Annotated in this window: 108 protein-coding genes, 1 tRNA gene and 1 pseudogene (2 of these 110 running past the window's edge); 67 read left to right on the top strand and 43 right to left on the bottom strand. The window is 68.8% G+C overall.

The genetic code is table 11. From position 1 onward, the window contains the following. Positions 1-1002, top strand: partial view of a tetratricopeptide repeat protein gene (locus tag RTL41_RS14000; protein WP_312165512.1) — the 3' portion only. 702 nt of this gene lie to the left of the window's left edge; the window shows 1002 of its 1704 coding nt (coding positions 703-1704); its start codon lies beyond the left edge, outside the window; the stop codon is at positions 1000-1002. Positions 1003-1008: 6 nt separating this feature from the next. Beyond that, positions 1009-1896, top strand: coding sequence for a 4-(cytidine 5'-diphospho)-2-C-methyl-D-erythritol kinase (locus RTL41_RS13995; RefSeq protein ID WP_312165510.1), 888 nt, complete (start codon positions 1009-1011; stop codon positions 1894-1896). Between the two features lie 61 nt (positions 1897-1957). Here RTL41_RS13995 and RTL41_RS13990 read toward each other — a convergent pair whose 3' ends face one another. Both RTL41_RS13990 and RTL41_RS13985 read right to left on the bottom strand, forming a co-directional pair. Next, positions 1958-3367, bottom strand: coding sequence for an ammonium transporter (locus tag RTL41_RS13990; protein ID WP_312165507.1), 1410 nt, complete (start codon positions 3365-3367; stop codon positions 1958-1960). 37 nt (positions 3368-3404) lie between these two features. After that, positions 3405-3743, bottom strand: coding sequence for a P-II family nitrogen regulator (locus RTL41_RS13985; RefSeq protein ID WP_312165505.1), 339 nt, complete (start codon positions 3741-3743; stop codon positions 3405-3407). A gap of 340 nt (positions 3744-4083) precedes the next feature. Here RTL41_RS13985 and RTL41_RS13980 point away from each other — a divergent pair, with 340 nt between their 5' ends. From RTL41_RS13980 to ppdK, 4 genes are all read left to right on the top strand, one after another. Further along, a complete protein-coding gene (locus RTL41_RS13980) occupies positions 4084-4491 on the top strand; it encodes a hypothetical protein (RefSeq protein WP_312165502.1) in 408 nt (135 codons plus the stop codon). Between the two features lie 81 nt (positions 4492-4572). Continuing rightward, positions 4573-5526 carry a glycine--tRNA ligase subunit alpha gene (locus RTL41_RS13975; RefSeq protein ID WP_312165500.1) on the top strand — a complete coding sequence of 318 codons (954 nt, stop codon included), beginning with the start codon at positions 4573-4575 and terminating at the stop codon, positions 5524-5526. A gap of 186 nt (positions 5527-5712) precedes the next feature. Then, positions 5713-8007 (top strand): glycine--tRNA ligase subunit beta, encoded by a 2295-nt coding sequence (gene glyS / locus RTL41_RS13970; RefSeq protein ID WP_312165498.1) that lies wholly within the window; start codon positions 5713-5715, stop codon positions 8005-8007. Positions 8008-8023: 16 nt separating this feature from the next. Next, entirely contained in the window at positions 8024-10720 is a 2697-nt protein-coding gene (gene ppdK / locus RTL41_RS13965) for a pyruvate, phosphate dikinase (protein WP_312165496.1), read from the top strand. A gap of 42 nt (positions 10721-10762) precedes the next feature. Here the strand turns inward: ppdK and RTL41_RS13960 are convergent, their stop codons facing one another. Then, positions 10763-11197 (bottom strand): Rrf2 family transcriptional regulator, encoded by a 435-nt coding sequence (locus tag RTL41_RS13960; RefSeq protein ID WP_312165494.1) that lies wholly within the window; start codon positions 11195-11197, stop codon positions 10763-10765. Positions 11198-11337: 140 nt separating this feature from the next. Here RTL41_RS13960 and RTL41_RS13955 point away from each other — a divergent pair, with 140 nt between their 5' ends. Next, positions 11338-12228 (top strand): NAD(P)/FAD-dependent oxidoreductase, encoded by an 891-nt coding sequence (locus RTL41_RS13955; RefSeq protein WP_312165491.1) that lies wholly within the window; start codon positions 11338-11340, stop codon positions 12226-12228. A gap of 76 nt (positions 12229-12304) precedes the next feature. On the opposite strand, the gene RTL41_RS13950 is transcribed toward RTL41_RS13955, so the two are convergent. Next, the gene (locus RTL41_RS13950; RefSeq protein WP_312165488.1) at positions 12305-12583 is read right to left on the bottom strand and encodes a hypothetical protein; all 279 of its coding nucleotides are present in this window, start codon (positions 12581-12583) and stop codon (positions 12305-12307) included. Positions 12584-13376: 793 nt separating this feature from the next. Next, a complete protein-coding gene (locus tag RTL41_RS13945) occupies positions 13377-13949 on the bottom strand; it encodes a CAP domain-containing protein (protein ID WP_312165485.1) in 573 nt (190 codons plus the stop codon). A 250-nt stretch (positions 13950-14199) separates the two neighbouring features. On the opposite strand from RTL41_RS13945, the gene RTL41_RS13940 reads away from it, so the two are divergent. Beyond that, positions 14200-14943: a DsbA family protein gene (locus RTL41_RS13940; protein ID WP_312165483.1), complete on the top strand. Its 744-nt coding sequence runs from the start codon at positions 14200-14202 to the stop codon at positions 14941-14943. A gap of 16 nt (positions 14944-14959) precedes the next feature. Here RTL41_RS13940 and RTL41_RS13935 read toward each other — a convergent pair whose 3' ends face one another. The 4 genes from RTL41_RS13935 to RTL41_RS13920 form a co-directional block, all read right to left on the bottom strand. Continuing rightward, positions 14960-16447 (bottom strand): PepSY-associated TM helix domain-containing protein, encoded by a 1488-nt coding sequence (locus RTL41_RS13935; RefSeq protein WP_312165481.1) that lies wholly within the window; start codon positions 16445-16447, stop codon positions 14960-14962. Next, positions 16444-17013 (bottom strand): hypothetical protein, encoded by a 570-nt coding sequence (locus tag RTL41_RS13930; RefSeq protein ID WP_312165478.1) that lies wholly within the window; start codon positions 17011-17013, stop codon positions 16444-16446. The genes RTL41_RS13935 and RTL41_RS13930 overlap by 4 nt, the downstream gene beginning before the upstream one ends. Then, complete coding sequence (locus RTL41_RS13925) at positions 17010-19283, bottom strand: TonB-dependent receptor (RefSeq protein ID WP_312165476.1); 2274 nt, start codon at positions 19281-19283, stop codon at positions 17010-17012. The genes RTL41_RS13930 and RTL41_RS13925 overlap by 4 nt, the downstream gene beginning before the upstream one ends. Before the next feature lie 80 nt (positions 19284-19363). Further along, complete coding sequence (locus RTL41_RS13920; RefSeq protein WP_312165474.1) at positions 19364-20014, bottom strand: AAA family ATPase; 651 nt, start codon at positions 20012-20014, stop codon at positions 19364-19366. Positions 20015-20192: 178 nt separating this feature from the next. Here RTL41_RS13920 and yghU point away from each other — a divergent pair, with 178 nt between their 5' ends. Beyond that, positions 20193-21068 (top strand): glutathione-dependent disulfide-bond oxidoreductase, encoded by an 876-nt coding sequence (gene yghU / locus RTL41_RS13915; RefSeq protein WP_312165472.1) that lies wholly within the window; start codon positions 20193-20195, stop codon positions 21066-21068. Between the two features lie 5 nt (positions 21069-21073). Beyond that, on the top strand, positions 21074-21700 hold the full coding sequence (locus tag RTL41_RS13910; protein WP_312165470.1) for a CoA pyrophosphatase: 627 nt from the start codon (positions 21074-21076) through the stop codon (positions 21698-21700). On the opposite strand, the gene RTL41_RS13905 is transcribed toward RTL41_RS13910, so the two are convergent. Both RTL41_RS13905 and RTL41_RS13900 read right to left on the bottom strand, forming a co-directional pair. After that, on the bottom strand, positions 21701-22276 hold the full coding sequence (locus RTL41_RS13905) for a TetR family transcriptional regulator (protein ID WP_312165469.1): 576 nt from the start codon (positions 22274-22276) through the stop codon (positions 21701-21703). Between the two features lie 40 nt (positions 22277-22316). After that, positions 22317-22790, bottom strand: coding sequence for a VOC family protein (locus tag RTL41_RS13900; protein ID WP_312165466.1), 474 nt, complete (start codon positions 22788-22790; stop codon positions 22317-22319). A 208-nt stretch (positions 22791-22998) separates the two neighbouring features. On the opposite strand from RTL41_RS13900, the gene RTL41_RS13895 reads away from it, so the two are divergent. The 7 genes from RTL41_RS13895 (at position 22999) to RTL41_RS13865 (ending at position 28870) form a co-directional block, all read left to right on the top strand. Further along, entirely contained in the window at positions 22999-24285 is a 1287-nt protein-coding gene (locus tag RTL41_RS13895) for a cytochrome P450 (RefSeq protein ID WP_312165463.1), read from the top strand. A gap of 4 nt (positions 24286-24289) precedes the next feature. Next, positions 24290-24715 (top strand): globin, encoded by a 426-nt coding sequence (locus RTL41_RS13890; protein ID WP_312165460.1) that lies wholly within the window; start codon positions 24290-24292, stop codon positions 24713-24715. Between the two features lie 94 nt (positions 24716-24809). Then, positions 24810-25490, top strand: coding sequence for a GNAT family N-acetyltransferase (locus tag RTL41_RS13885; RefSeq protein WP_312165458.1), 681 nt, complete (start codon positions 24810-24812; stop codon positions 25488-25490). Between the two features lie 54 nt (positions 25491-25544). Continuing rightward, positions 25545-25856 (top strand): hypothetical protein, encoded by a 312-nt coding sequence (locus RTL41_RS13880; protein ID WP_312165456.1) that lies wholly within the window; start codon positions 25545-25547, stop codon positions 25854-25856. Positions 25857-25906: 50 nt separating this feature from the next. After that, positions 25907-27400, top strand: coding sequence for a dipeptidyl-peptidase 3 family protein (locus tag RTL41_RS13875; RefSeq protein WP_312165454.1), 1494 nt, complete (start codon positions 25907-25909; stop codon positions 27398-27400). Between the two features lies 1 nt (position 27401). Beyond that, positions 27402-28433 carry a mechanosensitive ion channel domain-containing protein gene (locus RTL41_RS13870; RefSeq protein ID WP_312165452.1) on the top strand — a complete coding sequence of 344 codons (1032 nt, stop codon included), beginning with the start codon at positions 27402-27404 and terminating at the stop codon, positions 28431-28433. A gap of 2 nt (positions 28434-28435) precedes the next feature. Further along, on the top strand, positions 28436-28870 hold the full coding sequence (locus RTL41_RS13865) for a DUF488 domain-containing protein (RefSeq protein ID WP_312165449.1): 435 nt from the start codon (positions 28436-28438) through the stop codon (positions 28868-28870). A 5-nt stretch (positions 28871-28875) separates the two neighbouring features. On the opposite strand, the gene RTL41_RS13860 is transcribed toward RTL41_RS13865, so the two are convergent. Then, positions 28876-29091, bottom strand: a complete 216-nt coding sequence (locus RTL41_RS13860; RefSeq protein WP_312165447.1) for a hypothetical protein — start codon at positions 29089-29091, stop codon at positions 28876-28878. Positions 29092-29197: 106 nt separating this feature from the next. Next, positions 29198-30313: a beta-ketoacyl-ACP synthase III gene (locus RTL41_RS13855; RefSeq protein WP_312165444.1), complete on the bottom strand. Its 1116-nt coding sequence runs from the start codon at positions 30311-30313 to the stop codon at positions 29198-29200. Between the two features lie 226 nt (positions 30314-30539). On the opposite strand from RTL41_RS13855, the gene RTL41_RS13850 reads away from it, so the two are divergent. Continuing rightward, a complete protein-coding gene (locus RTL41_RS13850; RefSeq protein ID WP_312165441.1) occupies positions 30540-31073 on the top strand; it encodes a porin family protein in 534 nt (177 codons plus the stop codon). Between the two features lie 82 nt (positions 31074-31155). Here RTL41_RS13850 and RTL41_RS13845 read toward each other — a convergent pair whose 3' ends face one another. Both RTL41_RS13845 and RTL41_RS13840 read right to left on the bottom strand, forming a co-directional pair. Beyond that, positions 31156-31374, bottom strand: coding sequence for a hypothetical protein (locus RTL41_RS13845; protein ID WP_312165438.1), 219 nt, complete (start codon positions 31372-31374; stop codon positions 31156-31158). Between the two features lie 256 nt (positions 31375-31630). Further along, on the bottom strand, positions 31631-32323 hold the full coding sequence (locus tag RTL41_RS13840; protein ID WP_312165436.1) for a hypothetical protein: 693 nt from the start codon (positions 32321-32323) through the stop codon (positions 31631-31633). Between the two features lie 155 nt (positions 32324-32478). Between RTL41_RS13840 and RTL41_RS13835 the strand changes: the two genes are divergently transcribed. The 4 genes from RTL41_RS13835 to RTL41_RS13820 all read left to right on the top strand — a co-directional run bounded on the left by RTL41_RS13835 (position 32479) and on the right by RTL41_RS13820 (position 35473). Then, positions 32479-33138 (top strand): DedA family protein, encoded by a 660-nt coding sequence (locus tag RTL41_RS13835; protein ID WP_312165433.1) that lies wholly within the window; start codon positions 32479-32481, stop codon positions 33136-33138. Positions 33139-33199: 61 nt separating this feature from the next. Next, entirely contained in the window at positions 33200-33607 is a 408-nt protein-coding gene (locus tag RTL41_RS13830; RefSeq protein ID WP_312165430.1) for a hypothetical protein, read from the top strand. Further along, positions 33604-34512, top strand: a complete 909-nt coding sequence (locus RTL41_RS13825) for a sterol desaturase family protein (protein WP_312165427.1) — start codon at positions 33604-33606, stop codon at positions 34510-34512. Before RTL41_RS13830 ends, RTL41_RS13825 begins: the two co-directional genes overlap by 4 nt. Positions 34513-34582: 70 nt before the next feature. Next, positions 34583-35473, top strand: a complete 891-nt coding sequence (locus RTL41_RS13820) for an oxygenase MpaB family protein (protein WP_312165424.1) — start codon at positions 34583-34585, stop codon at positions 35471-35473. Between the two features lie 4 nt (positions 35474-35477). Here RTL41_RS13820 and pncA read toward each other — a convergent pair whose 3' ends face one another. Next, a complete protein-coding gene (pncA, locus tag RTL41_RS13815) occupies positions 35478-36107 on the bottom strand; it encodes a bifunctional nicotinamidase/pyrazinamidase (RefSeq protein WP_312165422.1) in 630 nt (209 codons plus the stop codon). 109 nt (positions 36108-36216) lie between these two features. Here pncA and RTL41_RS13810 point away from each other — a divergent pair, with 109 nt between their 5' ends. The 6 genes from RTL41_RS13810 (at position 36217) to RTL41_RS13785 (ending at position 42216) form a co-directional block, all read left to right on the top strand. Then, on the top strand, positions 36217-36858 hold the full coding sequence (locus tag RTL41_RS13810; protein ID WP_312165420.1) for a dihydrofolate reductase family protein: 642 nt from the start codon (positions 36217-36219) through the stop codon (positions 36856-36858). A gap of 483 nt (positions 36859-37341) precedes the next feature. Beyond that, complete coding sequence (locus RTL41_RS13805) at positions 37342-38031, top strand: DUF6624 domain-containing protein (RefSeq protein WP_312165418.1); 690 nt, start codon at positions 37342-37344, stop codon at positions 38029-38031. Positions 38032-38461: 430 nt separating this feature from the next. Continuing rightward, the gene (locus tag RTL41_RS13800; RefSeq protein WP_312165415.1) at positions 38462-39442 is read left to right on the top strand and encodes a TauD/TfdA family dioxygenase; all 981 of its coding nucleotides are present in this window, start codon (positions 38462-38464) and stop codon (positions 39440-39442) included. Between the two features lie 82 nt (positions 39443-39524). Beyond that, positions 39525-40622 carry an ABC transporter substrate-binding protein gene (locus RTL41_RS13795; protein WP_312165412.1) on the top strand — a complete coding sequence of 366 codons (1098 nt, stop codon included), beginning with the start codon at positions 39525-39527 and terminating at the stop codon, positions 40620-40622. After that, the gene (locus tag RTL41_RS13790; protein ID WP_312165409.1) at positions 40619-41479 is read left to right on the top strand and encodes an ABC transporter permease; all 861 of its coding nucleotides are present in this window, start codon (positions 40619-40621) and stop codon (positions 41477-41479) included. The genes RTL41_RS13795 and RTL41_RS13790 overlap by 4 nt, the downstream gene beginning before the upstream one ends. Beyond that, positions 41476-42216, top strand: coding sequence for an ABC transporter ATP-binding protein (locus tag RTL41_RS13785; protein WP_312165406.1), 741 nt, complete (start codon positions 41476-41478; stop codon positions 42214-42216). Before RTL41_RS13790 ends, RTL41_RS13785 begins: the two co-directional genes overlap by 4 nt. Before the next feature lie 182 nt (positions 42217-42398). Here RTL41_RS13785 and RTL41_RS13780 read toward each other — a convergent pair whose 3' ends face one another. From RTL41_RS13780 to RTL41_RS13755, 6 genes are all read right to left on the bottom strand, one after another. Then, positions 42399-44963, bottom strand: coding sequence for a TonB-dependent receptor (locus tag RTL41_RS13780; protein ID WP_312165403.1), 2565 nt, complete (start codon positions 44961-44963; stop codon positions 42399-42401). Positions 44964-45186: 223 nt separating this feature from the next. Next, entirely contained in the window at positions 45187-46134 is a 948-nt protein-coding gene (locus RTL41_RS13775; protein WP_312165400.1) for an aldo/keto reductase, read from the bottom strand. Positions 46135-46298: 164 nt separating this feature from the next. Beyond that, positions 46299-46850, bottom strand: a complete 552-nt coding sequence (locus tag RTL41_RS13770) for a c-type cytochrome (protein WP_312165398.1) — start codon at positions 46848-46850, stop codon at positions 46299-46301. A gap of 52 nt (positions 46851-46902) precedes the next feature. After that, positions 46903-48162, bottom strand: coding sequence for a sulfite dehydrogenase (soxC, locus tag RTL41_RS13765; RefSeq protein WP_312165395.1), 1260 nt, complete (start codon positions 48160-48162; stop codon positions 46903-46905). 20 nt (positions 48163-48182) lie between these two features. Next, positions 48183-49040 carry an NADPH-dependent oxidoreductase gene (locus RTL41_RS13760; RefSeq protein ID WP_312165393.1) on the bottom strand — a complete coding sequence of 286 codons (858 nt, stop codon included), beginning with the start codon at positions 49038-49040 and terminating at the stop codon, positions 48183-48185. Positions 49041-49042: 2 nt separating this feature from the next. After that, entirely contained in the window at positions 49043-50155 is a 1113-nt protein-coding gene (locus tag RTL41_RS13755) for an LLM class flavin-dependent oxidoreductase (protein ID WP_312165391.1), read from the bottom strand. A gap of 273 nt (positions 50156-50428) precedes the next feature. Here RTL41_RS13755 and RTL41_RS13750 point away from each other — a divergent pair, with 273 nt between their 5' ends. The 4 genes from RTL41_RS13750 to RTL41_RS13735 all read left to right on the top strand — a co-directional run bounded on the left by RTL41_RS13750 (position 50429) and on the right by RTL41_RS13735 (position 56157). Beyond that, the gene (locus RTL41_RS13750; RefSeq protein ID WP_312165389.1) at positions 50429-51001 is read left to right on the top strand and encodes a sigma-70 family RNA polymerase sigma factor; all 573 of its coding nucleotides are present in this window, start codon (positions 50429-50431) and stop codon (positions 50999-51001) included. Next, positions 50994-51986 (top strand): FecR domain-containing protein, encoded by a 993-nt coding sequence (locus RTL41_RS13745; protein ID WP_312165386.1) that lies wholly within the window; start codon positions 50994-50996, stop codon positions 51984-51986. Before RTL41_RS13750 ends, RTL41_RS13745 begins: the two co-directional genes overlap by 8 nt. A gap of 143 nt (positions 51987-52129) precedes the next feature. Next, complete coding sequence (locus RTL41_RS13740; RefSeq protein ID WP_312165383.1) at positions 52130-55285, top strand: TonB-dependent receptor; 3156 nt, start codon at positions 52130-52132, stop codon at positions 55283-55285. A 2-nt stretch (positions 55286-55287) separates the two neighbouring features. Next, positions 55288-56157, top strand: a complete 870-nt coding sequence (locus RTL41_RS13735) for a glycerophosphodiester phosphodiesterase family protein (protein WP_312165380.1) — start codon at positions 55288-55290, stop codon at positions 56155-56157. Between the two features lie 87 nt (positions 56158-56244). On the opposite strand, the gene RTL41_RS13730 is transcribed toward RTL41_RS13735, so the two are convergent. Next, on the bottom strand, positions 56245-56685 hold the full coding sequence (locus tag RTL41_RS13730; RefSeq protein WP_312165377.1) for a hypothetical protein: 441 nt from the start codon (positions 56683-56685) through the stop codon (positions 56245-56247). 471 nt (positions 56686-57156) lie between these two features. On the opposite strand from RTL41_RS13730, the gene RTL41_RS13725 reads away from it, so the two are divergent. Both RTL41_RS13725 and RTL41_RS13720 read left to right on the top strand, forming a co-directional pair. Then, on the top strand, positions 57157-57414 hold the full coding sequence (locus RTL41_RS13725) for a type II toxin-antitoxin system prevent-host-death family antitoxin (RefSeq protein ID WP_312165374.1): 258 nt from the start codon (positions 57157-57159) through the stop codon (positions 57412-57414). Next, entirely contained in the window at positions 57414-57791 is a 378-nt protein-coding gene (locus RTL41_RS13720; RefSeq protein WP_312165372.1) for a type II toxin-antitoxin system VapC family toxin, read from the top strand. Before RTL41_RS13725 ends, RTL41_RS13720 begins: the two co-directional genes overlap by 1 nt. A 39-nt stretch (positions 57792-57830) precedes the next feature. On the opposite strand, the gene RTL41_RS13715 is transcribed toward RTL41_RS13720, so the two are convergent. From RTL41_RS13715 to RTL41_RS13700, 4 genes are all read right to left on the bottom strand, one after another. Beyond that, a complete protein-coding gene (locus tag RTL41_RS13715; RefSeq protein WP_312165370.1) occupies positions 57831-59042 on the bottom strand; it encodes a cytochrome P450 in 1212 nt (403 codons plus the stop codon). Between the two features lie 106 nt (positions 59043-59148). After that, positions 59149-60105, bottom strand: a complete 957-nt coding sequence (locus tag RTL41_RS13710; protein WP_312165367.1) for an NrtR DNA-binding winged helix domain-containing protein — start codon at positions 60103-60105, stop codon at positions 59149-59151. Then, positions 60105-60617, bottom strand: a complete 513-nt coding sequence (locus RTL41_RS13705; RefSeq protein WP_312165365.1) for a hypothetical protein — start codon at positions 60615-60617, stop codon at positions 60105-60107. Before RTL41_RS13705 ends, RTL41_RS13710 begins: the two co-directional genes overlap by 1 nt. A gap of 4 nt (positions 60618-60621) precedes the next feature. Continuing rightward, positions 60622-61272, bottom strand: a complete 651-nt coding sequence (locus RTL41_RS13700) for a YfbR-like 5'-deoxynucleotidase (RefSeq protein WP_409418339.1) — start codon at positions 61270-61272, stop codon at positions 60622-60624. Positions 61273-61390: 118 nt separating this feature from the next. Here RTL41_RS13700 and RTL41_RS13695 point away from each other — a divergent pair, with 118 nt between their 5' ends. Together RTL41_RS13695 and RTL41_RS13690 are read left to right on the top strand one after the other, a co-directional pair. Beyond that, positions 61391-62203, top strand: coding sequence for a universal stress protein (locus RTL41_RS13695; RefSeq protein WP_312165363.1), 813 nt, complete (start codon positions 61391-61393; stop codon positions 62201-62203). A 17-nt stretch (positions 62204-62220) separates the two neighbouring features. Then, on the top strand, positions 62221-62595 hold the full coding sequence (locus RTL41_RS13690; protein ID WP_312165361.1) for a hypothetical protein: 375 nt from the start codon (positions 62221-62223) through the stop codon (positions 62593-62595). A 6-nt stretch (positions 62596-62601) separates the two neighbouring features. Here the strand turns inward: RTL41_RS13690 and RTL41_RS13685 are convergent, their stop codons facing one another. From RTL41_RS13685 to RTL41_RS20890, 5 genes and pseudogenes are all read right to left on the bottom strand, one after another. Next, complete coding sequence (locus RTL41_RS13685) at positions 62602-63393, bottom strand: hypothetical protein (protein ID WP_312165359.1); 792 nt, start codon at positions 63391-63393, stop codon at positions 62602-62604. 75 nt (positions 63394-63468) lie between these two features. Continuing rightward, the gene (locus RTL41_RS13680) at positions 63469-64341 is read right to left on the bottom strand and encodes a MoxR family ATPase (RefSeq protein WP_312165357.1); all 873 of its coding nucleotides are present in this window, start codon (positions 64339-64341) and stop codon (positions 63469-63471) included. Between the two features lie 141 nt (positions 64342-64482). Then, positions 64483-65031, bottom strand: coding sequence for a hypothetical protein (locus tag RTL41_RS13675; RefSeq protein ID WP_312165355.1), 549 nt, complete (start codon positions 65029-65031; stop codon positions 64483-64485). A gap of 47 nt (positions 65032-65078) precedes the next feature. After that, positions 65079-66827, bottom strand: a complete 1749-nt coding sequence (locus RTL41_RS13670) for a tetratricopeptide repeat protein (RefSeq protein WP_312165353.1) — start codon at positions 66825-66827, stop codon at positions 65079-65081. 1066 nt (positions 66828-67893) lie between these two features. Further along, positions 67894-68625 (bottom strand): annotated as a pseudogene (locus RTL41_RS20890) (tetratricopeptide repeat protein); the annotation flags it as partial. A gap of 180 nt (positions 68626-68805) precedes the next feature. Here RTL41_RS20890 and flbT point away from each other — a divergent pair. From flbT to RTL41_RS13605, 12 genes are all read left to right on the top strand, one after another. Then, complete coding sequence (flbT, locus tag RTL41_RS13660; protein WP_312165349.1) at positions 68806-69231, top strand: flagellar biosynthesis repressor FlbT; 426 nt, start codon at positions 68806-68808, stop codon at positions 69229-69231. Beyond that, positions 69191-69562, top strand: coding sequence for a flagellar biosynthesis regulator FlaF (gene flaF, locus RTL41_RS13655; RefSeq protein WP_312165347.1), 372 nt, complete (start codon positions 69191-69193; stop codon positions 69560-69562). The genes flbT and flaF overlap by 41 nt, the downstream gene beginning before the upstream one ends. Positions 69563-69889: 327 nt before the next feature. After that, positions 69890-70723 (top strand): flagellin, encoded by an 834-nt coding sequence (locus RTL41_RS13650; RefSeq protein WP_312165345.1) that lies wholly within the window; start codon positions 69890-69892, stop codon positions 70721-70723. A gap of 115 nt (positions 70724-70838) precedes the next feature. Then, the gene (locus RTL41_RS13645) at positions 70839-71132 is read left to right on the top strand and encodes a hypothetical protein (protein ID WP_312165343.1); all 294 of its coding nucleotides are present in this window, start codon (positions 70839-70841) and stop codon (positions 71130-71132) included. A gap of 193 nt (positions 71133-71325) precedes the next feature. Then, on the top strand, positions 71326-72159 hold the full coding sequence (locus RTL41_RS13640) for a flagellin (protein WP_312165341.1): 834 nt from the start codon (positions 71326-71328) through the stop codon (positions 72157-72159). Between the two features lie 143 nt (positions 72160-72302). Continuing rightward, complete coding sequence (locus tag RTL41_RS13635; protein WP_312165339.1) at positions 72303-75131, top strand: hypothetical protein; 2829 nt, start codon at positions 72303-72305, stop codon at positions 75129-75131. 48 nt (positions 75132-75179) lie between these two features. Next, a complete protein-coding gene (locus tag RTL41_RS13630) occupies positions 75180-75860 on the top strand; it encodes a hypothetical protein (protein ID WP_312165337.1) in 681 nt (226 codons plus the stop codon). A 65-nt stretch (positions 75861-75925) separates the two neighbouring features. Beyond that, positions 75926-76324, top strand: a complete 399-nt coding sequence (locus RTL41_RS13625) for a hypothetical protein (RefSeq protein WP_312165335.1) — start codon at positions 75926-75928, stop codon at positions 76322-76324. A 148-nt stretch (positions 76325-76472) separates the two neighbouring features. Beyond that, positions 76473-76976, top strand: coding sequence for a single-stranded DNA-binding protein (locus RTL41_RS13620; protein WP_312165333.1), 504 nt, complete (start codon positions 76473-76475; stop codon positions 76974-76976). A gap of 343 nt (positions 76977-77319) precedes the next feature. Beyond that, positions 77320-78063, top strand: a complete 744-nt coding sequence (locus RTL41_RS13615) for a hypothetical protein (protein ID WP_312165331.1) — start codon at positions 77320-77322, stop codon at positions 78061-78063. Between the two features lie 122 nt (positions 78064-78185). Further along, the gene (locus tag RTL41_RS13610) at positions 78186-78809 is read left to right on the top strand and encodes a type II CAAX prenyl endopeptidase Rce1 family protein (protein WP_312165645.1); all 624 of its coding nucleotides are present in this window, start codon (positions 78186-78188) and stop codon (positions 78807-78809) included. A gap of 234 nt (positions 78810-79043) precedes the next feature. Continuing rightward, the gene (locus tag RTL41_RS13605) at positions 79044-79256 is read left to right on the top strand and encodes a hypothetical protein (RefSeq protein WP_312165329.1); all 213 of its coding nucleotides are present in this window, start codon (positions 79044-79046) and stop codon (positions 79254-79256) included. On the opposite strand, the gene RTL41_RS13600 is transcribed toward RTL41_RS13605, so the two are convergent. Beyond that, the gene (locus tag RTL41_RS13600) at positions 79253-80353 is read right to left on the bottom strand and encodes an AraC family transcriptional regulator ligand-binding domain-containing protein (protein WP_312165327.1); all 1101 of its coding nucleotides are present in this window, start codon (positions 80351-80353) and stop codon (positions 79253-79255) included. The genes RTL41_RS13605 and RTL41_RS13600 overlap by 4 nt on opposite strands. A 188-nt stretch (positions 80354-80541) precedes the next feature. On the opposite strand from RTL41_RS13600, the gene RTL41_RS13595 reads away from it, so the two are divergent. Together RTL41_RS13595 and RTL41_RS13590 are read left to right on the top strand one after the other, a co-directional pair. Next, entirely contained in the window at positions 80542-82101 is a 1560-nt protein-coding gene (locus RTL41_RS13595; RefSeq protein WP_312165325.1) for an arylsulfatase, read from the top strand. A gap of 117 nt (positions 82102-82218) precedes the next feature. Next, complete coding sequence (locus tag RTL41_RS13590; protein ID WP_312165323.1) at positions 82219-83535, top strand: amidohydrolase; 1317 nt, start codon at positions 82219-82221, stop codon at positions 83533-83535. A gap of 6 nt (positions 83536-83541) precedes the next feature. Here the strand turns inward: RTL41_RS13590 and RTL41_RS13585 are convergent, their stop codons facing one another. Further along, entirely contained in the window at positions 83542-85359 is a 1818-nt protein-coding gene (locus RTL41_RS13585) for a DUF885 family protein (RefSeq protein ID WP_312165320.1), read from the bottom strand. A gap of 76 nt (positions 85360-85435) precedes the next feature. Next, on the bottom strand, positions 85436-85975 hold the full coding sequence (locus RTL41_RS13580) for a superoxide dismutase family protein (protein ID WP_409418340.1): 540 nt from the start codon (positions 85973-85975) through the stop codon (positions 85436-85438). A gap of 99 nt (positions 85976-86074) precedes the next feature. Here RTL41_RS13580 and gyrA point away from each other — a divergent pair, with 99 nt between their 5' ends. The 6 genes from gyrA to RTL41_RS13550 all read left to right on the top strand — a co-directional run bounded on the left by gyrA (position 86075) and on the right by RTL41_RS13550 (position 91936). Beyond that, positions 86075-88819: a DNA gyrase subunit A gene (gene gyrA, locus RTL41_RS13575; RefSeq protein ID WP_312165316.1), complete on the top strand. Its 2745-nt coding sequence runs from the start codon at positions 86075-86077 to the stop codon at positions 88817-88819. A gap of 126 nt (positions 88820-88945) precedes the next feature. Continuing rightward, positions 88946-89440 (top strand): pantetheine-phosphate adenylyltransferase, encoded by a 495-nt coding sequence (gene coaD / locus RTL41_RS13570; RefSeq protein ID WP_312165313.1) that lies wholly within the window; start codon positions 88946-88948, stop codon positions 89438-89440. A 55-nt stretch (positions 89441-89495) separates the two neighbouring features. After that, positions 89496-90338, top strand: a complete 843-nt coding sequence (locus RTL41_RS13565) for a peptidylprolyl isomerase (RefSeq protein WP_312165311.1) — start codon at positions 89496-89498, stop codon at positions 90336-90338. Continuing rightward, positions 90338-90802: a peptidylprolyl isomerase gene (locus RTL41_RS13560; protein WP_312165309.1), complete on the top strand. Its 465-nt coding sequence runs from the start codon at positions 90338-90340 to the stop codon at positions 90800-90802. The genes RTL41_RS13565 and RTL41_RS13560 overlap by 1 nt, the downstream gene beginning before the upstream one ends. Then, positions 90799-91356 carry a phosphohydrolase gene (locus RTL41_RS13555; RefSeq protein WP_312165307.1) on the top strand — a complete coding sequence of 186 codons (558 nt, stop codon included), beginning with the start codon at positions 90799-90801 and terminating at the stop codon, positions 91354-91356. The genes RTL41_RS13560 and RTL41_RS13555 overlap by 4 nt, the downstream gene beginning before the upstream one ends. A 10-nt stretch (positions 91357-91366) precedes the next feature. Continuing rightward, the gene (locus RTL41_RS13550; protein WP_312165305.1) at positions 91367-91936 is read left to right on the top strand and encodes a hypothetical protein; all 570 of its coding nucleotides are present in this window, start codon (positions 91367-91369) and stop codon (positions 91934-91936) included. Here RTL41_RS13550 and RTL41_RS13545 read toward each other — a convergent pair. Together RTL41_RS13545 and RTL41_RS13540 are read right to left on the bottom strand one after the other, a co-directional pair. After that, entirely contained in the window at positions 91900-92862 is a 963-nt protein-coding gene (locus tag RTL41_RS13545; RefSeq protein WP_312165303.1) for an endonuclease/exonuclease/phosphatase family protein, read from the bottom strand. The two genes, RTL41_RS13550 and RTL41_RS13545, sit on opposite strands and share 37 nt — an antisense overlap. Before the next feature lie 8 nt (positions 92863-92870). After that, entirely contained in the window at positions 92871-93812 is a 942-nt protein-coding gene (locus RTL41_RS13540) for an endonuclease/exonuclease/phosphatase family protein (RefSeq protein ID WP_312165301.1), read from the bottom strand. A 63-nt stretch (positions 93813-93875) separates the two neighbouring features. Here RTL41_RS13540 and queA point away from each other — a divergent pair, with 63 nt between their 5' ends. Continuing rightward, positions 93876-94952, top strand: coding sequence for a tRNA preQ1(34) S-adenosylmethionine ribosyltransferase-isomerase QueA (gene queA, locus RTL41_RS13535; protein ID WP_312165298.1), 1077 nt, complete (start codon positions 93876-93878; stop codon positions 94950-94952). Next, positions 94952-96067 (top strand): tRNA guanosine(34) transglycosylase Tgt, encoded by a 1116-nt coding sequence (gene tgt / locus RTL41_RS13530; RefSeq protein WP_312165295.1) that lies wholly within the window; start codon positions 94952-94954, stop codon positions 96065-96067. The genes queA and tgt overlap by 1 nt, the downstream gene beginning before the upstream one ends. On the opposite strand, the gene RTL41_RS13525 is transcribed toward tgt, so the two are convergent. After that, positions 96052-96636, bottom strand: a complete 585-nt coding sequence (locus tag RTL41_RS13525) for a hypothetical protein (RefSeq protein WP_312165293.1) — start codon at positions 96634-96636, stop codon at positions 96052-96054. The genes tgt and RTL41_RS13525 overlap by 16 nt on opposite strands. A gap of 117 nt (positions 96637-96753) precedes the next feature. Here RTL41_RS13525 and RTL41_RS13520 point away from each other — a divergent pair. The 5 genes from RTL41_RS13520 to RTL41_RS13500 all read left to right on the top strand — a co-directional run bounded on the left by RTL41_RS13520 (position 96754) and on the right by RTL41_RS13500 (position 100232). Then, positions 96754-96828: transfer RNA gene (locus RTL41_RS13520), tRNA-Lys, on the top strand. 194 nt (positions 96829-97022) lie between these two features. Next, entirely contained in the window at positions 97023-97889 is an 867-nt protein-coding gene (gene cysT, locus RTL41_RS13515; RefSeq protein WP_312165290.1) for a sulfate ABC transporter permease subunit CysT, read from the top strand. Beyond that, a complete protein-coding gene (cysW, locus tag RTL41_RS13510) occupies positions 97886-98728 on the top strand; it encodes a sulfate ABC transporter permease subunit CysW (protein WP_312165288.1) in 843 nt (280 codons plus the stop codon). The genes cysT and cysW overlap by 4 nt, the downstream gene beginning before the upstream one ends. 16 nt (positions 98729-98744) lie before the next feature. Further along, positions 98745-99779 (top strand): sulfate/molybdate ABC transporter ATP-binding protein, encoded by a 1035-nt coding sequence (locus RTL41_RS13505; RefSeq protein WP_312165287.1) that lies wholly within the window; start codon positions 98745-98747, stop codon positions 99777-99779. 33 nt (positions 99780-99812) lie between these two features. Next, positions 99813-100232, top strand: coding sequence for a GNAT family N-acetyltransferase (locus tag RTL41_RS13500; RefSeq protein WP_312165284.1), 420 nt, complete (start codon positions 99813-99815; stop codon positions 100230-100232). A gap of 3 nt (positions 100233-100235) precedes the next feature. Here the strand turns inward: RTL41_RS13500 and RTL41_RS13495 are convergent, their stop codons facing one another. From RTL41_RS13495 to RTL41_RS13485, 3 genes are read right to left on the bottom strand one after another with little or no spacing between them, the layout of a single operon-like run. Continuing rightward, entirely contained in the window at positions 100236-101213 is a 978-nt protein-coding gene (locus tag RTL41_RS13495; RefSeq protein WP_312165281.1) for a transglutaminase family protein, read from the bottom strand. A gap of 13 nt (positions 101214-101226) precedes the next feature. After that, the gene (locus RTL41_RS13490; protein WP_312165280.1) at positions 101227-102159 is read right to left on the bottom strand and encodes an alpha-E domain-containing protein; all 933 of its coding nucleotides are present in this window, start codon (positions 102157-102159) and stop codon (positions 101227-101229) included. After that, the gene (locus RTL41_RS13485) at positions 102156-103616 is read right to left on the bottom strand and encodes a circularly permuted type 2 ATP-grasp protein (protein ID WP_312165643.1); all 1461 of its coding nucleotides are present in this window, start codon (positions 103614-103616) and stop codon (positions 102156-102158) included. Before RTL41_RS13485 ends, RTL41_RS13490 begins: the two co-directional genes overlap by 4 nt. Before the next feature lie 252 nt (positions 103617-103868). On the opposite strand from RTL41_RS13485, the gene RTL41_RS13480 reads away from it, so the two are divergent. From RTL41_RS13480 to RTL41_RS13470, 3 genes are read left to right on the top strand one after another with little or no spacing between them, the layout of a single operon-like run. Continuing rightward, the gene (locus tag RTL41_RS13480; protein ID WP_312165277.1) at positions 103869-105644 is read left to right on the top strand and encodes an autotransporter assembly complex family protein; all 1776 of its coding nucleotides are present in this window, start codon (positions 103869-103871) and stop codon (positions 105642-105644) included. After that, positions 105641-109819, top strand: coding sequence for a translocation/assembly module TamB domain-containing protein (locus tag RTL41_RS13475; protein WP_312165275.1), 4179 nt, complete (start codon positions 105641-105643; stop codon positions 109817-109819). Before RTL41_RS13480 ends, RTL41_RS13475 begins: the two co-directional genes overlap by 4 nt. Positions 109820-109821: 2 nt before the next feature. Continuing rightward, positions 109822-110196: a hypothetical protein gene (locus RTL41_RS13470; protein WP_312165273.1), complete on the top strand. Its 375-nt coding sequence runs from the start codon at positions 109822-109824 to the stop codon at positions 110194-110196. Here the strand turns inward: RTL41_RS13470 and phhA are convergent. Continuing rightward, positions 110193-111068 (bottom strand): phenylalanine 4-monooxygenase, encoded by an 876-nt coding sequence (gene phhA, locus RTL41_RS13465; protein WP_312165271.1) that lies wholly within the window; start codon positions 111066-111068, stop codon positions 110193-110195. The genes RTL41_RS13470 and phhA overlap by 4 nt on opposite strands. Positions 111069-111184: 116 nt before the next feature. Beyond that, the gene (gene hspQ / locus RTL41_RS13460; RefSeq protein WP_312165641.1) at positions 111185-111523 is read right to left on the bottom strand and encodes a heat shock protein HspQ; all 339 of its coding nucleotides are present in this window, start codon (positions 111521-111523) and stop codon (positions 111185-111187) included. Between the two features lie 307 nt (positions 111524-111830). On the opposite strand from hspQ, the gene RTL41_RS13455 reads away from it, so the two are divergent. After that, positions 111831-112702, top strand: partial view of a Ppx/GppA phosphatase family protein gene (locus RTL41_RS13455; RefSeq protein WP_312165638.1) — the 5' portion only. It continues 238 nt past the right edge of the window; only the first 872 of its 1110 coding nucleotides appear in the window; the start codon lies at positions 111831-111833; the stop codon falls past the right edge of the window.

Below are 112702 nucleotides of genomic sequence, written 5' to 3'. Positions count from 1 at the left end.
CTGGCCAGCCAGCCCAACAACCAGAGCCTGATCAACGCCCGCGCCCGCGCCGCTGGCGGCAAGGGCGCGCCGCCGGCCCCGTCCCTGCGCCAGGGCGCGGCCCAGGTGCTGGTCGCGCCGGCCGCCGGGATGCTGGCCGCCAAGCAGGAGCAGCTCGGCCTGGCCTATCTGCGGCTGGCCCTGCGCCTCGATCCGGGCCGCGACACCGCCTGGCTGCTGGTCGGCGACATCATGGAGGCGGCCGGCGACGTCCAGGGCGCGCGCGCCGCCTATTCCAGGCCCAAGCCGGGCTCCAACGAATACACCACCGCCCGCAGCAAGCTGGCCTGGAGCTATCAGAGCGCCAAGCAGCCCGACGTGGCCCTGAAGATGGCCCAGGAGGCCGCCGCCGACGGCGACGCCGAGGCCAAGCTCACCTATGCCGATCTCCTGCGGGTCAACGAGCGCTATACGGAATCGGCCCAGGTGCTGACCGGCCTGATCGACCAGAGCGCCGCGCCCGACTGGCGCCTGCTCTACATGCGCGGGATCGCCTACGAGCGGGCCGGCCGTTGGCCCGAGGGCGAGCGCGACCTGCAGGCAGCGCTTCAGCTTCGCCCGGACGAGCCCGAGCTGCTGAACTATCTCGGCTACACCTGGATCGACCGCGGTGAGCGGCTGGCCGAGGCGCTGGGCATGGTCGAGCGGGCCGTCGCCGCCAATCCGCAGTCCGGCGCGATGATCGATTCCCTCGGGTGGGCTCACTACCGGCTGGGCGACTACAAGAAGGCCGTGGACCTGCTGGAGCAGGCCGTCGAGCTCGAAGCGGGCGATCCGGAGATCAACAACCACCTGGGCGACGCCTATTGGCGCGTCGGCCGCCGGATCGAGGCGGACTATCAGTGGCGCCGGGTCCTGACCCTCGATCCCGACGCCAAGATCAGGGCCGACGTCGACGCCAAGCTTGCCTCCGGTCAGGGGCCCAGGGGACCGGCGGCGGCCCCGCGCGTGGCCGGGCAGTAGCCGGCGATGAGCCCCGTCGCCTTCGCCCCGGCGAAGATCAACCTGTTCCTGCACGTCGGCGCGCCGGGCGCCGACGGCTATCATCCGCTGTGCAGCCTGATGGCCTTCGCCGATGTCGGCGACCGCGTCGTGCTGCACGAGGCCGACGCCCTGTCGGTGCGCGTGCATGGGCCGTTCGCCGGCATGCTGGCGGGCGAGGGCGACAACCTGGTGCTGCGCGCGGCCCGCGCGCTGCTGGCCAGGGCGCGCGGGCCCCAGCCGCTGGTCGGCCTCTCGCTGGAAAAGCTGCTGCCCGTGGCCGCCGGTCTGGGCGGCGGTTCGAGCGACGCCGGCGCGGCGCTGCGCCTGCTGCGGACGGCGCTGGGCGTCCAGGTCGACGACGAGGGCCTGGAGGCGATCGCCGCATCCCTGGGCGCCGACGGCGCGGCCTGCCTCTGGGGGCGGCCGGTGCTGGCCCAGGGCAGGGGCGAGGCGCTGTCGCCGGCCCCGGCCTTGCCCGGCGTCGAAGCGGTGCTGGTCAATCCGCGGGTCGGGGTCTCTACGCCGGCGGTCTACGGCGCCCTGGACGCGGCCGGCGCCTTTGGCGACATCGCCCCGCCGCCGATGCCGGACGCCTTCGAGAGCGTCGAGGAGCTGGCCGCATGGCTGGGCCTGATGCGCAATGACCTGGAGGCGCCGGCCATCGGCCTGGCGCCCGAGATCGGCGACGTGCTCGCCACCCTGGCCGACGAACGCGAGACCCTGATCGCCCGCATGTCGGGTTCGGGCGCGACCTGCTTCGCCATCTGCGCCAGCGATATCGAGGCCGACGCCCTGGCCGAGCGGGTGGCGGCCCTGCGGCCGGGCTGGTGGACGGCGCGCTGCCGCCTGGGCGGCCCCTGGCCCGACGCCTAAGCCGCAAACGAAAACGGGGGCCGCCAGGGCCCCCGTCGCCGTCTTGTCGCTGGTGAGACTGCTACTCGTGCAGGGTCTCGCCGTGTTGCGACAGGTCCAGGCCCTCCAGTTCGGCCTCTTCGGACACCCGCAGGCCCATCGTGAACTTGATGACCATCAGGATCGCGAAGCTGGCGATGCCGCACCAGGCGATGGTGCCGACGATGCCGATGAACTGCGTCACGACGCTGGCGCCGGCCGCGGTTTCCTCGCCGACGATGGCCGCGCTGGCCAGGGCGCCGGTGAGCAGGGCGCCGACGATGCCGGCGATCCCGTGGACGCCGAACACGTCGAGGCTGTCGTCATACTTGAGCAGCTTCTTCAGCCAGACCGCGCCGAAGTAGGCCGCCGCGCCGCCGGCCAGGCCGACGATCAGGGCGCCCTTCGGGTCGACGAAGCCGGCCGCCGGGGTGATGGCGACCAGGCCGGCCACCGCGCCCGAAGCCAGGCCGAGCATGCCGGGCTTCTTGCGTTCGAACCACTCGATGGCCATCCAGGCGATCGCCGCGGCGGCGGTCGCCACCTGGGTGTTCAGCATGGCCACAGCGGCCAGCGAGTTGGCGCCCGCGGCCGAGCCGGCGTTGAAGCCGAACCAGCCGACCCACAGCAGGCTGGCGCCGATCATGGTCAGCACCAGGTTGTGCGGCGCCATGTTCTCCGAGCCGTAGCCCTTGCGCTTGCCCAGGACCAGGGCGCAGACCAGACCGGCGATACCGGCGTTGATGTGCACCACGGTGCCGCCCGCGAAGTCCAGCACGCCTTCTTCGCTCAGGAAGCCGCCGCCCCACACCCAGTGGCAGATCGGCGCGTAGACGATCAGCGACCACAGGACCATGAACACCAGCATCGCCGAGAACTTCATGCGTTCGGCGAAGGCGCCGACGATCAGGGCCGGGGTGATGATGAAGAAGGTCATCTGGAACACCACGAACAGGTATTCCGGGATGGTGCCCGACAGCGCCTCGAACGTGACGTTCGCCAGGAACACGTTGCTCAGTCCGCCGACGAAGGGGTTGAGCGCGGCGTTGGAGTTCTCGGAGAACGCCAGGGAGTAGCCGGCGATCATCCAGACGATGCTCATCACCGCGGTGATGGCGAAGCACTGGGCGACCGTGGCGATGACGTTCTTCTTGCGGACCATGCCGCCGTAGAACAGGGCCAGGCCCGGGATGGTCATCATCAGGACCAGGGCGGTGGAGGTCAGCATCCACGCCGTATCGCCGGTGTCGAGGGTCGGTTCCTCTTCGGCCGGAGCAGCCTCGGCCGGCGCGGCTTCGGCGGGTGCGGCCGCCTCGGGAGCGGGCGCAGCGGCCTCGGCGGCGACCGGGGCCGGCGCGGCCTCCTGGGCGATCGCCGCCGGCGCGAGCGCGCCGCCTGCGATCAGCACGGCGAGCGCTAGGCCCGTCAGCTTGTTGAATCTCAATGTCGTCATTGTCGTTATCCCCTTGTCCCGATGAGTTCGGCGCGCGTCACAGCGCCGCCGTGCCGGTCTCGCCGGTCCGAATGCGCACAGCGTCCTCGACGTCGAGGACGAAGATCTTGCCGTCCCCGATCTTCCCGGTGGCGGCGGCGCCCTTGATGGCTTCGACGGCCTTGCCGGCCGCGGAGTCGTCGACCACCGCCTCCAGCTTCACCTTGGGCACGAAGTTCACCTGGTACTCGGCGCCCCGGTAGATCTCCGTCTGGCCCTTCTGCCGGCCGTAGCCCTTCACTTCCGAGACCGTCAGCCCCTCGACACCGGCCGCCACGAGCGCTTCGCGCACGTCGTCCAGCTTGAAGGGTTTGACGATCGCTATGATCAGTTTCATCGCCTGCTCCTGCGCACCCCAAGCCAGGGGGTTCGCCCTCGATTTGACCCGCATCCGCCGGAAGATGCGGCTGGCATCCCCCCTCCGACGGCTAGGGCGACGCTATCGAGGCGCGCGGCGGCGAACGGTGTCCGGTAACCTCTGATCAATGAAAAGGCGCGTGCGGCCCGATTACTGTGCAGAACCGGGGTCCGGCGCCCAAATTTCAGGCGAAACCGCGCTCCAGCGGGTGATCCGGCCCGGTGGGCCTGAGGTTTGGCGAGGGAACAAAAGGCGGGCGTCGAGCGCTAGAACCTCACGCTGACCGGTAGTGGGGGCTCGGCGGCGTCATTCGGAGGCGATGACGATGATGATGAAAACCCTACTGACTGCCGCGGCGGCCACCGCGCTGCTTGCGGGCGGCGCCTATGCGGGCGAAGGCGCCAAGAAGGCCAAGCCTGCCGATGCGGCGGCGACTCAAATGCAAGACGAGACCGGATCGGCGATGACCGCGTCTGGGGCCGATGCGTCCGCGACGGCCGACACCAGCGTGAACCCGCCGTCCGACACGGCGGCGATGCCCCCGCCCAGCGATACGGCGGCCATGCCGCCGGCCAGTCCCGATGCGTCGGCCGAGGGCGTGCCGGCTTCGGCGACCGTGAGCGCCGACGCCGTCACCAACGGACCGGTGGCCGATACCCCCGAGAACCGCGCCAAGTACAAGCCCTTGTCCCGGGCGGGCCGACAAACCGCGGCGCGCGGCAATTAGGACAAGGCATTCCGCCTTGAAGCGAAGGTCGGCGGGCCCTATGGTCCGCCGACTTTTTTTGCGCCTGCGAAACCCAGCTCAATGCCAGCCGATAAGCCGCTTTCGTTTCAGGGCCTTATCCTGAAATTGCATGACTATTGGAGCCGCCAGGGCTGCGTGATTCTGCAGCCTCACGACGTCGAGGTCGGGGCCGGCACGCTTCATCCGGCCACGGTGCTTCGCGCGCTGGGTCCCAAGCCGTGGCGCGCGGCCTATGTGCAGCCCTCGCGCCGCCCGGCCGACGGGCGCTATGGCGAGAACCCGAACCGGCTTCAGCACTACTACCAGTATCAGGTCATCCTGAAGCCCAACCCCGACAACCTGCAGGAGCTCTACCTCGGGTCGCTCGAAGCCATCGGCCTCGACACCCGCCTGCACGACATCCGCTTCGTCGAGGACGACTGGGAAAACCCCACCGTCGGCGCCTGGGGCCTGGGCTGGGAAGTCTGGTGCGACGGGATGGAGGTGACCCAGTACACCTACTTCCAGCAGGTGGGCGGCCTCGACGTCTGGCCGGTGGCCGGCGAGCTGACCTACGGCCTGGAACGCCTGGCCATGTACATCCAGAACGTGGACCACTTCACCGACCTGGCCTTCAACGACCCGGACGGCCCCGCGCCCATGACCTATGGCGACGTGTTCCTGGAGAACGAGCGCCAGCAGTCGGAGGCCAACTTCCACCTCTATGACGTCGAGGTGCTGAAGCGGCAGTTCGAGGACATGGAACGCCAGGTGCCGCGCATCCTGGAAGGCCGCGGCCCGCAAGGCCAGCGCACCGTCCTGCCGGCCTACGACCATGTGCTCAAGGCCAGCCACCTGTTCAACCTGATGGACGCCCGCGGCGCGATCGCCGTGGCCGAGCGCCAGAGCTACATCGGCCGCATCCGCGACCTGACCAAGATGTGCGCCGAAGCCTGGGTCGAGAACGAGGGCGGAAACGGGTCTTCGAAGGCGGAATTCTACGCGTCCGATCCTGAGTTTGGGAAGTTGGGCTGATGGTCTTCGGACGATGTGAGACAAGCTTTCCCTCTCCCCTCGTGGGAGAGGGTGGCCCCTCGAAGAGGGGTCGGGTGAGGGGCCGCGCCGTCCTGTCAGCTCGGCTCTTCCCGATGCGCCGTTACCCCTCATCCGACCTCGCTTCGCGAGGCCACCTTCTCCCGCAAGGGGAGAAGGGAGTCTAAGATGCCCCAACTGCTGATCGAACTGTTCTCCGAAGAGATTCCCGCCCGCATGCAGGTGCAGGCCGCGCGCGATCTCGACCGCATGGTCCGCGAGCGCCTGGTCGAGCAGGGCCTGCTGCCCGAAGGCCTCAAGACCTTCTCCGGGCCGCGCCGCCTGACCCTGGTGGCCGAGGGGCTGCCGCAGGCCCAGGGCGACCGTCACGAGGAACGCAAGGGCCCGCGCGTCGGCGCGCCCGACGCGGCCATCGAGGGCTTCCTGCGCTCCACCGGCCTGACCCGCGACCAGCTCACGGAGAAGGACGGCGTCTGGTTCGCGCACATCCATCGCAAGGGCCGCCCGACCGCCGAGATCGTCGCCGAGATCCTCGATCAGGTGATCCGCAACTTCCCGTGGCCCAAGTCGATGACCTGGGGCCGGGGAACCCTGCGCTGGGTGCGCCCGCTCAAGCGCATCGTGTTCCTGTTCGACGGCCAGGTCGTGCCCTTCAGCATCGACGGCGTCGAGGCCGGCGACGTCACCGAGGGCCACCGGTTCATGGGATCGGGCAAGCCCTTCAAGGTGAAGGACTTCGACAGCTACCGCGACAAGCTGGCCGCCCACTTCGTGATCCTCGACCCCGAGGAGCGCAAGGACCGCATCATGGACGGCGCGCGCACCCTCTGCTTCGCGCGCAATCTGGAGCTGGTCGACGACGACGGCCTGCTGGACGAGGTCGCCGGCCTGGCCGAATGGCCGACCCCGGTGCTGGGCGACATGGACCCGGCCTTCCTGGACCTGCCGCCCGAGGTGATCCGCACCTCCATGCGCACGCACCAGAAGTACTTCGCGGTCAGCGATCCCGCCCAAGGCGACGGCAATGGCGCGCGCAGGCTCGCCCCGCACTTCCTGACCGTGGCCAACATCGAGGCGGCCGACGGCGGCAAGGAGATCGCCCGCGGCAACGCCAAGGTGCTGTCGGCCCGGCTCAACGACGCCCGCTTCTTCTGGGACGAGGACCGCAAGATCACGCTGGAGGATCGCCTGGCCAAGCTGGCCGGCGTCACCTTCCATGCCAAGCTCGGCACCCTGGCCGAGCGGGTCGAGCGGCTGGAGCTGCTGTCCCGGGCCATCGCCCCGCGGGTCGGCGCCGACGTGTCCAAGGCGGTGCTGGCCGCGCGGCTCTGCAAGGCGGACCTGGCCACCGGCATGGTCGGCGAGTTCCCCGAACTGCAAGGCCTGATGGGCGGCTACTACGCCCGCGAGGAGAAGATCAGCCCGGTCGTCGCCGACGCCATCCGCGACCACTATCGGCCGGTCGGCGCCAATGACGAGGCGCCGGACACCCCGGTGACCATGGCCGTCGCCATCGCCGAGAAGCTCGACACCCTGGTCGCGTTCTTCGCCATCGACGAAAAGCCGACCGGCTCGCGCGACCCCTACGCCCTGCGCCGCGCCGCCCTGGGCGTCATCCGCATCCTGCTGGGTTCGGAAGCCCGCGCGCCGGTGCGCGAGCTGGTCGCCGACTGGTACAGGTCGCTGCGCTGCTACGTCGATCCGGGCCGGGCGCTCTACGTCTCGACCCGCCGCACGACCGGCTATCTCGGCCCGGCCTATCGTTCGCCCTCCGAGGTCTTCCAGACCTATGTCGAGGAGTTCGAGGACGCGCTGCTGGAAGGCGTCCCCTACGTGGTCTCGACCGGCGAGGACTTCGACATCCGCTTCGACCGCTCGGCCGCGGCCGGCGAGGCGCCGGAAGGCGAGATCCAGTACCAGTTCCGCCCCTATCCGGTGGTCGCCGACGAGGTCCTGGGCTTCCTGGCCGACCGCCTGAAGGTCGCCCTGCGCGACCAGGGCAAGCGCCACGACCTGGTGGACGCCGTCTTCGCGCTCGGCGACGACGACCTGGTGCGCATCGTCGCCCGGGTCGAGGCGCTCGACCACTTCCTCACCGGCGCGGACGGCCAGAACCTGCTGACCGGCTACAAGCGCGCCGGCAACATCCTCAAGGCCGAGGAGAAGAAGGGCGAGCTTCCGGCCGGTCCGGCCGTCGGCATGCCCGGCGCGCCGAAGGAGGAGGGGGCCCTGATCGCCGCCCTCGACGCCGCCGCCCCCGCCGTGGCGCAGGCGTTGCAGCAGGAAGACTTTGCCGGAGCGATGCGTGCCCTCTCGGGACTGCGCACGCCGGTCGACGCCTTCTTCGAGGCGGTGCTAGTGAATTCTGAAAACGCAGCGGAACGCGAGAACCGCCTGCGTCTTCTCGTGCAGATTCGCGACCTCATGGAGCGGGTCGCGGATTTCTCGCAAGTGACGGGCTAAGGAGGCCTTGAAGGGAATGTCGACCGATACGCTGACCAAGTCGCGCTGGGTCTATTCCTTCGGTGGCGGCAGCGCCGACGGCGATGCGTCGATGAAGAACCTGCTGGGGGGCAAGGGGGCGAACCTCGCCGAGATGTCCTCCCTGGGCCTTCCGGTGCCGCCCGGCTTCACCATCACCACCGAGGCCTGCGTCCACTACTATTCCAACGACAAGCAGTACCCGGCCGAGCTGAAGGACCAGGTCGCCGCCGGCCTGGCGACCGTCGAGAAGATCACCGGCAAGACCTTCGGCGACACCGCCAACCCGCTGCTGGTCTCGGTCCGTTCGGGCGCCCGCGCCTCGATGCCGGGCATGATGGACACCGTCCTCAACCTCGGCCTCAACGACGAGACCGTCGAGGGCCTGGCCCGGCTGTCGGGCGACCGCCGCTTCGCCTTCGACAGCTATCGCCGCTTCATCCAGATGTACTCGAACGTGGTGCTCGACCTCGACCACCACATGTTCGAGGAGATCCTCGACGAGCATAAGGAACGGCTCGACGTCACCGTCGACACCGGCCTGACCGCCGAGGACTGGGAAAAGGTCGTCGCCGACTACAAGGCCGCCGTCCAGCAGGAGCTGGGCCAGCCGTTCCCGCAGGATCCGCACGCCCAGCTCTGGGGCGCGGTCAGCGCCGTCTTCGCGAGCTGGATGAACGACCGGGCCAAGTTCTACCGCCGCATGCACGACATCCCGGAAAGCTGGGGCACCGCCGTCAACGTGCAGTCGATGGTGTTCGGCAACATGGGCGACTCGTCGGCCACGGGCGTGGCCTTCACCCGCAACCCGTCCACCGGCGAGGCGCGCCTCTACGGCGAGTTCCTGATCAACGCCCAGGGCGAGGACGTCGTCGCCGGCATCCGCACCCCGCAGGCCCTGACCAAGATCGCCCGCGAGGAGATGGGCGAGAAGTCCCCCTCGATGGAAGAGGCGCTGCCGGAGGTCTTCCAGCAGTTCAAGGCCGTCGTCGAGAAGCTCGAGACGCACTATCGCGACATGCAGGACATCGAGTTCACGGTCGAGCAAGGCCGGCTCTACATGCTGCAGACCCGCAACGGCAAGCGCACCGCCAAGGCCGCGCTGAAGATCGCGGTCGACCTGGCCAGCGAGGGCCTGATCACCCAGGAAGAGGCGATCATGCGGGTCGAGCCCGCCAGCCTCGACCAGCTTCTGCACCCGACCATCGACCCGGCCAGCCCGCGCGACGTGATCACCACCGGCCTGCCGGCCTCGCCCGGCGCGGCCACCGGCAAGATCGTCTTCAACTCCGACGAAGCCGAGCGTCTCGGCACGGCGGGCGAGTCGGTCATCCTGGTGCGCGACGAGACCAGCCCGGAAGACATCCACGGCATGCACGCCGCCCGCGGCATCGTCACCGCCCGCGGCGGCATGACCAGCCACGCGGCCGTCGTGGCCCGCGGCATGGGCCGGCCCTGCGTCTCGGGCGCCGGCGAACTGCAGATCGACGGCAAGGCCGGCGAGCTGCGCGTGCGCAGCCGGGTCTTCAAGGCCGGCGACGTCATCACCATCGACGGCTCGCGCGGCGAGATCCTGGCCGGCACGGTGCAGATGGTCGAGCCGGAGCTGACCGGCGACTTCGCCAACCTGATGGCCTGGGCCGACAAGGCCCGCCGCCTGAAGGTCCGCGCCAACGCCGAAACCCCGCTGGACGCGCGCACCGCCCGTCAGTTCGGGGCCGAGGGCATCGGCCTTTGCCGCACCGAGCACATGTTCTTCGACGAGGACCGCATCGCCGCCGTGCGCGAGATGATCCTGGCCGACGACGAGGCCGGCCGCCGCGCCGCCCTGGCCAAGATCCTGCCGATGCAGCGCAACGACTTCGTCGAGCTGTTCACCATCATGGAAGGGCTGCCGGTCACCATCCGCCTGCTCGACCCGCCGCTGCACGAGTTCCTGCCGCACACCGAGGCCGACCTCCAGGCCGTGGCCGAGGCCACCGGCCTCGACGCCGCCAAGCTGATGCGCCGCGCCAAGGAGCTGCACGAGACCAACCCCATGCTCGGCCATCGCGGCTGCCGCCTGGGCGTGTCCTATCCCGAGATCTACGAGATGCAGGTCCGCGCCATCTTCGAGGCGGCCTGCGAGATCGCCGAGAGCGGCAAGGCGGCGCCGATCCCCGAGATCATGCACCCGCTGGTCGCCAAGGGCGAAGAGATGCGCTACCTGCGCCAGCTCACCGACAAGACCGCCCAGGCGGTGCTCAAGGAGCGCGGCCGTGAGATCGAGTATCAGGTCGGCACCATGATCGAGCTGCCGCGCGCGGCCATCCGCGCCGGCGACCTGGCCGAGAACGCCGAGTTCTTCTCCTTCGGCACCAACGATCTGACCCAGACGACCTTCGGCATCAGCCGCGACGACTCCGGCCGGTTCCTGGGCGCCTATCTGGAAAAGGGCATCTTCGAGCGCGACCCGTTCGTCACCCTCGACCAGGAAGGCGTCGGCGACCTGATCCGCATCGCCGCCGAGCGCGGCCGTGCGGTGCGGCCCAACGTCAAGCTCGGCATCTGCGGCGAGCACGGCGGCGACCCGGCCTCGATCGAGTTCTGCGAGAAGGTCGGCCTCGACTATGTGAGCTGCTCGCCGTTCCGCGTGCCGATCGCCCGCCTGGCTGCGGCCCAGGCCGCCGTCGGCGGCATGGAAAAGGACCGCTAGGTCATCCTCGACCCGGACAGGCCCGCGCCTGTCCGGGGCGTATCAGGCTTGTAGCGCCGAGACCTTTGCGTCGAAGTCGGCGGCCAGGTCGGCCAGGGTCACCTCGGCGAAACGTCCCGTCACCAGTGTGCGCGCGGCCTCCAGGGTCTGCGACAGCGCGCTGTTGACGGCCTTCTCCACAAGGCATTGCGGATCGTCGTCGGCCAGGCCGATGGCGAACAGCTCCGGCTCGCCCAGGGCGCGGTAGACGTCGAGCAGCGTGATCTGGCCCAGGGGCCGGGCCAGCGCCCATCCGCCGCCATGGCCTTTTTCCGACCGGACATGCCCGTGGTCGCGCAGCCCCGCCATCGTTCGGCGCACCACCACCGGATTGGTCGACAGCATCTCCGCCAAGGTCTCGGAGGTGGCGGCCCCGCCCAGTCGGTCCATGTGAATCAACGCATGCAGCATGCGGGATAGTCGGCTGTCGGTGCGCATGGTCGCCCTCTGCGGCTTCTCGAACCTCGATATACACCGACAATATCGTAACAAGTGATGTTGCGAAATGTGCGTCGCCACCCCATCATGTAACTCATGAAGAGGCGTGATGCCGCGCCTCAGAGCCGAGGAGACGACCTGTGGCGTATGACGTGATCGTTGTGGGCGGCAATTTCGCGGGCCTTTCGGCCGCCATGCAGTTGGCGCGTGCGCGGCGAAAGGTGCTGCTGGTCGACGCAGGTTCGCCGCGCAACCGCTTCGCGGCCGCGTCCCATGGGTTCCTGGGACTGGACGGCGCCGCGCCCGCCGCGATCATGCGCGAGGGACTTCGCCAGCTCAGCGCCTATCCGAGCGTCGACTTCGTGCATGGTCTCGCGCTTGCCGCGCGGGGCGAGCAGGACGCCTTCGAACTGGATCTCGACGACGGCCAGCAGGTGGCGGGCCGTCGCCTCGTGCTGGCCACCGGCGTTCGCGACGAACTGCCGTTGCCGGGGATGGGCGAGCGGTGGGGCAGGAGCGTCCTGCATTGCCCCTATTGCCACGGCTATGAAGTCGCCGGTCGCGCCCTCGGCGTCATCGCCAACGGGGCGGGTTCCGCGCACCAGGCCCTGCTGGTCACCGACTGGGGGCCGGTGACGTTCTTCACCCAAGGCCTGCCGCCGGCCGACCCCGATCTGCTGACGAAACTCGCGGCCCGCGGCGCGCTGGTCGAGCCCACGCCGGTCGTGGAACTGCTGGGCGGTGCGCCCGGCCTCGACGCCGTCCGGCTGAGCGATGGCCGCGTCGTGCCCGTGGGCGCGCTGTTCGTGGCGCCGAAGACCGAGGTCGCCGGTCCGCTGGCCGCGCAGCTCGGTTGCGCGTTCGATGAGGGCATGACCGGCGCGCATCTGCGCGTGGACGATTTCAAGATGACCAGCGTGCCCGGCGTCTTCGCGGCCGGCGATGTCGCGGCGGCCATGCATAACGCCACCCTGGCGTCAGCCGCCGGCGTGCTCGCCGGCGTCAGCGCCCACCGTTCCCTGGTGTTCTAGGCGTTGGCGCGCCGACGCTCGGCCGCGCGCGAGCGGCGAACCATGGTCCCGAGCCCGAAGAAGCCGATGATCATGGTCATCCAGACCCCGGGTTCCGGAACCGGGCTGACCGGAGTGCCAGGCCCAGGTCCGGGGCCAGGCCCAGGTCCGGGGCCAGGCCCAGGTCCGGGGCCAGGCCCAGGTCCAGGTCCGGGTCCGGGTCCAGGCCCAGGTCCGGGTCCAGGTCCGGGTCCAGGCCCAGGCCCGGGTCCAGGCCCGGGTCCGGGTCCGGGTCCAGGGCCAGGTCCGGGGCCAGGCCCAGGCGGATCACCATCGCCAGGCGTCGTGGGCGGATCGCCCTCGCCGGGAGGCGCAATCCAGCCGCCGCTGGGGCCGCCGCCGCCACCGCCGCCGCGCCAGCCGATCGGGATGCCGCCCGGACCGCCGCCGCCCAGCGGGCCGCCGACGCCGAGCGGCGAGGAGGTGTCGGCCAGCTCGATCGGCGGGCCGGCGATTTCGTCCAGCAGGCGTTGGGCGGGCGGGCGCGCTTCGGGCGGCAGCGCCGCCTGGATGGACGGAGCGCTGTCGCATCCGGTGGAGGGCGCGGCCGGCAGATAGGCCGTGCGCATGGCGTAGGACGACTCGGGCAGCTTCTTCATCGGCGCCGCCGGCTTGGCGGGCGCCGCGGCGGCCCGGGCCTTGCGGACCACCGGCTTGTTGGCTTGCTGCGCGGGGCGTTGGACGTTGGAGAGCTTGACCGCGCGCGCCGGCGCGGCGGCCTTGGGCTTGGGCGCAGGGGCGGCCGCAGCCGGCTTGATCTTGATGAAGCAGTCTTCCGCCGCCGCCGGTCCTGCGACCGCCGACCCAAGAAACGCACTCATCACGACGTATTTGGCGAGCGCCATTACCGTCCCCCCTAAAAGGTACTGAGCGTCGGGCGTCGCGCTCTCAACGCACGCCAGCCGCTCCCCACGTCCGCGCAATTTAAACGCGAACGCTGCTATATCAAATATATAGTAAGCTAAACAGCGTCTAAACTCAGGTAAGCAATTGTAAGATCGTGCGAACGCAGGCCGCTAAAGGCCGCGGCGACGTGCTAGGCGGGGGTGACGCTGGGCTGGCGGGGGAGATTTGCCGCAATGACCGGTCGAACTGAGTCGGGTCGTCCGCTACTCGTCCGCCGGGCGGACCTTGTCGAGCTGGGCGGTGATGATGCGCGGCGAGGGGGCCCCGCTGAAGTCCATCACGCACATGGTCGTATAGTCGCGATGCGGGCCGCAGCTCACCCCGACGACCTTGAAGGCGGTGTGGAAGATGTTGGTCCGGTGCCCGCGGTCGGGCACGCCGCTGTCGATGATCAGCGCCCGCACCACGTCCTCGGGCGAGGGCGGGCCATAGGCGATGTTCTCGGCCGCGCTCGCCGCGGCCGCGCCGTGGCGGCGGACGCGATCATAGAACCGCTCGCCGTTGGCGCCGCCGTGACCGATATGGCCGGCCGGCCCCTGCAGGGACACGTGCTCCAGCGCCGCGGCCGCCAGGCTGTCGTCCGGGCGCAGGGGCGAGAGCGGCCGCTGCCGCTTGAGGTATTCGATCGCCTCGACATAGGCGGCGCGGTCCTCGGGCTCGCCCGCGTCGATCAGGGCCCGCTCCCAGGGGGTCACCGGTTCGCGCTGCAGGCGCCGGGCGTATTCCTGCGGATAGGCCCTGGCGAAGTTGATCTCGGCCAGGATCGCGTCTTCCATCGGTCCGGCGAACGCCGCGGCCGGCGCGCACAGGGCGGCGCCGAGTGCGAGGCTAAGGACTTGCTGTGAGAAGCGCGGGATCAACTGTATCGCCCATCAATTTGCTGGGCGTAACTTGCGATATCGCTATGTATTTGAATTTAAAAGTAATGGTTACGATCTTGGTTACCTTAACGCGGAGTCAATACTGGGGACGGCGTCAGCAGGCGAGCGGCGATCGACTTCATCGGGATCTTGGGGGCCGGGCGCGATGAACCTCAAGCTGGGCGCCGTCCTGGCCAGCCTGCTCGTGCTGGGGGCCTGCGAGCAGCAGGACCCGGCGGACTTCGATCGCCGCCTTCGCGCCTACCTGCTGGAGCATCCCGAGGTGATCCGCGAGGCGGCGATCAAGCTGCGGCAGGAGCGGGCCGCCCAGGCCGCCGCCGTGATGAAGCAGGCGCAACCGGCGCTGGAGCACGACGCGCGCGACTTCGTGGCCAATCCCGGCGGCCGCGCCACCGTGGTGCAGTTCTTCGACTACCGCTGCCCCTACAGCCGGGCGATCGCGCCCGAGGTCGACAGGCTGATCGCCCAGAACCCGGACGTGCGCTTCGTCTTCAAGCAGTATCCGGTGTTCGGCAGCGCCTCGGACTACGCCGCGCGCGTGGCGCTGACGCCCCAGGGCAAGGCCAAGGGCCTGGAGCTGCACCGCGCGCTCATGGGCCAGAAGGACCTCAACGCCCTGCGGGTCGACCGCATCGTCGGCCGGCTGGGCCTCAACCCGCGCGAGGTCGAACAGGCCAGCCGCGCGCCGCAGATCGAGGCGCAGATCGGCGACACCCGCGCCTTGGCGCAGGAGATCCACGCCACCGGCACCCCGACCTTCGTCGTCGCCGGCGAGGTCATCCCCGGCGCCGACGCCGAGCGCCTCGCCGCGGCGATCTCGCGGGCCAGGGCGCAGGCGCTCTCCAGCATCCTGGGGGACGCGCTGGGCAAGGCCCCGGTCGCGCCCTGAGGGCTCGGCCGCGGGCCTATTCCGCCGCGACGGGGGCGTCCGCGGCCACGCGCCGGGGTAGGCTGAGGACGCTCGCCGCCAGGCCCGCGGCGACGAGCAGCAGGGCGGCGTCGACGATCCAGGCCATCGGGTCGACCATGGTCTGCCGGTTCAGCGCCAGGTGCAGGACGCCGACGCTCGCCACGAGCGCCGCCGTCGCCAGCCGCAGCCGCCGCGAAATGGCCTGCGGCGTCCAGGCGCGGGCGGCGGCCAGGCTCGCCAGGGTCGCGGCCGCCCAGACCGCCAGGGCGGGCCATGGCGCGACCAGCGAGGCCAGGGCCGCGGCGGCGAAGGCGAACGGCTGGCTCCAGACCGTGGCGATCCAGACCCGCTCCCAGCCGGGCGCCGGGCGGCCCTTGGCGCGCCGCCGCGCCAGCCAGATCGCCACGCCGCTCGAGGTCACCGTCGCCAGGCCCAGGCCGAGCACGGCGTAGACGATCTTGACCAGCCCGCCGCCGAACCAGCCGAAATGGATGGCGCCCAGGACGTTGATGATCCGCTGGCCGAGGTTGTTCTCGTCGAAGCGGGAGGCGCTGACCATCCTGCCCTCGCGGTCGAAGGTGAAGCTGTCGCCGCGCGAGAGGGTGTCTGGCCCGATGGTGTTGATCAGCATCCCCGAACCACGCTCGCCGGGATGCTCGACCGCGATGAAGGTCGGGGTCATGCCGGGCGCCGCCTCGTTCAGCTTCAGCATGGCGCCCTTCAGGTCGGGCGCCGGCGCCGGGCGCGGATCGTCGATCGGGTGCGGCGGCAGGAAGAGGGCGTAGGCCTTCTCGGTGTCGCCCTTGAACACCGCCAGGGCCAGGACGCCGACGATGATGGTGGTGAGGCCCAGCAGCGCGCCGGTCAGCGAGATCGCCACGTGGAAGGGCAGGGCCCAGACGCCGATGCGGTTGTGCAGGTCGGCTTCCTGCAGCCGCTTGGACCCGCCCCAGCGCAGGTGGAAGGCGTCCTTGAACACCCGCGGATGGGCCAGGACGCCGGAGATCAGCGACGAGAGCAGGGCCACGCCGGTCAGGCCGACGACGAAGATGCCCCAGGTCTGCGGCAGGTGCAGGTTGATGTGCAGCCGGGTCATGAACTCGGTCCACGGCGTCTCGCCGGGACCGACGATGCGGCCCCCGGCGTCGGCGACCCATTCGCTGGCCCCCGATGTCGGGTGGTCGACATAGGCGACCAGGGTCGGGGAGGCCGGCTGCGGCGCGTAGATATAGACGTGCTCGGCGCCCGGCGCCTTGGCCACGGCCTCGGCCAGCAGGGTCTGCAGCGCCTGGGGCGTGGCCGCGCTCAACTGCGGCGCGGCGGGCCGCTCCCAGCGGTGGAACTCCTCGGCGAAGACGGCGACCGAGCCGGAGAAGCAGACCAGGTAGATCAGGGCGGCGAAGGCCAGGCCCAGGGCCGAGTGGCCGGCCAGGACGGCGCGGACGAAGCCGGGCGGGATCTTCGGCCAGATCGGCTTGCTCATGAGAACCCCTTCAGGGCCGAGGCGGTGAAGGTCACGACGGTGACGCCGACCAGGACGGCCGTCGCCCGCAGGATCCTGTTGTCGGAGAGCGTCCAGGCCATGCCGCCGGCCCACAGGAACGGGACCAGCAGGCCGCCGATCACCATCCGGGTCTGCGGCTCGCCGGGCGCCCAGACGGTGTAGGCCAGGCCCACGCCCATGGCCGCGATACCGCCCAGCGGTCCGGCCAGGACGCCCCGCAGCCAGCCGCGCCAGGCCTTGGACGGCCGGTCGGAGGGCTCCAGCGCCAGCTCGCGCGGCGCACGCCTCTTCGGGTCGCGGATCTGCACGCTGGCCGCCACCACCGCCAGCACCGCGAACGGGACCAGGGCGACGGCGATGAACGGGCCGCGGGCGGCGCCCAGCGTCAGGGCCGCGGCCGCCACCGCGGCGGCGACCAGCGCCCAGCCGCCGAGGATCAGCCAGGGCCGCTGGGCGCCGCGCGTCCGCCAGGCCCGGCGCAGGACCACGCCGGCGGCCAGTCCGAGGACCAGGACGACGGCGCAGCCGGCGAGGGGGGCGATCACCAGTGCGTCTCCAGGATGACGCCCAGCACCCGCGGGTCGCCGAGCATGGCGCGGCTCAGGGTCGGCTGGTTGTACTGGACGTAGGTCTCGTCGAAGAGGTTCTTGCCGTAGGCGTAGACGCCCCAATGGTCGGCCTCGTAGCCGATCTTGGCGTTGACCAGGGTGCGGGCCTTGACCTTGGCGGAGGCCTGCTGGGCCCCGACCTCGCTGTAGGCGTCGCTGCGATAGCCGGCGTTGAGGTTGGCGACGAAGCCCTGGCCCCAGCGCCAGTCGGCGCCGGCCGCGAAGGTCCAGTGCGGGGCGAAGGCGAACTCCGACCCCGACAGGTCCAGGTCCAGCGCGCCGAGCTTGACGTCGAAGTCCTCGAACTTCGTCTTGGTGTGGCCGAGCGAGGCGTACCAGCTAAAGTCCGCCGTCGGCTGGTGGGTGAGCTCGACCTCGAAGCCGTAGAGGTGCGAGCTGCCGGCGTTCTCGGTCTGGTAGTCATAGAGGTTGAGGCCGAGGTTCACCGACACCTGCTGGTCGCTCCAGTCGACGTAATAGGCGTTGGCGTTGACCACCAGGGTCCCGTCCAGCCACGCCGAGCGGAGCGAGGCCTCGTAGTTCCAGGTGTATTCCGGATCGTAGGCGACGACGCTGGAGCGGGCGATGTTGACGGTCGAGCCGCCCGAGCGATAGCCGCGCTGGACCACGAAGCTGGCCGAGATGTCGTCGTTGAAGTCGTACTTCAGGCCGAGCTTGGGCAGGAAGGCCTCGAAGTCGCGGGTGGTGGTCGGGGCCGCGGCGTTGGCCTGGGCGACGAAGCCGAGCACGACCTGGTTGAGGCCGCCGATCACCGGGGCCAGCGGGCCATAGGCGGCCGGGTTCGGCAGGGTTCCGGCGAAGCTCGCCGTCTGGTCGTTGGTGAGGGTGTTCTGCTCGCGGTCGTAGCGGAAGCCGGCCAGCAGCGAGAGCTTGTCGGTGAGCTGGTAGCGGCCGTCGGCGAAGAGGGCGACGGTCTCGATCTCCTCGGGCGTGACGCTGTGGAAGTCGACCAGGATGGCCGGCAGGGCCGCGGCGTAGGTGTTGGCCGCGAAGGTCGCCGTGCCGAGGTCGAGGCCGAACAGCGGGCTGGTCATCAGCCCGATCAGGGTTTCGGTGGGCGTCTCGACCGTGGCCAGGCTGGTCAGTTCGTAGTCGCGGTCGCGCTTGGAGTACCAGAAGCCGACCAGGCCGCTGAGTCGCTCGCCCTGATAGTTCAGGCGCAGTTCCTGGGACAGGGTCTTGGCGACCTCGTCCTGCGTGCCGAACGCCAGCGGCTGGGCGGTGTCGTCGGCGTCGTACTGGCTGACGTTGTCGACCTTGATCCAGGAGGTGACGCTGGAGAGGCTGAGGCGGTCCGACAGGTCGTAGTCGGCCTCGACCGTGAAGATGTCGGTCGTGCTGTCGGACAGGTTCGGCGCGTCGCCCTCGCTGATCCGGTTGTCGTACATGTCCGGAACGTCGGTGCGCGAATAGGTGAAGATGTAGCCGCCGTCGCGCTTGTCGTGCAGCCAGACCGTGCGGACCGTCAGGTCGGGCAGGGCGCTCGGCGTGAACAGCAGCTTGCCGCGGATGGTCGTGGCGTCCAGCGCGTTGTCGTCGTCCTTGCGCGTGACGTTGTAGACGAAGCCGTCGGAATGGCGGGTCTCGGCGGCCAGGCGGAAGGCCAGTTGGTCCTCGACGATCGGCCCGGTGATCACGGCGGCCAGCGAGCGGTCGTCGGCGTCCGAGATCATGGCGCGCACCCGCCCGCCGAAGGTGAAGGACGGCTCGGCCGAGCGGATGAGGACCGCGCCCGCCAGGGCGTTGCGGCCCTGGAGCGTCGACTGCGGCCCGCGCAGGATCTCGACCTGGCCGACGTCCCACATGTCCAGCGGCCCGCCGTTGAGGCCCCGCTCGGGGATCGCCGCGCCGTCGACATAGACGGTGGCCAGGCCGCCGGCGCCGCCGCCCGAGACGTTGGTGTTGCTGATCCCGCGGATCGTGAAGCCGGACGGGCCATAGGTTTCGGTGACGTTGGCCGTGCGCTGCACGATGTCGAAGAAGTTGACGACGTTCTCGCGCTCGATCTTCTCGGCGGTGGTCACCGCGACGCTGGTGATCGTCTCCTGCAGCGAGCGCGCCGCCTTCTCGCCGGTGACCACGATCGCCTCGACCTCGGTCGCGTCGGCCGCCTCGGCCCTCGCGGCCTGGGCGGCGCCCAAGGCCAGCAATGCGGCCATGCTGGCCGAGGTGAAGAGCGATCGCATACAAACCCCCGTTATTGCGAGGCGTTCGCAGTATGCTTATCGCATTTGCGAGTCAATTGCAGTTGGTGGGGCCGACAGGATCACGACGCCTCGGCGTTCTTCGCCGACATGCTGGCGTCGACGAAGTCCCAGAGCGCGGCGATCTCCCTGGCCGCGGCCCGGTCGGACGTCTCCTCCGCCGAGCGTCCCCGCTCCAGCGCCGTCTGGTAGATCGAGCGCGAGCGCAGGATCACCGGCGCGACATTGGCCTGCATGTAGTCCAGCCCCTTCATGGCCCGCTTGACCAGCGGCGCCTCGACGGTTTCGCGGGCCACCGGCGCCTGGTTCACCACCACGGCCGAGGGCTTGCCCAGCCGGCGCACGATCATCAGCGTCCGCGCCAGGCCCGACAGGTCGATCAGGGTCGGGCGCACGACCATCAGCGCGAAGTCGGCGACGACGATCGCCTCGCTGACCGCCTCGACGGCGCCGGCCGGCGTATCGACGATCATCAGGTCCCGGCGCTCGGCCAGGGCTCCGAACTGCGCCGCCACCACGTTGCGCCCGCTGGAGGTCACGCAGGCCGGCCCCTCGGTCTCCCGCGCGGTGAGGATGTCATGGGCCGAATGCTGCGGATCGATGTCGACCAGCAGCGTGTCGCGGCCGCGCAGGTGCGCGCCCAGCGCCAGGTGAGTCGCCACCGTGGTCTTGCCCGAGCCCCCCTTCAGGGCGATGACCGCCAATGTCCTCAAGCGCGCCTCGCTTCGATCTGTCCCAAGGCGGTTCTGGTCTCCAATTTGGGCGCGTCCGGGGCGGCGCGAACCGGCGAGCGCCATTGTCGGCTCTTGGCGCCCCGCTGGCCAAGCCGCACGATGGACCCCACATGCAGAAATCTGTGGGCGCGCGGCGCCCGGCGCTGGAGCCCGACGTATGACCGACCAATCCGACTACATCCCCCCGAAGGTCTGGACCTGGAACAAGGAGAACGGCGGGCGCTTCGCCAGCATCAACCGCCCGATCGCCGGCCCGACCCACGAGAAGGAGCTTCCCGTCGGCCGCCACCCGCTGCAGCTCTATTCCCTGGCCACCCCGAACGGGATCAAGGCCACCGTGATGCTGGAGGAACTGCTGGCCCTGGGCCACGCCGGCGCCGAGTACGACGCCTGGCTGATCAACATCGGGACCGGCGACCAGTTCGGCAGCGGCTTCGTCGACATCAATCCCAACTCCAAGATCCCGGCGCTGCTGGACCGCAGCGGCCCGACCCCGATCCGGGTGTTCGAGTCGGGCGCCATCCTCGTCCACCTGGCCGAGAAGTTCGGGGCCTTCCTGCCGACCGACCCGGCCAGGCGCGCCGAGACCCTGTCGTGGCTGTTCTGGCAGATGGGCAGCGCGCCCTATCTCGGCGGCGGCTTCGGCCACTTCTACGCCTACGCCCCGACCAAGATCGAATACGCCATCGACCGCTTCGCCATGGAGGCCAAGCGCCAGCTCGACGTGCTCGACCGCCGGCTCGCCGAAGCCAGGTACCTCGCCGGCGACGAGTACACCGTGGCCGACATCGCCGTCTGGCCCTGGTATGGGGGCCTGGCCAAGGGCGTGCTCTACGACGCCGGCGAGTTCCTGGCCGTGGACGAGTACAAGCACGTCCAGCGCTGGGCCGACGAGATCGCCGAGCGCCCGGCCGTGCAGCGCGGCCGGATGGTCAACCGCACCTGGGGCGAGCCCTCGACCCAGCTCCACGAGCGCCACGAGGCCAGCGACTTCGAGACCAGGACCCAGGACAAGCTGCAGCCGGCGACCTGACCGCCATGAACTATCCGTTTTCCCCGATGTTCCGGGCGGAACTGGCCGCCCGGTGCCAGGCCTTCCCGCGCATCGCCTATGACGGCCCGCGGCTGAAGCACGCCGCGGTGGCCATCACCCTGGTCGACGCCGGCGACGGCTCGGGGGAAACGGCGTTCCTGTTGACCCGGCGTTCGGCCCGGTTGCGGGCCCATGCCGGCCAGTGGGCGCTGCCCGGCGGCCGCTGCGACGAGGGCGAGACCCTGCAGCAGGCCGCCCTGCGCGAGCTGCACGAGGAGCTGGGCCTGCTGCTGCCGCCGCAGAACGTCCTGGGGGTGCTGGACGACTACGCCAGCCGCTCCGGCTACGCCATCGCCCCGGTCGTCGCCTGGCTGGACGACGCCGACGCCCTGCGGCCGAACCCGGTCGAGGTGGCGTCGGTCCACCGCATCCGCCTGGACCAGATCGCGCGGGAGGAGGCGGTGCGGTTCGAGACGATCCCCGAGAGCGAGCGGCCGCTGATCCGCCTCAACATCGGCGACCACGACATCCACGCGCCGACCGCGGCCCTGGTCTACCAGCTTCGGGAAGTGGTGGCCGGGCGCGTCACCCGGGTGGCCGATCTCGACCAGCCGGTGTTCGCCTGGCGCTGATCAGGCGGCGATCAGCGCCGAGAAGACCGCGCTCACCCGCTCGATGAAGACCTCGCGCTCGCGCCCCTCCAGGGCCTCGCCCCGGATCAGCCGCTCGACCAGGAAGCCGATATAGACCCCGGCCAGCACCCGCGCGCGGACGTCGGCCTCGGCCCCGCCGAGCCAGTTGCGGATCGGGCCGAGCAGGCGCTCCTGCACCAGCACGTTCAGGAAGGGCGCCGTCGTCGGCGAGGTGGCCGCCCGCAGCAGGAACTGGAACCGGTGGGTCTTGGCCTCGTCGGCGTGAGGCGTCCCCGCCAGCATGGTGGCGATCTCGACCGCGAAGGTCGCGCGGTCCCACTCGGCCACGTCGTTGGCCCGGAACGAGGCCTTCAGCGCCTCGACGAACAGGGCGTCCTTGCCGCCGAAATAGCGTTTGACCAGCGCCACGTCCGCGCCGGCTTCCCCGGCGATGTCGCGCAGGGTGCAGTCGTATCCCGTCAGCGCGAACTGCTTCTTCGCCGCCTCCAGGATGGCCGCGCGGGTGGCTTCGGCGTCACGCCTGCGCGGGCCTGGGCGAACGAACGTCTCTGTCATCCCGGCATCTGTACACCAAGCTCGTGCGACGGTCAGGCCCTCAGCCCCGCCGCGCCGCCTCGATCGCCGCGACGTCGATCTTGTGCATGGTCATCATGGCGTCGAAGGCGCGCCTGGCCTCCGCGCCGCCGGCCGCCATCGCCTCGGTCAGCACCCGCGGCGTGATCTGCCAGGAGATCCCCCAGCGGTCCTTGCACCAGCCGCAGGCGCTCTCCTGGCCGCCGTTGCCGACGATCGCGTTCCAGTAGCGGTCGGTCTCCTCCTGGTCGTCGGTGGCGATCTGGAACGAGAAGGCTTCGTCGTGCGTGAAGGCCGGGCCGCCGTTCAGGCCGATGCAGGAAACCCCCGCGACCGTGAACTCGACCGTCAGCACGTCGCCCTCCTGGCCGGAGGGGTAGTCGCCGGGCGCGCGGCGCACCGCGGTCACGGCGCTGTCGGGAAAGACCTCGGCATAGAACCGGGCGGCAGCCTCCGCGTCCCTGTCGAACCAGAGGCAGATCGTGTTCTTTTGCATCGGGCGCTCCTCTCCTTTGACGCTCGCTCGGCGTCCGACCTTAACGCCGTCGGCCGCCCGGCGTTCGATGAATCCGAATGCTAAGTCAATCGCCGTTGACATGCGCCGGGAGTGCGCTCAACCTCCCAGGCAAGTCCGACGATACGGAGCCGGCAATCGCGCTGCCGGGCGACGGAAAAATGGCGGGCCACGAGTTGGGAAGGAAGCCATGAACATCTCCGCGAAAATCCAGGCCGCCGACGCAGCCGCCGAAATCGCCGCCATCCCGCTGGAGCAGCTCAACCCCGCCAAGGTGTCGCGCTTCTACGACGACACCATCTGGCCGGTGTTCGAGCGCCTGCGCCGCGAAGACCCCGTCCATTTCACGCCCGACAGCGAGTACGGCCCCTATTGGTCGATCACCAAGTGGAACGACATCATGGCGGTCGACACCGACCATGAGGCGTTCTCCTCGGCCGAGGGGATCACCCTGATCAACCAGGTGGCCCTGGCCGAGCAGGAAAAGGTCATGGGCGCCCGCCGCCGCGGCGGCGCCGGCTTCATCACCATGGACGAGCCCCAGCACGGCCCGGCCCGCAAGGCGGTGAGCCCGACGGTCGCCCCCTCGAACCTGCACAACATGGCCCCGCTGGTGCGCGAACGCGCCGGCCAGATCCTCGACTCCCTGCCGATCGGCAAGGAGTTCGACTGGGTCGACCTGGTGTCCAAGGAACTGACGGCCATGACCCTGGCCACCCTGTTCGACTTCCCGTTCGAGGACCGCCGCAAGCTGACCTACTGGTCCGACATGGTCACCAACCAGCCCGGCCACGGGCCGGTGAAGAGCTGGGAGCACAAGGGCCAGGCGATGATGGAATGCTTCGGCGCATTCCAGGAGCTCTGGAACCAGCGCGTCAACGCCGAGCCGGCCGGCGACCTGATCTCGATGCTGGCGCACAATCCCGCGACCCGGGACATGCCGCTGGAGACCTACCAGGGCAACGTCATCCTGCTGATCGTCGGCGGCAACGACACCACCCGCAACACCATCTCCAGCAGCGTCTACTCGCTGAACAAGAACCCCGACCAGTACGCCAAGCTGCGCGCCGATCCGGGCCTGGTGCTGTCGATGGTGTCGGAGACCATCCGCTGGCAGACGCCGCTGGCGCACATGGCCCGCGTCGCGACCCGCGACGTCGAGCTGCACGGCAAGACCATCAGGAAGGGCGACCGCGTCGCCATGTGGTACATCTCCGGCAACCGCGACGAGGAGGTCGTCGAGCGCCCCAACGAGTTCATCATCGACCGCGAGCGGCCGCGCCAGCACATGTCCTTCGGCTTCGGCGTCCACCGCTGCGTCGGCAACCGCGTCGCCGAGATGCAGCTCACCATCATCTGGGAAGAGATCCTCAAGCGCTTCCCGGAGATCAAGGTGGTGGGCGAGCCGACCCTCAACTGGTCGGCCTTCGTGCACGGCTTCGAGACCCTGCCGGTGGTCATTCCGCACCGGAACTAGGGCGATGCCGACCGATCCCGTCGACGCCGAAGCGATCGAGAAGAGCCTGGAGATCGCCGCCGAGCGGGGCGGGGACCTGACCGATGTCGTCTATGCGCGCCTCTTCGAGCGCCAGCCGCAGATGAAGCCGCTGTTCTGGCGCGACGCCGACAACGCCATCAAGGGCGAGATGCTGATGCGGGCGTTCGAGGCCATCCTCGACTTCATCCGCGCCCGCGAGTTCGCCGACCACCTGGTCAGGACCGAGGTCGTGAACCACGCGGGCTACGACGTGCCGCCGGAGGTGTTCGCCACCTTCTTCGGGCTCATCGCCGAGGTGGTCGAGGAGACCTGCGGCCCCGAATGGTCGCCCGCCATGGCCGCCGCCTGGCGCCGCACCCTGGCCGACCTCGACCGCTACGTCGCCGGCCCCGCAGCGCTCGTCCACTAGCGACGGCTTTTCCTCCCCTGCGAAGCGGGGGAAGGGGGGAGGGCGACGGAAGCCATCCCTGTCGCCTCGGCGCGGCGCGCGCTAAGGGAGGGCCATGTCGCATCCCCTCGATCGCCCGGTCTGGTCGGCCCTGGCCGGCCGGCAGTCCGCCCTTCGCCTGCAGCACGGCGCGGCCGTGCGGTTCTCTCCCGAGTACGGCCTGTTCGCCGCCGCGCCGGACGCCTCCGCCGCCAGTCTCGCGGACCTCGCCGCCCTGGTCCGCGCCCACGGCGACGTGGCCCTGGTCGAGCCTGACGAACCGCCGCCGATCGAGGGCCTGGCCGTGCGCAGCCGCGCGCTCTGCTGGCAGATGGTGGCCGAGACCCCGAACCCGGTCGGCGAGCCGGCCTTCGACTTCGCCCCGCTGAGCGAGGAAGACGCGCCCCGGATGCTCGAACTGGCGAGGCTGACCGCGCCGGGGCCGTTCTTCGAGCGCACCCACGAACTCGGCCGCTTCGTCGGGGTGAAGGTGGCCGGCCAGCTCGTCGCCATGGCCGGCGAGCGGATGCAGCCGCCGGGCTTCACCGAGGTCAGCGGCGTCTGCACCCACCCCGATCACCGCGGCCGCGGCTACGCCGCCGGGCTGATGCTGGTGGTGGCGGCGCGGATTCGCGCGCGCGGCGAGGTTCCGTTCCTGCATTCCTACGCCCACAACACCGGCGCCATCGCCCTCTACCAGGCGCTGGGCTTCGAGTTCCGCCGCGAGCTGGTGATGACGACCCTGACGCACCGCTAGCCGCAGGGGCGCTCCTGGGGTTAGGCTCGCACCGATCGACCAAGGGAGAGACACATGGCGTTCGAACTGCGGACCCGCCGGGACCCCGTCGCCCTCGCCGGCGCCCCCGTGCGCCGGCCGCGCCGCCAGACGTCGGTCTTCGTCGCGCCGCGCGCCACGCCGGCCGGCGCGGTCGGCCTGGGCGCCATGGGCAGCCTGGCGCTCGGGGCCATCGCCTTCGGCGCCTTCGCGGTCGGGGTGCTGGCGATCGGCAAGCTGGCCATCGGCCGCGTCGCGGTCGGGCGCGCGCGGATCAAGCGCCTGGAGATCGACGAACTCACCGTGCGGCGCCTGACCGTCCTCGACGACGGGGAGCCGCATAGATAGGTTCCGGCAAACGCCGCCTTCCGGCGGCTTCTCGGAGCTAAATCATTCACATGCGTAGGTTCGTTGCGCCGCTGATCGCGGCCCTTTGCCTGCCCGCGGCCGCCATGGCCGCCGCCCCCGACGCCCATGACGGGCTGGCCCGCATCGAGATGCAGGTCGAAACCGGCTTCCTGAGCGGCCAGGAGCGCCAGGTGGTCAATCTGCTGATCCAGGCCGCCGACGAGATGACCGCCATCTATCGCCGCCAGGCGGCGGGCGAGGGGCCGGGCCACGGCTTCTATCCGGCCGGCCTGACCAAGGCCGAGCTGGACGCCTATATCGCCGCCCACCCGGACCAGAAGGCCGCGCTGATGGACGGCTACACGGTGGTCCGGCGCCAGGGCGAGCGGCTGGTCACCGTGCCCTACAATGTCGAGTACAAGGCCGAGCTAGACCGGGCCGCGGCGCTGCTCGACAAGGCCGCCGCCGTCACCTCCAACCCCAGCCTGAAGACATTCCTGACGCTCAGGGCCAAGGCCTTCCGCACCAACGACTATTTCGAATCCGAGATGGCCTGGATGGACCTGGCGGGGACCCCGATCGAGGTGGCGATCGGCCCCTATGAGACCTATACCGACGAGCTCTACGGTCAGAAGACCGCCTTCGAAGCCTTTGTAACCCTTAAGGATCCTGAGGAGAGCAGCGCCCTCGACAAATACAAGGGGTATCTGCGGGCCATGGAGGAAAACCTGCCGGTCGCGGACTCCTACAAGAACTTCGCGCGCGGGGGTGAATCGCCCATCGCCGTGGCCGAGCAGGTGAGGGGCGGCGGCGACAACACCGTGGGCCCCCAGACCATCGCGTTCAACCTGCCCAACGACGAGCGGGTGCGCGAGGCCAAGGGCGCCAAGAAGGTCGTGCTCTCCAACGTGCTGGGCGCGAAATACGAGCGGATCCTGAAACCCATGGGCGACCGCGTGCTCGTCGCCGACCAGGCCGCCCTGGTCAGCAAGAAGTACATGACCCTCGAGACCCTGTTCCACGAGCTTTCGCACAGCCTGGGCCCGGGCTCGATCACCGTGGACGGCCGCGCCACCACCGTCTCGGCCGAGCTCAAGGAGATCGCCGGCACCGCCGAGGAGGCCAAGGCCGATGTCATGGGCGCCTACAACATCCTCTTCATGATGGACAAGGGCGAGCTGCCGAAAGCCGAGCGGTCTCAACTGTTCGCCAGCTACACCGCCGGCGTCTTCCGCGCCGTCCGCTTCGGCGCCGGCGAGGCCCACGGCCGCGGCGCCGCCCTCCAGTACGGCTACCTGAAGTCCAAGGGCGCCCTGGTCTGGGATCCCGCCGCCCAGCGCTTCCGGGTCGACGACCAGGCCATGCAGGCTGGCCTCACCAGCCTGCTCGCCGAGCTGATCAAGCTGCAGGGCGATGGCGACTATGCCGGCATGAACGCGTTCTTCGATCGCTACGCCAAGCTGGACGCCGAGGCCGAGGCCGTGATCGCCACGCTCAAGGACATCCCCGTGGACATCGCGCCCGTCTATCCCGACAGGATCTGACATGGACCGCGAGATCGCCGCCGACCTGCAATCCTTCCTGGCCTTCGAGCTTGTCCGCCTGGGCAAGAGCTCGATCACCGTGGGCGGCCTGGCGGCGGCGATCTTCATCATCTTCGCCTCGGTGATCGCCGGCCGCCTGGCCGCCGGCGCGATCCGCCGGATCCGCGGCCGCGTCGACACCGGGGCGGCCCCCTCGATCTACATCTTCGAGAAGCTCAGCACCTACGGCCTGGTCATCTTCGGGGTGATCGCCGCCTTCTCGACCCTGGGCCTCGACCTCTCGTCCTTCACCCTCTTCGCCGGCGCGCTGGGCGTGGGCCTGGGGTTCGGCATGCAGGGGATCGTCAAGGAGTTCATCTCCGGCCTGATCCTGCTGTTCGACAAGCTGGTCCGCATCGGCGACTACATCGAGCTGCAGACCGGCGAGCGCGGGGTCGTGGCCGAGATCGGGCCGCGCGCGACGCGGATCCGCAACAACGACGACCTCGACGTCCTGATCCCGAACTCGCGCCTGATCGAGGCGCCGGTCACCAACTGGACCCACCAGAACGGCGCCCGGCGCATGCACATCCCCTTCCGCGTCGCCTATGGCGTGGACAAGGAAGCGGTGCGCGAGGCGGTGCTGCGCGCGGCCCATGCGGTGCCGTTCACCATGAAGGACACCTCGGTCCGCAAGACCCAGGTCTGGCTGATCGGCTTCGGCGAAAGCGGGCTGTCCTTCGAGCTGGTCGTCTGGCCGGCCCTGGAGGCGGTCAAGCGTCCCAACGCCACCCACGCCGCCTATACCTGGGCGATCGAGGAGGCGCTGCGCGCCGGCGGCTTCGAGATCCCGCTGGCCCAGCGCGAGCTGCGCGTCCGCTCGGTCTTCGGCGAGGAGGGCCAGGACGCATTGCAGACTCTGGGGCTCGCCGGCCACCCGGGCGGCGAACGGCCGGGCCTGGCCCGGGCCAGCACCAACGACGCGGCCGAGGACCTGGCCCGCGGCGCCGAGCAGGACGCCGCCGAACAGGCCAGCCGGCCCAGGAGCCGCTGATCATGAAGCCGCTCGCCACCATTGGCTACGAGGCCAGCACCCAGGACGCGGTGATCGCCCGCCTCAAAGCGGCCGGGGTGGAGCTGCTGGTGGACGTCCGGGCGATCGCCGCCTCCCGCCGGGCCGGCTTCTCCAAGACCGTGCTGGCCGCCAGCCTCGCCGAGGCCGGGATCGGCTATGTCCACCTGCGCCAGCTCGGCACGCCCAAGCCGGGCCGGGAGGCGGCGCGCAAAGGGCGCATCGCCGAGATGACCGCCATCTTCGAGGAGCACCTCGCCGAGCCGGCCGCCCAGTTGGAGCTCGCCGCGGCCAAGGAACTCGCCGGAGAACGGAAGGTGGCGCTGCTCTGCTTCGAGGCCGACCATCGCGGCTGTCACCGCAAGATCCTGGCCGAGCGCATCTGCGAGGATCTCGGCTGCTCGATCGAGCACCTCTGAGCTGGTCAGCCCAGCCCGCGCAGCCTGTTCAGGACCGGCGTGATCTTGTCCCAGTAGGGACGCGCGCATTCGCCATGCCAGGGACCGCTAAGTCCGCGCGAACCGTCGGGGTCCTCGCGGAAATGCATCCTGGTGGTCGGCTCGCCCTCACGGATCGGTAGCTGACATTTGGGGCACCAACGACCACGCGGATCGCCGCCCGGGACGTCGTCGTAAGCCATCACGCACTCCCCCGAAGATACTGAGCCTGGAGCTTAGCCTTCGGATTCTCCGGGGGCGACGCGTCACGGCGACGCGCTGGCGCTTGCGAACTTCGGAAGCGGGAGGCTAGCGCTTGCGGACGAACACGGTCCCGGCCGAGTAGCCGGCGCCGAACGAGCAGATCAGCCCGGTCTCCCCGGCCGCGAAGTCGTCATTGGCCTTGTGGAACGCGATGATCGAGCCGGCCGACGAGGTGTTGGCGTACTCGTCGAGGATGATCACGTTCTCGCCGGGCGCGGGCTCGCGGCCCAGCACGCGCTTGCCGATCAATTCGTTCATGTTGATGTTGGCCTGGTGCAGCCACAGGCGCTTGAGCGAGGCCGGGTCGACGCCGAGGTCGCCGGCATGGGCGACGATCATCTCCGAGACCATCGGCACCACTTCGCGGAACACCTTGCGGCCTTCCTGGACGAAAAGCTTGTCGGGCGCGCCCACGCCTTCCGGCGCCGCGCGGTTGAGGAAGCCGAAGTTGTTGCGGATGTTGTTGGAGAACTGGGTCTTCAGCCGCGTGCCCAGGATGTCCCAGCCGCCCGTCGCGTCCTCGGCGCGTTCCACGATCACCGCGGTCGCCACGTCGCCGAAGATGAAGTGGCTGTCGCGATCGCGGAAGTTCAGGTGGCCCGAGCAGACCTCCGGATTGACCATCAGCACCGCCTTGGCCGAGCCCGAGGCGATGAAGTCGGCCGCGGTCTTGATGCCGAAGGTCGCCGACGAGCAGGCCACGTTCATGTCGAAGGCGAAGCCTTCGATGCCCAGCGCCTGCTGCACCTCGATGGCCATGGCCGGATAGGCGCGCTGCATGTTGGAGGCGGCGCAGATCACCGCGCCGATCTGCGAAGGGTCCTTGCCCCAGCGCTCGATCGCCTGCCTGGCGGCCTCGACCGCGATCTCCGCCAGCACGGAAATCTGGTCGTTCGGGCGCTCGGGAATGATCGGACGCATCAGGTCGGGATCGACCAGGCCGTTCTTGTCGATCACGAAGCGCGACTTGATGCCCGAGGCCTTCTCGATGAACTCGGCCGAGGAGGGGGTGAGGGCCGCGACTTCGCCGGCCTCGATGGCGGCGGCGTTGGCGGCGTTGAACCGCTCGACATAGGCGTTGAAGGTCTCGACCAGCTCGGCGTTCGAGAGGCTGTGCGGCGGGGTGTAGAGGCCCGTGGCCGCGATCACGGCTTGATGCAAAACGCTGTCTCCGACGACCGCTCCTCTGGTCCGGAATCCGCCCGGGGGAGCTTTGGGCGACAGTGATAGCACGTTCGCCTACCGCGTCAGCCGGTCATGTGGCCGCGAGGCAACAGACATAATTCGTCTTCTGATTGTCCCCCCAGGGACCCTTTCTCGCCCCGTTTGAGGACGACCTAGCCCGTGTGGCTGGGGATCGCCACGCCTTAGTACGGAGTACAAGACTATGAATAAGAACATTTCTCTCATCGCCGCTGTCGCCGCCGCCGCCATGGTTCCCGCCCTCGCCAGCGCTCAATCGAGCGGTGTGACGGGCTACGGCTCGCTGGGCTACAGCCATCACAGCATGGACGATGTCGACGTCGGCGCGATCCAGGGCCGCCTGGGCGCGCGCTTCAATCCCTATCTCGGCGTCGAGGGCGAGCTCGGCTTCGGCGTGAAGAAGGACGACGTCGGCGTCGCCGGCGTTGACGCCAAGGTCGAGCTGCAGAACTCGGCCGCCATCTACGGCGTCGGCTTCCTGCCGGTGGCGCCCAACGCCGACCTCTACGCCCGCGTGGGCTACGGCAAGTCGGAAGTGAAGGTCTCGGCGCCCGGCGTCGTCGCCAAGGGCGACGGCAATAGCTGGAACTACGGCGTCGGCGGCCAGTACTTCTTCGACGACAACAACGGCGTGCGGGCCGACTACACCCGTCACGACTTCGAGGACGACGCCGGCGAAGCCGACGTGTGGTCGCTGGGCTACGTGCGCAAGTTCTGACGCGCGGGCCTGACCAAAAGAGAAGGGCCGCCTCCGCGGGGAGGCGGCCCTTTTTCCATGGCCGGTGCGGCGCGCGCCGCCGCTATGCGGCCGCGCCGTGCACGAAGCGGCCGGCCAGGTCGCCGTTGCGCAGGAAGATGCTCACCTCGGCGGCGCTGCCCGCGCGGGCGTAGCGGTCGGCGAGGGCGCGGGCCGCGGCCTCGGCCCGTCCGCCGGCCTCGAAGACCAGCTCGTTGTCGAAGGCTTCGGAACGAACGACCCAACCGTCACCGGCGGGCGCGACAAGAATCTGCAGAGCCATGGCTGAGCTCCTTTTTACTCTACTGACTTTCGGAGGTTCGTGACGCCCCCTTCTGGGGTTTCACGATCGAGCATGCGGACGGCCATCGCATGGCGCCCGCGGGGCGAGGTCAGGCCGGCATTCGGCCCTGTTTAAGATGACATCGACACATGTGCGTCGCTCGCTGGCTCTTCCGTTATGCCAGCACAGATAGGGCCGGCGCGGCGTTTCGCCACCCCAGAAACCCGGAAAATTGCGTGAAGTTTCTCTGACAGTCTCAGGCCCCGGGCCCCACCCGCCGTGGTCCGGAGAGGATCGCCCCGCTCGTGAAGTCCTGCAGGTAGACCTCCATCACCGTCTCGCGCGGCTCGTCGTCCTCGCGATGCGCCTTGGGCGCCAGTTTCGAGGCCCGCCAGCGCAGCACGTCGAACTGCAGCCTTGCCACCTTCACGTCCGTTTCCCGGGCGTCCTGGGCGATCGCCCAGGCGAGATCGGCCAGCATCTCGGCCTGCATCCGCCGCGCCTGGCGATACATGCGGGCGAAATCGTCATGGCTGCGCAGCCACTCATAGACGGTGCCGGTCACCGGCATGTCGGCCTGGGCGCAGACCTCCAGCAGGCTCATGCCGCTGGCCAGCCGGCGACAGATTTCCTCGCCGACCTCGCTGCGATAGGCGTCCGGCCGCGCCCAGGGGCGCCCGCGCTTCCAGGCCCGCTCGGCGCGGCCGGCGCGATGGGCGTCGCGCCGGCTCGCCTGGGCGGCCGCCTGCGCCCGCCGCAAGGCCATGCCGAACTCCGGGCGCACCGCGGCCCAGCGGTGCACCGTCGCCGCGCCGGGCATGTCGCGCGGCTTGCAGATCGCCCGCAGGCTTTCGCCGGCCTCGACCCGCGCGCAGATCTGCGCGGCGATCGTTTCGCAGAAGGGGATTGGCGCGCGCGGGCGGGTGTCGTCGTCAGCCGTCTCGTCCATCGGATCAGCCTATCAGACGCTTGAGAACAAACAAAGAACATTTATCGATCGTGCGACGGACTGATGCGCCTGGGACACAGGTGGAAAAACTCGGGGCCCGAGTTGACGCAGGCCCTCGCGCGCGAGGGTGGGCAGGCCCATATCGGGGTCCTCCCATGGAAGCGTTCATTCAGAGTCTCGCAGAGTTCATAGCCCGCCACGCTGCGTGGGCTGGACTGGTGCTGGGCGTCGTCACGCTTCTGGAATCGCTGGTCCTGATCGGCGCCTTCATTCCCGCCACGGCGTTGATGGTCGTGGCCGGCGGCCTGATCGCGGCCGGGGTGCTCGATCCCCTGCAGGTGGTGCTCTGGTGCGTCGCCGGCGCGATCGTCGGCGATGCGGTCTCGTTCGAGCTCGGCCGCCGGCTCGGCCCGCGGGCGCTGCGTCACCCGATGTTCCGCGGTCATCGCCGCAAGGTCGCCCGCACCCGGCTGTTCAACCGCCGCTATGGCTCGGCCTCGATCTTCATCGGCCGGTTCTTCGGCCCGCTGCGCGCCTTCGTGCCGCTGGTCGCCGGGCTGCTGCAGATGCGCCGGCGCACCTTCCAGGTGGCCAACGCCCTGTCCGCCGCGGTCTGGGTGCTGGCGATCCTCGCGCCCGGCTACTTCGCCGCCAAGGGCCTGGCCGAGCTGGAGGCGCTGGGCGAGGCGCACCTGCTCACCATCGGCGCCATCACCGTGACCGGGCTGGTGATCATCGGCGTCGTCGCGCGCGAGATCCTGCGCCGCCGCGCCGCCCCGCCGCGGCCCGTCGTCCTGGCGGAGCCTCGCTCCTAGGCAGGCTGTGACTTGACGGTCCACGCTGCGGGGCCGACCCTCCGTGCGGGGAGGACCGCGAGTGTCACAGGCTTTTTTCATCCAGTTCGCAGGGTCGGCGGCCGCCATCGCCCTCCTGGTCGGGTTGGCGGCGTGGGCGAAGATCGCCAAGCCGATGACGCCCCTCACCGACGCCCGGGCGCTCAGCCTGCTGGCCGAGGAGTTCCCGGGACGTCCGATCGAGCGCATCTGGGTGGCGGTCGACGGCCGCGGCGCCCTGGCCAAGTCCGGCGCCGCGGCGCTGGTGCTCTGCGAGGTCGGCGACGGCTATGTGGCGCGGCACATTCCCTGGGCCCAGGCGGTGGCCTCCTCGTTCCGCGACGGCGTCGTCAGGCTCGACCTCTCCGACGTGGCCGCGCCGCTCGCGCGGCTGGCGCTGCCGAACTGGCCGCCGTCCCCCGGGCCTGGCCATGACCGCAGGGCGGCATGACGCTCGACCCGGTCACGCTCGCCACCCCGTTCTTCATCCTGGCGATCATCCTCGAGGTGGTCCTGGCCAGGATGAACCGCACCCGAACCCACTACGAGCCGCGCGACACCGCCGCCTCGCTGGTCATGGGCCTGGGCAGCACGCTCGCGGGGCTGCTCACCGGCGGCCTCGTGGTCGCCGCCACCCTCTATGTCCATCAGCACCGCCTGTTCGACATCCCGATGACCGCCGTCTGGGCCTGGGCGGCGATCTTCCTGCTGGAGGACCTGACCTACTACTGGTTCCACCGGCTCAGCCACGAGCGCCGGTTCTGGTGGGCCGCGCACGTCAACCACCACTCCTCGCAGCACTACAACCTCTCGACCGCCCTGCGGCAGACCTGGACCGGCGGGATCGCCGGAACCTGGGTCCTGTGGCTGCCGCTGGCCTTCCTCGGCTTCCCGCCGGCGATGATCGCGATCCAGAAGGGGATCAGCCTCGTCTACCAGTTCTGGATCCACACCGAGGCGATCGGGCGGATGCCGCGCTGGTTCGAGGCGGTGTTCAACACCCCGTCCCATCACCGCGTCCACCACGCCCGCAACCCGCGCTATCTCGACCGCAACTACGCCGGCATCCTGATCGTCTGGGACAGGCTGTTCGGCACGTTCCAGCCCGAGCTGGACGAGGAGCCGTGCCGCTACGGGATCGTCAAGAACCTGAGCGGCTTCAACATCCTGCGGGTGGCTTTTCACGAATGGGCGGCGATGGCCAGGGACGTCGCGCGCCAGCCCCGGCACGCGGTCGGCTACATCTTCGGCCCGCCCGGCTGGAGCCACGACGGCAGCCGCGAGACCAGCCACGTCCTGCGCGCGCAATGGGAGGCGAGCCGCCAGGACGAGACGGCGCCATCCAAGGTCGCCTGACGCCCCGGTCCGAACCGCCGGGCGGTTCGCCCGTTCAGACCCTCGTGGGGATCTGCAAGGCGAGGGCGCGATGACCTGTGGGACGTCTCCGAGAGCGGCCGGGCCGGTCGAGCGGCTGGCCGGCGCCCTGGACAGGCGCCTCTTCGGCCCCTCCCGCATCGACTATTCGCGTCCGAAGGGCGATCCGGGCCTCTACGGACCCGATTCCATGGCCTGGCGCGTGCACGCCAATCCCGTCGCCCTGGCGGTCGGCGGCGTGGCCGCGGTGATCCTGGAGCTGGCCGAGCCGCGGGTTCGCTCCGGCGTGTGGGAGCATTCGACCTTCGCCCGCGATCCCCTGACCCGCATCCGCCGGACGGGGGAGGCGACCATGATCACCACCTACGGCCCGACCGCCGAAGCCCAGGCCCGGATCGCCATGGTCGCGCGCATGCACCAGCGCGTCAGCGGCAGCACCCCGGACGGCGAGGCCTATCACGCCCTCGACCCCGAACTGGCGACCTGGGTCCATGTCACCGCCGCCTATGGGTTCCTGGAGGCTTACCGCCGCTATGTCGATCCGGCCGTCAGCCGCGCCGACCAGGACCGCTACTATGCCGAGGGCGCCGCTGTCGGCCGGGCCTTCGGCGCGCTCGATCCCCCGACCTCGGTCGCCGGGGTCGAGCGGGCCCTGCAGGCGATGCGTCCCCGGCTCGCGCCTCACCCGATCGTCACGCAGTTCCTGGGCATCGTCCGCAGGACCTCGCCCATGGGGCCGGTCGGCCGGGCGTTGCAGCCGCTGGTGGTCGAGGCCAGCCTCGACCTGCTGCCGCCGGGGATCGCCCATCAACTGGGCCTTCGCGGTTCCCCGTCGCGGCTGGCGGCGGCGAACCTCGCGTTGAGGGCCATGGCCGCCGCCGCGCGCCTGGCGCCGGGCGACATCCCGCGCCAGGCCCATGCCCGGATGGGGCGGCGGGCCTGATGCTTCAGGGCGCGGCCAGGACGACGCCGTGCCGTTCGAACGCCGCGAAGGTCGCCGCCGCCGACCCGTCCAGGTCGATGGCCCGGCAGGCCTCGGGGATCACCACCGCCTCGAACCCTTCGGCGATCGCGTCCTGCGCCGAGTAGCGGACGCAGAAATCCAGGGCCAGCCCCACGAACACGCAGCGCTCGAAGCCGCGCTGGCGCAGATAGCCGGAAAGCCCGGTGGCGGTGGCCTTGTCGTTCTCGAAGAAGGCCGAGTAGCTGTCGACGCCGGGGTTGTAGCCCTTGCGCAGGATCAGCTCGGCATGGGGGATGTCGAGAGCTGGATGAAGGCCGGCCCCCGGCGTGCCCTGGACACAATGGTCGGGCCACAGGGTCTGTGGGCCGTAGGCGACCTCGACCACGCTGAAGGGCTCGGCGCCGGGGTGATTGGACGCGAACGAGATCTGGTCGCGCGGATGCCAGTCCTGGGTGATCACCACATGCTCGAAGCGCCGGGCGATCTCGTTGACCAGCGGCATGATCTCGTCCCCGCCCGCCACCGCCAGCGCCCCGCCGGGGCAGAAGTCGACCTGCGGATCGATGACGACCAGCACGTCGGTCGGGCGGACGGCGAGGGGCGGCAGGCTCATGACGCCATCATAGCGCCCCCGCGCGCGCTTGACGCGCCTGTCGGGACACGCCGCCCGCCTTCGTCCTAGAATGCCCGCTCAACGGACGGCGAGAGCGGAGCGGGCGGTGATGTCACGGGTGCGGGTAGCGGGCTTTTCGATCTCGCTCGACGGCTTCGGCGCCGGCCCGGAGCAGAGCCTGGAGCAGCCGCTCGGCCGCCGTGGCGAGGACCTGCACCACTGGCTGTTCGGCACCCGCTTCTTCCACGAGATGATCGGCCAGAGCGGCGGCTCCGACGGCGTCGACCAGGCCTTCGCCGACCGCTCGATGCGCGGCTTCGGCGCCTTCATCCTCGGCCGCAACATGTTCGGCCCGGTCCGCGGCCCCTGGCCGGACGAGGCCTGGAACGGCTGGTGGGGCGACAACCCGCCCTATCATGCCCCGACCTTCGTCCTCACCCACCACCCGCGAGACCCCATCGAGATGGCCGGCGGCACGACCTTCATCTTCGTCACGGAAGGCGTCGAGGCGGCGCTGGAGCAGGCCAAGGCCGCGGCCGGCGACCTCGACGTCAAGATCGGCGGCGGCGTCGAGACGGTGCGCCAATACCTGCGCGCCGGCGCCATCGACGAGATGCACCTGGCCCTCTCGCCGGTCCTCCTCGGCCAGGGCGAACCGCTGCTCGCCGGCCTCGACCTCCCGGCGCTCGGGTTCCGGGTCACCGAGCACGCGGCGGGCGAGGGCGCGACCCACGTGGTGCTGGCGCGGTAGGCGGAGGGCTGCGACCGGCTTCGCGAGCGGTCGGGCTTGGCGTGTTGGCGCATGGCGTAGTTTCTGGGATAGGGCGGCAACGGGCTCGTTGCGGTTGTTGGGAGCGTCCACTTCAGGGCATCTCCAATGCCGCGGGCCTGGCGCTGCTGGCTGCAGGCTCCCGCTCCTCTGCATGAGCGTTTGGAGGCGAAGCTTGGAGACCAGTAGCACCGATCCTCGCTGCCGAGTTGCAGTAAAAGCGTTCCCGGCAGACAGTCCTCTCGCAGGGGATTCCATGTTTCTAAAGACTGTCACACCGCGGAATTTTCGCTCTTTCGATGCGGGCGAAGTAGATCTTCAAAGTGACCTCACGGTGTTCGTTGGGGGTAAACAATGGAGGCAAGAGCAACACGATCGACGCGATCAGACCTTTGACCCAGCCGCTCGGCAACTGGCGAGAAATCCACTGCGAGCCCCATTCGCCAGTCAACTATGGAGTGAGTGATGCGTAAGGGCCTCGTTTGGTTCCAGGCTTGTTCGCTTGCGGCGTTGTTGGCGCTGCCCCTAGCCGCCACGCCTGCCTTCGCCGCGCCCTCCCAGGTTGCTGAGAAGGCCGCCGCGGAGATCGATCAGATTCGCGCCAACGAGGCGTTGATCAGCGAGTTGGCAGGCATGGGCGCCGTCGATCGTGAGATGCGCGGACGCTTCATCAATCTTCGCAAGGGCGCCAACGAAGCCGAGCGTATGGAACTCGACGCGGTCTGGAAGGAGAAATATGCGCCTGTTGATCGCGCGCATGCCGAGCGTCTCAAGGTCCTGATTGGTAGCGGGCCCTGGTTTAGCCGGCGCCAGATCGGATCGATCGCCGAACAGGCGGCGGTGTCGATCGTCAACCACTCCAATGATCTCGCTTTCCAAAAACTGATGCTCAGCAAGATGGAGCCGTTGGTCGGGCGTGACACACCGACCGGGTATGCCAACCTCTTTGATCGCGTGGCGGTGCAGGAAGGGCGCCCGCAGCGTTACGGCACCCAGGAAGCGCAGTGCATCAATGGCAAGAACGCGCCGCCCGTCAAACTGGAGGACCCGACCCAACTGGACACTCGCCGAAGCCAAGTCGGTTTGGAGCCTATGGCCGAATACCTGTTGGCGCTCGAAAAGATTTACGGACCCTGTGCTGGCACTGGAAAATAGGCGCTGCAAACACGCGGTCGTCCCGAGGTTGGGCCGTGTCAACGCCGTCGTCGTTTTAGCATCCTACCAGCGGCACGGGGCGGATCGACAGCAACGTCGGTAGCGTTGGCCGCGCAACTGAGCGTCCGCTTCCGGTACTGAACTGAAGGCCGGCAATTAGCGCGAGGCGGTCACTCATGCGGAGGTGGGGACAAGGGCGGGCCTGCGCGAATTCTGGAAGCGGGCCTGTGCGCGGACCGGAGGCGGAGGCGAGTCCTGCCCGAGGCGGTCATGTCCTGAAACAGAGGCCTTGCGGCTGGGGTCCCAGGCTTTCTCTGCACGCCTGTTAGAAATCATCGGGCGCATCGCCGGCCTTCACCCCGGCGATACGATTGACAATTCCTATTTGATTGGTGGGAATATAGGGGTCGTCGCCGGTTGAGGAACCTCAATGTCGCAAACCGCCCTTCGTCCCGCCAACGAGAGTTCGGCGCCCAGCCGCATCGTCGTCAATCCAGTCACGCCGCTGATCGGCGCCGAGATCTCCGGCGTCGACCTGCGCCAGCCGCTGGATCCCGAAACCTTCGCGGAGATCCGCGCGGCCATCAATCAGTGGCGGGTGGTGTTCTTCCGCGACCAGGACATCAGCAATGACGAGCTGAAGGCCTTCGGCCGCAATTTCGGGCCCCTGACTCCTGCCCACCCGATCTCCGAAGGCCTCGACGACCATCCGGAGATCTGGGAGCGGCATGTGGCCGAATACCGCGAGCGCCGGGACAAGGACGAGCAGGACCTTCGCATCCCTACCGCGCGGCCGCCGCGGGACTACAAGGGCTGGCATATCGACATCACCTTCGTGGCCAATCCGAACAGCTATTCCCTGCTGCATGGGACCGAGATCCCGGCCTATGGGGGCGACACCCTGTTCGCCAACCTGGTCGCCGCCTATCAGGGCCTCTCACCCAAGATTCAGCGGCTGATCGACGACCTGCAGGCGGTCCATCAGACCTCCAGCTACGATTCCGGCGGCCGCGAGCGCAAGCCGCGCAAGGACGGCCGCTCCACCGGCCCGTTCGTCTCCCTGCACCCGCTGGTGCGCGTTCACCCGGAGACCGGTGAGAAGCTCTTGTTCCTCAATCCCGGCACCACCACCCACATCGTCGGTCTGAAGGAACGCGAGAGCTCGGCGCTGCTGGAGCTGCTCTATGGAGAGCTGACCCGCCCGGAATACGCCGTGCGCTTCCGCTGGTCGCCCAAGGCCCTTGTCGTCTGGGACAACCAGGCCGTCGCCCACGCCGGGCCCATCGACTACGCCCACTTCAACCTGGGCCGGACCGTCCGCCGCATTACCGTCGCGGGCGAGCTGCCCACCGGTCCCGACGGCTTCCGTTCGCAGGCCTTGGAAGGCCCGCTGTTCAACGTCCTCGGCTGATCGCCAACCGAGGCTTCCAGGCCCGGGCGCGGTGCGGGAGAGCGCCGCGCCTGGGTCCCACCTTCATCGAGAGTGAGTTCCCGTGATCCGGTTGAAGGCCTTCCCGATCCTGGCTGCGGCGCTGGTGGCGAGCCTTGCGCTCACGGCCTGCGGCAAGGACGCCGCTCCAGCGGGGCCGAAATTGGCGCTCGACGCGCCGCTGCCCGAGACCATTCCGGCTGGCACGAAGCTGGTGATCGGCGATCCCACCACCCAGCGGGTGGTCGAGCTCAACGGCTGGGACAAGGACCTGCCGTTCCAGATCGAATGGGCCCAGATCAGCGGCGGCCCGGCGGTGACCGAAGCCTTCCACGCCAAGGCGCTGGACGTAGGCTCGGCGGCCAACATCCCGCCCATCCACGCCATCTGGGTCGGCATTCCGGTGAAGATGATCGCCGTGCGCTTGCGCAAGGATCACGTGAACTTCCCTCTGTTCGAGCTGGGGATCGCGCCAAAGGCGGGGATCAAGTCCCTGGCCGACCTGCGCGGCAAGAAGATCGCCTACAGCCCCGGCCAGGTGCAGGGGGAGGTGGTGTTGCGGACCCTGGCGGCCGTGGGGCTCACCCAGAAGGACGTGACCCTGGTGGAGCTGCCCTCGACCGGCGATGTCTATCCCAACGCCCTCGTCAGCGGCCTGGTGGACGTGGCGCCCCTGGGCGCCGGCGTCGCCACCAAGCGCTACCTCGACAACTACGCCCGCGACGGCGCCCAGGTCCTGCGCCATCCGCCCTATCGCGACGACCTGACCAACCTCTACGTCCGCGCCGAGACCCTGCATGACCCTGCCAAGGCGGCCGCGCTGCGGGCCTATGTGAAGCTGTGGGCGCGGGCCGTCGAATGGCAGGCCACCCACAAGGCCGAATGGCGCGACGCCTACTATGTCCGCCAGGAAGGCCTCTCGCCCGAGGACGCTGAGTTCGTGGTCCGCGCGGCCGGCGATCCCGTCATCCCCCGCGACTGGACCGAAGCCATCGGCATGCAGCAGTCCTCCATCGACTTCCTCGCCAAGGAAGGCGGCCAGAAGCGCTTTGACGCCGCCGAGATCTTCGATCGCCGGTTCGAGGCCCTCGCCGCCGAGGCCGCGCCCAAGATCGCCGTCGGCCCCGCACCCGCCCAGACCGAAGGGAAGACCAACCCATGACCGCCGTTCCCGTTCAGAGCGCGCCGGCCCAACGCATCCGTCCGGCCCGCCCGGCGGCGGCTCCGGGGGCGGCGCGCCGCAAGCGCAGGCTCGGGCTGGGAGAGCCGCTGTCCTATGGGTGGCTGCTTGGGCCGGGCCTGCTGCTGGCGTTCTGGAGCGTGGGCGCGGCGGTGGGGTTCATCGATCCGCGCACGCTTCCGGCGCCCTGGGTGGCGCTGCACACCGGCTGGGATCTCATCCAGCAGGGCCGCCTGCAGGAGCACCTGGCGATCTCCGCCTTCCGCGCCGGTCAGGGCCTGGTCTGGGGCGTCGGCATCGGGGTTGTCGTGGCCCTGCTGTCGGGCCTTACCCTGCTGGGCGGCTACCTGATCGACGGGGTCGTGCAGCTCAAGCGCGCGATTCCGACCCTGGCGCTCATCCCGCTGTTCATCCTGTGGTTTGGGATCGGGGAGGGGATGAAGGTCATCGTCATCGCGCTCTCGGTGTTCATCCCGATCTATGTCCACACCCACAACGCCCTGCGCGCCATCGACATCAAGCATGTGGAGTTGGCCGAGACCCTTGGCCTCTCGCCGCTGGCCTTTGTGCGCCACGTGGTGCTGCCTGGCGCGCTGCCCGGCTTCATGCTGGGCCTGAGGTTCGGGGTGATGGGCGCCTGGCTGGCCCTGGTCGTGGTGGAGCAACTGAACGCCACCTCCGGCATCGGCTACATGATCAACCTCGCCCGCACCTATGCGCAGTCCGACGTGATCCTGCTGGGCCTGGTGGTCTACGCGATCCTCGGCGTCTCCTCGGACGTCGCCGTCCGCCTGCTGGAAAGCAAAGTCCTCTCCTACCGCAGGACCCTGGCCAAATGACCGCGACCGTCCGCATCCGCGACCTCGTCCGCCGCTTCACGCTCAAGGGCGTGCTGAACGGCATCGACCTCGACATCCAACGCGGCGAGTTTGTCGCCCTGCTGGGGCGGTCGGGTTCCGGCAAGAGCACCCTGCTGCGGGCGCTCGCCGACCTCGATCGGGAGGCCACCGGCTCCGGCGAGATCGTCGTTCCCGACAAGATCTCCGTGGTGTTCCAGGACGCCCGCCTGCTGCCCTGGAAGCGCGTCCTCGATAATGTGATCCTTGGCCTCGAAGGCCCCGACATCCGCCAGCGAGGCGAGCAAGCCCTGGCCGAGGTGGAGCTTGCTGGGCGGGAAAATTCCTGGCCCTACGAGCTCTCCGGGGGAGAGCAGCAGCGGGTGGCGCTGGCCCGCTCCCTGGTGCGCGAGCCCGAGCTCTTGCTGGCCGACGAGCCGTTCGGCGCGCTGGACGCGCTCACGCGTATCCGCATGCACGTGCTGCTGCGGCGGCTGTCGGAGGTTCACAATCCGGCGGTCCTGCTGGTCACCCACGACGTGGACGAGGCTATCGAGCTGGCCGACCGGGTGGTGGTGCTGGACGATGGCAAGATCGCCGCAGACCTGACCATCGACCTGCCCAAGGCCGGTGAGCCGCGCCGGGCCCAGGTCGCCGCCCTGCGCCGCGAACTGCTGGGCTACCTCGGTGTGGAGGACGTCATCGACGGTCCTCCGACCGCTGCTCTGCACGCCGTCTGACGCTCCGAACTTCCGGACCGCTCCTGACAGGAAAACCGGCGTCCCATGGGCGCCGGTTTTCCTTTGTTTCGGGTAGGCCTCGATCCCGCTGTCAGGCGCCTGCGCGAGAGGCCAGGGCCTCGAGGACTCCGCCGGCGTTGCGGAAACGCCGGCGGCCAAATCTCCCTAGCTGCGCGGTGGCGTCAGAACTTCGCCCTCAATGTGACCCCGTACCTGGCCGGCTGGTTGTAGTTGACGGTCCGCCCGAGATAGGCCGTCACCCCGGCGCCCGAGGGCGCCGCCAGCAGGGCCTGAGAGATGATGTTCTTCTCGTCGGTGGCGTTGTTCGCATAGACCGAGATGTCGTACTTGCCATCGTCCAGCCGCACCCCGGCCCGCAGGTTGAGGTTAAACTGAGACGGCACCTGGGTGTAGATCGACTGGGTCACGCCCGTCCCGTACTCGCTGGTGTAGGAATACTCCGCATAGGTGTAGAACTCCGTTTCCGGCCCGATCTGGGTTTCCCAGGAGGGGGTGATGGAGAGTGCCCACTTGGGGGCATAGGGCGCCGTCTGACCCTTGGCGTCGACGGTCGCCACGCCATTGTAGCTCAGCTCGGGCGGAGCCGGGAGAGAGGGCGCCCGGGTGTAGACGGCGTCGTTGTAGTTCCCGTCGAAGGTCAGCCGCAGTCCGTGACCCAAGACGGCGGCCGCGCTCCACTCGACACCGCGGGCGCGGATGTCGCCGACATTGGTGGCGCCCCGCTGGGGCGTTCCGTTGGGCAGGATATAGGAGATCGAGGTCTGGAAGCCCTCAAGGGTCGACTGATAGGCCGCGAGATTGAGCGTCAGGCGACGGTCGAACAGGTAGGCTTTGACCCCGACCTCCAGGTTGTCCGTCGTCGTCGGCGCAACGGCGGGCGCCGAGGGATCGAGCGAGCGGTTGTTCAGGTCCAACCCGCCTGCCTGGAATCCCGTGGCGTAGGTGGCGTAGGTCGTGATGTCGGGCGTGACCTTGTAGGACAGGCTGACCGTGCCAGAGATGTTGTCGGCTGAGGTGGCCAGGTTGAGCGCATAGCCGGTGGTCGCGGGCGTCGTGGGATAGCCGGGCGTCGTATAGACCACCCCCGGGTTGCGCTGAACGGCGTCGATGGCGTTGTAGAACGCCGTCAACTGGGCGTTCGTCACGCCTGTGGGAAGCGAGGTCGGGAGTAGGCTGGTGTCGACCGGGCTGCTGCCCGTCTTGCGGTCGTAGGTGTAGCGAAGGCCGCCGGTCAGTTCCAAGACGTCGTTGATATGCCAGGTCGCCTGCGCATAGGCGGCCGCATTCCGGTTCTCCACATATGTGTTTTCAATGATCTGAGCGCCGGTCAACTGGGACCTGAACGACAACGGAATGGGCGTGAAGGCCGTCCCGGCTACGGTGTTGTAGGCGTTGTACCAGGGAATGACGTCAGCCCCGAACTGGTGGACCACATAGTGATCCTTCAGCTTGGAATAGTAGAGGAACGCCCCGACCTGCCACTCGAAGGGGCCGGGGTGCTTGGACGCCAGACGGAACTCCTGGCTCAGTTGTTCGCTGCGGCTGATCGCCATGTTCTGGTAGATGTCGAGGGGCGATGAATCGCTGTCCTGGGGCGGATCAAACGTCCACAGGCGCCAAGCGCTGATCGAGGTCAGGGTCGCCCAATCGAAATCATAGTCGACCGTGACCGACACCCCCGCGTTCTCGGTGTGCATGTGGTTGTAGTTGTTGGTGATGTTCGACTCTGGATCCACCGTCGGGTTCCAGTTCTGCACCCCGCCGAAGTTCGCAAGCTGGCTGAGCGCATTCCGCGCATTCGTGACTCGCGTCTGCTGGGCCGCGGTGGTGTTGATGCCCCAATTGCCGGGACCGTAGAGCTCGGCGATCCCGCCGCCCGAACTGAAGCCCGAGGAACTGTCGCTCTCCACGTTCAGGTCGCCCGAAATATTGATGCTCAGGTCGCCGGTGGCGATGAGGAACTGCTGGCGCACCCCCCAACGTTCCGTGCCGGCGGTCTTGGAGTGGTCGGTGGCGGTGGGAGCGTAGATGCCCTTCTGCTCCGCGGCGGCTTTGAAGCCGGGCCGCAGCGGCGTGGAGACCCAGCCATCGGCCTTGGTCGCGAACACCGCCGTGCGGAAGGCCATGATGTCGTTGATGGGGCCGGTGATGACCGCCTTGCCCTGGCGGAAGTTGTAGTTGCCGAGCGAGGCCTCGAAAAACTGGCTGGGCGTGAAGCTCGGCTTGTTGAAGGTGACGTTCAGCGCCCCGGCCGCGGCGTTGCGCCCGAACAGGGTGCCCTGCGGACCGCGCAGGATTTCGAAGCTGCTGACGTCGACCAGGTCCTGCAGCACCTGCCCTGGACGGGCCTGATAGACGCCGTCGAAGTAGACGCCGATGGCGTTGTCGAGGCCGTCGGCGGCGGTCGGCGCATAGCCGATGCCGCGGATCGTCACCGAGAAATTGCGTGGATTGCCGCCGGTCGAATTCAGGCCGGGCGTCTGGGCGATCAGGGTCTGGAGATCGATCGTGCCCTTAGCCGCCAGGGTCGCGCCGCTGATGGCCTGCACCGAAACCGGAACGTCCTGCAGCTTTTCGGACCGGCGGCGCGCCGTCACCAGAACCTCGCCCACGTCGGCCGCGGCGCTTGCCGCGGCCTCGTCGGCCCAGGCCAGTGACGGCGCCGATGGCGCCGTGAAGAGAGCCGTGGTGGCGAGCAGCGCCCGCACGTAAGTCAAACGTTTCACTCTAGAAAGCCCCATCCAATGCGCGTGTATAAGGCACAAAGATTGAGGTCATCACGATGAAATCGTCACATCAGAATTTATATTATTCCTGAAAAGGAAAGCTACTACACATATTTCGCGATGAAATATGTACATATTTCCTTCGTCGAATATTCGACTTTGTATCCCATGTTCTTGAAATCTATGGATGTGTCGGCGGGCTAGGGACGCCTTCGGATCCCGCCTAGACGGCGATAGGTTCTGCGGGAACCAGGCGAAGGGCGTCGGCGGGATAGCGCTCGCCGACCGTCGACCCTGGTGTAAAGACGGCCTCGAGTTCAGCAACCGTGGCGGCGTCCAGGACAAGGTCGTTGGCGGCCCAGTTCGCTTCGAGGTGCGGGATGCGTCGGGTTCCGGGGATCGGCGTCACCCCCTTGGAGAGCACCCAGGCGAGGCTCACCTGGCCGATACTGACGCCGAGCCGCTTGGCCACGCCTTCGATGGCCTCGCGCCGTCGGCTGTTGGCCGCCACGGCTTCAGGCTGGAAGCGGGGGTGGATGCGCCGTCGGTCGTCGGCGTCGATCACCTCCGAGCCCGCCAGGAACCCGCGGCCCAGAGGGCTGTAGGACACGAAGCCGATGCCCAACTCGCGGGTCACGGGCAGGATTTCGGCCTCTACGCCCCGGGTCCAAAGCGAGTACTCGCTCTGGAGCGCGGTGATCGGATAGGTGGCGTGGGCCCGGCGCAGGCCGTCGGCGCTGGCTTCGGAGACGCCGACGCCGCCGATCTTTCCCTCGTCCTTCAGCCGGCCGAGTTCGCCCACGGAGTCCTCGATCGGGATCTGCGGGTCGACCCGGTGGAGGTAGTAGAGATCGATCTGATCGACCGCCAGGCGCTTAAGGCTGGCCTCCACCGCGTCCCGGGCGCGGACCGGCGCGCCGCTCGCGCTGTTGTGGGTGAACTTGCTGGCGATGACCAGGCCGTCGCGGCGGCCCTTCAAGGCCTGGCCCAGCAGGGTCTCGTTGTGACCGTTCCCATAGCCTGTGGCGGTGTCGAAGAAGGTGACGCCGAGCTCGATGGCGCGATGGATGGTCTGGATCGACGCTTCGTCCTCCGCCGCGCCATAGACGCCGGAAAGGCCCATGGCGCCAAATCCCTGACGGCTGACGGTGAGATGACCGAGCTTTGGCATGATGATGTCTCCAGGGGCGGATGGTGAAGGTGGGTTGGGGCCGCCGCTCATCGACGACAGGATGAAGGCTATCGCCGCCGCGGAGTGGTCGCCACGCTCATTTCCTATGGAATCGATAGGATTTTCTAATAGCCGGTCGCACAGGGAGGTCGTACCCGACCGGTTCATCGACGAATGGCGCGCGGGATTGGCGCGGGCGCGCCGGCGATCCGCTCGAGGTTTCCATCGAAGCCACGCGCCTCCAGGCTGACGAAACCATCGCGATTTGGCATGACCACCTTGCGTAGGCTGGTCGCGTCGAGGACCGCGTCTGGCCGCACCACACCGTCAACAGAGAGCAGATAGGCCACGACAGCATAGGTCTGGTCGGCGGTCAGAGACTGCGGCGCGTCGTGCGGCATGGCGCGGCGGATGTAGTCGAACAAGGGGGGAGCGTAGGGCCAGTAGCTGGCCGGGGTGCGGATCGGTTGGGACCCGGCCAGGGAGCCCACCCCTCCGGTAAGGCGGTCGGCCGGACCGCCTGCGCCGTTCTCGCCATGGCAGGCCTGGCAGCGTTCGGCGAACACCATAGCGCCCTGGGCCGCCGAGCCCGAGCCGGCGGGAAGTCCTTCGCCATCGGCGGTGACCGTCAGCTCCCAGCGTGCGATCTCCTCCGCGCTCGCCTTGCGCCCCAGGCTGGGCCGTTCGGGCGCGGGCGCCTCCTTGGCGCTGAGCACGGCGAACCCTCCCAGCCCGGCCCCGGCAAGCACAGCAATCGCGATCAGGCGTCTAGGCGTAGACATGGCTGACCCGGCCATGCCGATCCACGCCCCAGGCCTGGATGCTGTTGTTGTGATACCCGCGTCCGCCTTTGTACCTGGCCTGCCAGTCGCTTCGCGTGGGCTGGACGGCGCCGGTCTCGTCGGTGGCCCGGCTCATCAGCACCGCCGGCCCGCCGCTCCAGGCCCAGGGGATGGTGAAGCGGGTCAAGGCCTTGGAGAGGACCGGCTCGGTCAGCGCCGCCTCCGCCCAGCTTTTCCCGCCGTCGGCCGAGACCTCGACCTTGCGGATCCGCCCGCGACCGGACCAGGCCAGGCCGCTGATCTGATGATAGCCAGGGTCCCGCAGGTCCAGGCCGAAAGACGGCTGCAGGATCGCTGACTTCACGCCCATGGCCAGGGAGAACATCTCGGCTCGGCCATCGGGAAGCAGGTCGGTGTATTTGGAGGTCTCCTCCCGGGAGAAGGCAGGGTTGGCCATGACCTTCAGGCGCCGCAGCCACTTGATCGAGGTGTTGCCTTCGTAGCCCGGCAGCAGCAGCCGCATGGGATAGCCCTGCTCGGGACGCAGGGGCTCGCCGTTCTGGTAGAGGGCGATCAGCGCGTCATCCAAGCATTTGGCCAGGGGCACGCTGCGGGCCATGGCCGCGGCATCAGCGCCCTCTGCCTGGACCCATCGGCCGTCCGAAGACACTTGAGCCTCGTCGAGGAGGGTCGAAAGGCGGATTCCCGTCCATTCCGTGCCGGACAGCAGGCCGTGGAGGGCGCCGGCGCTGACCTGTTCCGGCTTTGCGGCGCCTAACGCGCCGCTGTTGCCGGAGCATTCCAGGAACAAGATCCTCGTTTCCGTCGGATAGCGCAGAAGGTCCTCAAATCGGAAGATCAGCGGCCGCTTCACCAGGCCGTGGATCAGCAGCTCGTGGCGCGTGGGATCGATGGCCGGGACGCCGCCATGGTGGCGCTCGAAGTGGAGGCTGCTCGGCGTGATCGTTCCCGCCAGGAGCTGCAACGGCGTGCGTGACGATCCGGAGCTTGGAAAGGAGAGGTCGCCGACAATCCGCTCGATCTTCTCGGCGGCCGGCGCCCGCCCGCCGTAGCCGCTGAGCGGCGCCCCTTGAGTCCTCATCCAGGCCGGCGCCGCCGAACCGCCGCTCTCCCGCGCGGTGACCTCGACTGCGCCCAGCGAAAGGCCGCCGGCCACCAGCAGGGCGCGGCGATGCAGCAGTCCACCGCCGGCGACGGGTTCTTGCTCGGGATTGCGCGATCTCATCTTCGTGCGCGGCGCGCCAGCTACTTCAGCTCGAACCCCAGGTCGGCCAGGACCTGGCGCAGCTCGTGCCGGCCGGCCATGGATTCGGGCCCTCGTGTCCGGTTCCCGGCCTGCTCGGTCCAGTCGATCTCGGGCATGGCCTGCTCCCTCTGGAAGCTGCGCAGGACCTCGTTGTAGTCCCATGCGGCTTGTGTCTGGGCCTCGCCCCAGTTGTAGCGCTCCCGGTGCAGCACCGAGGCCTGGGGCAGGCGTGGCTTCACCGCGGCCGGCCGCGCCGCATCGGGCCAGCCGAGGGCCAGGCCCAGCAGCGGGAACACCCGGGGCGGCAAGCCGAGTTCGGCGGCCACTTCCCGCGGCTTGTTGCGGATGCCGCCGATGTAGACGGCCCCGAGCCCCTGGGACTCGAGCGCCACCACCGCGTTCTGCGCCGCCAGCGAGGTGTCCACGGCCCCCAGGAGAAAGGTCTCCAGATAGTCCAGGGCTCCGCTAGGCGCCTGGCGCAGCCCCGCCAGCGCCCAGAGCCGGTGCAGGTCGATCAGCCAGACCAGGAAGACCGGCGCCTCGAGGATGTGCCGCTGATTTCCGGCCAGGGCGGCGAGCCGGGCCTTGCGTTCCGGATCCTCCACCGCCACCAGGCTCCAGACCTGCAGGTTGGAGGACGAGGCCGCCGACTGCGCCGCGGTGACCAGGGTCTCCAGAGCGCCTTCCGGCAGGGGATCGGGACGAAAGGCCCGCACCGACCGATGAGCGACCAGCACCTCCAGGGTCTGGTTCCAGCCCTCCGGCGATGGGGTGTCGTCGCGACGGTAGCGCTGGAGGGGCAGCGCGTCGGCCGGCCCGGGCCCCGCGCTGGAGAGGTCGGAAGCCGTCTGCGCCACCGTCAGGCCTCCGTCAGGATTTTGTCACGGAGCAGCGGGAGCAGGTCCCGGCCCTGGCGCTTGATCTCCGCAAGATAAGGGGTGTCCGACAGCACAAAGTGACGGATGCCCAGGTCCCGATACTTCTTTAGAGAGCGCGCCACATCCTGCGGCGAGCCGACCAGCCAGGTCGTGCTCGCGCCGCCGCCGCCGAACTTGCCCGGCGCGGTATAGAGGTTGTCGTCCAGGACCTCGCCGCGCGCATGCAGGTCCAGCAGTCGCTGCTGGCCAACGGCCTTGGAGCGGCGGTGGTCGCCCCAACCCTGGCCCTGACGCTTGGCCATCTCGGCGACCTTGGCCTCGGCGTCGGCCCAGGCTTCCTCGGTGGTGTCGCGCACCAGGGTGGTGATGCGCAGGCCGAACTCCAGGGGCGGCAGGTCACGGTCGAGATCCCGGCTCAGCGCCTTCAGCCGGGCGATCCTCTCGCTCACGCCGTCCAGGGGCTCGCCCCAGAACAATTGCACGTCGGCCTCCGTGGCCGAGGTGCGCTCGGCGGCCTCCGACGCTCCGCCGAAATAGAGCTTCGGGTGGCGCCGCTCGCCGCGGGGCGTGATCCGGGGCGCCACCGTGGAGCCCTTCACCTGGAAGTGCTCGCCCTCGAAGGTCACGTCCTCCTCCGTCCACAACCGGCGGGTCAGTCGCATGAACTCCCTGGTCCGATCGTATCGCTGGGCCTGATCGCCCTCTGAATCGCCGTAGGCCGCCAGGTTGTCCTGGCCGGAGACGATGTTGATCCGCACCCGGCCGCCGGTCAGTTCGTCCAGGGTGGCGGCGCTGGCGGCGAAGTTCGCCGGCCGCCAATAGCCCGGCCGGATGGCGATCAGCGGCTCGAAGGTGGTGGTTCGCGCGCTCAGGGCCGCGGCCACCGTGAAGGTGTCCGGCCGGCCCCAGCCGGACCCTAGCAAGGCCCCGCGCCAGCCGTGGTCCTCCAGCGCCAGCGCTTGGGCGGTCAGGGTCTCCAGGCTGCTGGGATGCTCTTCGGCGTCATCGCCCCGGTGGCCGGGGGCGACGGTGTTGGGGATGTACCAGAGGAATTCCGAGCCGCCGTCTACAGCCAAGTGTCCATCAGCACTCATGGGATGTCTCCTGTCGCCCGCCAAGCCGTGGGGATAGAAATTCCTATGAGTTTGATAGGAGTTTAGTCCCCTCAGTTTTTCTACCGAAGCGGCGCGGTTGGCTAATCGGCCGGCTTGGCCCTCTGGCTCGGCCCGACCAGGCCGCCGGCGACTTCAACGACGCGCCGCCCGCCGCCGACCATCATCAAACTGTTGCGTAGAGCCGCTTTAGAAGCGCCGCTGCGGCTACCGGCGTCTGCCTCGGCCCGCATTCCACGGGGGCGGTCGCATCCGATGAACGGCGAGCGGGACATCATTACGGCGTGGATCGCCCGGGAAATCGTTCCCCACGAAGGCGCCATGCGCAAATGGCTGGCGCGGCGCTGGCGCGGCGCGGTCGATGCGGAAGACGTCATCCAGGAAGCCTATTGCCGGATCGCCGGGCTGGCGCGGGTCGACCACATCGACAACCCCGCCGCCTATTTTCACCGCACCGTCCATACCGCGGCCACGGACATGGCGCGCCGGGCCGGCGGAAACAGTCTGGTCTCCGTGAGCCAAGACGACTGGTTTGGCGTCATCGATAACAGGCCCCTGCAGGATCGCGCGCTGGAGGCGACCGAGGAGCTCCGACGGGTGAATGCGCTGCTTTCGAACCTTTCCGACACCTGTCGCCGGGTGATCGAGCTGCGGCGCATCGAGGGTCTGACGCGAAAGGAAACGTCCGAGCGGTTGGGCGTGAGCGAGAACGACGTGAAGAACCTGTTGGTGCGCGGCCTGCAGAAAGTCCTGAGGTCGATGGCCGAGCAGGACGCCGAGGACGAAGATCGGGAGAGCGCCCCGAGGAAGGTGCGGGCGAATGGCTAGCGCAATTTCGGCGGGGATCATCGACGAGCAGGCCGCGCGATGGGCGGTCGAGGCCGCGTGCGGCGAGCTGACGGCCGAGGGCCGCGCCGAACTGGAGGTCTGGCTGGCGGCGGACCGGCGTCATCGCGGCGCCTATGCGCGGGCGCGGGCGGTGTTTCTGGCCATGGAAGACGCCGTGGTCGGGGGCCGTCCCCCGGCGAGGGCGTCGATGCCGGTTCTGGTCCATGAGGCCGCGGCCCCGGCCGCCGCGCGGCCGCCTCCGCCTCGCCGGGGGATGTTCTTCGGCGCTGCGCTCGCCGCGTCGTTTACAGCCCTGGTCGTGGTCGGGGCGCTGGTCGCCTCGCGCCCCCAGCCATCCGCTCCGGCGGTCGAGCATGTGGTCAAGCTGCAGGACGGCTCGGTCGCAACGCTGCAGCGCGACGCGCGGATCGACGTCGTCCTTTCGCAGGACGCCCGGCGGATCACCCTGCTGAGCGGCAGCGCCACCTTCCGGGTCGCCAAGGATCAGGCCCGCCCCTTCGTGGTGCGGGCGGGGGAGGTCAGCGCCCAGGCGACCGGGACTGTCTATTCGGTCGGGCGGGTCGGCCCGCGGGGCGGAACCGTGAAGGTGCTGGAAGGCGGCGTGCTGGTCTGGCCCGGCGAGGCGCGCGAGCAGGCGGTGCTGTTGCGCGCCGGCCAGTCGCTGACCCTCGACCCGCCGCCGCAGGCGCGCCCGCGTCCGGAGAAGGTGGCGAGCAGGGGCCCGGCGCGGCCGGCCGCATCGCCCCAGATCGCCCTCGACGACACCCCGATCGGGGTGGCGGTGACCCGTTTCAACCGCATCAACGGGACCAAGATCGTCCTGGCCGACCCGGCGATCGGCGACATCCGGATCGTGGGGCTGTTCAAGACGGACGATCCGGACGAGTTCGCTCGCATGGCTGCGGCGATATCGGGCGGCGAGGTGGAACGCGGCGACGGCGTGATCATAATAAAACTGAGATAAATCAGAGCAAAACATTTCACACGTCAGGCCCGATCCAAATTCGGGAGAGCCCCTGTCGAGAGATTGAAAGACGTCAATCTTCGGGGGTCCACCAAGTGCGTTCCATATTCCGATCGACTGCTTCCGCCGCGGCGGTCGCAGCGATGCTCTGCGTTCCTGCATTGGCTCAGGCCCAGACGCGTAACTTCGATGTGGCGGCGCAGCCCGCCTCCAGCGGCATTCAGGAATTCGCCCGCCAGGCCGGAATCCGGATCATCGCGACGGCCGCCGACACCCGCGAGCGCAGGACGAACGCGGTCCAGGGCAGCCTCGAGACGCGCGCGGCGATGGACCGGCTGCTGTCGGGCACCGGGCTCTCGGTGCGCAGCTTCGACGGCGCCATTGCGGTGCTGAGCGCCGCGGACGGGCGGTCCGAGGCGGACGCCGAGGTCGAGGCGCTCTTCGTCACCGGCACCCGCATCGCCCGGCCGGAGCTGGACTCGTCCATGCCGGTGAGCGTCGTCTCGTTCGACGCGGCGAAGGATTTCGGCCGGTTCACCGCCTATGACGCGCTGAAGCAGGTGCCGGCCATCGCCCCGGGCCTGGGCGAATGGAGCTCCCGCAGTCAGGCCTATGACAAGGGCGTCGCGAACATCAACCTGCGCAACATGGGCGCGAACCGTTCGCTGGTGGTGGTCGACGGACACCGCTGGGTCTCGGGCGGCGCGCGCACGATGGCGGTCGACCTCAACACCATTCCCTCGGCGCTGATCGAACGCTTCGAGGTCGTCACGGGCGGGGCGGCGGCGATCTACGGCGCGGACGCGGTGACCGGGGCGGTCAACGTCATCATGAAGAAGGAGATGGCCGGGGTGTCGGCTTCGGCCACGGCCGGCGTTTCCGAAGAGGGCGACGCCGAGCAGTACCAGTTCTCGGCGGCGACGGGCTTCAACTTCGCCGATGATCGCGCCCGCGTCGTGGTGGGCGGCAACTACATCTACACCTCGCCGGTGCTGGCCACCGACCGCTACCCGAAGAACTGGGCCTATCAGGTCAATCCCGACAATACCGGGCCGAACGACGGCATCCCGGACAACATCATCGTCGACACCAAGCAGTTCTACCGGTCGAACTACTCGACCTTCTGCCTCTTCGACCGCCAGGGATGCGGGACGACGCGGAACGGAGACTGGTACCAACTGATCAATGGCCAGGTGACGCCGATCCCCCGGGACTCCTATCGCGTCATCACCACCGGCGAGCTCGGCACCCAGGCGGGCGGGCCGGACACCGCCTTCGGCACCCTGACCAACATCACCATCCGCGACGAGTCCAAGAAGGCCTCAGCCTACGCAAACCTCTCCTACGACCTGACGCCGGACATCGTCTGGAACACCTCGTTCGGCCTCGCCAAGAGCTGGGTCAGCGGCAGCAGCTCATGGCCGCACTATCGGGACGATTTCCGGCCGACCAACTGGTGGGGGATCAATCCCGCCACCGGAGCGGGCCACTCGGGGGAAGTCGCGCGGCTGACCGATCCCTATCTGCCGGAATCGCTGCGCCAGTTCATGGTGGCGAACGGCCTGACCTCCATCCCCCTGAACCGCCAGTACACCAACCTGCCGATCCAGGAGGAGATCCACGACCGCACCGCCTTCACCCTGGGCTCCGATGTGGGTGGCCCGCTGACCGAGCGGCTGAACTGGCAGGCCTTCGTTCGCTACGGCCAGGTGAGGGACGAGGTCCGCTACACCAACATGCTCGGCAAGCGCGAATGGCTGTATGGGCGGGACGCCATCCTGCTGGATGGACAGGTCGTCTGCGCCGACGCCGGCGCGCGCGCGGCCGGGTGCGTGCCCTTCAACTTCTACACCACGGACGCGCCCAGCCAGGCGTGGGTGGACTATGCGATGTACGACCGCCACGAGCGGACGAAGAACCGCATGCTGAACGCCGGCGTCGGCGTCGACGGCAGCCTGTTCAGCCTGCCGGCCGGCGACGTGCTGGTGGCCGCCGGTCTCGAGTGGCGACAGGAAAAGCTCAGCACGCGCGATGATCCCGATGCGGCCAAGCTCAGCAACATCATCTGGGCGCCCGGCATGGACCATTCGGTGCATCCGCCGATGGACGCCACCCGCAATGTCTCCGAAGCCTATGGCGAGCTGGTGATTCCGCTGCTGCGCGAGGCGCCCCTCGCGCACAAGCTGACGGTCGAAGGCGCCTATCGCTATTCCCACTACAACGACAACCCCTCCACGGACACTTGGAAGGTGGGGTTCAACTGGGCGCCGATCCCCGGCCTGACCGTTCGCGGGGCTAAGTCGTACAGCGTGCGCGTGCCCAACTTCGGCGAGCTCTTCTCCCCGATCGGCGTCCAGAACCTGGGCAGCATCGCCGACCCCTGCGAAGTCAGCCTCATCAATCAGGACAAGGACCGGGCGGCGAATTGCGCGGCGACGGTTCCGGGGTGGACCGGGCCGCTGCCCGACGCCAACCTCAACGCCCCGAGGATCTTCACCGGCGGCAATCCGAACCTGACGCCGGAAACCGGAGACACCCATTCGTTCGGCGTGGTCCTGCAGCCGAGCTTCGTCCCCGGCTTCGACCTCGCCGTCGACTACTGGGCGATCGACATCGAGAACGTCGTCACCTCGATCGCCTACACCACGATCATGAACAACTGCGTGGACGCCAGCGGCGGCCCGGACATGGGCTACTGCCGGTACGTGCATCGCCACGCGACCAGCGGCCCCGGCCACTTGGCCGGCCAAGTGGACTATGTGGAGGCGCAGTTCGCCAACCTGGCGGCCCGCCGCTCACGGGGGATCGACTATTCCGCAAATTACCGCGTCCCGGTTGGCGACGGCACGCTTCGCCTCAGCTTCATGGGATCGCAGTTGCTCGAACAGACCACGGTCGCCCAGGCCGGCGGCGCGGGCAGCGACGCCGCCGGACAATGGAACAATCCGAAGTTCAAAGGCACGCTGACGGCCGGGTACGAGATCGGGCGGTTCCGGCTCGGCGTGAACACCACCTACACCTCGGCCAGCCGCTTCAACATCAACGACCAGTCGGACGAGACCCGCGAGAAGTCCGAAGTTCCTGCGTACCTCACCCACAATCTCAGCCTGATGTTCAGTCCGACCGATCAATACAGCGTCCAGTTCGGCGTGAGGAACTTCACCAACAACAGGATCGAGCATCCGGTGCTTCAGTGGACCTATGCCGCTCCGAACCAGACTGAAGGAAACGCCCAGGGCGTCGCCTTCATGGACGCGGTCGGCCGCTACTTCTACCTCACCCTCAAGGCGGACTTCTGATCATGCGGCCGCTTCTCTCGCTCATCGCCTCCGCCGCAATGCTCATGCCGTACGCCGTGGCGCACGGAGCCGAGCCCGGCCGGCCGATCGTAATCGCCCACCGCGGCGGCGCATTGCTGATGCCGGAAAACACCTTGCCGGCCTTCGACCACGCCATCCGGCTCGGCGCCGAAATGCTCGAGTTCGACATGGTCGTGACCGCCGACGACCAACTCGTCGTTCAGCATGATCCCACCGTCAACGCGACCTTCTGCACGCCCGAGGCCGGTTCCGGGGTGTCGCCGGGCCCCATCCGGGCGATGAAGCTCGCCGACGTGCTCAAGTTCGATTGCGGATCGAAGCACCGGGCGATCTATCCGACACAAACGCCGGTTCCGGGGACGCGCATGCCCACGCCCGACGCCGTGTTCGCCCGCTACAAGGACACCCCGGCGCTGTTCTTCGGCGAGACCAAGATGCCCAAGCCGGCGGAGGGGCAGGTCGATCCCGTGGCGTTCGCCCGTCTGGTCGAGGCCGCCGTCCGCAAGCATGGTCTGGAGGACCGCTTCATCCTTCAGTCCTTCGACTGGAGGACGCTCGACGCGATGCACGAGATCAACCCGCGCATCCGCACCTGCCTGCTGGGCGCCAAGGCCGAAAAGGGCGCGTATCTGCCGCTCCTGCGCCAGCATCACGCGAGCTGTCTGACCTTGAGCTCCAAGGTCACGGACGCGGACGAGGTGAAGCAGCTACGCGACGCCGGCGTGATGGTGATCTCCGACGTCGTCGACGACGAAGCCGGCTGGCGCATCAACCGCGAGCTAGGCATGAGCGCGATCTTCACGAACGACCCGGCGGGCCTGATCGCGTTCCTCAAGCGCTCGCCGAATTGACCCTCACGCTGCGGGGGCGACGTGGAATTGCCCGTGCCCCCGCTTGTCGGCCGCGAGCCGAAGTCCGCCGTTGGCGCCAATCTGACGCTAACTCGTCGGCTCCCGCTCACAGAGATTGCTCCACCCTTCGGCGCGATACACGGTCGAGGCCAAGGCGCGGGTCCCGCGCTCCGCCCGGCCGACGGGGGTGGCGATGCTCGCCACGATGCGACCACTGGGCGTTCGGGCGCAGAAGACGGTTCTCTCCACTTCCCCGGCATCGACCACCTCGGTCTTTCCACGCGCGAAGCCCTCGGGGCGCGCCAGGATCACGCCCTCGGCCATCTGTCGAAGCTGGGGCGAGTCTCCTTGGTCCACGAAGGTCGTGCAGGCCCCGTCAGACCATCCGACGGCGTACACGCCCCGAAGGGAACCCATGCGCCAAACACGGTCGCTCGCCCCCACGTTCGCCGAGCGTGGCGGCATAGGTGACAGCCGTTGGGCGCTGGTCAGTTCGTCGAGCGACCGCCCCTCGGCGATGGCCGGCAAACAAACATCCTGCAGGATGATCTCTCCGGCCCTCGTCGCGCTGACGAGCGCGCGCCATGGCGCGCTCGCGTCAGCTTTCGGGGGGACCTGAGACTGCGCGGCCGTGGATGCGAATGCAGAAAGGCACACCCCCAACCCGCAGCTCAACCATCGCAGTCGCATCTTGGTCTGACCTCAAACGGCTAGCTTCACCAGCGCGAAACTCAGACTGAAGTGCAATGTCTCCCTTTGCAACTTTCGAGGGCCTATCAGGGTGGAGGTGAGGGGGGCGAACGCCCGCTCTGTGGCCGGACGCCAAAGCCAGTAAGTGGCGCTTTCACCTTCGTGGTGCTGGCGGGCCACAGGGCAGGGCCAGTGCGGGATTCCCCGAGGACCTGTCTCCCATTCCGCTTCCTGGGAAGCCAGTTTGAATTGGACCATCCAATGGTCTATATTCTACGAAATGGTCCACCATCTAGCCGGAGCCTGGCTGTGCAGATTTCCGTAAGCGATGCGAAGGCCCAACTCACCGATCTCATGCGTAGGGCGGAGGCCGGCGATGAAGTCGTGTTGACCCGCCATGGCCAGCCGGTGGCTCGTTTGGTGGCCATCAAATCGGTCGGCGACCGCGCAGCCCGCCGCCGGGTCATGGAGATGCTCCGCCGGCTGGCCTCTCAAAAGGCGGTCGAGGGGGCCAGCGCGGCCAGAAGCCAGGACTTCCTCTACAACGACGATGGCCTGCCAGAGTGATGATCGTCGACACCTCCGCCCTCATGGCGATCCTCCTCGACGAACCGGACGCCGAGCGCTGCATCGCAGCGCTTGAGGGACAGGCCGAGGTGATGATCTCCGCCGGCACCTTGGCGGAGGCCATGATCGTGGCGGCCCGCCGCAACATCGGTGGCGAGATGACGGCGCTTGTCGAAGGACTTGGCTTCGAGATCGTGTCGGTTTCAGGGGCCGGCTCGGCGAAGGTCGCCGAGGCCTACGCGCGCTGGGGCAAGGGCATTCACGCCGCCTCGCTGAACTTTGGCGACTGCTTCGCCTACGCTCTGGCCCGCGAGCTTGGGCGGCCCCTGCTTTTTGTCGGCGACGAATTCTCCAAAACCGACATCAAGGCCGCCTAGGAACGGCGCGCACGACGCTGCCTGCCGCGCTCGCGCCCATCACCCCGCCACCACCAACGCCTCCATCCCCCGGAAGAACGGCAGGGCGCGCCAGGTCGGCTCCTCGCCGGCCAGGTGCAGGTCGGGGAAGCGGTCGAACAGGCGCACCAGCGCCTGCTTGGCCTCGATGCGGGCCAGCGGGGCGCCGATGCAGATGTGGCTGCCGCCGCCGAAGGCGACGTGGGGGGCGTGCTTGCGGGTGATGTCGAAGCGGTCGGGGTCCTCGAACACCTCCGGGTCGCGGTTGGCCGCGTGCAGCGAGGCGATCACCGACTGGTGCGGGTGCATGGGGCAGCCGCCGACCTCGCGCTCATCGGAGATCACCCGGTTGGTGATCGCCACCGGCGAATCGTAGCGCAGGATCTCCTCCACGGCGGCCGCCGCCAGGCTGGGGTCGGCCTTCAGCTTGGCCAACTCCTGCGGGTGGTTGAGCAGCAGCCAGACGCCGTTGCCGATCAGGTCGGTGGTGGTGAGGTTGCCGCCGATCAGCAACGCCGAGAGATTGACCCGGATCTCGCCGTCCGACAGCGGCGCGCCGCCGGCCTGCAGCGCCACCATGTCGCTGATCAGGTCGTCCTTCGGCGCGGCGCGGCGCGCGGCCATCAGCTCGGTGAAATAGTCGGTCAGCTTGGCCGAGCCCCACTCCATGCGCGCGGTCTCTTCGGGCGTGCGCAGGGGGTTGAGGCCCAGGATCGAGGCCTCCGACCAGTCGCGGAACTCGCGGAACCGCTGTTCCTCGACGCCCAGGATGGCGGCGATCACCAGGATCGGGATCGGGATGGCCAGGTCGGCGATCAGGTCGAACGGCCGGTCGGCCGGCGCCTCGTCGATCACCTTGTCGATGATCGCCTCGATCTGCGGCTTCATGGCGTTGATGCGGGCGTAGAAGGCCTTGGCCAGCGGCAGCCGCACGCGGCTGTGGTCGGGCTCGTCCAGCGTCAGGATGCTGTCGATGCGCTCGCCCTCGTCGTCGCGGTCGATCCGCCGCAGCAGCGCGCCTTCCTCCGAGCGGCTCCCGTGGCGCCACAGGCTGCGGTCGTTGACGATCTCGCGCACGTCGCCGTAGCGGGTCAGGAACCAGGTCTTCACCGGCTCGTCGCGGTGCACCGGGCATTGCTCGCGCAGGTCCTTCAGCCGGCCGTGCGGGCTGACCCGGGCGATCGGATCGAAGGCGGAGGTCTCAACGATGCTCCACGCACGCTGATCGGTCATCGGCGTTACTCCCCATACCTTTGTTTCGAAGCATAGTGAGCCCATCGCCGCGCGCTTCAAGGGGGCGCCGCAGGGGAAACTGAACAGTGATTACATTTATTTGAGGCTAGTCGCGCAGCAGCGGCAGGGAGAGGCCCGAGACCGGCCGCGCGCTCAGCGCCTCGCGGCGGAATCGGAACAGCTCGGCGGGGCGCCCGCCGGTCTCGGAATCGACGCGGCCCAGGCCCTCGACCAGCTCGGCCCGCTCCAGGGCGCGGCGGAAGTTCTGCTTGTGCAGCGGCACGCCGGCGATCGCCTCGACCGCGCGCTGCAGGGCCGAGAGCGTGAAGGCGTCCGGCATCAGCTCGAACACCACCGGCCGGTACTTCAGCTTGCCGCGCAGGCGCGACAGCGCCGTGGCCAGGATCCGCCGGTGGTCCGACAGCATCGGCTCGCCCAGCGCCGCGGCCAGGGCTTCGGAGGGCGTGCCGGGGGCCTCGGCCCGGTCGCGGGCGGCCTCGGGCGCCAGGCCCGCCTCATAGAGCAGCTCGTAGCGCTCCAGCACCCGCTCCTCGTTCCAGGGCGCGCCGTCCAGCGCGAACAGCAGGCGCGCGCGGGCCAGCTTCTCCAGGCGCCCGGCGGCCCAGCGGCGCAGGGCCGGCTCCAGCTCGTCCAGCGCCGCCGGCCGGCCCTCGCGCCAGTCCTCGTAGGGGAAGAAGCGCGCCCAGTCGGACCAGGTGGTGTCCGGGGCGGTGGTGTCCACCGGCGTCGGGGTCAGGGCCAGGTAGCCGACCGAGATCACCCGCGCCGCGCCCGAGCCCTGGCCCATGTCGGCCAGCGGGGCGTCGCGGCCGCGGTCGCCGAAGGTGTAGAGCTGTTCGACATAGCCCAGGTCGAAGCGGGTCTGGGCGGTCACGAAGGCGCGCAGGGCCAGTTCGAAAGTCCGGTGGGCGTCGGGGTCGAAGGGGCCGAAGGGCAGGCTGGCGAGCTGGCCCTCGGCGCGCACGGTCAGCACCACCGCATCGCCGTCGCGCACGGCGACCACCACCGCCGACAGCCCGATGACGACGGCGGCCGGCTCCATCAGTGGGTGGCCGCGAAGTCGAACGGGACGCCGTAGCCGCTGTACTCGTAGTCGCCCATCGCCTCGACCGCGTCGACCATGCGGCCGCGGCGGCCGAGGATGTCGTCGGCCAGGGCCACGATGCGGCGGTTGGGATAGGCGTGCTTGGCCGCCTGGCGCATCCGCAGGGCGATCAGCCGTTCGTCGGCGTCGGGATTGCGGTCGCAGGCCAGGATGAAAGCGCTGGCGCTGGAGCGGCTGATCCCGGCCCAGCAGTGCACGATCATCGGCGTGCGGGCGTCCCAGGCGCGGCCGAAGGCGAGCAGTTGCTGCACCAGGTCGGCGCTGGGCAGGATCAGGCCCTCCATCGGCTCGGCGATGTCGTTGACCGAGAGGCGCAGGTGGCGGTCCGGGGGCAGTCCCTGCGGCGTCTCGATCATGCTGGCGGCGTCGAGCAGGGTGATCATGTGCGAGGGCGCGCGCGCGGCGATGATCGCGGGAACCTCGGCCAAACCGCAGACGATCAGGGTCATGGAGCTACTCGGTGTCGAACGCCGCGTCCGCGGAGCCGGATGCGAATCCCGCCGCCTCGGACAGGACATTGTAACGCTGAATGTAACGGCTTTGCGCCTGCGCCGGCGAAAGCGGCTCGATCACCAGGTCGTAGCCGGCCGGAGGGGCGTCGAAGAACTCCAGCGCCTCCAGCTTGCTGAAACCTGCCAGTTGGGTCGCCTCGAAGAAGGCGCAGGCGCGGTCGGCCTGCTTGATCAGCTTCTTGACCGCCGGCGGCGCCTTGGCCGGGATGCCGAAGCGGACGTGGATCGCCGTCTCCAGCCGCTCCTCGAATTTCTTATAATCCACCCCCAGCGCCGCCTTGAACGGGCTGATCATGTCCCCGATCACATACTCCGAGGCGTCGTGCAGCAAGGCGGCCAGGCGCCAGCGCGGCTCCAGGTCCGGCTGGATGTGCGCGCAGATCTCCTCGACGACCACCGAATGCTGGGCGACCGAGAAGGCGTGCTCGCCGATCGTCTGGCCGTTCCAGCGCGCGACCCGCGCCAGGCCGTGGGCGATATCCTCGATCTCGATGTCCATGGGGGAGGGGTCCAGCAGGTCGAGCCGGCGCCCCGAGAGCATCCGCTGCCAGGCGCGCGGTTCCTTGCGTGACGTACGCAGCCCTTTCCTCACCGATGCGTTCCTTCCATGGTCAAGGTCGTGAACTGACCCAGGACTTGCCAAAGATCAATGCGCGGCGTGCGATTGAGGCTCCAGATGAGGACAAGACCGGGTCGAGAAAGGAAGTGCGATGAGCTGGGCTAGGATCATGGCTCCCTTGTCGGGAGGCGAAGGCGACAAGGCCGTTATCGCCGCTGCGGCCAAACTCGCCGAGCCGTTCGGCGCGGAGCTGGCGGGCGTCTACACCCCGGCCGACGTGGCCGACGTCATGCCCTGGATGGGCGAGGGCTTTCTGGGCGGCGTCCAGACCACGGCGCTGGAGTCGCTGAAGGAAGCGGCGGTCGCCGGCGAGAAGAACGCCCGCGCCGCCATGGCCGCGACGCCCTACGCCAAGGGCCAGTTCATCTCGCTGCAGACCCCGGTCTGGGCGGGGCTGTCGGCCGAGAGCCGGCTCTCCGACGTGGTGGTGTTCAACAACGATTCCGCCCGCGGCCGCGGGCCGCTGGCCGAGGCCTTCCAGCAGATGGTGGCCGACGAACAACGCCCGGTGCTGGTCGCGCGCGAGGGCTTCGCCGTGGGCGGCCCCGTCGCCGTCGCCTGGGACGGCGGCAAGGAAGCCTCGCGCGCCGCGCGCCTGGCCATGCCGCTGCTCGAGAAGGCGTCCCGCGTGGTCATCCTGGCCGCGCCGAAGGCGACCTCCCGCAGCTTCGATCCGCATCGGCTGCAGGCCTATTACGCCGCGCGCGGAGTGAAGACCGAGGTCGACGTCCTGCCCGACAGCGGCGACGCCGCGCCCCTGCTGCTCTATGCGGCCAGCAAGGCCGGCGCCGGCATCCTGGTCGCGGGCGCCTTCGGGCATCCCCGCCTGCAGGAGTTCATCTTCGGCGGCACGACGCGCACCCTGCTGTCGGCGGAGCAGCCGTCGCTCTTTCTTTCTCACTAGAACTTGAGGTTCAGGTCATGACCCTGTCGCGCATCGTGATGCGGCTCGCCCGCAATCCTGGCACTGAGTTTGCGGGCGGCGATGATCATCGAGGCTACGCCCTGACCGCGCCGCTGACGCCCGACGGCATGCTCGACGCCGACGCCTACGCCAAGGCGCGCGCCGAATGCGTCGTGCGGCGTTTCGCGCCGGACGAGGAGGCCGCCGACGGCCGTCTGGCGCGCCGCGGGACCCGCTGGTTCTTCGACTATGACGAAGGCGGCTCGTCGGACGACGAGCCGGTGCATCGGCTGGGCGAGCATCGCTTCGCCGTCGGCGAGTACGTGACGGTCACCGACGAGGACGGCCGGCCGCTGACCTACAAGGTCGTGGAGGTCCAGGCCGCGGGGTAGGGGGCCTCACACCCCGCCGTTGCGCCGCACCAGCTCCTGGACGTCGTGATAGATCTTGTCGCCCGACTCCGTGTTCAGCTTGGAGCGGACCTTGGCGACGGTCAGCGGGCCGGTCTTCGGCCCGCCGGCCTCGTATCCGACGTAGCGATAGCCGGCCGGCAGGTCCTTGCCGGTATAGATGAAGGTCGCGCGGACCCCGCGCTTCTGGGTCGAGAAGGCTTCGCCCTTCATGCGCACGTCGCGATAGATGTTGACGGTGGTGTCGTCGCCGTTGGCGTCGACGCGCAGCGGCCCGATCCGGACATTGGCGCTGTCGCCTTCTTCCGAGACATGGACGCCTGGAAGGTCGATGCGGTTGCTTCCGCCGTCCGATGCGCCTGACCCCTTGGATGAGGGGCTGATCCCGGCGTCGGCGGCGGCCTCGGCATGAACGCGGGCCACCTCCGCGGCGATGGCGCCGACATTGGCCTTCAGGGCCGCGGCTTCGGCGATGGTCGCGCTGACTTCGGCCTGGGCGGCCTCGGCGTCGGGCGTCATCGGGCCCGGGGTGCTGCGCAGGTCGGTCTCGATCCTGGCCAAGGTCGCCTGGGCCGAATCGACGACGGGCGTCAGCTCGAGGCTGACCTGCGCGCCGTCAGGCGAGCGATAGACGCAGGTCTTACCGTCCGGCGCGCTGCTGACGCGGGTCAGGTCCCCTTCCTTGCCAGGGCAGTCCAGCCTGGTCACCGCATGCGACGCATCGCGGGTGCAGGCCGTCAGCGCCATGGCGGAAGCTGCGATCAGCAGGGTGGTCTTCATACGAAAAACGCTCCGGTCTCGTCAGGGCGACGGTGACCGGAGCGCTTTGAAACGTCGAGTGAATTCGCCGTAAGCCTATTGCTGGCCGGGACGGGTCCCGGCGCCCTCGCGACGGGCGAGGAAGGCCAGGCGCTCGAACAGGTGGACGTCCTGCTCGTTCTTCAGCAGCGCGCCGTGCAGGGGCGGGATCAGCTTGGTCGGATCCTTTTCCTTCAGCGCGTTCTCGTCGATGTCCTCGACCATCAGCAGCTTCAGCCAGTCGAGCAGTTCCGAGGTCGACGGCTTCTTCTTCAGGCCCGGCACCTTGCGCATGTCGTAGAAGATGCGCAGCGCCTCGGCGACCAGCTTCTGCTTGATGCCCGGATAGTGGACCTCGACGATCTCGTTCATCGTCTCGGCGTCGGGGAAGCGGATGTAGTGGAAGAAGCAGCGGCGCAGGAAGGCGTCCGGCAGTTCCTTCTCGTTGTTCGAGGTGATGATCACGATCGGGCGGATCACCGCCTTGATCGTCTCATTGGTCTCGTAGACGTAGAATTCCATCCGATCGAGCTCCTGCAGGAGGTCGTTGGGGAATTCGATGTCGGCCTTGTCGATCTCGTCGATCAGCAGGATCGGGCGCTTGCCGGCGGTGAACGCCTCCCAGAGCTTGCCCTTCTTGATGTAGTTGCGGACGTCCTTGACCCGCTCGTCGCCCAACTGGCTGTCGCGCAGGCGGGTGACCGCGTCGTATTCGTAGAGGCCCTGCTGGGCCTTGGTGGTCGACTTGATGTGCCAAGTGATCAGTTCGGCGTCGAGCGCCTTGGCGATCTCATAGGCCAGCACGGTCTTGCCCGTGCCGGGTTCGCCCTTGATCAGCAGGGGCCGTTCCAGCGCAACAGCGGCGTTGACGGCGACCTTGAGGTCCTCGGTGGCGACGTAATTGTCGGTGCCTTCAAAACGCTGGCTCATTCGCGCTCCTTGCGACGGGCGAGTATGACGCCCGTTTCGAACAAATGTTTCAACCTGGGTTCAAACTAAAGACCCAAGCGGGACATTCAAGCTGATTGAGCGGTGTTCGCCGGCCTTTGTCGCAAAGGTCGCGGGGCTTACCTAACGTCGGGGCCTGGTGACCGAGACGGGATCAGAGGCGGGGAAGGTGTCCTCAAGCCCTGTCTCCAGCGCCCTTTCGGCTTGCTGGTCGCGGCTCGTGGCGCCGTCGGCGCGGGCATAGCCCATCAGGCGCAGGTCGTCGTCGCTCACGGCCTTGGACTGGAAGTTCGTGAAGTCGTCCTCGCCGCCGGAGACGAGTTCGGCGTCGGCGACCTCGTCCAGGCCGTCGATCGAATCGGGCTCGAGCTGGTCTTCGTCGAAGGCGTCCTCGTCCTCGTCGCCATCGTCGGCGGCGGCGCGATAGTCGAGTTCGTCGTCCTCCTCGAGGGCGTCGTCGTCGAATTCGTCCTCGTCGAAGTCCGTGGCGTCCATGGCCCGGGCTTCGTCGTCGTCCCGATCACCGTCCGCGCGGGTGGCGTCGAACAGGTCGGGAATCTCCTCGAAGGTGCGCATCTCGCCGATCTGTTCGCGGTCGTCGAGGTTGGCCTCGTCGAAGGTCTCGGCGCCGTCCTGATCGTCGTAGCCGTCGTCGTCGCGCAGACCTGGCATCGCGGCTTCTCCTGGCATCGAGCGTCGCAGCGACGCCCTTCGCCCGATCAACCCGCCGCGGCGATTCCCGTTCCCCGGCCGGCCTCCTGAGCCAGATCGCCGGCGATCTGCGCCATAACCGCTTCCCAGTCGCCGTATGCTGGGGGGGAATAGGTCCGGACCTGGCTGTACCAGGGGTATCGGTCGGTCCCGAGCAGGGTCCAGGCCTTCTTGATCGCGATCAGCCAGGCCGGCGCGCCGCAGGCCGCGGCGATGTTGAACGTCGCGTTCGAGAACCCCAGGGTCAGGTCCAGCGCGCAGGCCAGGGCCGCCACGTCGTCCAGGTCGTTCTTCAGGTCGATCCCGGGCGGTTGATGGATGTCGACGCCGAACGCCTGTCTTGCATAGGCGATGGCTTCCGACTGATCACCGTACTGCAGGTTGATGAAGCTCACGCCGGGCGTCTGCAGGACGGGCCGCCATTGCTCGAACGGCGAGAAATAGAGGTGCCGGCTGGAATCGATGACCAGGCTGGTCCAGAGGACGCCGACCTTCAGCCCCGGCAGGTGCGCCAGGGTCTTGCGCCAGCGCCGCACGCGCTCCGGGTCGGGCCGCATGTAGCCGGCGGGGCGCTCAGGGAACTGGTCGATCGTGCCGCGATGAGTCTTCAGCATCGCGCCCAGCGGCGCCCAGAGGTCGACGTCGCCCCAGTCCTTGATGAACTGAGCGCCGCGGAAGGCGCGGCCATCGCCCTTCAGGGTCGCGTGGGCGCCGAAGCGGACCGTGGGGAAGCTGCGCTGGAAGAACGGCAGCAGCCGATCGGTGACCGCCATGGTGAGGCGGCCGTCCGGCCCGAGTTCGGCCAGCACGTCGTCGATGACGTTGGCGAACAGGATTTCGTCGCCCAGGCCCTGCTCGCCGAACAGCATCAGGTGGCGTCCGGCGATATCGGTTCCCGGCGTCCAGCGCGGCCGATCGACGACGAAGTGGATCGGCTCGGCATAGGTCGGTTCCAGGCGGGCCTCGTAATAGGTCCAGCCCTGGTCGAGGTCGCTCCTGGCCAGGTGCATGGTCGAGAGCGCAAAGCGCATCATCGACGTGTCCTGGGCGACATCCGACAGTTCGATCGCGCGCCGGCAATGGCTCATCGCCTCGTCCGGCTGGTTCTTGGTGAAGAGGATGTTCGAGAGGTTGTAATGCGCTTTGGCGTAGTCGGGCTCCAGGCGCAGGGCCTCGCGGTAGAAGATTTCCGCCTGGTCGATGTCGCCCTTGTCGCCGACGATCGTGCCGAGGGTCAGCCACAGCATGGCGGCCTCGGGCTCGGCCAGCAGGGCCAGGCGCAGCACCTCGATGGCTTCGTCGTACCGCATCTGGCGACGCAGCAGGGCGCCGAGATTGTTCGAAGGTTCGCGTGCGCCGGGCTTCTGGCTCAGGCAGTGGCGGAACAGCGCCTCGGCCTGGGGCAGCATCTCCATCTTGAAGGCCAGCCGCCCGAGGTCATGGGCGATGTCCGGATCGGCGGGCGCCAGCGCCAGCGCCCGTTCATAGGCGTCCAGCGCCAGGGCGCGCTGATTGAGCTTGTCGTGGCCGATCCCCAGCAGGTGCCAGCCGTAGACCAGGTTGGGGTCATGGGTCAGCGCCTCCTGCGCCGCCGCGCAAGCTTCCTCGAACCTGTCTGCGCCGGCGTGGGTCAGGCCGATCTGCAGATGCTTGAGCGCTTCGCGCAGGGCGTTGGCCGAGGCGATTTCGGCCCGCAGCCGGGCCAGCTTCTCGGGGGCGGCGGCGTCGCCGACGGGACCTGAGTCGAAGATCGCCATCCTAGCCTCGCGCCCTGGCCGCGGCGGGGCGGCCCGTTGCGTCGACATGCTCCGCCAGAGCCGCGGAGAGATCGCCCATCAGGGTGTCCCAGTCGCCGGCGGCCGGGGGCCAGAGCATTCGCACCTGACTGTACCAGGCATAGTGGTCGGCCCCCAGCCGCGCCCAGTTGTCGGACGAGGTGAGCAGCCAGCATGGCGCGCCGCAGGCCGCCGCCAGGTTGAAGCTGGCGTTGGAGAACCCGACGGTCAGGTCCAGCGCGCAGGCCAGGGCCGCGACGTCGTCGAGGTCGTTCTTCAGGTCGATGCCGGGCGGCTGGTGGATCTCGACGCCGAATTCGCACCGGGCGCGCTCGATGCTGGCGCTCTGGTCGCCGTACTGGAGGTTCACGAAGCTGACGCCCGGCGTGCGCAGGACGGGTTCCCACTTCTCGAACGGCGCGAAATGGCGATGGCGGGTGGAGTCGATGACCATGCTCGTCCAGAGCAGGCCGACCTTTTGTCCGGGCAGGCCGTCGAGGACGCTCTGCCAATGGCGCACCCGGGCCGGATCGGCGGTCATGAAGCCCTGCGGCCGGTGGGGATAGGCGTCGATCGAGCGGCGGAACACGCGCAGGGCCTCGCCCAGCGGCGCCCACAGATCGATCTGCGACCAGTCCTCGATGAAGGGCGTGCGGCGCACGGTCCGGCCCTGCGACTTGACGCTGACGTGGGTTCCGACCTCGGCGCGCGGGTAGGAGCGGGTGAAGAGCGTCCGAAGCCGGTCGGTGACCGCCAGGGTCAGGCGCCCGCCCGGGCCGAGCGCCCTTTGCACGTCGTCGAGGGTGTTGGCGAACAGGACCTCGTCGCCCAGGCCCTGCTCGCCGATCAGCAGCAGGCGCTTGCCCTCGATGTCCATGCCGGGCTCCCAGCGGGGGCAGGGGACCGCGAAATCGACCGGGTCGTAGTAGGTCGGCTCCAGCCGCGCGGCGTAGGTGTCCCAGCCCTGGCCGATCTCTCCCGTCGCCAGCAGCATGGTGGCCAGGGCGAAGCGCATCATCGTCAGGTCTTCGGGCGACTTGCAGCCGGCCATCGCCTCGCGGCACAGGGCGATGGCTTCCTGGTGCTGGCCGTTGGCGAACAGGGCGTTGGCGAGATTGTAGCGCGCCCTGACCTGGCCGGGGTCGAGCCGCAGCGCCTCGCCATAGAACAGCCCGGCCTGCTCGGTCTCGCCCATGTCTTCCATGACGGTGCCCAGCGTGTTCCAGAGCATGACCTTGTCGGGATGGGCCTGGAGCGCCGGCTTCAGGAGCTCGATCGCCTCGTCGTAGCGCATCTGGCTGCGCAGGACGCAGGCCAGGTTGTTGGTGCTCTCGGGCGCATGGGGGCGGAACGCCAGGTAGTGGCGGAACAGCGCCTCGGCCTGCGGCAGCATCTCCATCTTGAAGGCCAGGCGGCCTAGGTCGTTGGCGATCGGCGGATTGGCGGGATCCAGGGCGAGGCCGCGTTCGTAGGCCTCCAGGGCGGCCGGCCAGTCCCCCAGGTGCTCGCGGGCGATCGCCAGCAGGTGCCAGGCGTGGATCAGGCCGGGATCGCGGCCCAGCGCCTTCTCGGCCGCGTCCCGGGCTGCGGAGTAGTCCTTGGCCGCGATGTGGGACAGCGCGCGCTTCAGGTGGGGCAGGGCGGCCTTGGCGGCTTTCAGGCTGCTGAGCTCGCCGCGCAGCCGGCTGACCGATTCCTTCGACGCCGAGTCGCCCGCGGGGCCGCCGCGAGGCGCCTGCAAGCGCCGCAGGAGGGCGTCGCGGCCCGAAGTCACACTCATTACGCTGTCCCCGGGTCCCGCATGCCGCGATCTTGAAAAATCATGCTTAACGGTCTGCTAATGTCCTGGGGGCGAGAGGGGCGTCGCAAGGTCCGGTTAACCCCTCACATCTAGCCTTGCCCAATCGGACTGCTGAAACGCAGGCGAGTTGGGCGACACGCCTCTATTGGAGATCGAGGAATGCCGCTTAAGCTGTCCCTGAAGCCCGGAGAGAAGTTCGTTCTCAACGGCGCGGTGGTTCAGAACGGCGATCGCCGTACGACCCTGGTTCTCCAGAACAAGGCGTCGGTCCTTCGCGAGAAGGACATCATGCAGCCCGAAGACGCCGCCACGCCGGCCCGTCGCATCTATTTCCCGATGATGATGATGTATCTCGATGATGGCGGGGCGGGCCGTTACTACGACGAATTCGCCGAACGCCTGACCGAGTTCATGGGCGTCATCCGGAACCCGGAAGTGCTGACGGACTGCGTGGCGATCTCCAAGCACGCCATGGCCCGTGAGTACTACAAGGCGCTCATGTTGTGCCGGAAGTTGATCGAGTACGAAGACAAGAGGTTGGGGAATGTCGCTTCGAGCTTACCAGCAGGCGGCCAGCCGGGCTGAGGCGCCCAAGGACGCCGAGTATCGCTTGTTCGGCCAGGTCACCCGGGCGCTGATCGTGGCATCCGAGGCTCCGGTGACTGATTTCGCGGTTCGAATCGATGCGATCGATTGGAATCGGCGGTTGTGGTCGACGCTGGCGCGCGACTGCTCGGAACCTGACAACAGGCTGCCGCCGCAGGTCCGCGCGGGAATCATCTCCCTGAGCCTGTTCGTCGGCCGTCACTCCAGCGAAGTGATGCGCGGCGAGGACAACTTCGACACGCTCATCGAGATCAACAAGATGATGATGCAGGCGCTGTCCCAGAAGGCCGACGCGCCCGCCGCCGCCTAGGACCGTTCGCCTCCGGCGACTTCGTTAATTTCGACCAGATCCCGACGCCGGCCCTCGTGGCCGGCGTCTTGCGTTCGGGCGTCTGGCCTGGCGCTGGGCGATAAGTGCCGATCGGCAAAAATTGCCGACGCGGCCCGGCAATTTTTGCCGATCGGGCTCTGGAATCGGCTCCCGAGGCGTGGTTTACCCCGGGTAAATACGAATTATCATGTAAAAACAAATAGATAGGTCTTCGCGACGGTGGCCCCGCAATTGCTTTGCTTCAGGCGGGCAAAATGCCTCCGGCAGTCAAAACGACGCCGGTCTCCGAGAAAAGGAACCACGCGTATGGCCATGAATTCGGTTAATACCAACCAGGGCGCGATGATCGCGCTCCAGAACCTCAACACCACCAACAAAGAGCTCGGCACCGTTCAGAACCGGATCAACACCGGTCTGAAGATCTCGTCGGCCAAGGACAACGGCGCCATCTGGGCCATCGCCCAGAACCAGCGCGCCGAATCGGCTTCGCTCAACTCCGTCGTCTCGTCGCTGCAACGCGGCCAGTCGGTGGCTGACGTCGCCATGTCGGCCGGCACCGCCATCTCGGACATCCTCGTCCAGATGAAGGAAAAGGTCCTGGCGGCGACCGAAGCGGGCCTGTCGACCGCCTCCAAGGCGGCGCTCAGCGACGAATACAAGTCGCTGCGCGACCAGATCGACACGATCGCCAACAACGCCACCTTCGACGGCGTGAACCTGATCTCGACGACCTCGGTCAACAGCTCGAGCATCAAGGCGATCGCCAACGCCGACGCGACCGCGACCATCGACATCGATCACGTCGTGCTGTCGAAGTCGAACGCCAAGATCGCCGCCACCCTGGAAACCCTGACCTCGGGCGTGACCTCGGCGGACGTGACGGAAGTCGAAGAGGCCATCCAGGACGTCTCCTCGGCCCTGTCCAAGCTCGGCACCGGCGCCAAGGCGCTCGACACCCACATGACCAACGTCATGAAGCTCCAGGACACCCTGGACGCCGGGGTCGGCAACCTGGTCGACGCCGACCTGGCGAAGGAAAGCGCGCGGCTGCAAGCCCTGCAGACCAAGCAGCAGCTTGGCGTGCAGGCCCTCAGCATCGCCAACCAGTCGTCGAGCACCCTGCTCGGACTGTTCCGATAGGACGAAGGGGCGCGGCTTCGGCTGCGCCCTGCGTCGGCGGCGGGGAGGGCGACCTCTCCGCCGTCCTCGCGCAACTGGGGTCGCTCGCGCGCGAAAGCGGCGGGCGAAAGGGACCATGGAGAACAAGCTCTCAGTCGTGGCGGCCTTGCCGGACGTCGAGCCGGTTCTGGCTGTCGCCAAACCCGCGCCTACGCCTACGCCTACGCCTGCGCCTGTCGCCGCTCCGCCGCCTTCGCCCGAGCCGGATCTGCGGCTGGTCATCGAAGAAGGCCAGGCCGGCAGCTTCGTCTACAAGACCGTCGATCGCCGGACCGGCGAGGTGGTCTTGCAACTGCCGCGTGAAGAGGTGCTGCGCATGCGGGACGCCGAGGCCTACGTGGCCGGAACGGTCATCGCGACTCAGGCCTGACATCCTTCGCCCGCTCGCCGGGCTCTGAAGCGCGCCTTGTCCGCAAGGCGCAACCGCAGCCCGGCCCTGGGGTCTGCGGCTCTTCGTCATGCCTGCGTTAATCTTTCGGAAACCATGCGCTTCCTAGCGTTAACCATAGTTTCGGCGTGCGAGTCGCGCGTCATTCATGGGTTCTCTGAAGGAGATTAGCGCCATGCCGATGAGCGTAAACACGAACAAGTCGGCGCTGATCGCGCTCCAGAACCTGAATGCGACCAACGAGAAGCTCGAGCAGGTCCAGAACAAGATCAACACCGGCCTGCGCGTCGCCAACGCCAAGGACAACGCCGCCGTCTACGCGATCGCCCAGAAACAGCGGGCCGACTTCAGCTCGCTAGGCGCGGTCAAGATGAGCCTGGACCGGGCCACCTCGATCACCGACGTGGCGTTGAGCGCCGGCCAGCAGATCAGCGACATCCTGGTCCAGATGCGCGAGAAGGTGGTGGGGGCGGCCGAGGCTTCGGCGACGACCGCGACCAAGAAGGCCTTCGACGACGAGTTCCAGACGCTCCTGCAGGCGATCAGCCAGTTCTCCGCCTCGGCCGAGTTCGACGGCGTCTCGGTGCTCAACGGCAGCCTGACGGCGAACCTGCACTTCCTGGCCAACGCCGATGGCGACAGCTACATCGCCCTGACGCCGCAGGACTTCACGATCTCCGGCTCGATCATCAATCTGAACGGCACCAACCTGAACGGCACGACCACGCAGACCAAGTCGGTGCTCGGCTCGCTGGACACCGCGATCAGCAAGGTCACCGCCGCGCTCGCCGAGATGGGCGCGCAGTCCAAGCAGATCGAGAAGCACGTCACCTTCGTCAGCAAGCTTCAGGACGTGCTGGAGAGCGGCATCGGCAACCTGGTCGACGCCGACATCGCCAAGGAAAGCGCGCGCCTGCAGTCGCTGCAGGTGCAACAGCAACTCGGCGCCCAGGCGCTGGCGATCGCCAACTCGCAGCCGCAGGTCATCCTGCAGTTGTTCAAGGGCTGACGCCTGTTCGAGGGGAGCGTGCCCGGCCTCGGAGCTTCGAGCTCCGGGGCCGTTATTTTACCGGCGGGCGTCGGGCCTTAACATCTCGTCAGCCCTTATGCCGCAATCTGCGGTTGGGAAGTTGCGTAAGCTCGGTGGGCTAGGTGATCAGCCTCGATACCAATCTGCTGCTCGGGTACTATCAGGCGCGCACCAACGCCAGCGCGGCTGCGGCCGGCTCGCCGACCAGCGCCGTCGGCGCCGTCAAGAAAGCCCCCACGCCCCCCTGGAGCAGCTTGTCGAAGGCCCCCAAGGCCGACGAGATGCTCCAGAGCGTCATGATGGGGCGCAAGTTCATCGACGAGTATCAGACCCAGCTCGACGTGAAGGGCGCCAGCGAGGACTACCGTCAACTGTTCGCCATGCACCAGGGCCTGGCGACCCTCGAGGCGCTCGCGCGCAAGGCCGATTCGAAGGACACGTCCGCCGCGGACCTGAAGCGGATCCAGGCGGCGTTCAACCGCGGCATGGCCGAGGTGTCGAGCTACATCGACGCCGCGAAGTTCGAGAAGCTGCGCCTGACCCACGGCGACGCCACCGACAAGGCCAAGGGCACGGTCGGCGTTCCGAAGACCACCCCGCGCTATGTGACCCCGCCGCTGCACCAGGGAACCGCCGACGAGCCGGTCGAGGCCTTCCAGGGCGATGTTCGCTTCAGCGTCAAGGTGCGGCTGCCCAACAAGACCGAGACCACCATCGACTTCGACCTGTCGGAGATGGGCTCGCAGCCCCGGTCGATGACCGAGGTCGTCAAGTTCATGAACGCCAAGCTGGCCGGCACCAGCTTCACCACGCGCTTTGCGGTCGAGAAGATCCCAGGCGCCGAGAAGACCACCGAGGTCAATGGCCGAACGATCAAGCTCGGCAAGGAGCTCGACAAGTTCGCGCTGAAGATTCAGGGCGATAGCACCGAGATCCTGACCTTCTCCTCGCCGGTGACCTCGCCGGCGGTCTACATCACCCAGACCTCGGGCGATCCCAAGCCGCCCAAGACCACCACCACAACGACCACCACTCCGAAGACGGGGACGGAAGCGGCGTCTTCGGACCCCGTCCTCCTCGAGGAACTGCTGAAGTTCGAGACCGGGACCACGTCCGACGCCGTCCGCCGGCCGGGCGACGTCAACTGGGTCGAGGGGCGGGTGTTCAACGTCGCCCTGCCTGACAGCGTCGAGAAGGTCCGCACCACGGTGACCGGGCCGGACGGCTCGCTCTACATGCTGGCCGACGTCGACGGCACGATCGACGGCCAGACCATCAAGGGCGCCGGCGACGTCGCGCTGATGAAGTTCGATTCGGCCGGCAAGCTGGTCTACACGCGCACGCTCGGCGCCTCGAACGACGCCAGCGGCCTGGCGCTCAGCGTCGGCCCCGACGGCCAGATCGCCGTCGCCGGCTCGGTGACCGGCGGCTTCGCCGCGGGCGGCGTGCCGGTGGGCGAGGGGTCCCTGGCCACGATCCCCAAGATCACCCGCGCCGACGAAGGCGTCGATCCGACCAAGCCCGACAGTTTCGTGGCCGTGTTCAACAGCGCCGGCGAGGAGCTCTGGTCGCAGCGCCAGGGCGCCCGCGACGACGACGAGGCGACCAGCGTCGCCTTCGGCGCCGACGGCTCGGTCTACGTGATGGGCCGCGCCAAGGGCGCGATGCCGGCGCAGAGCAGCAACGGCAACTGGGACAACTATCTGCGCGTGTTCGCCGCCGACGGCAAACTGCAGTCGACGATCCAGTTCGGGACCAGCGGCGAGGACAAGCCGGCCGGCCTGGTGGTCGACGGCACGAACGTCGTGGTGGCCAGCGTCGAGGGCGGCGAGGTCAAGCTCCGTCGCTTCGACGTCAGCAATCCGAAGACCCCGACCCTGACCGCGACCCGCAGCCTCGGCTCGCTGGGCGGGGGCACGATCGCCGGCGTGGTGATCGACGGCGGCAATATCGTGCTGGCCGGTTCGACCGGCGCGGTGCTCGGCGTCGGCAACACCACGCGGCCGGCCTCGGGCAGCATCGACGCCTTCGCGGCGCGGATTTCGGCCGATCTCAGCACCGGCAACGACGCCATCGCCTATTACGGCGGCGAGGGGGACGATCGCGCCACGGCGATGACCGTGGCCGGCGGCAAGGTCTGGCTGACAGGAACGACCAAGACGGCGCTGCCGGACATGCCCGACGCGGTCGGCAAGACCGACGGCTTCGCGGTGGGGCTGGATATCGGCACGGGCGAGATCGCCTGGTCGCAGCGCTTCACCGGCAAGGACAAGATGACCACGCCGACCTCCATCGCGGTCGACGTGAACGGCGCCAGCGCCCTCGATCGCCTGGGCTTGCCGACCGGCAAGATGGAGTATTCCGACTCCCAGCTTGTGACCTCGGCGACCTCGGCCCGGCCCGGCGATCAGTTCCAGATCCGGCGGCGGATCGACGGCCCGGCGGTGACCATCACCATCGAGGCGTCCGACACCCTGGAGTCGCTGGCCAAGAAGATCCTGCGCGCCACCGGCTACGCCGTGAAGGCCGAGGTCGTCTCCGACGGCGACGTGCGCAAGCTGCAGATCCGGCCGCAGAACAGCCGCAGCAGCATCGAGATCCTGGGCGGCAAGGGCGGGCGCGACGCGCTCGAGGCCCTGGGCCTGCACGAAGGCTTCGTGCGCAGCACCAAGATGGAAGACGGCAAGATGGTCATCGGCGACGGCGGCGCGCCCATGTACGGCCTGAAGCTGCCGCGCGACCTCAGCCTGGCCAGCAAGGACGACATCAAGGCCGTGATCGACAAGCTGACCATGGCCACCTCGATCCTGCGGACGGCTTTCCGCGACCTCGAGAACGGCATGAAGCCGGCGAGCGAGAAGAAGAAGGCGACCGGGGAAGTGCCGGCCTACCTGAAGAACCAGATCGCCAACTACACGGCCGGCCTGAACCGCCTGACCGGCGGCGGCTGAACCAGACGCGCGCTTGAAACCGTCGCACGCACGGTCTAGCGAGGGCGTATGGATTTCCTGAAAGATCGGCGCACGCTTCTGGCCCTCGCCGGCGGCGCGCTCGCCTTGCTGGCGGGCGTCGTGATCGCCAGCGTGATGGTCGACAAGGGGCGCGGCGAGAAGACCGCGCCGCCGCCGGCGTCGCAGGGGGGCCTGGTCGTGGAGACCGGCGCGCCCGACGACGGCCGGCTCGATCCGGCCAAGCCGCTGCGCTGCTTCGAGGCCGGTCAGTATGTCGGGGAAATGACCCTGGCCGAATGCGCCAAGCGCAACGGCGTGGCGACCGGCGCCCTGGATGTCGGGGTCGACGAGGCCGGCAACCTGGCCGCGGCCGATCAGGCCGGCACCATGCTGACCCCGCTGCCGCCGCAGCCCGAAGCCGTCGTGCCGCTGACCCCGACGCCCACGGCGCCGGCTCAGGCGCCCGCGGCGGCCAGCGCGCCCGCCGGCAGTTGCTGGCGGTACGTCGACGGCGGATGGCGCAAGCTGCCGAACGACCTGACCCTCAACGCCTGCGTCCAGACGCTGTTCGCCGGCCGTTGCGAGCGGCCGGGCGGGGCGACCTATGGGCGCTGGATGCAGCAGACCCTGCGCCTGGTGCCGGGCAAGGTCGAGGTCTCCGGCGACAACCGCAGCTTCCGGCCCCTGGCCGAACAGGCGCAGAACTGCTCCATCTCTCCCATCGGCTAAGGCGTCTTGTCGGCGGCTTCACCTTCGCCCTCGCGCCGCCGCAATCGCCGCTATAGGCTGGTCCCATGCTGCTCCGCTCCGCTCTCGTCGCCGGTATCGCCGTCCTCGCGCTGGCCGCCTGTTCCAAGCGCACCCTGCCGCCGGGCGGCGAGGGGATCTGCTGGGTCGTCTCCAAGCAGGACGGCGAACTGAAGTACAACAAGCTGGCGACCAACGTGCCCGACCTGGAGCATTGCGCCGCCGAGCTGGAATCGATGCGCGTCCGCTTCCTGCGCATGGGCGGCTCGGTTCGCGAGGTGACGGGCGCCTACAAGGGCAACTTCATCTTCGTCGAGCGCCAGGGGATCCTGACGGCCCCGTCGCTGGAGCAGGCGCCCTATCTGGCGCTGGTGCGGACGGGGGACGGACGACTGGCCGTGCCCGGCGCCATGCCGCGTCAGCCGGAGCCTGCGCCCGCGCAATAGCCCGGGCGGCGCGACAAATCCTCTGTGGACGAAGCGCGGAACGGCGTGAACATATGCGGAACATTAACTTGATCCGCGTCCTGCGCTCGTCTAGCGTCCCGCGCTTAGGCCGCTGGGCCGCATAGCACGGAAAGCAAGGGACAAGCTCATGGCGGGCAGCGTCAACAAGGTCATTCTGGTCGGCAATCTCGGCGCCGATCCCGAAATCCGCAGCCTCAACTCAGGCGATCGCGTCGCGAACCTGCGCATCGCGACGTCGGAAACCTGGCGCGACCGCAGCTCGGGCGAGCGCAAGGAAAAGACCGAGTGGCACCGGGTGGTCATCTTCAACGACAACCTGGTCAAGGTCGCCGAGCAGTACCTGCGCAAGGGCTCGAAGGTCTATATCGAGGGCGCGATCCAGACCCGCAAATGGACCGACCAGTCGGGCCAGGAAAAGTACTCGACCGAGATCGTGCTGCAGAAATTCCGCGGCGAACTGACCATGCTCGACGGGCGTGGCGACGGCGAGCGCGACAGCAGCAGCGGCGGTGGTGATTACGGCGGCGGCTATGGCGGCGGCGGCGGCGGTTTCGGCGGCGGCCAGCGCAACCAGAGTTCAGGCCCGCGCGAAGACTTCTCGGCCGACCTGGACGACGAAATCCCCTTCTAGCAAAGACCTATACGCATTGTGTAGCTAAGTGGCTGGAATGTATTGATTCTAGCCACTTTTTTTGCACCTGCCCCTTATGACCTAGCTGTTCTAGCGTGGGTAAAACCCACCTGCAGCGAGGCGTAGATGAGTAGCGTCGCTTCTATTCGGATACCCTTGCTCCCCAGTGGTGAGCGCCTTCCGCTCCTCATCGAGCGCACCACGCGCATCCAAGACCTTGCCTGCAATGCGTCGACCCTGCGAAGCGCGGACCGGGAGGCTGCAAGGGCGTGCTTTAGCGTCGCGAGCCTTGCGCAGCTTCGTGCGAAATGCACCCTTTGCCCCACTCGAACCGGAGAAGTCGATGAAGTCGTTTCGCTTAAGCTTGATGACGGGGACGCTAGCAGTCGCCATGGGGACCGCACCTGCTCTTGCCCAAACACCAAGCTCCCTCGCGGACTTGGTCGGCGCGCGCGCCGGCCAGGCAGAGAGTGAGCTCAGCCGCCGCGGCTATCAGACGACCGACAAGTCGGAGGTGCTGGGCGATGGTCGTCTGACGTACTGGCGTCGCGGCGACGAGTGCGTTGCGATCATGACCAGCGATGGGCGGTACCAGTCGATAAACCAAGCTGGGCGCAGTGAATGCGGCTCTAACGGTGCAGGTTCGAACGCCGCCGCGATCGCCGCCGGTGTCGCGATCGTTGGTCTTGCGGCCGCCCTAGCGGCTCACAACGACCGGCACAAGGACGCCGATCAGAGCCATGACCGCGAGTATGAGCGCGGCTACCAGGCTGCCCTTTTTGGCTCTCCATACGACGACCGCCACGAGACCGAGGGCTATCATGAGGGTTATTTGGCGGGCGAAGCTGAGGCGAGCAACCGGCGATATACCAATACCGGTTGGGTTCGCGGAGCCCCGGATGTCGCGCGAGACGCCTGTTCGCGCCGTGCTGACGAGTTCCAGAACCGCCCGCGTGGCAGCAGTGTGCCGATCAGCGTGCGCGATCTGGGTCGCGGTGACTTCGAAATGACCATGGCCACTGGCCCCTATCGCTCGATCTGCACGGTGACAGCGTCTGGGCAGGTACGCTCGATCAACCCGTACTGAGCGTGTTCGGGGGGACTTCGCCGCCGCTGCCTTACATAGAAGGCGCGCCGTCGCCGCTCTCGCTTGGGCGATGGTTGGTCGTGCTGGGGTGTGCGAGCGTGGGGTTCGCCTCACTTTTGGCCGTGCCGCTGACGCTGCACGGTTGGACGGGGCGCTGGCTTGCGGTCGGTCTCTTCGTGTCGGGGCCTCTCCTGGGTCTGGCATTGGTCGCCGGCTACGACTGGACGCGGCTCTTCCGCCGGCTGACCTGGAGCCAAGTTTGGCTTGGTTTGGCCTTTGCGCCGATCGCTCTCCTGACGTCAGCGCTCGTTGCCTTGGGCGTCAATCGGTTCGGCACCACGACCGCCAATCCATCGGTCGACATGCTGGCGCATATTCCGCTTGGCCAAGCGGCGCAGTTCCTGGCGAGCGTTCCTCTCCAGTTGCTGGGAGAGGAGCTAATAACAGTCGTCGTGCTGCTCGCCGTCAGCGCTGCGCTCCTGAGGGTCGGCGCGTCCCGCGGCCCCGCGATCGCGGGCGGATGGCTGGTCTCGGCGGTCGTCTTCGGGGCGCTGCATCTGCCAACCTACCAGTGGCATGTTCTGCAGGCCCTGCTGGTCATCGGATCTAGTCGGCTCGTGCTGAGCTTGCCCTACCTGTGGACCCGAAACCTTTGGGTCTCGACACTGGCTCACATAGCCCTCGACGGGTCGCTCATGATCTTTGCACTCCTCGCGGGCATGGCGGGGGTGCGACCTGTCCCGTGATCGTGGGCGGGTCTTCAGACCCAGGCGGGGCGCGTGAAATGTCCGCTTTCCAGCCCAGCGCGAGTGTCTCCTATCGGCGCGAGACAGAGGATCCCGGATCGCGCCACGCGCGCCCTGCAGCATATGATCCAAGCGTCGCTTCGGGGCGGTCGGAGCGCGCGCTACTTGCCAGTAGGAGAGCGGCGCATCAAGGCGAAGAGAAGACTCCGAGACATATCAGGCGCGGCGCCACCAATGACCGATAACACCGAGCTGCAAATCCTGAAGGGGCCCCATGTGATCTCGGCCCAGTTCGACTACGCGCGCCGGCGGATCGTGCTTGAGATGGATCGAGACTGTTCGCTCGCCTTCGCTCCTGCCCTCTACGGCGACCTCTCGCGAGCCGCTGTTTACACGCGGCGTGCGCGCGCCTATTGGCGCCCGCCGCTCATCTCGAGCTGCGCCTAAAGCGAGCCGGGGAACGTTCCTCTGTCGCTCGAGACGTGACGTGTCGAAGCCCGGGCTTCGGCTGGCGGCCGATTGGACGCCGCGAGCAATCTGGCGCCCCCGTCGCGTCTGACGTCCCGCGGAGAGCGGCCCGTCCGATGTTTGACGAATCGCGAAAACGCGCTGCTGTCGGCGAAGGACAGCAGTTCGGCGATCCTGTAGGCGGGCAGGGCCGAAGAGCAGAGATACCGCACCGCCAGCTCGATGCGCACGGCGTCCAGCAGGTCGTGGAAGGTGGCGCCGCTCCGCCGCAGTCGGTCCTGAAGGGTTCGGCAAGGCATGCCCAGGTCGAGCGCGACGTCGGCCAGGCCGATCCGGCCCCGGGGCAGGCCCGCGCGAAGCGCCTGCGTCACGCGGCGCGGCAGGTTCTCGCCCTCCAGGATCGCCTCCCATTGCAAGGCCTCGCTCAACACCCGGCTGGCCCGACGGTCGTCGGAGGGCAGCGGGGTGCTCCAGGCGGCCGGATCGAAGACGATGGCGTTCCGATCCTGCTCGAACTGTATCGTGTGGCCGAATATCGCGGTGTGGGCGTGACGGTCCTGGGGAGCGCTGTGCCGGAACTGCGTCGTCAGCGGCCTCCAGCCTGAGCCGAGCCAGGCGCGCATCTGCAGCGTCACGAGCGCGAGGCAGAACTCCATCCCCTGGACGTCCCTCTCGCGGGCCGCGGCGCTGTCGAGCTCCACGGCCCAGGCGTCGACCTCCTGGCTTATCTGCGCGCTGATCGCCGTCATTCGAAACGCCAGATTGCTGGCTCCTGCGGCCAGGGCTTCACCTACGGTCGACGCCGTGCGCATCACGACCCACACGGGCCCGAGCATATGGAGCCCGCCGCGCCGGGCGGCCATCTGGAGGGCGAAATCCGGCGCCGCGCAGGCCTCGGCCGCGCGTTCGAGGAAGTCGAACACCGCCGGCCCGGGCAGGACGAGGCTGCCGTCGGTCAGGGCCTCGGGGGGCAGGCCGCAGGTGACCGCAAGCCCCTCCGGATCGGAACCGAGCTCCCGAATGAGCGGAGCGGCGCCTTCGAGAAAGCCGCTGTGGATGACGCCGGCTCGGTACATGACTGACGACCCATGCCTGGTTCGCGCCATTCAGGACGAGCGTTCAGCGCCTGTAACTCCGGTCGGCGCCCCACAGGCGGGCCACATGCGCCTATGGACAACTTTTTTGCGCGCCCGGACAAACCTTCAAGTTGCAGGAGTCCTACCGTCGCCCCCTGACGCGTTTGCGCAAACCAGAGGAGGACGGCATGGCTGCCAAGAAGCCGAACATCTTGATGATCTGGGGCGACGACATCGGCATGTGGAACGTGGGGGCCTACACCCACGGCATGATGGGCCGCACCCCCAACATCGACCGCATCGCCCAGGAAGGCGTGATCTTCACAGACCACTACGGCCAGGCCAGTTGCACCGCCGGCCGCGCCGCCTTCATCATGGGCCAGAACCCGATCCGCACCGGCATGACCACCATCGGCATCCCCGGATCGACCCTCGGCATCCAGAAGGAAGACCCGACCCTGGCCGAGGTGCTGAAGGTCGCCGGCTACAAGACCGGCCAGTTCGGCAAGAACCACCTGGGCGACCGCAACGAGTTCCTGCCGACCGTCCACGGCTTCGACGAGTGGTTCGGCAATCTCTATCATCTCAACGCCGAGGAGGAGCCCGAGGAGCTCGACTATCCCGGCCAGAAGGATCCCGAATACACCAAGAAGTTCGGTCCCCGCGGCGTGCTGCACGCCTGGGCGACCGACCAGGACGACCCGACCGAGGACCCGGTGTTCGGCCGCGTCGGCAAGCAGAAGATCGAGAACACCGGCATGCTCACCCGCAAGCGGATGGAGACCTTCGACGGCGAGGTGCTGGACAAGACGATCGATTGGCTGAACCGCAACGGCAAGGGCGAGGAGCCCTGGTTCTGCTGGTTCAACACCACCGCCATCCACATCTGGTCGCGGCCCCAGAAGGAGTACCTCCAGAAGGCGGTCAACGAAGGCCGCGCCGAGGAGGATCTCGTCCGCGCCAAGATGCTCGAGCACGACGAGCAGATCGGCGTGCTGTTGAAGTGGCTGGACGACAATGGTCAGGCCGACAACACGATCGTCGTCTACTCCACCGACAACGGCAACGAGATGATGTTCTGGCCGGACGGCGGCTACGCCCCGTTCCGCGGCGAGAAGGGCACCACCTGGGAGGGCGGCGTGCGTGTGCCCTGCCTGGCGCGCTGGCCGGGCGAGATCCCCGCCGGAGCCTGGTCGAACGGCCTGCAGTCGCACGAGGATCTCTACGTCACCCTGGCCGCGGCCGCCGGGCTGACCGAGCTCAAGGAGAAGCTGCTGACCGGCTACGAAGTGAACGGCGTGACCTACAAGGTCCACCTCGACGGCTTCAACCAGATCGACCACTGGAAGGCGCCCGAGACCGCGCCGTCGGCCCGCAAGGCCTACTTCTATTATGACGAGAACGAGCTCACCGCCGTCCGCGTCGGCAACTGGAAGATGCATATCGCGGTGAAGAAGGAAGGCAGTTGGTGGAACGAGCGGAGCTATCCGAACGTCCCCTATCTGTTCAACCTGCGCATGGATCCGATGGAGAAGATGGATCCGGAAAGCCATGAATGGGGCTATGCCGGCCGCAAGTTCTTCGCCCAGAAGATGTGGGCGCCGACGGTCGCCAAGCCCTACCTGGCCGAGCATCTGCTCAGCCTGCAAAAGTACCCGCCGCGGCAAGCGTCCGACACGCTCAGCCTGCACAAGGCGCTGGAGTCCGCGATGGCCAAGCTCGCCAATCCGGTCGCGAGCAGCAACTGACCGCGCCTTGGGGGTGACGGGCTATAACCGCCCGTCACCCCCCGCCGGCCGCCGCGGCGGTGGCCTTCGGCGGCGCGGCGAGCTAGACCTCGGCCACGCGCTTCCCCGGGGGGTATTATGATCAAGCTGTTCTGCGCCGCGTCGGCCGCCATCCTCGCGCTCGCCGCGCCGGCCTGGTCCGCGCCGCTGGACGTCGCTGCCGCCAAGGCGCAGGTCGCCGCGGTCATCGACCGCGACTACGGACAGCTCGACGCCCTCTACAAGGATCTGCACGCCCATCCCGAGCTGGGCTTCCAGGAGAAGCGCACGGCCGCCAGGCTCGCCGCCGAGATGCGCGGCCTGGGCTTCGAGGTGACCGAGGGCGTCGGCGGAACCGGCCTCGTGGCGATCCTGAAGAACGGCGACGGCCCCCGGGTCCTGGTGCGCACCGAGCTCGACGCCCTGCCGATGGAGGAGAAGACCGGCCTGCCTTACGCCAGCCGCGTCACCGCGACCTGGAACGGGAAAGAGACCTATGTCGCCCATTCCTGCGGGCATGACGTGCACATGGCCGCCTGGGTCGGCGCGGCCCGAGCGCTCGTGGCGACCAAGGCCGACTGGCGCGGGACGCTGGTCTTCGTCGCCCAGCCGTCGGAAGAGACCGTCAACGGCGCCAAGGCGATGCTGGACGACGGCTTCATCAAGCGCTTCGGCAAGGCCGACTACGGATTTGCGCTGCATGTCGGGCCTGGCCTGGCGGGACAGGTCTACTACAAGCCCGGCGCCGTCAGCTCGACGTCCGACAGCCTCGATGTCGTGTTCGCCGGCCGCGGCGGCCATGGCTCGATGCCGGCCGCGACCATCGACCCGGTGATGATGGGCGCGCGGTTCGTCGTCGACGTGCAGAGCGTGATCAGCCGCGAAAAGGACCCGGCCGCGTTCGGCGTCGTCACCATCGGCTCGTTCCAGGCCGGCAGCGCCGGCAACATCATTCCCGACAGCGCCCATCTGCGCGGGACCATCCGCACCCAGGACGCCGCTGTCCGCGACAAGATCCTGGCCGGGGTCGATCGGACCGCCAGGGCGGTGGCCGACATGGCCGGCGCGCCGGCGCCGGCCGTGACCATCGTTCCGGGCGGCAAGGCGGTGATCAACGATGCTGCGCTGACCGAACGCACGGCGGGCGTCTTCCAGGCCGCCTTCGGGGCCGACGCCGTGGTCCAGCCGCAGGCCGGCTCGGCGAGCGAGGACTATTCGGAATTCATCCTCGCCGGCACGCCGTCGGTCTATTTCGGCATCGGCGGCTACGACGCCAAGACCATCGCCGACGCCCAGAAGGCCGGCGCGGCCCTGCCGGTCAATCACTCGCCGTTCTTCGCGCCCGCCGCCGAGCCGTCGATCCGCACCGGGGTCATGGCCATGACCCTCGCGGTCATGAACGTCACCGCCAGATAGGCGGGATCAGGCGACGCGCCCGCCGTTGCGCGCCCAGCCGTCGAGGTGGGCGCTCAGCACCGACAGCGGGACGGCTCCGTACAGCAGGCCGGCGTCGTGGAAGGCGCGGATGTCGAAGGCCCCGCCCATGCGCGCCTTGGCCGCCTCGCGCGCCTGCACCCACACTTCGTGACCGAGCATGTAGCTGCACGCCTGGCCGGGCTGGACGCAGTAGCGCTCGACCTCGCGGGTGACGCTGGTTTCCTTGTCGCCCAGGGTGTCGACCATGTAGCGGATGGCCTGTTCGCGGCTCCAGCGCTTGTGGTGCAGGCCTGAGTCCACCACCAGCCGGGCGGCGCGGAACAGCAGCGAGGCGAGATAACCCAGCCGCCCCAGCGGATCGTCCTGGAAGGCCCCCATCTCGTCGGAGAGCTGCTCGGCATAGAGCGCCCAGCCCTCGGAGTAGCCGGAGAACAGGGGCATGCGGCGCATCAAGGGCAGGCCCTTGGCCTCCATGGCCAGCGCGATCTGCAGATGGTGGCCCGGCAGCACCTCGTGATGGACCAGGGTCGGCAGGTCTAGGCGCGGCTGCTCGGCCGTGTCGCGCAGGTTGATATAGAAGATCCCCGGCCGCGAGCCGTCGACGGAGCCGGGCTGATAGGACCCGCCGGGAGCGCCGGCCTCGATCGTGGTCGGCACGCGGGCGATTTCGACCGGGGCCTTGGGAAGGGTCCCGAAGTACTGCGGCAGCCGCTTGCGCATCGCCTCGGCCATGTCGTTCATGTCGGCCAGCAACTGCGCGCGGCCGGCGTCGGTGTTCGGATAGATCTGGTCTGGCCGCCGCCGCAGGGCCGAGATGCGCTGGCCGACGGAGCCTTGGCTCATGCCCTGTTGCCTGAGGATTTCGTCGGCCTGGGCGGTCAGTTCGGCCACGCGTTCCAGCCCCAGGCGGTGGATGTCGTCGCCGGTCATGTCGGTGGTCGTGAACGAGCGGACCGCGAACCGGTAGTAGGCCTCGCCCTGCGGCAGTCGCCAGCATCCGGCGTCGTGCGAGGCGGTCGGCAGCGCCTGTTGCTGAAGCTCGAGCTGGCGGCGCAGGGCCGGGTAGACGACCGTCTCGACGATCTTGGTCGCCCGGGCCTGCCAGTCGCCCTCCAGGCCCTTCTCGGTCGTGCGCCGGGTGAGGTTGGTCACCAGTTCGGAGGCGTCGGGCGCCGGCGCGAGCATGGCCGAGATCTGGCCCGACGTGGTGCGCAGGATGAAGTCCGGCGGCGTCGCGCCGCGCGCGAAGTCGGCGCGGGCGCGCTCGGTTTCCTGGTCGAGCGAGGGACCGAAGGCCGCCAGGCGGTCCAGATAGGCCTCGGCGTCGCCGGCCTTGGCGATCCGGTGCTGGCTGCCCAGGAAGGTCGGGATGCTGCGATAGTTCCCGCTGAGCTGCGAGACGATATAGGGGACCGCGCCGCCCACCCCCGGGTCGCCATAGGGGAATTCGTAGCCCTGGAGCGTGACGTCGGCCAGGTAGGCGGCGGTGCGGTAGTTGAGCAGGTCGCCCCCGCGCAGCGCCGCCGGATCGAACCGCCGCAGATCGGCGGCCATCTGTGCGAACAGCGCCTTCATCTTCGCCAGGCTGGCCTCGGAGCGGTCGTCGAGCCGGTGCTTGGCGGCGGCGTTGGTCCCGGTGTCGAACCCGGTCAGCGTCATGAGCTGCGGCGAGGCGATCAACGCGTCCTGCATCGCCTTGTCCAGCAGCGCGGTCAGGCGCGGGCCGTCGGCGGTTTGCGCGGCGACGGGAGCGGCGGCCAGCGAGGCGGCGCCCGCCAGCAGGAGATCTCGGCGGTTCAGCATGGCGATGATCCGGAGCGAGGTTGAGGAACCGCCGCGGACGAGGCCCGCGGCGGCCCTGGAGTCAGGGGGAGGGCGGTCAGCCGCCGGCGATGACGCCGCAGGCGATGCGCGCGCCCGCGCCGCCGATCGGCTGGGTCTGGTGATCGTCGGCGTTGGCGTGGATCACGATGGCCGAACCGTCCTTGTCGGCCAGGTCCTGGCGCCCGTCGACGCCGCCGAGCGAGACGAAGGTGCTGAAGATCTCGGCGTTCGCCGATCCGTCGGCGGCCACGAAGATGTTCGGCAGGTCGCCGGCCTCGTTGGCGTCGGGATTGAGCAGGCCGTGGACCATGGTCGGGCCGCCGTGGACGTGGCCGCCGGCCGAGGTGAAGTCGGATTTCGAGCAGTCGCCCTTCTCGTGGAAGTGGAGTCCGTGCCACCCCGGAGCCGCGCCGGTCAGCTCGATCCGCATCAGCACGCCCTTGGGCGCATTGGTCAGGGTCGCGGCGCCGATCGCATCGCCGGCCGAATTCTTCAATTCGATCCGTTGGTTGGCCGGCGCGTCTGCGGCGATCGCCGTTCCGGCGAAAAGGGTGGCGGCGAGCGCGGCGAGGGCATATTTCATGAGGTCTAGCACCTGGGTTCGGAACTCTACGGACATTTGGCCTAGCGGCCTCCGGGATGGTAACAACAGAACCTAGCTTTGTGTCCGATTCTAAACGGCTAAATCCTCTCCTTGACCGACGAAACCCATACCCCGCCGGATGACGGTCGGCGCGGGGGCATCGCCCCTATCGCCATCGAAGACGAGCTGAAGCGCTCATATCTCGACTACGCCATGAGCGTGATCGTGAGCCGGGCCCTGCCCGACGCGCGCGACGGCCTCAAGCCGGTGCACCGCCGTATCCTGTTCTCCATGAACGAGCAGGGCCACACGCCCGACCGTTCCTATGTGAAGTCGGCCCGCGTGGTCGGGGACGTGATGGGTAAGTACCACCCGCACGGCGACGCCTCGATCTACTTCACCATGGTCCGGATGGCGCAGCCGTTCTCCATGGGGCTGCTGCTGATCGACGGCCAGGGCAACTTCGGCTCGGTGGACAACGACCCGCCGGCGGCCATGCGCTACACCGAGAGCCGGATGAGCAAGGCCGCCATGATGGTGGTGGCCGACCTCGACAAGGACACGGTCGACTTCAAGGAGAACTACGACGGCACCGAGCAGGAGCCCATCGTCCTGCCGTCGCGGATCCCCAACCTGCTGGTCAACGGCGCCGGCGGCATCGCCGTCGGCATGGCGACCAACATCCCGCCGCATAACCTGGGCGAGATCATCGACGCCTGCCTGGCCTATGTCGACGATCCCGAAGTGTCGCTGGACGCCCTGCTGGACATCGTGCCCGGCCCGGACTTCCCGACCGGCGGCGAGATCATCGGCCGCTCGGGCGCGCGCAACGCGCTGATGACCGGCCGCGGCTCGGTGGTGATGCGCGGCAAGGCCGAGATCCAGGAGCTTCGCAAGGACCGCGAAGCCATCATCATCAACTCGATCCCCTATCAGGTAAACAAGGCCGCGATGGTCGAGCGCATCGCCGAGCTGGTGCGCGAGAAGAAGATCGACGGCATCGCCGACCTGCGCGACGAAAGCGACCGCGACGGCATGCGGGTCGTGGTCGAGATGAAGCGCGACGCCTCGCCCGACGTCGTCCTGAACCAGCTCTATCGCTACACCCCGCTGCAGTCGTCCTTCGCCGTCAACATGCTGGCGCTCGACCGCGGCCGCCCGCGCGAGATGAACCTGCGCGACCTGATCGTCGCCTTCGTGGACTTCCGCGAGGAAGTGGTCGTCCGGCGCGTGAAGTTCGAGCTGTCCAAGGCCCGCGACCGCGGTCACGTCTTGGTCGGCCTGGCCATCGCCGTGGCCAATATCGACGAGTTCATCCACATCATCCGGTCCTCGAAGGACCCGGCCGAGGCGCGCGAGCGCCTGGTGGCCAGGGACTGGCCGGCCGGCGACATGCTGCCGCTGGTGGAGCTGATCGCCGATCCGCGCACCCTGGTGATCGACGGCGCCCTGATCCGGCTGTCGGAAGAGCAGGCCCGCGCCATCCTGGCCCTGACCCTGTCTCGCCTGACCGGCCTCGGCCGCGACGAGATCTTCGGCGAGGCCCGCGAACTGGCCGACACCATCCAGGGCCACCTGACCATCCTGTCGGCGCGCGCCAACGTCATGTCGATCGTCCGCGAGGAGCTGGTGGCCGTGCGCGACGCCTTCGCCGTGCCGCGCCGCTCCGAGATCGTCGACGGCGACGCCGACGTCGAGGACGAGGACCTGATCGCCCGCGAGGAGATGGTCATCACCGTCACCCACGGCGGCTATGTGAAGCGCACGCCGCTGACCACCTACCGCACCCAGCACCGGGGCGGTAAGGGCCGCTCGGGCATGGCGACCAAGGACGAGGATGCGGTCACCCGCGTGTTCTCGGCCTCGACGCACACGCCGATGCTGTTCTTCTCGTCGGGCGGCAAGGTCTACCAGCTCAAGGTCTGGCGCCTGCCGGTCGGCAATCCCAACTCGCGCGGCAAGGCGTTCGTGAACCTGCTGCCGATCGAGCCGGGCGAGAGCATCACCTCGATCCTGCCGCTGCCCGAGGACGAGGCGGCCTGGGATCAGTACGACGTGATGTTCGCCACGCGGTCGGGCAACGTCCGCCGCAACAAGCTCTCCGACTTCCAGGGCATCAAGCGCAACGGCAAGATCGCCATGAAGCTGGACGACGGCGACCAGATCATCGGCGTCGGCCTCTGCAACGCGGCGCAGAACGACATCCTGCTGACCACGGCGCTGGGCCGCTGCATCCGCTTCGCCACCGAGGAGGTGCGGGTCTTCGCCGGCCGTGACTCCACCGGCGTCCGCGGCATCCGGCTGGCCGAGGGCGACAGCGTCATCTCGATGGCGATCCTCCGCTCGGTGGAGGCTTCGCCGGCCGAACGCGCCGCCTATGTGAAGCACGCCAACGCCATGCGCCGGGCCACCGGCGACGAGGTCGACGAGGTCGCGCCGCCCGACGACGACGAGGCCGAGGGCGACGTCACCCTCAGCGTCGAGCGCATCGCCGAACTGGGGGCGGCCGAGGAGGTCATCCTGACGGTCTCGACCGAGGGCTTCGGCAAGCGGACCTCGGCCTACGAGTTCCGCCGCACCGGACGGGGCGGGCAGGGGCTCCTGGCCCAGGACCTGACCAAGAAGGGCGGCCGCCTGGCCGCGTCGTTCCCCGTCGAGGAGTTCGACGAGATTCTGCTGGTCACCGACCAGGGCCAGTTGATCCGCACGCCGGTGAACCAGGTCCGCATGGTCGGCCGCAACACCTCGGGCGTCACGATCTTCCGCACCAGCAAGGACGAGCACGTGGTTTCCGTGGAACGTCTGGCCGACCAGGGCCAGGACGATTCCGAAGACGATGGTGACGCCGGGGAATAGGCCGTCCGCGCACCTGCGCCGCACGCAACCGCTGGTTCAGCAAGCGGTTGCGTGTGAGATTTGGGCTTGCTTTCACCGCCTGTGCCGGTGAAATCCTGTTGCACCGCAACAGGGGGGAGACGTCGAATGACGCGTGTGGGGCTCTATCCGGGAACCTTCGACCCGATCCACAATGGCCATACCGACATCATCGGTCGGGCCGTGAAGCTGGTGGACAAGCTGGTCATCGGCGTGGCGATCAATGTCGGCAAGGGACCCCTGTTCGAGCTCGAAGAGCGCGTCGCGATCCTCCAGGCCGAAACCGAGCACCTTCAGCATCGCGCCGAGATCATCGTGCAGCCGTTCCAGGGGCTGCTGATGCACTATGCCCGCGAGATCGGGGCCCAGGTCATCGTCCGCGGCCTGCGCGCGGTCGCGGACTTCGAGTACGAGTTCCAGATGACCGCGATGAACCAGCAGCTCGATCGCGAGGTCGAGACGGTCTTCCTGATGGCCGATCCGCGCCACCAGGCGATTTCGTCCAAGCTGGTCAAGGAGATCGCGGTGCTCGGCGGCGACATCGGCAAGTTCGTCAGCCCGCGCATCAAGGACGCCTTGATGGCCAAGGTCAGCCAGGCCTGAACGACCAGGTTCCGACGGGGTGGCGATCTCGCGCTTTGCCCGCTACGAGTGGCGCATGATCCGTTCCCTGTTGCTCACCGCCGCTGTCCTGGCGATGGCGGCGCCCGCCGCCGCTCAATCTCCTCCCGCCGCCGCGCCGTCGGCTGCCGACTGGCGCACGCCCAATCCCGACGACCTGCTGGTGATCGACACCAACAAGGGCCGCATCATCGTGGAGATGACGCCCGAGGTCGCGCCCGCCCATGTCCAGCGCGTGAAGGAACTGACCCGCGCCGGCTTCTATGACGGCCGCAGCTTCTTCCGGGTGATCGACGACTTCATGGCCCAGACGGGCGATCCCGAGGACAAGGGCACGGGCGGCAGCGACAAGCCGGACCTCCAGCAGGAATTCCTGTTCCGCCTCGGCGCCGACGCCGGCTTCGTGCAGGTCGCCGACCTGAACGTCAGCCAGGTCGGCTTCATCAAGTCCCTGCCGGTGATGAGCCAGAGCCCGATGCTCATGGCCATGACCGCCGACGGCAGGATTTCGGCCTGGCCGCTCTATTGCCCGGGCGTCGCCGCAATGGCCCGCGGCCAGGGCGAGGACAGCGCCAACAGCCAGTTCTTTCTGATGCGCCATGCCTATCCGTCGCTGGAAAAACGCTACACCGGCTGGGGCCGGGTGATCGTCGGCCTCGACGTCGTGCGGGCCATCAAGGTCGGCGAACCGGTGGCTCCGCCGCAGGACAAGATGGACAAGGTGCGCATCCTGGCCGATATCCCGGCCGCCGAACGCCCCAAGGTGCGCGTGGTCGATCCAAGCAGCGCCTGGTTCAAGGCCGAGATCGAACGCGTTCGCGCCAGCCAGGGCCCGTCGTTCTCGGCATGCGAGATCAAAATCCCATCGGAGGTGAAGTGATGGACCCGGAAAACACCCTTATCCTGACCCTGGACACGGGTACGGTGACGATCAAACTCCGCCCCGACCTGGCCCCCGGCCACGTGGAGCGCATCAAGGAACTGGCGCGCGAAGGCTTCTATGACGGCGTCGTCTTCCACCGCGTCATCGACGGCTTCATGGCCCAGGGCGGCGATCCGACCGGCACCGGCACCTCGGGCTCGGACAAGCCGAACCTGAAGGCGGAGTTCTCGCGCGAGCCGCACGTCCGCGGCGTGTGCTCGATGGCCCGCACCTCGGCCCCGCACTCGGCCAACAGCCAGTTCTTCATCTGCCTGGACGACGCCACCTTCCTCGACGGCCAGTACACGGTCTGGGGCGAAGTGGCCGAAGGCATGGACGCGGTCGACGCCCTGCCCAAGGGCGAGCCGCCGCGCGCGCCCGGCAAGATCGTCTCGGCCCGAGTCGCCGCGGACGTGGCGTGACGCCGACGCTGGAAGCGGCGTATGCCCAGCCGCATCGCCGCTACCACACGCGGGCCCATATCGAGCAGTGCCTGGCGCTGCTCGATCAGGTTCCCGACCTGACCGAGACCGAACGCCAGATCCTGACCTTTGCGATCTGGTGGCACGACGCCGTCTATGATCCGGCCGCATCGGACAACGAAGCCCGGAGCGCGCAGATGGCCCGGGCCGACCTGCGCGACTTCGACCTTTCCATCCACGCGCGGGACGAGGTCGCGCGCCTCATCATGCTGACCGCCGGGCATGAGGCGGAGGAGGGCGACCGGCTCGGCGAGCTGCTGGTCTCCATCGACTTGGCCGTCCTCGGCGCGCCGGCGGACCGCTACGACGCCTACGCCCGGGCGGTGCGCGAGGAATACGCCCACGTTCCCGACGAGCTCTGGCGCGCCGGCCGCGCGCGCGTGCTGCAACGCTTTCTCGACGCGCAGGTTATCTTTCCCGATCCGGCCTTCGCCGAATGGCTGGACGCACAGGCGCGGGACAACCTCTCTCGGGAGCTCGCGTCGCTGAGCTAGGGAGATAAGGGTGGCGGCGCGTTTGAAGGTCTTCGTCACCTCGGACGGCTTCACCGACTACGTCGTCGCCGCCAGCTCGCGCGCCAAGGCCCTGGCCGCCTGGGGCGCGCACCAGGACCTCTTCCAGACCGGCGGCGCGCGCGAGACCGACGATCCCGAGCTGGTGGCCGCCGCCACCGCCCGGCCTGGGGAGGTGATCCGGCGGCCGGCGACGATCACGTCCTTCGTGGCTGGCCGCAAGGGGCCGCGGGCCGCCCCGCCCTTGCCGAAATCGCCCCCTCCGAAATCGCCCCCGCCGAAGTCGCCCGCGCCCAAGGCCGCCCCGCAGCCCAGGCGGCCGCGCGGGCCGACGCCGGCCCAGCTCCGCAAGGTCGCCGAACTGGAGGCGGAGCTGGAAGCCGCCGCCGAGCAGCACGCCGCCGAACTGGCCGAAATCGCCGCGGAGAAGCGCGCCCTGGAACTGCGCCGCGACGCCAGCGAGAGCCGCTTCCTCATCCGCCGCGCCGAATTTTGCGCGAGGCGCTGCGCAAGGCCCGCCTGGCCCTACGCTGACGGCGCCAGGGTGACGATCACCGGGTAGTGGTCCGAGCCGAGCAGGGGCCCGCGTTCGATCTTCACGGTGCGCCAGCCGGGACCGGCATAGACGTGGTCGATCGGCAGGAGGCCGAACGGCAGGCCGGTTCCGGCGGGGCCGCGGTCGGCCGGCCAGGAGAACAGGGCGCGCGTGCGCCGCTCCAGGCCGAACATCTGGTCCTCGCGGCGGCGGCTGAACGACCATGGCGTGGAGTTGAAATCGCCGGTCAGGATCAGGCGGTCCTTCGGGAATTGGTCCAGCAGGCCGGCGATCACCCGGCCCTGCGCCTGTTGCCAGCCGCCGTAGATCGGCCAGGTGTAGTGGGTGCCGAAGACGCTGAACTCGCCGCGCGCGTCGTGGAACGTCGCCCCGGCGATCGGCGGGCGGATGTGGTCGGCGCTGGGCGGGACCGGCACGTCGCGGGCCACGGGCTCGGCCTTGGACAGGATCATCACGCTGCAGCGGCCGCAGCTGACATGGTAGTCGTCGAACGCCTCGCGCAGGGCCGGGCCGATCAGGGTGGCTTCCTCGATCACCAGGATGTCGGGGTCTTGGGCCCGCAGCCAGCGGATGGTCTCGGCCTGGCGGCTGTTGCGCTCCCAGGCGTTGAACTGGATCAGCTTGATCTGGCCAGGCGCGCCCTCGGCGATCGGCTCGCTTGTCGGGCGCAGATATTCGGGCATTACCATCAGGCCGGAGGCGGCGACGCCGACCGCCGAGATGGCCAGCAGCGCTGCTCGGGCTTGGCCGCGTTCGAAGACCAGGGCGTAGAGCGGCGGGACCAGCGCCAGCGCCAGCAGCAGCGGGGCGAAATGGGTCAGGACGTCCAGCCGCACGCTCCAGCGTCCGCCCTGGGCGGCCAGCGCCCAGCCGGCGCAGCCCAGGGCGAGCAGGATCATCAGGCTGGTAAGCGCCGAACGTAGGAAACGCATGTAGGCCGTCAGTTCCGCTTCAGCGCCAGGACCGCGACGACGGGGTAGTGGTCCGAGCCCAGGCGAGGCCCGCGGGCGACCGAGACCGTACGCCAGTCGGCGCCCGCATAGACATGATCGATGGGCAGGATCGCAAGCCCGAAAGGACTGTTCGCGGGCCAGGTCGAAAGGGCCCTGGTCCGGCGCTCCAGGCCCAGCGCCGCGTCCTCGCGTCGGCGGGAGAATGACCAGGGCGTCGAGTTGAAATCGCCGGCCAGGATCACCCGCGACCTGGGCTGGCCCTGCATGATCTGCTCCAGCCTCAGCCCGTTTTCGCGATGGGTCCGAACCTCCGTCGGCCAGACATAGTGCGTGCCGATCACGGTGAAGTCGCCCTGAGGGCCGGTCAGGTGCGCGATGGTGACCGCCGGCCCGAGCCCTTCACGCCCCCGGCGCGGGCCTTCGATCCGGGCGGCCGGCGCGCGGGTGAAGATCGCCACCTCGCAGGTCTTGCCGCAGGCCATCTGGCGATGCAGCCGCTGGACGACGGCGGTCTGGAACACGGCCCTGGAATCCTCGACCACCAGCACGTCCGGATCCTGGGCCGCCAGCCAGTCCAGACGCTGGTCGAGGCCCTGACTGTCCTTCGCCGCGTTGAACTGGATGAGCTTGATCTGTCCGGGCGTGTCGGCCGGCGCGCGGGGGGACGCCGGCCGCAGGAATTCGGGAAGCATCAGCGCCAGGCTCGCGATCACCGCTGCGGCGCCCAGCAGGGCGGGGGGCAGGCGCCGGTGCGCGAAGATCGCGGCGGCCAGGGTCAGGGCGCCTCCGGCCAGATAGAGCGGGGCCAGGTGCGTCAGTATGTCGAGGTGGCCGCTGATGCGTCCGCCCTGCGCCGCCGCCGCCGCAACGGCGCTAAGGGCGCCGATCGGCAGGACCACGCTGCGAAGGGCGAATCGCACAGGGCTCATGGCTCGACCTTACATGCGGCGATGCTTGACGGGTGCGCCCGCCCGTGCGCTTCAAGCGCGTCCATGCAACTCGCCGATTTCGACTTCGAACTTCCCGACGACCGCATCGCCCTGCGGCCGGTCCATCCGCGCGACGCCGCGCGCCTGCTGCTGGTCGCGCCGGGCCGGGCGCTGGAGGACCTGAGCGTCGCCGACCTGCCCAGCCAGCTCCGCGCCGGCGACGTGCTGGTGCTTAACGACACGCGGGTCATTCCCGCGCGGCTGAAGGGCCGTCGCGTGCGGGAGGGTTCGGACGTCGCCGTCGAGGCGACCCTGCACAAGCGCCTCTCGTCCTCGCGCTGGACCGCCTTCATGCGGCCGGGCAAGAAGCTCGCGCCCGGCGATCGCGTCCGGTTCGGCTCCACCGACGATCGCGCCTGCCTGCTGGGGGTGCTCGACGCGACGGTGATCGAGAAGGGCGAGGGCGGCGAGGTGACGCTGGGCTTCGACCTGGCCGGGCCCGACCTCGACGCCGCCATCGCCGAGCGGGGCGCCATGCCCCTGCCGCCGTATATCGCCGCCAAGCGCGGCGAGGACGCCCAGGACAAGGCCGACTACCAGACCGTCTATGCCGACGAGGAGGGCTCGGTCGCCGCGCCCACCGCGGGCCTGCACTTCACGCCCGAGCTGATGGCGCGGCTGGAGGCCATGGGGGTGACGCTGCGGTTCGTGACCCTGCACGTCGGGGCCGGCACGTTTCTGCCGGTGAAGACCGAAAACCTGACCGAACACCGGATGCATGCCGAATACGGCGAGGTCGACGCGGAGACCGCCGCGGCCCTCAACGCCGCCAAGGCCGCCGGCGGCCGCCTGGTCTGCGTCGGCACCACCTCCCTGCGTCTGGTCGAGAGCGCCACCGGCGAGGACGGCGTCATCCGCCCGTTCTCTGCCGAAACCTCGATATTCATCACCCCCGGCTACCGTTTCCGCGCCGCCGACGGCCTGATGACCAACTTCCACCTGCCGAAATCGACCCTGTTCATGCTGGTCAGCGCCTTCGCCGGCGTCGAAGCCATGCGCGCCGCCTACGCCCACGCCATCGCCAGCGGCTACAGGTTCTATTCCTACGGCGACGCCAGCCTGCTCTGGAGAGCCAACTAGTGGCCGCATTCCCCTTCGAGATCGCCGCCACCGAAGGCGCGGCGCGCACCGGCGTGCTCAAGACCCCGCGCGGCGAGATCCGCACCCCGGCCTTCATGCCGGTCGGCACCGCGGCGACGGTCAAGGCCCTGACCGTCGATCAGGTCCGCGCGACCGGGGCCGACATCATCCTGGGCAACACCTATCACCTGATGCTGCGCCCCACGGCCGAACGGGTGGCGCGGCTGGGCGGCCTGCACAGGTTCATGCGCTGGGACCGGCCGATCCTGACCGATTCCGGCGGCTTCCAGGTCATGTCGCTCTCGAAGATCGCCAAGGTGACCGAGGAGTCGGTAGCCTTCCAGAGTCACATCGACGGCTCCAAGCATGTCCTGACGCCGGAACGCTCCATCGAGATCCAGGCCGACCTGCTGGGCTCGGACATCGTCATGCAACTCGACGAGTGCGTGGCCTGGCCGGCGGAGGAGAAGCGGGCCGCCGAAGCCATGCGGCTCTCGGCCCGCTGGGGCGCGCGTTCCAAGGCCGCGTTCGGCGAGCGCGAGCGCCAGGCGCTGTTCGGCATCCAGCAGGGCTCGACGTTCGAGCATCTGCGCAAGGAATCGGCCGAACGGCTGATCGAGACCGGCTACGACGGCTACGCCCTGGGCGGCCTGGCGGTCGGCGAGGGGCACGAGGCGATGTGCGAGGTCCTGGACTACGCCCCGGCCATGCTGCCGGCCGATCGGCCCCGCTACCTGATGGGCGTGGGCAAGCCGATCGACCTGGTCGAGGCGGTGGCCCGCGGCGTCGACATGTTCGACTGCGTCCTGCCGACCCGGTCGGGCCGCCACGGCCAGGCCTGGACCTGGGAAGGCCCGGTCAACCTGAAGAACGCGCGCTTCGCCGAGGACGACACGCCGCTGGACGAGACCAGCGACTGTCCGGCCTCATCCCACTATTCGAAGGCCTATCTGCATCACCTGGTGAAGTCCGAGGAGATCCTCGGGCAGGTGCTGCTGTCCTGGCACAACATCGCCCACTTCCAGGCGCTGACCGCGGCCATGCGCGCGGCCATCGCCGAGGGCCGCTTCGAGCAGTTCCGCCGCGACTTCAAGGCCCGTCAGCGGACCGGATAGCGCGGCTTCAGCTCCTGGGACTTGACCGGCGTGCCGGTCAGGATGTGCGAGGGTATGGCCGGCGGCTTGCAGTTCTTGGCCTCGCCCAGGCCCTTGAGATAGGCGCGGCGCACGCCCCCCGCCGTGATGGCGGCGGTGACCATGCTGTCATGGCGCTCGGCGCCGGAGAGCTTGCGGACCCAGCCGCGGAACGGGATGACGTCGGACGCCAGTCCGGCGACGGCGCCCAGGGCCACGCCCCGGCCGCGGTCCATCAGATCGTCCTCGTCCACCGCCGGCTCGTCCAGGTCGGCGCCCAGCGCGCCGTTGAGCGGCAGAATGGCGGCGGCGATCGCGGCGCAGGTCGCCGGCTCGGGCCGCTGATAGGGGTCGGCCATCGCTTCCAGCAGCACCTGGGGAATCTTGGTCTTGATCAGGTTCACGTCGCGCAGCGGCGCGGACACGGCCCCCTGGACGCTTTCGCGATTGGCGGCCGACGTCGTCTGGATCTGGGAGGATCCGTCGGCCGGAGCCGTGACGCAGGCGCTGAGCAAGAGCAGGGGAATCGAGGCGAGTACGATCTTGCGCATGGCCCGATGCTAGCGGCAGCCGCAAGCTGTTGGAAAGCTGCAGCAGTGCTCTTGCTCCGAACCAGCCGCCCGCATATGGTCCGCGCCTCTTCGCCAGCGCCCCCGTGCGCGGCGTGCGGGCCGGTAGCTCAGTGGTAGAGCATTCGACTTTTAATCGAATGGTCGTGAGTTCGAACCTCACCCGGCCTACCAACCATCTGCCTGAGATGGTTGATGTTTCTGAAGTCTCTGGACTTCTTCCCGCATGGCCTCTGCTTAGGCTTTCGTTTCCGGGTGTCAGAAAAACTATATTGTCCATAGACCCGATGGGAATTAGCCAAGCGCATGGCCGAGACGCAGCGAACTGCGCGTCTCGGCGTTTATGCGTTTGAACCGGGGCTGTAACGATGACGGCGACCTCACGGATGGAAAGCGTCGCGTCGCGACCGCCGCTGATCCGGCGACGCTCGGCGATCCCCGGCTTCACCCTGACCATGGGCGTAACGCTTGCGATCCTTTCGCTGATCGTCCTGATCCCGTTGAGCGCGGTGGCCATAAAGGCGTCGGAGCAATCGCTGCCCGAGTTCCTCCAGGCGGCGTTCAACGAGCGGGCGATGACCGCCTATCGCCTGTCGTTCGGCGCCGCCCTGATCGCCGCGGCGATCAACGGGGTGTTCGGGCTGCTCACCGCCTGGGCGCTGGTCCGCTATCAGTTTCCCTTCAAGAGCCTGATCAACGGCGTGATCGACCTGCCGTTCGCGCTGCCGACCGCGGTGGCCGGCATCGCCCTGGCGACGCTCTACGCGCCCAACGGCTGGATCGGTTCGCTGTTCGAGCCGCTGGGGATCAAGATCGCCTATACGCCGCTGGGCGTCGTCGTCGCCCTGACGTTCATCGGCCTGCCCTTCGTGGTCCGCACCCTGGAGCCGGTGATGCGCGACCTGGCCGCCGACGTGGAGGAGGCCGCCGCCAGCCTGGGCGCGACCCGCTTCGATACGATCCTGCGGGTCATCCTGCCCGCGCTGGCCCCGGCCTGGCTGACCGGCTTCGCGCTGGCCTTCGCCCGGGCGGTGGGCGAGTACGGCTCGGTGATCTTCATCGCCGGCAACATGCCCTACAAGTCGGAGATCGCGCCGCTGCTGATCATCATCGAGCTTGAGCAATACGACTACGCCGGCGCGGCGACCATCGCGGTCGTGATGCTGGGCGTGTCGTTCCTGATGCTCTTCCTGATCAACGCCATCCAGGCCTGGGCCCGGAGGCTCGCCGCGTGAGCCGTCTGCGTCATCCCACCGAGGATCCGATCTGGGCCAAGGGACTGATCCTGGCCATCGTCGCGGTCTTCCTGGCGTCCGTGCTGATCCTGCCCATGGTCTCGGTGTTCTTCGAGGCCATGCGCAAGGGGCTTCCGGCCGCGCTGGAGGCCATCGCCAACGAGGACGCCCGCGCGGCGATCAAGCTGACCCTGATCACCGCGGCCATCACCGTGCCGTTCAACGTGGTGTTCGGGGTCTGCGCCTCCTGGGCGGTGGCGAAGTACGAGTTCCCGCTCAAGCCCTTCCTGATCACCCTGATCGACCTGCCGTTCTCGGTGTCGCCGGTGGTGGCGGGCCTGATCTATGTGCTGGTGTTCGGCGCCCAGGGGTGGTTCGGCCCTTGGCTCATCGACCACGACATCAAGATCATCTTCGCCGTGCCGGGCATCGTGCTGGCGACCATCTTCGTCACGTTCCCCTTCGTGGCCCGCGAACTGATCCCGCTGATGCAGGAGCAGGGCGTGGACGAGGAGGAGGCGGCCGTGTCGATGGGCGCCTCGGGCCTGCGCACCTTCTGGAGCGTCACCGCGCCCAACATCCGCTGGGGGCTGCTCTACGGGGTGCTGCTCTGCAATGCGCGGGCGATGGGCGAGTTCGGGGCCGTCTCCGTGGTCTCCGGCCACATCCGGGGCCTGACCAACACCATGCCGCTGCACGTCGAGATCCTCTACAACGAGTACGATTTCGTCGGGGCGTTCGCCGTCGCAGCGTTGCTGTGCTTCCTCGCGGTCGTCACCCTGGTGCTGAAGACCTTGCTTGAAATCGCCCAGCCGCCGTCGCGGCCTGGCCGCCACTGATCACGAGACGCTCCAGATGACCATTTCCATCCGCTCGGTGGAGAAGACCTTCGGCCGCTATCCGGCCCTGAACAGCGTCAGCCTGGAGATCGCCGACGGCGAGCTTCTGGCGCTGCTCGGTCCGTCGGGGTCGGGCAAGACCACCCTGCTGCGCGTGATCGCCGGCCTGGAATTCCCTGAGAAGGGCCAGGTGCTCTACGGCGAGGAGGATATGACCTTCGCCGGCGCCGCCCAGCGCCGCGTCGGTTTCGTGTTCCAGCAGTACGCTCTGTTCCGCCACATGACGGTGGCCAAGAACGTCGCCTTCGGCCTGGATGTCCGCAAGGGGGCCGCCAAGCCGAGCAAGAGCGAGATCGCCGCGCGGGTGGACGAACTGCTGCGCCTGGTCGAACTGGGCGAACTCGGCAAGCGCTATCCGGCCCAGTTGTCGGGCGGCCAGCGGCAGCGGGTGGCCCTGGCGCGGGCCCTGGCGGTCAATCCCAGCGTGCTGCTGCTCGACGAGCCGTTCGGCGCTCTGGACGCCACGGTGCGCAAGTCGCTGCGCAAGGAGTTGCGGCGCATCCACGACGCCACCGGCGTCACCACCATCTTCGTCACCCACGACCAGGAAGAGGCGCTGGAGCTGGCCGACCGCGTGGCCATTCTCAATCAGGGGGCGATCGAGCAGGTCGGCACGCCGCAGGAGATCCACGACAATCCCTCAGGCGCGTTCGTGGCCGGTTTCGTCGGCGAATCCAATCGCTTGGACGGCGAAGTCAGGGGCGGCCGGTTCCGGCTGGGCGACGTCGAGTTCGCAGCGCCGGGCCTGGCCGACGGCGGCGCGGCGGCGTTCGTGCGGCCCCACGAGCTGGAGCTGTCGCCGGCCGGCGACGGATCCTTCGCGCTGATGGTCAATCACATCGCCCCGCAAGGCGCGGTGGCGCGGATCGACGGGGTCACGCCCGGCGGCCTGCGCCTGGAGGCGGCCTTCGCCCGGCAGTCGGTGGCCGACGTGCGGCCCGGATCGCGCCTCGACGTGAGCGTCGCCCGGGCCTACGTCTTTCCGCAGTAGGGGCCGTCGAGGCCCGTCTCTGGAGGGGCCGCCGTGGAGGTTCGCCTGCTGAGCGCCGGGGATCTGGCGATCCTGGACCAGGTCGCCGACGAGGTCTTCGACGAGCGCGTCGATCCTGGGCTCTGGGCCGAGTTCCTGGCCGATCCGCGCCATCACCTGGCCGTCGCGCTGGATGGGGGCGTCGTGGTCGGCTTCGCGTCGGCGGTTCACTACGTCCACCCCGACAAGCCGCCGCAGCTCTGGATCAACGAGGTCGGGGTCGCGCCGACGCATCAGCGGCGCGGCCTGGCCCGCGCGCTGCTCGATGCGCTGCTGGCCCTGGGCCGCCGGCTCGGCTGTTCTGAAGCCTGGGTGCTGACCGACGAGGAGAACGCCGCCGCCCGCGCGGCCTATCGGTCCGTCGGCGGCGAGGAGACGACTGGGGTGGTGATGGTCACGTTTCCGCTCGGCTGACCCCTATTGCTGCTGCTGTTGCTGCTGCTGGTCGTAGGCCGGGGTTCCGGCCGGCCGGCGGCGACCGCCGCGGGCGAACGAGGGCTGGGCCATGCGGATGAACTCCGGCTCGGTCGGCGCCGCGCGGGCCCGGCGCACGGACACCCCGACCGCTAGCTGGCTCTCGGCGTCGCCCTTGTAGACCCCGCGTGACGGTGGCACGTCGTCGTAGTCGCGTCCCACCGCGGCGGCGATGTGGCGCTCTCCGGCCATGACGTTGTTGGTGGGATCGAAGCCGACCCAGCGCAGCGAGGGCAGGAACACCTCGACCCAGGCATGGGTGGCGTCGGGATCGGAGCGGTCGCCGGCCTGGCGGTCGGTGAACAGGTAGCCCGACACGTACCGCGCGGGCACGCCCCAACTGCGGCAGATCGAAATCATGATGTGCGCGAAGTCCTGGCAGACGCCGCGGCCGGCCTCCAGGGCCAGGTCGATGGGACTGTCGGCGTGCGTCACGCCCGGCTCGTAGCCGAACGAGGCGTAGATGGTCTCCGACAGCGCCTTGACGGCGCCCAGCGGATCGCGGCGCCGGAGATCGTCGATATTGTGGGCGGCGACATAGGCCCGCAGCGCCTCCGTCTCGATGGCGAAGCCGCCATGGGTGAGGAAGTCGAAGTTCTCGCCGCGCACGAAGCCGCTGCGCAGGCGGTCCCATTCTCCCATATCGAGCGCCTCGGGCAGGGCGGGCGGGACCTGGGTCTCGACGGCGGCGCTGGCCACGATCCGCAATCGGTCGTGCGGCTGGGGCACGTCGAAGTGATAGACGGCGTTGCCGAACGGGTCGGCGTAGGAGAACAACTGCGCGGCCGGATCGACTTCGAGGTCGAAGGACACCAGCCGCTGGCGCGCGGCCTTCTGCGGCTGCATCCAGACCTCCATGACGCTTTCGCGCACGGGCTCGGCATAGTGGTACTGGGTGACGTGCCGCACTTCGAGGAGCATGGATGGGGTCCTTCTAAGCCGGCAGTCGCGTTTCGAGGGAATAGGCGACGAAGGTGTCGTAGATCGACTGGTGAAGGGCCGCGCAGTCGGCCAGCACGCTGGAGATCAGGTCGCTGGCGCCGTCGAACTCGGCCATGTCGGCATACTGCAGGCGCGCCCGCAGGCGGCCGGCCAGACGCTCCGGGGCGGTGTGGCTGGTCGCCTCCGCATGACGAGCGGCGGAGCTGAGATACTCCTCGATCCGCGCCGTGCAGAACCGCATCGAGCGGGGGAACTCCTCGTCCAGCAGCAGGAACTCCAGCACCTTGCGCGGCTGCACGTCGGCGGTGAAGCGCCGCAGATAGGGCTCCAGCGCGCAGCTCATCCGCAGCACGCCCATCAGCGCCATGTGGTCGTCCGGCGTGCGGCGCACGTCGAAGCAGGCCTCGAGCAGCCGGCCGATGAGCTGCGCCCGCTCCAGGTGCACGCCCAGCAGCAGGAAACGCCAGCCCTCGCCATGGCTCATCGTGGCGTCGGCCGCGCCCTTGAAGAGGTGGAGGTCGGCGATGACCTCATGCAGGAAGGAGGATGCTCCGTCCGTGAAGGCCTGCGGCGCCTCGATCCCGGTCATCCGCAGGTGGACGAGGTTGAGCCGCTCCCAGGTCTCGGTGGTGATCTGGTCGCGCACCTGGCGGGCGTTCTCCCGCGCGCGGGACAGCGAGGAGACGATCGAGCCGCCGTCGTTGCGGTCCAGCGCCAGCATCAGGGCCAACTGGTAGGGATCGTCCGCCCGGGCCATGTCGGTGTCGCCGATGGCCGACAGCACGATGCGCGAGACCTGGCCCGCGGCCTCGTTGCGGTCGAGCGTGGCGTTCAGCATGACGTCGGACAGGCGGCACAGATGCTCGGCGCGTTCGACGTAGCGGCCGATCCAGTAGAGGCTGTCGGCGACCCGGGCGAGCATCATGGCTGGACCTCCGCCGGTGTGGATTCCAGGACCCAGGTGTCCTTCGATCCGCCGCCCTGGCTGGAGTTGACCACCAGCGAGCCCTTCTTGAGCGCCACGCGCGTCAGCGCGCCGGGGGTGACCACGATCTTCTCCCCAGACAGGATGAAGGGGCGCAGGTCCACGTGGCGCGGCTCGATCTCGCCGTCGACCAGGCAGGGCGCGGTCGAGAGCTGGATCGTCGGCTGGGCGATGTAGTTGGCCGGGTCGGCGGCGATGGCGGCGGCGAAGTCCTCGCGCTCCTGCCGGCTGGCGTGGGGCCCGATGAGCATGCCGTAGCCGCCCGAGGCGCCCACCGCCTTGACCACCAGCTTGTCGAGGTTGGCCAGCACGTGCGCCAACTGGCTCGGCTCGCGGCACAGGTAGGTTTCGATGTTCGGCAGGATCGCGTCCTCGCCGAGGTAGTAGCGGATGATCGCCGGCACATAAGCGTAGACCGCCTTGTCGTCCGCCACGCCGGTGCCTGGCGCGTTGCAGATCACCACGTTGCCGGCGCGATAGGCGTTGAACAGGCCCGCCGAGCCCAGCGCGGAATCGCGCCGGAAGGTGAGGGGATCGATGAAATCGTCGTCGACCCGGCGATAGATCACGTCGATCCGTCGCAGGCCGGTCGTGGTCCGCATGTAGACCATGTTGTCATGCACCACGAGGTCGCGGCCCTCGACCAGCGGGCATCCCATGAGGCGGGCGAGATAGGCGTGTTCGTAGTAGGCGGAGTTGTAGACCCCGGGCGTCAGCACGACGATCTGGGGATTGGGCCGCCAGTCGGCCGCCATGCTCTTCAGGGTCGCCAGCAGCAGGTCGGGATAGCGGTCGATGGCCCGCACGCCCGCCGCCCGGAACGAGCCCGGGAAGGTGCGCCGCGAGGCCTCGCGATTGGCCAGCATGTACGAGACGCCGGACGGGACGCGCAGATTGTCCTCCAGCACCGCGAACGCCCCGTCGGGCTGGCGGATCAGGTCCGAACCGCAGACATTGGCGTAGGCCTCGTGCGGGACGTAGAGGTTCTGCATCTCGCGGCGATAGGACGGCGCGCCCAGCACCAGTTCCCGCGGCACGACGCCGTCCATCAGGATCTGCTGGGCGCCGTAGATGTCGGCGAGGAACATGTTCAGCGCGCGCAGGCGCTGGGTCAGGCCCGCCTCGATCCGTTCCCATTCGGCCGCCGGAATGATCCTGGGCAACAGGTCGGTGGGGATGATCCGTTCGGTGCTGCTCTCGCCGCCATAGACGGTGAAGGTGATCCCCTGCAGCAGGAAGTAGCGCTCCAGGGTGCGCTGCCGTTCGGCCATCTCGGCGGCGGCGAGCGTGGCGATCCGTTGGTGCAGTCCGGCATAGTGCGCCCGAACCCCGCCGTCGCTGGTCAGCATCTCGTCATACGGCGTCGCGGCCGGGGAGGCCGCCATCGCGCCGACCATGCAGTCAGGGTCCTGAGTCGCTACGCCGTACTGCACTCGCCAGTCCTCTCCTGACTTCCGATGGACCGAGCTTAGGAAAGGCGGGCCCGATTGGAGCGTGATTTCGGAGGCTGCGCCCCCGGCTCGCCTTGGCGCCTAGCGATTAAGCAGCCAGGCGCCCATCATCGCGGCGCCCCCGCCGGTCAGTGGTGGGTGACAGCCGCGCGCGACGCGGGCTACACCGCTGGTTGGGGCGCTCTTGAAAGGACTGGCGTGGGACGATTGGTCGTCGCGGTCGCCGCCTCGGCGGCCATATGTGCGTCTGGTGCGGCTCGAGCGGAATCACCGCGTGCGGCCATCGAAGGCCAGCTCGACAGCGAGCTGCGCGAAGCGATCGCGCGGGCCATCGGGGAGACCGACAAGCCCATCTCCAATCGGTTCGAAGCCCGCCGCCGCGCGACCGACGCCGGCGAGGACGCCGTCGCCGTACTCCGCTCGGAAGGCTACTACGGCTACGAAGTCGATCCCGACGTGGGCGAGGGCGATCCGCCGACCGCCGTCGTCCGGGTGACGCCGGGGCCCCGCTTCACCCTGGCCGATCCGCAGATCGAGTGGATCGAACCTGCGCCGATGGAGACCGTGCAGCAGTCGGGCGAGGTGGTCATGGGCCTGGCGACCGGGGCGCCGGGCAGGGCGGTGGACGTCATCAACGCCGAAGGCCGCATCGTGGCCGCGGTTCAGAAGCGCGGCTATGCGGACGCCGCCGCGCAGCCGCGCGAGGTGATCGTCGACCATGCCGACAAGACCGTGCGGCCGACCTACAAGATCGCCGCGGGCGAACTGGTGCGCCTTGGCGGCCTCAAGATCACCGGCGAGGGCCGCAGCCGCAACGCCTGGCTGGAGAGCCTCGCGCCCTGGCGGCCTGGCGAGGTCTACGATCCCGAGGACGTCGGCGAGCTGGAGCGTCGCCTGCTCGACACCGGCGTGTACGACTCGGTCACGGTCTCCCTGGCGCCCAAGGACCAGGCCGGGCCCGACGGGCGCCGACCGATCCTGCTCAGTCTCTCCGACCGCAAGCCGCGCACTCTCGAACTGGGGGCGAGCTATTCCACCACCGAGGGCGTGGGCGCCGACGCGCGCTGGACCCGCTACAACGTCCTTGGCCGCGCCGACACCCTGGCGGTGCTCGCCCGGGCCTCGGACATCGACAGCCGCCTGGGCGCCGAGCTGACCTTGCCGCATTGGCGGCGGCCCCAGCAGTCGTTCAAGGCCGGCGGCGGGGCCTATATGAGCCGGACCGACGCCTATGACGAAACCGGCGTCGGCATCCGCGCCGACATCCAGCGGCGTTTCCGCAAGACCTCGTATGTCACCCTCGGCGCCTCGCTGGACTACGGCAAGGTCGAGGAGAAGCAGACCATCCAGGTGTCGCCCCTGGGGGAAGACCTGGTCACGCTCGCCGCCCTGGCCGCCGGCAGCCTGGATCGCTCCGACGACCCGCTGGACCCCAAGCGCGGCTGGCGGCTGGATGTCCGGGCCGAGCCGACCTACCTGATCGGCGACGAGAGCCTGGCCTATCTGAAGCTGCAGTCGCAGGCCTCGGCCTATCTGCCCTTCGGCGAGAAGGCCCGGACCGTGGTGGCCGGCCGCGCGAAGATCGGCGCGATGGTCGGCGGCAGCATCCCCGAAGTTCCGGCTTCGCGGCGGTTCTACGCCGGCGGCGGCGGCTCGGTTCGCGGCTACGCCTATCAGGCCATCGGCCCCCGATCGTTCGACAACACCCCGGAAGGCGGGATCTCTTTGCTCGAAACCTCGTTGGAGCTTCGCCAGAAGGTCGGCGAGCGCTGGGGCGTCGTCGCCTTCGTGGACGCGGGCGCGGTGGGCACGAACGAGTTCCCGACCGGCGATGACTTCAGCGTGGGGGTGGGCGTGGGCGTTCGTTACGATCTCGGCTTCGGACCCATCCGCGCCGACGTCGCGATCCCGTTGGACAAGCGCGAAGGCGACCCGTCGTTCCAGATCTATCTCAGCATCGGGCAGAGCTTTTGAGCGAGACGCCGAACGAGAGCGAAGCGGCCCAGCCGCCGTCGACCCGGAAGCCTCGCCGTCGGCGGCTGGGCTGGATGGTGCTGGTCGCCTGCGCGCTTCTGGCGGTGCTCGTGGGCCTGACCGTCCTGGCCGGGCGCTACGCGGCCCTATCGCCCCAGGGCCGCTCGTTCATCGAAACCCGCGTCAACGGCGTCAAGGTCGGCCGGTTCGGGCGGCTCTATGTCGAGGGGCTGAGCGGCGACGTCTGGCGTGACTTCAGCGTGAAGCGCCTGCAGATCCGCGACCCCAAGGGCGTATGGATCGAGGGGCGCAACCTGCGTCTGACCTGGACGGTCTCGCAGATCCTGCAGCGGCGCTTCCATGCCAGCCGCATTACGGCCGAGCACATCACGGTCTACCGGCAGCCCGTCACCGAGGCGAAGCAGCCGTCGGAAGGCATGCCCATCGACATCGTGATCGACCGCGCGCGCGCGCGGGTCGAACTGATGCCTGAACTCGCCCGCACCCGCGGCGTGTATGACGTCGACGCTGCGGTCCACCTGATGCGCCGTAACGGCGGGCAGAAGGGCGCGGTGGCGGCCGCTAGCGTCCTCCATCCCGGCGATCATCTGAAGGCGAAGTTCGACTTCGGCGGCGCTCGCCCCCTGCTGGTCGAGGCGGACGCGCGCGAGGCTCAGGGCGGGGCGCTGGCCGGCGCGCTGGGCCTTGCGCCCGACCAGCCCTTCCTTCTGCACATCCGGGCCAATGGCGTGGAGTCGCGCGGCAAGTTCACGGCCATCGCCAATGTCGGGGCGACGCGGCCCGTCGATGCGTCCGGCGCCTGGGGGCCCGAGGGCGGCTCGGCCCAGGGGCGCGTGGAGCTGTCGGCGTCGACCCACACGCAGTCGCTCGTCGCGCGGCTGGGCCCGGAGGTCCGGTTCGCGATCACCGGCCGCAAGGCGCCGCAGGAACTGTTCGACCTCGACGCGACCCTGACCTCCGACAACGTGGCCGTGACCGCCAGGGGCAAGGCTAATCTGGGCAAGCGGCGGGCGGGGCCGCAGGGCGTCGCGGTGGTCGCTTCGGCCGGGGAGTTGTCCAAGGTGACCGGCGGACCATCCATGGGGCCTGCGCGCATCGAGGGCGTGCTGACCGGAAACGCCGACAACCTGCGGTTCGCCGGCACGGCGGACCTCGCCCGCATCAAGTTTGGCGAGTACGACCTCGACCGGGTGTCTGGGCCTTTCGAGTTCACCCGCAAGGCCAAGGTGCTGGCGATCAATGGCCGCCTGGCGGGCGCGGGGGGGCGTGGGACGGGCCTGGCCGCTGCGCTGCTGGGCGCCAGGCCGACCGCGGCCTTCGACGCCGCGCGCCTGGCGGACGGACGCCTGCTGCTGCGCGAGGTCGAGGCGGCCGGCGCCGGCCTGAAGGTCGACGCCAGCGGCGGGCGGAGCCTGCTCGGCGGCCTCAACTTCAAGGGCAAGGCGGCGTTCTCGAACCTGGCCGCGGCGCGGTCGGGAGCCAGCGGCGCGCTCATCGCCGACTGGTCCGCGAACCAGGGCGGGGCGGGCAAGCCCTGGAACCTGACCCTGGACGCCAGGGGCGCCAAGTTCGCGTCGGGCTTCTCCGAGCTGGACCGGCTGCTGGGGGAAACGCCCAGGCTCCAGGCCCGGGCCGAGGTGGCGGGACGCCAGGTGTCGATCTCCAGCGGCGCGCTCGACGGCGCGGCGATCAATGCGACGACCGCCGGCGTGCTCGACCAGGACGGCGACATGCGGTTCAAGCTGGACTGGTCGGCGACCGGGCCGTTCCGGGCCGGCCCCGTGGAGATCACCGGCAAGGCCAGCGGGACCGGGGCGATCACCGGCACGCCGTCCGCGCCGCGCGCCGACCTGCTGGCCGACATCGAGGCCATCGACCTGCCGCGCCTGCCGCTCAAGACCGCCCACCTGACCCTGAGCTTCATGCGCGGCGAGGGGGGCTCCAGCGGCGTCGTCGCCCTGACCGCCGCCAGCGAATACGGCCCCGCCGCCGCCCGCTCGGCGTTCGGCTTTCCGCGCGGCGGCGTGGATCTGTCCGACCTGTCGGTGGACGCGGGCGGGTTGACGGCGACGGGCGCGGTGTCGCTGCGCCGGGCGACGCCGTCGGCCGCCGATCTCAAGGTCCGGGTCGTCAAGGGCGCCTTCCTGGACGGCGGGGTCGTCGCCGGCGCGGTGAAGATCGTCGATGCGGCCGGCGGGCCTCGCGCCAGCCTCAACCTGACCGCCAACGACGCCGTCCTGCCGGGCGCGCGCATCGCCCTCCGCAACGGTGTGATCACCGCCGACGGGCCGCTGTCGAGGCTGCCCTATCAAGCGCGTCTGCAAGGGGTGTCGTCGAGCGACCGCTGGAGGCTCGACGGCGGCGGCACGCTCTCGACCGGCGACGGCTACGAGCTGGCCTTCACCGGCGGCGGCGCGTTCGGTCGCCGGGAGGTGAAGACCGTCGAGCCGGTCGTGCTGCGGTTCGGCGGGCCCGAGCGCAGCGCCCGCCTGCGGCTGCTGGCCTCCGACGGCGGCCGCATCGACCTTGATGCAAGCCTGACCAAGGACAGCGCCGACATCCACGCCCAAGTCCAGCAACTGGGCCTGGGGCTGGTCAATTCCGACCTCACGGGCAGGGCCGACGCGACCCTGACCCTGACGGGCCGGGGCGGGCGGCTGGACGGCATGCTCGACGCCAAGCTGGACGACGCGCGCAGCCGCGGGTCGCCCCGCGAGCTGGGCCTGGACGGCGACTTCAAGGTGAAGCTGGCCGGCGACTCGATGGAACTCGACGCGGCGGTGACCAACGAGCATGGCCTGCGCGCCAACGCCGAGCTGGTGCTGCCGGCCGAGACCAGCGCCAGCCCGTTCCGGATCGCCATCGTTCGCACACGGCCGATGCGCGGAACCTTCTTCGCGGACGGCGAGGTCAAGCCGCTCTGGGACCTGCTGGTCGGCGGCGAGCGCGAACTCGCAGGCCATGTGCGCATGCAGGGCACGCTGAGCGGTTCGCTGGCCGATCCGCGCGCCGTGGGCCAGGCCCAGGTCGACGAGGGGCGTTTCTCGGACGGCGCGACGGGCCTGGTCCTGACCAATGTCGTCTTGCGCGCCACGCTGGCCGACAATGCGGTCAACATCGTCGAGGCGACCGGCGCCGACGGCCATGGCGGCTCGCTCGCCGGTTCGGGCCGGCTCAGCCTGCTGCGTAACGGGGCCTCGACCTTCAAGCTCGACCTGAAGAACTTCCGGCTGATCGACAACGACCTGGCCACCGCTTCGGCTTCCGGCCAGGCGCTGCTGGATCGCGGGGCCGACGGCAATGTGCGCCTGGCGGGCGACCTGATCATCGATCGCGCCGACGTCGCCGCCAAGATTTCGGGCGGATCGGGCGTGGTCAACATGGACGTCATCGAGCGCAACAAGCCGACCGACCTCTCCGGCTCGCTGCAGCCCGTCGTCCGCCGCGGGCCGGCCATGACGCTCGACGTCACGCTGAAGGGGCCCCGGCGCATCTATCTGCGCGGCAAGGGCCTGGACGTGGAGCTGTCGATCGACGCCAAGGTCGGCGGCACGACCGCGCGGCCGACCCTGTCGGGCACGGCCCGGGTGGTGCGCGGCGAATACGACTTCGCCGGCAAGCGCTTCGAGTTCGACGATCGCGGGGTGGTCTATCTGGCGACCTCGCCGCAGGCGATCCGCCTGGACCTGTCGGCGACGCGCGATGATCCCTCGCTGACCGCGGTGGTGAGGATCCGCGGCACCGCGGCCAAGCCCGAGATCACCCTGACCTCGGTGCCGACCCTGCCCAATGACGAGGTGCTGTCGCAGGTCCTGTTCGGCCGCTCGGCCTCGCAGCTTTCGCCCCTGGAGGCGGCGCAACTGGCCTCGGCCCTGTCGTCGCTGGCCGGCGGCGGCGGTTTCGACGTGGTCGGCAACCTGCGCAGCTTCGCCGGCCTCGACCGCCTGGCCCTGGCGGGGGGCGATGAGTCCGGCGTCACCGTCTCCGGCGGCAAGTACCTGACGGAAGACGTCTATCTGGAAATCTCAGGCGGCGGCCGCGAGGGCCCCTCGGCGCAGGTCGAGTGGCGCTTCGGGCGCAACCTCTCCATCATCTCCAAGCTCGCCAGCCAGGGCGACGGCAAGCTCGCGGTCCGCTGGCGTAAGGACTACTGACCATGCGACGGATCTTCCTCGTGCTGCTCGCGCCGCTCGCCCTGGCGGGCTGCGAGAAGCCGCTCACCGCCCCGACCAATCCGGGCGTCTGCTGGCGCCTGGCGCAGGGCATGAACGGGAAGCCGGACTTCCGCCCGATCGCGCCCGACATCGACACCCTGGAGAACTGCGCCGCCCGGCTCGAGGGCATGCGGATGGTCAGCGGCCAGCCGATCACCGGCGCATTCCAGGGGCGCTTCATCTATGTCGCCGACGAGGACATCACCGTCGCCTCCGGCCCCAAGGCCCAGCGCTACCGGGTGTTCACGCCGGCCCAGCGGCTGGAGGTGCAGAAGGGCATCCAGACCCTGCTGGACCGGGAGAAGGCGGGCGGCTAGCGCCCCGCCGGCCGTCCGCCGGCGTTCGCATAGGCCTGGGTTCCGCAGGTGAAGATGCGGTCGCCGGGTTCCATGGCGTCGATGGCGATGTCGGGCGCGGCGGCCAGGCGTTCATAGATGGCCGAGAAATCGGCCAGGGTCGTCTCCCGCAGCGCCTTCAGCGAGGGAATGACGAAGTAGATCTGCTGGAAATCGTCGATCCGGTAGGGCGTGCGCATCACCCGCTCCAGGTCGAAGCCGATCCGGTTGGGCGAGGGATCGTCCAGGGCGAAGATCGATTCCGCGTGGCTCGAGACGATGCCGGCCCCATAGATCCGCAGGCCCTTGGGCGTCTCCATCAGCCCGAACTCCACCGTGTACCAGTAGAGCCGCGCCAGGTTGTGCAACTGACCGCGGCCCAGCGCCTTCAGCCCGCCCTGGCCATAGGCCTGCATGTAGTCGGCGAAGATCGGATCGGTCAGCATCGGCACATGGCCGAACACGTCGTGGAAGACGTCGGGCTCCTGCAGGTAGTCGAGTTCGTGCGGCTTGCGGATGAACCGCCCGGCCGGAAAGCGCCGATTGGCCAGGTGTTCGAAGAAGACGTCGTCGGGGACCAGCCCGGGCACGGCCACGACGCTCCAGCCGGTCAGCCGCTGCAGCTCTTGGTTGATCCGCTCGAAATCGGGGATGCCGCCGCGGTGCAGGTCCAGGGCCTGCATCCCGTTGAGGAAGGCGTCGCAGGCGCGTCCGGGCAACAGCTCCGCCTGGCGGGCGTAGAGCGTCATCCAGACCTCATGCTCGGCCGGTGCATAGCTCGCCCAGTCCTGGTCGATCGTCCAATCGGGCCGCGCGCCAGGGGGCGGGGCGGCGGAAAAACCATCTGCGCTCATGGCGTCAGAATGGGCGTGAAACCGCGAAAGTTCCGTTCGAACTATGCGGGGGTTTCGCGGTTCGGCGGATAAAGTTTGCGCCTAGCCCGCGCGAGCCGGAACGTCCTTGCTGCGCCTCAGTGGCTGATGCGCGGCCGCAGCACGTAATGGCCTTCCTGGAAGGATTCGAAGATCAGCGACGCCTGCGGGTGGCCGACGGGCTCGCCGCTTTCGTCCGGCATCAGGTTCTGCTCGGAGACATAGGCCACGTAGGCGTTCTCCTCGTTCTCGGCCAGCAGGTGGTAGAACGGCTGGTCCTTGCGAGGGCGGATCTCCTCGGGGATCGACAGCCACCACTGTTCGGTGTTGGCGAAGGTCGGGTCCACGTCGAAAATGACGCCGCGGAACGGATAATGGCGATGCCGCACCACCTGTCCGATGGCGTACTTGGCCAGGCGCGGCTCGGCGAGCACCATCGGGGGCGCCACCAAGTCCCGTCCGCTTTTTTCAATTCGAGCGTCCATAAAACCGACTCTAGACCCCGGCGCCTAACTGGGAGGTGAACGTACTGCTCATCGCCGCGTGTGCAAGGGCGCGCCTTCCGAGAGGCGAACGGCCTTGCTACAGTCGCCTGTGAAACGAGGCGTCTTTGTAGGCGTCTGCAAGGGACGGATGACGGTCCATGAGGGTGGCGCTGTTGAGCGTGTTCGGAACGAGCGCGCTCCAAGGCCTTGATTTGCAAGCGTTCTGGTCACCTTTCCGGTGACCGCAACACTTGACCGGATAAACGCAGCCGCGACCAGGAAGAGCCAGGTCGCACCCCCGGCGGATTCGCCGTGCTATGGCGCGCTCGATCTGGGTACGAACAATTGCCGCCTGCTGATCGCCACCCCGTCGGGACGCGGATTTCGCGTGGTGGAAGCCTATTCGCGCATTGTTCGGCTGGGCGAGGGGCTCTCCCAGACCGGGCGACTATCTGACGCAGCCATGGAACGGGCGCTCGCGGCGCTGAAGGTGAGCGCCGAGAAGGTGCGTCGCCGCAAGGTCGTCAAGATCAAGGCGATCGCCACCCAGGCCTGCCGCGCGGCGGAGAACGGCAAGGAGTTCGTGGCCAGGGTCGCGGCCGAAACCGGCCTCAACCTCCAGATCATCACCCCGCGGGAGGAGGCGCACCTCTCCGTGGCCGGATGCCTCAACCTGCTGGATCGCAAGGCCGAGGCCGCGCTGGTGGTTGATGTCGGCGGCGGCTCCACCGAACTGTCCTGGGTCGACCTGACGGCCGGCGGGCTGGAGACCGAGCTTGGCAAGTTCTCGGCCGCCCAGTTGCCGATCAAGGCCTGGCTGTCGATCCCGATCGGCGTCGTGACCCTCGCCGAGCGCTTTCCGGAGGGCGAGAGCCCCACCGAAGGCTGGTATCGCGCCATGGTCGAGGCGGTGAAGGACCATCTGCGCGCGTTCAGCCACGCCGACGAGCTGCGCCCGATCTTCGACGCCGGGCGCGCGCATCTCGTCGGCACCTCCGGCGCGATCACCAGCCTGGCGGGCATGCACCTGGGCCTGCGGCGCTATGACCGCAGCCTGGTGGACGGGATCTGGATGAGCCGCGACCAGTGCGACGCCGCCGCCCAGATGCTGCTCGACCTGAGCCCGCAGGA

Origin of the sequence: Phenylobacterium sp. (assembly GCF_031984885.1) — a bacterium.
Taxonomy (GTDB): domain Bacteria; phylum Pseudomonadota; class Alphaproteobacteria; order Caulobacterales; family Caulobacteraceae; genus Phenylobacterium.
Note: the sequence above shows the minus strand (reverse complement) of the source record. Positions and strands in the feature narration are given on the sequence as shown.

Excerpts from the sequence above, each read along its gene's own strand:
- RTL41_RS13565 (WP_312165311.1), top strand. The coding sequence starts at position 89,496 with ATGATCCGTTCCCTGTTGCTCACCGCCGCTGTCCTGGCGATGGCGGCG.
- RTL41_RS13470 (WP_312165273.1), top strand. The coding sequence starts at position 109,822 with ATGCGACGGATCTTCCTCGTGCTGCTCGCGCCGCTCGCCCTGGCGGGC.
- RTL41_RS13680 (WP_312165357.1), bottom strand. The coding sequence starts at position 64,341 with ATGAGCCAGCGTTTTGAAGGCACCGACAATTACGTCGCCACCGAGGAC.
- RTL41_RS13545 (WP_312165303.1), bottom strand. The coding sequence starts at position 92,862 with ATGCGTTTCCTACGTTCGGCGCTTACCAGCCTGATGATCCTGCTCGCC.
- RTL41_RS13895 (WP_312165463.1), top strand. The coding sequence starts at position 22,999 with ATGAACATCTCCGCGAAAATCCAGGCCGCCGACGCAGCCGCCGAAATC.
- RTL41_RS13880 (WP_312165456.1), top strand. The coding sequence starts at position 25,545 with ATGGCGTTCGAACTGCGGACCCGCCGGGACCCCGTCGCCCTCGCCGGC.
- RTL41_RS13690 (WP_312165361.1), top strand. The coding sequence starts at position 62,221 with ATGACCCTGTCGCGCATCGTGATGCGGCTCGCCCGCAATCCTGGCACT.
- RTL41_RS13745 (WP_312165386.1), top strand. The coding sequence starts at position 50,994 with ATGGCTAGCGCAATTTCGGCGGGGATCATCGACGAGCAGGCCGCGCGA.
- RTL41_RS13735 (WP_312165380.1), top strand. The coding sequence starts at position 55,288 with ATGCGGCCGCTTCTCTCGCTCATCGCCTCCGCCGCAATGCTCATGCCG.
- RTL41_RS13860 (WP_312165447.1), bottom strand. The coding sequence starts at position 29,091 with ATGGCTTACGACGACGTCCCGGGCGGCGATCCGCGTGGTCGTTGGTGC.
- RTL41_RS13990 (WP_312165507.1), bottom strand. The coding sequence starts at position 3,367 with ATGACGACATTGAGATTCAACAAGCTGACGGGCCTAGCGCTCGCCGTG.
- RTL41_RS13840 (WP_312165436.1), bottom strand. The coding sequence starts at position 32,323 with ATGGACGAGACGGCTGACGACGACACCCGCCCGCGCGCGCCAATCCCC.
- RTL41_RS13490 (WP_312165280.1), bottom strand. The coding sequence starts at position 102,159 with ATGATGCTCGCCCGGGTCGCCGACAGCCTCTACTGGATCGGCCGCTAC.
- RTL41_RS13585 (WP_312165320.1), bottom strand. The coding sequence starts at position 85,359 with ATGCTGAACCGCCGAGATCTCCTGCTGGCGGGCGCCGCCTCGCTGGCC.
- RTL41_RS13740 (WP_312165383.1), top strand. The coding sequence starts at position 52,130 with ATGCTCTGCGTTCCTGCATTGGCTCAGGCCCAGACGCGTAACTTCGAT.
- RTL41_RS13755 (WP_312165391.1), bottom strand. The coding sequence starts at position 50,155 with ATGAGTGCTGATGGACACTTGGCTGTAGACGGCGGCTCGGAATTCCTC.
- RTL41_RS13605 (WP_312165329.1), top strand. The coding sequence starts at position 79,044 with ATGACCGATAACACCGAGCTGCAAATCCTGAAGGGGCCCCATGTGATC.
- RTL41_RS13785 (WP_312165406.1), top strand. The coding sequence starts at position 41,476 with ATGACCGCGACCGTCCGCATCCGCGACCTCGTCCGCCGCTTCACGCTC.
- RTL41_RS13630 (WP_312165337.1), top strand. The coding sequence starts at position 75,180 with ATGGATTTCCTGAAAGATCGGCGCACGCTTCTGGCCCTCGCCGGCGGC.
- RTL41_RS13620 (WP_312165333.1), top strand. The coding sequence starts at position 76,473 with ATGGCGGGCAGCGTCAACAAGGTCATTCTGGTCGGCAATCTCGGCGCC.
- glyS (WP_312165498.1), top strand. The coding sequence starts at position 5,713 with ATGCCCCAACTGCTGATCGAACTGTTCTCCGAAGAGATTCCCGCCCGC.
- RTL41_RS13750 (WP_312165389.1), top strand. The coding sequence starts at position 50,429 with ATGAACGGCGAGCGGGACATCATTACGGCGTGGATCGCCCGGGAAATC.
- RTL41_RS13980 (WP_312165502.1), top strand. The coding sequence starts at position 4,084 with ATGACGATGATGATGAAAACCCTACTGACTGCCGCGGCGGCCACCGCG.
- RTL41_RS13820 (WP_312165424.1), top strand. The coding sequence starts at position 34,583 with ATGACCTGTGGGACGTCTCCGAGAGCGGCCGGGCCGGTCGAGCGGCTG.
- RTL41_RS13615 (WP_312165331.1), top strand. The coding sequence starts at position 77,320 with ATGAAGTCGTTTCGCTTAAGCTTGATGACGGGGACGCTAGCAGTCGCC.
- cysT (WP_312165290.1), top strand. The coding sequence starts at position 97,023 with ATGACGGCGACCTCACGGATGGAAAGCGTCGCGTCGCGACCGCCGCTG.
- RTL41_RS13850 (WP_312165441.1), top strand. The coding sequence starts at position 30,540 with ATGAATAAGAACATTTCTCTCATCGCCGCTGTCGCCGCCGCCGCCATG.
- RTL41_RS13870 (WP_312165452.1), top strand. The coding sequence starts at position 27,402 with ATGGACCGCGAGATCGCCGCCGACCTGCAATCCTTCCTGGCCTTCGAG.
- RTL41_RS13805 (WP_312165418.1), top strand. The coding sequence starts at position 37,342 with ATGCGTAAGGGCCTCGTTTGGTTCCAGGCTTGTTCGCTTGCGGCGTTG.
- RTL41_RS13935 (WP_312165481.1), bottom strand. The coding sequence starts at position 16,447 with ATGAGCAAGCCGATCTGGCCGAAGATCCCGCCCGGCTTCGTCCGCGCC.
- RTL41_RS13600 (WP_312165327.1), bottom strand. The coding sequence starts at position 80,353 with ATGTACCGAGCCGGCGTCATCCACAGCGGCTTTCTCGAAGGCGCCGCT.
- RTL41_RS13710 (WP_312165367.1), bottom strand. The coding sequence starts at position 60,105 with ATGGAGCCGGCCGCCGTCGTCATCGGGCTGTCGGCGGTGGTGGTCGCC.
- RTL41_RS13675 (WP_312165355.1), bottom strand. The coding sequence starts at position 65,031 with ATGCCAGGTCTGCGCGACGACGACGGCTACGACGATCAGGACGGCGCC.
- RTL41_RS13865 (WP_312165449.1), top strand. The coding sequence starts at position 28,436 with ATGAAGCCGCTCGCCACCATTGGCTACGAGGCCAGCACCCAGGACGCG.
- hspQ (WP_312165641.1), bottom strand. The coding sequence starts at position 111,523 with ATGGTGCTCGCCGAGCCGCGCCTGGCCAAGTACGCCATCGGACAGGTG.
- RTL41_RS13775 (WP_312165400.1), bottom strand. The coding sequence starts at position 46,134 with ATGCCAAAGCTCGGTCATCTCACCGTCAGCCGTCAGGGATTTGGCGCC.
- RTL41_RS13540 (WP_312165301.1), bottom strand. The coding sequence starts at position 93,812 with ATGAGCCCTGTGCGATTCGCCCTTCGCAGCGTGGTCCTGCCGATCGGC.
- RTL41_RS13625 (WP_312165335.1), top strand. The coding sequence starts at position 75,926 with ATGCTGCTCCGCTCCGCTCTCGTCGCCGGTATCGCCGTCCTCGCGCTG.
- RTL41_RS13975 (WP_312165500.1), top strand. The coding sequence starts at position 4,573 with ATGCCAGCCGATAAGCCGCTTTCGTTTCAGGGCCTTATCCTGAAATTG.
- RTL41_RS13825 (WP_312165427.1), top strand. The coding sequence starts at position 33,604 with ATGACGCTCGACCCGGTCACGCTCGCCACCCCGTTCTTCATCCTGGCG.
- RTL41_RS13905 (WP_312165469.1), bottom strand. The coding sequence starts at position 22,276 with ATGACAGAGACGTTCGTTCGCCCAGGCCCGCGCAGGCGTGACGCCGAA.
- RTL41_RS13890 (WP_312165460.1), top strand. The coding sequence starts at position 24,290 with ATGCCGACCGATCCCGTCGACGCCGAAGCGATCGAGAAGAGCCTGGAG.
- pncA (WP_312165422.1), bottom strand. The coding sequence starts at position 36,107 with ATGAGCCTGCCGCCCCTCGCCGTCCGCCCGACCGACGTGCTGGTCGTC.
- RTL41_RS13560 (WP_312165309.1), top strand. The coding sequence starts at position 90,338 with ATGGACCCGGAAAACACCCTTATCCTGACCCTGGACACGGGTACGGTG.
- RTL41_RS13485 (WP_312165643.1), bottom strand. The coding sequence starts at position 103,616 with ATGGTCGGCGCGATGGCGGCCTCCCCGGCCGCGACGCCGTATGACGAG.
- RTL41_RS13705 (WP_312165365.1), bottom strand. The coding sequence starts at position 60,617 with ATGACCCTGATCGTCTGCGGTTTGGCCGAGGTTCCCGCGATCATCGCC.
- RTL41_RS13945 (WP_312165485.1), bottom strand. The coding sequence starts at position 13,949 with ATGGAAGACGCGATCCTGGCCGAGATCAACTTCGCCAGGGCCTATCCG.
- RTL41_RS13885 (WP_312165458.1), top strand. The coding sequence starts at position 24,810 with ATGTCGCATCCCCTCGATCGCCCGGTCTGGTCGGCCCTGGCCGGCCGG.
- RTL41_RS13925 (WP_312165476.1), bottom strand. The coding sequence starts at position 19,283 with ATGCGATCGCTCTTCACCTCGGCCAGCATGGCCGCATTGCTGGCCTTG.
- RTL41_RS13695 (WP_312165363.1), top strand. The coding sequence starts at position 61,391 with ATGAGCTGGGCTAGGATCATGGCTCCCTTGTCGGGAGGCGAAGGCGAC.
- coaD (WP_312165313.1), top strand. The coding sequence starts at position 88,946 with ATGACGCGTGTGGGGCTCTATCCGGGAACCTTCGACCCGATCCACAAT.
- yghU (WP_312165472.1), top strand. The coding sequence starts at position 20,193 with ATGACCGACCAATCCGACTACATCCCCCCGAAGGTCTGGACCTGGAAC.
- RTL41_RS13650 (WP_312165345.1), top strand. The coding sequence starts at position 69,890 with ATGGCCATGAATTCGGTTAATACCAACCAGGGCGCGATGATCGCGCTC.
- RTL41_RS13810 (WP_312165420.1), top strand. The coding sequence starts at position 36,217 with ATGTCACGGGTGCGGGTAGCGGGCTTTTCGATCTCGCTCGACGGCTTC.
- RTL41_RS13720 (WP_312165372.1), top strand. The coding sequence starts at position 57,414 with ATGATCGTCGACACCTCCGCCCTCATGGCGATCCTCCTCGACGAACCG.
- RTL41_RS13960 (WP_312165494.1), bottom strand. The coding sequence starts at position 11,197 with ATGCGCACCGACAGCCGACTATCCCGCATGCTGCATGCGTTGATTCAC.
- RTL41_RS13640 (WP_312165341.1), top strand. The coding sequence starts at position 71,326 with ATGCCGATGAGCGTAAACACGAACAAGTCGGCGCTGATCGCGCTCCAG.
- RTL41_RS13495 (WP_312165281.1), bottom strand. The coding sequence starts at position 101,213 with ATGCTCCTCGAAGTGCGGCACGTCACCCAGTACCACTATGCCGAGCCC.
- RTL41_RS13835 (WP_312165433.1), top strand. The coding sequence starts at position 32,479 with ATGGAAGCGTTCATTCAGAGTCTCGCAGAGTTCATAGCCCGCCACGCT.
- RTL41_RS13940 (WP_312165483.1), top strand. The coding sequence starts at position 14,200 with ATGAACCTCAAGCTGGGCGCCGTCCTGGCCAGCCTGCTCGTGCTGGGG.
- RTL41_RS13715 (WP_312165370.1), bottom strand. The coding sequence starts at position 59,042 with ATGACCGATCAGCGTGCGTGGAGCATCGTTGAGACCTCCGCCTTCGAT.
- RTL41_RS13685 (WP_312165359.1), bottom strand. The coding sequence starts at position 63,393 with ATGAAGACCACCCTGCTGATCGCAGCTTCCGCCATGGCGCTGACGGCC.
- flbT (WP_312165349.1), top strand. The coding sequence starts at position 68,806 with ATGCCGCTTAAGCTGTCCCTGAAGCCCGGAGAGAAGTTCGTTCTCAAC.
- RTL41_RS13595 (WP_312165325.1), top strand. The coding sequence starts at position 80,542 with ATGGCTGCCAAGAAGCCGAACATCTTGATGATCTGGGGCGACGACATC.
- soxC (WP_312165395.1), bottom strand. The coding sequence starts at position 48,162 with ATGAGATCGCGCAATCCCGAGCAAGAACCCGTCGCCGGCGGTGGACTG.
- RTL41_RS13525 (WP_312165293.1), bottom strand. The coding sequence starts at position 96,636 with ATGCGCAAGATCGTACTCGCCTCGATTCCCCTGCTCTTGCTCAGCGCC.
- RTL41_RS13790 (WP_312165409.1), top strand. The coding sequence starts at position 40,619 with ATGACCGCCGTTCCCGTTCAGAGCGCGCCGGCCCAACGCATCCGTCCG.
- RTL41_RS13590 (WP_312165323.1), top strand. The coding sequence starts at position 82,219 with ATGATCAAGCTGTTCTGCGCCGCGTCGGCCGCCATCCTCGCGCTCGCC.
- RTL41_RS13800 (WP_312165415.1), top strand. The coding sequence starts at position 38,462 with ATGTCGCAAACCGCCCTTCGTCCCGCCAACGAGAGTTCGGCGCCCAGC.
- RTL41_RS13645 (WP_312165343.1), top strand. The coding sequence starts at position 70,839 with ATGGAGAACAAGCTCTCAGTCGTGGCGGCCTTGCCGGACGTCGAGCCG.
- RTL41_RS13875 (WP_312165454.1), top strand. The coding sequence starts at position 25,907 with ATGCGTAGGTTCGTTGCGCCGCTGATCGCGGCCCTTTGCCTGCCCGCG.
- RTL41_RS13845 (WP_312165438.1), bottom strand. The coding sequence starts at position 31,374 with ATGGCTCTGCAGATTCTTGTCGCGCCCGCCGGTGACGGTTGGGTCGTT.
- RTL41_RS13900 (WP_312165466.1), bottom strand. The coding sequence starts at position 22,790 with ATGCAAAAGAACACGATCTGCCTCTGGTTCGACAGGGACGCGGAGGCT.
- RTL41_RS13670 (WP_312165353.1), bottom strand. The coding sequence starts at position 66,827 with ATGGCGATCTTCGACTCAGGTCCCGTCGGCGACGCCGCCGCCCCCGAG.
- queA (WP_312165298.1), top strand. The coding sequence starts at position 93,876 with ATGCAACTCGCCGATTTCGACTTCGAACTTCCCGACGACCGCATCGCC.
- RTL41_RS13910 (WP_312165470.1), top strand. The coding sequence starts at position 21,074 with ATGAACTATCCGTTTTCCCCGATGTTCCGGGCGGAACTGGCCGCCCGG.
- flaF (WP_312165347.1), top strand. The coding sequence starts at position 69,191 with ATGTCGCTTCGAGCTTACCAGCAGGCGGCCAGCCGGGCTGAGGCGCCC.
- phhA (WP_312165271.1), bottom strand. The coding sequence starts at position 111,068 with ATGAGCGCAGATGGTTTTTCCGCCGCCCCGCCCCCTGGCGCGCGGCCC.
- RTL41_RS13505 (WP_312165287.1), top strand. The coding sequence starts at position 98,745 with ATGACCATTTCCATCCGCTCGGTGGAGAAGACCTTCGGCCGCTATCCG.
- RTL41_RS13985 (WP_312165505.1), bottom strand. The coding sequence starts at position 3,743 with ATGAAACTGATCATAGCGATCGTCAAACCCTTCAAGCTGGACGACGTG.
- RTL41_RS13995 (WP_312165510.1), top strand. The coding sequence starts at position 1,009 with ATGAGCCCCGTCGCCTTCGCCCCGGCGAAGATCAACCTGTTCCTGCAC.
- ppdK (WP_312165496.1), top strand. The coding sequence starts at position 8,024 with ATGTCGACCGATACGCTGACCAAGTCGCGCTGGGTCTATTCCTTCGGT.